Below are 115,343 nucleotides of genomic sequence, written 5' to 3'. Positions count from 1 at the left end.
AAATTTAACGCGTTTTGCAGGTAACAATGATAAAACAGCATTAATAATATTCAGTCTTGTTTATGTTAGATTAAGTAAATATAGGCAGATGGCACATTCGGCCAACTGGCCTCTCAGGCAGACTCTGGTAGAATTAGCACAATTTCGTTTATCGACAGCGCTACCAAAGCAACATAGCTGCACAACAAGGAATGCAAATGAAGAAACTGCTCCCCCTTCTTATCGGACTAAGCCTGGGCGGCTTTAGTGCAATGAGCCAGGCAGAGAACCTGCTGCAGGTTTATCAACAGGCCAGAGAAAGCAATCCTGACTTGCGTAAGTCTGCCGCAGATCGTGATGCTGCATTCGAAAAAATTAATGAAGCACGCAGTCCATTATTGCCCCAGTTAGGTTTAGGCGCTGACTATACATATACCAATACCTACAAGACCCCCGGCACCGATGGTGAATTGAACCAAAACACCACCGGCGCAGCACTTCAATTGACACAGACTATCTTTGATATGTCCAAATGGCGTGCATTGACGCTGCAAGAGAAACAAGCTGGTATTCAGGATGTTAGCTTCCAGGTTGATCAGCAGGCGTTGATTCTTAATACGGCGACGGCCTATTTCAATGTTTTGAGCGCCATTGATTCGCTCTCTTACACTGAAGCACAGAAACAGGCTATTTACCGTCAGTTGGATCAAACCACCCAGCGTTTCAACGTGGGGCTGGTTGCCATCACCGACGTACAGAACGCCCGCGCACAATATGACAGCGTGCTGGCTGATGAAGTGACCGCCCGTAATAATCTGGACAATGCAGTGGAATCTCTGCGCCAGGTGACCGGTCGTTATTATCCGCAGTTGGCTTCGCTGAACATTGATCGCTTCACCACCCAGCGTCCACAAGCCGTCAACAGCCTGCTGAAAGAAGCGGAAAGCCGCAACCTCAGTCTGCTTTCTGCCCGCTTGTCGCAGGATTTGGCGCGTGAGCAAATCCGTTACGCCGAAACCGGTCATATGCCGACAGTCGGTTTGACGGCTTCGACCAGTGTAGCAAACAGTCGTTACAGCGGTTCGCTGGCAGATTCCACCACCAGCCGTAACGGTGACAGTGGGCAGAACAGCGTTGGCCTGAGTTTCAATCTGCCGCTGTACAGCGGTGGCTCAGTGACGTCTCAGGTGAAACAGGCGCAATTCAACTTTGTCGGCGCCAGTGAGCAGTTGGAAAGCGCGCATCGCAGCGTCGTACAGACCGTGCGTTCCTCGTTTAACAATATTTCGGCGTCGATCAGCAGCGTCAGTGCCTACAAACAGGCCGTTGTGTCTGCGCAAAGTTCTCTGGATGCCATGGAGGCAGGCTATCAGGTCGGCACACGTACCATCGTTGACGTTCTGGATGCCACAACCACGCTGTTCAATGCCAAACAACAGTTGTCCAACGCTCGTTATAACTATCTGATTAATGAACTGAATATCAAATCTGCATTGGGAACGCTCAATGAAAACGACTTACTGTCGCTAAATAGCGCATTAGGTAAAGTCATCCCGACAACGGCTGAGGCGATTGCCCCGGAGAATAGCGCTCAGGATGCCAACGCAGAGGGTTACAATAATCAGCAGGCGGCGGTGCAAACCCCGGCTGCAACACCAACCCGTGTGAATACCACGCCTGCGGCGACTACGTCGACCTCAAGCGCGCGGAACCCATTCAATAACTGATTCATTGAATGAATGAAAACGGCGCGACTCTCAGGGGCGCGCCGTTTTTTTTGGTTTAAAACGTGACACGGTGCACAAGGAAAAGCCTTCCCCGGCCATCTCACCGTGCTGGAAACATTCATACTTTAAATATGAGCACCTTTCCCCTATTCTAAGGCCACTACTGGGAAAGGGCCTGAAAAACCCTGAGTAAGAGGATAAATTACGATGAAACGGACTAAAAACATCAACTTGAGCACATTTCGCAAAGCGTGCCGCACTTACCGTGTTGCACCTATCGCGTTCGCAATAAGCTCCGCGTTTATTTTGTCCGGTTGTGAAAAAGCAGACGAAACCGTCTCGCTGTATCAGAATGCCGATGATTGCTCCGCAGCCAATCCGTCGAATAGCGCACAATGTGTCACCGCGTATAACGAAGCGCAAAAAGAAGCCGCACGCACTGCCCCCAAATACGCCACCCGTGAAGACTGTGTCGCAGAATTCGGTGAGTCACAATGTACCGAAGCGCCTGCCCAGGCAGGTATGGCGGCACAATCCCAACAAAGTGGCAGTATGTGGATGCCGCTGATGGCAGGCTACATGATGGGTCGGATGATGGGCGGTGGCGCGGGTTTTTCGCAACAGCCATTATTCACTTCCAAGGCTGCAAACAGTCCAGCCAATGGGAAATTTGTTGATGCCAGCGGTAAAAACTACGGCGCTGCTACGCCGGGCCGGACAGTTACCGTACCTAAAACTGCCATGGCACCCAAACCTGCAACGACCAGCACCGTAACCCGCGGTGGTTTCGGTGACAGCGTCGCCAAACAGAACACCATGCAGCGCAGCAGTTCCACATCCGGCTCCCGTTCCATGGGCGGATGAGGAAAGAGAAATAAATGAAACGTGTCGCGATCACAGAACGCCCTGACTGGCGTGAAAAAGCCACCGAGTTCGGATTTCAATTTCACACAATGTATGGCGAGCCCTACTGGTGTGAAGATGCGTATTACCAGTTTACGCTGGCGCAGATTGAAGAACTGGAAGATGCCACTGCCGAACTGCACCAAATGTGCCTCAAGGTGGTGGAAAAGGTCGTGAACAGCGATCAGTTGATGACCAAATTCTGCATTCCAAAACATTGCTGGGAATTTGTCAGAAGCTCATGGCGTCTACAGAAACCGTCACTTTATTCGCGTCTGGATTTGGCTTACGACGGCGTGAATCCGCCCAAACTGCTCGAAAATAATGCCGATACGCCCACCTCGCTTTATGAAGCGGCATTCTTCCAATGGTTGTGGTTGGAAGACCAAATCAATGCGGGCAATCTGCCAGAAAATGCTGACCAATTTAACAGCATGCAGGAAAAACTGATCGAGCGTTTCGCTGAGCTCAAAGAGCGTCACGGTTTCGGCCTGCTGCACTTTGCCTGCTGTCAGGATACGCAAGAGGATCGCGGCACCGTACAATACCTTCAGGACTGTGCGCTGGAAGCGGGTTTACCGAGTGAATTCCTGTTTATGGAAGAGATTGGGCTGGGCGAACGAGGCCAATTTACCGATCTGCACGATCAGGTGATCAGCTATCTGTTTAAACTCTATCCTTGGGAATTTATGTTCCGCGAGATCTTTTCGACCAAGCTGGAAGATGCGGGCGTCAGTTGGTTAGAACCCGCCTGGAAAGCGATTCTGTCGAATAAGGCCTTGCTGCCACAGTTGTGGGAAATGTTCCCGGATCACCCGAATTTGTTGCCCGCCTACTTCGCGCAAGACGATCACCCGGAACTGGATCACTACGTCATCAAGCCGCTGTTTTCGCGGGAAGGTGCCAATATCCAGATTATCGAAAATGGTAAGGAAATCGCCCGCGTTGATGGCCCTTACGGTGAAGAAGGGATGATCATCCAGCAATTCCATCCATTGCCACGTTTTGATGACAGCTACACGCTGATTGGCAGTTGGCTGATAGACGATCAACCGTGCGGAATAGGTTTGCGCGAAGACCGTGCGCTGATCACGCAGGATCTGTCGCGGTTCTATCCGCATGTCATTATCGATTAGGGTTTGTTTATCCCGTCAATTTTGCAAAAGACAGGAAGGGTAATGTCTGCATTACCCTCCTTCTTTTTTTCGCAATAACCTTACCCAACCCGCACTGACAGCATACTCAGTGATGCCATCTCAATACCGTCTGTCGGCAGCGTTATCGGTTCTTCACCGTTCCAGCTTCCCAATACATACAATAACGGCAGATAGTGTTCTGGAGAGGGATTCGATAAAGCCGCCCCCTCATGTTCCATAAAATTAACCAGAGGATGATGGTCGCCTTTATAGTCCAGATTATCCCGCACATAATTATTGAACGACTCTGCCCAGGGATATGCCGCGGTATCGCCCTGCCATTTCACCATTCTCAGGTTATGCACAACATTGCCGCTGGCAACAATCAGGACGCCTTCATCACGCAACGCGGCCAGTTTCTGCCCTAACTGATAGTGATATTCGGCTGGCTGCGTTCCATCAATACTCAATTGGACAACCGGAATATCAGCTTCCGGGTACATTTTGATCAACACGCCCCAGGAACCATGGTCAAGGCCCCATTCCGTTTTATCCGCCGTTACTGGTATTGGTGACAACAATTGTTGAACCCTTGCGGCAAGCGCTGGAGATCCCGGAGCCGGGTATTGCGTATCGAATAACGCCTGAGGAAAACCGCCGAAATCATGGATGGTACGCGGTTTTTCCATCGCAGTGACTGCCGTACCCCTGGTGTACCAGTGCGCAGAAATAGCCAAAATAGCTTTAGGTCGCGGCAGGGATTGACCCAATGCACGCCATGCCTGGGTATAACTATTTTCTTCCAGCACATTCATCGGGCTACCGTGGCCGAGGAACAGGGCGGGCATACGTGAAGTGGTCATAGCTAATTCCTTGGACAAAGTGAAAGAGTTGCAGCAACGCCTTTGCAGGACCATCGCCTGATACAAATACGTTACTCTTTTTTAGCCAGGGTTACAGCCGGATAACCATGATGGAGATATTCAATAATTTTGAACAGAGAATCACCGCATCCGGTGGAAGTGGTTTAACGCTCGTCACAAAAAAGGCCGCAATCGCGGCCTTTAAAGGTTTACCAGTGCTGGTAATTATTAAAAATCAATAATTAAAAATCAGCTTGCCTTGCGGGACTCGGATTGGCGGTAAGCCACCAGATCTTCAATGGTAACGACATGCATCTCATGTTTTTTGGCAAACTCAATGACTTCTGGTGCGTGCGCCATGCTGCCATCATCATTCGTCAATTCACACAGGACACCGGCAGGTTTGAAACCAGCCATAGTCACGAGATCAATCGTCGCTTCAGTATGGCCACGGCGGGTCAAAACACCACCCGGTTGACCACGCAGAGGGAATACGTGCCCAGGACGATTGAGATCGGAAGGCTTGGCATCATCCGCGATTGCAGTACGGATAGTCGTCAGGCGATCGCTAGCAGAAACACCGGTAGTCACACCTTTTGCAGCCTCGATGGTCACGGTAAAGGCGGTCTGGAACTGACTGGAATTATGCTCAACCATCATCGGTAATTCGAGTTGCTTGCGGCGTTCATCGGTCAGGCACAGACACACAATTCCGCTGCCATGACGAATACTGAGAGCCATTTGCTCTACAGTCATGGTTTCAGCAGCGAAAATCATATCACCTTCATTTTCACGATTTTCATCATCCAGCACCATTACGCCGCGGCCATTGCGCAGCGCTTCAATCGCGCGTTCTACACGTTCAACTGGCGTACCGAAATCTGAAAGTAGCGTCTGATTCATGGTAAAAAAACCTCATTGTTTATATGGATTACCAGAACCAGGGCGAGCTTGAGGAGGGTAACCGTAACCACTACGGTCAAAAAAATAACGCACGCGGGCATATTAGCCCGACTAAAGCCGTTACTCTCTCCCATCCGGACTATAACCGTCGGCCCCGGAATTACACCGGATCTGCTGACCTCTATACCCGAAGGTATGAGCGCTCGCGGGCTTCCACTCTGATGACATGAGGCCATCAATAAACTTGTGGTTTACCGCCGGTGGGGACTTTCACCCCGCCCTGAGAATAAGCATGTTTACTATAACGCCAATAGAAATTAAGGGCAATTAGCCCGTTGCACAAAATGCACACCAATGCGAAGTCACACACCTGTTGTATAAATGTTTATAGATTGCTTATCTCGGATTACACTAAGCTAAAGCAACTTATCTGCAGAAAAGGTAACTACCATGTTTGACCCGAAAAAAATTGAACAAATCGCACGCCAGGTGCATGAGTCTATGCCGAAAGGTATTCGCGACTTCGGGGATGATGTAGAGAAGAAGATTCGTCAGATACTCCAAAGTCAGCTCACCAGGCTGGATCTGGTCAGTCGTGAAGAGTTTGATGTGCAGACCCAGGTCTTGCTGCGTACACGCGAGAAAGTGGCCATGCTGGAACATCGCCTGAATCAAATGGAAGCGAAGCAAAACCCCGTCGCCATTGTAGAAGATGAAATCAAAGTAGAAAACCAAACCCCTGAGGCGTAATCCTGGAATATGCAGGGCAGCTCAATTGCGCTACCCTGCAGCGACATCCCTGACCTGATTCTTTCTTTTTCCCTTGGCGTCGCGATAATACCGACAAATCACGGGTGCCGTGCTTTTGCCTTTTTCACGCGGGGCAAGAGTAACCACAGTGCGGCAAACATCCCCAGCGCGTACATCGACTTCCAACCAATCATCACCAACAGCAAACAGCACAAAACAGACCCTATCAGTGCCATGGTTTTTGAGCGCCCAGCCAAAATGCGACACCCAGCCAACATACACAGCAAATAGATCAGGACGAAAATCCCGTTGGCATAAACAATCAACGTATCCAGGGGAAGATGCAGCCAATAAATCAGCAAGGTAAATACCAAACAGCTGCCAACCACGACACTCAGCGCATTCACCGGAACTTGTCCGGCAGAAAGTGCTGCCAGCTTGCTGGTTGGACGCTCTTGCGCCTGGGACCATACCAGACGGGAAAAACTCTGCGTGTAAATATTCACGCTCGCAAAACAGGCCAGATAACCAATAATGCAGGCGATCCATAACGCATGCTGGCCAAAAAGTTGCACCACAATCCCTGGCAGGGATGCGGCAGCTTCCCGCCCCTCACCAAAGGCATTAAAGTTCAATACCGCCACGGTACAACCCCAATACACGGCACCGGCGACCAGCAGGCCGATCAGCAATGCGCGGGGAAAATCACGCTCTGGATGCCGGAATTCAGTGGCGAGATGGGCAAACGCTTCAAGGCCGACAAAACACCAGAACATCACAGCCAGCGCATTGGCCATATTAGGGGGAGAGATGTCAGCGACAGCGGGCCAGGGGATTTCTGCTGGCGTAATACCGCCACGCCACCAGATGGCGATTACCATCGCAATGATCAGTATGGCAATCAAGGTTTGAACATTGGCGCTGGATCCGGCACTCCTTGTACCAAGCAACCAAATAATCAGCAGCGTTGCAAGTTGCACCAACAGAAGCTGATCGCTGCTCCAACCAAATGCCGCCTGCCAAAATCCTGCCGCTATCTGCAGTGCAGCGGGTAAACCGAACGGGATAACCGACAGGAATAACCACCCTGTCACGCGCGCCATCCGTGGGCCAAACGCCATCCCCACAAAGTGAGCGGCTCCACCAGCACTGGGAAAATGACGCCCCAATGCGGCAAATGCGATGGCGATGGGAAAAACCAATGCCAACAGAATTGGCCACGCCCACAAGCTGTCCTCGTGGGCGAGTTGTGCTGCCAGTGCAGGTACGGCGAAAACACCCGTACCCAGTAACGACGTTGAGAGCAGTCCCACACCCTGTGCCAGCCCCAGCTCCTGCTTTAATCCACTCACAATACTGACACCTGTCAGATCCGGCGTTTAACCGCGACCCTCTTTAATCGCTTTAATGATATTGGTCGTTGAACATCCATCCTCGAAATTCAATACCTTGACATCCCCACCTGCCGCCCAGACTTCTTTGCTGCCTGCGATATCCTCAGGTTTGTAATCCCCACCTTTTACCAACAGATCAGGCAGAACATCAGCAATCAGGCGTTGCGGCGTATCTTCTTCAAACGGCACAACCCAATCAACCGCTTCGAGCGCGCCCAGAACGATCATGCGCTGTGCCAGAGGATTGACTGGCCGGCTTTCACCCTTGAGGCGCTTGGTAGAGGCATCGCTATTAACCGCCACAATCAGGCGATCGCCAAGTTTACGGGCATTGGCCAGATAAGAGACGTGACCTGCATGCAGAATATCGAAGCAGCCATTGGTCATCACAACGCTTTCACCACGCTGGCGGGCCAGTGCTACTGCCTGCTTCAACTGCTCTTCCGTCATCACACCGAAGCCAGTATCCGAACGACCACGAACCGCATTCTCCAGCTCAATGGGCGATACCGTTGATGTCCCGAGTTTACCGACCACCACGCCCGCCGCCGCATTCGCCAGGAAGCACGACTCTTCAAGCGTGTTGCCTGCAGCCAGCGCGGCAGCCAGTACGCCGATCACCGTGTCACCGGCACCGGTCACGTCATACACTTCCTGCGCCAACGTTGGCAGATGCAACGGGGCTTTGCCCGGCTGCAACAGCGTCATACCCTGTTCTGAACGGGTAATCAGCAACGCGGAAAGTTCGAAATCCGCGATCAGCTTCATGCCACGTTCAACAATCTGTGCGTCACCTTTACAGTGCCCGACCACGGCTTCAAATTCTGAGAGATTCGGGGTCAGCAGCGTGGCTCCACGATAGCGCTCGAAATCAGTCCCTTTGGGATCAATCAAAATCGGTACGCCAGCCGCTTTCGCCAGCGCGATCATTGGCTGTACCTTGCTCAGCGCACCTTTGGCGTAATCAGAAAGAACCAACGCACCGATTTTTGGCAGGCAAGACTGGATACGTTCCAGTATGGGCTGCACATCCACCCCCTCAAATCCCTCTTCGAAGTCCAGGCGAATCAGTTGCTGGTTCCGCGACAATACGCGCAACTTGGTAATCGTCGGGTGCGTGGGAATTGAGACAAAATCACAGTGAACATTCACTTCATTCAGTTTGGCACTCAACGCCCGTGCCGCATCATCGATTCCAGTCAGACCCACCAGACGCGAATTTGCACCCAAAGAAGCAATATTCATCGCGACGTTGGCCGCGCCACCAGGACGCTCTTCGATCGTCTCGACTTTAACCACAGGAACCGGTGCTTCAGGCGAAATACGGCTGGTCGGCCCATACCAATAGCGGTCCAACATCACATCACCAACCACCAGTACACCTGCACGGTGAAAATCAGGCAGATTCACTTTCATCCCATACTCCAGACAGATAAAAATAGTGCGCCGGATAATATCACAGACGCATTAAACGCGATGCAAAAGGCGCATGGCCGTATGCCAAGGTACGTTTCCATCGCATGATGTTGGCATGACAGGCTTACCCCGTCATGGGACTGACGTTATTTTTGCGCGCCGTCTCTCAACCTAACCATTTGCTCCAGCTCGCTGTCACTTGCTTGCGCTCCGTTTCATAACAGTCGTTTGCCATCTTGCCAGACAGCTCTTGCAACGCCAGATGATGAATTTCATCACGCATAGAAACATAGGCATGCGTTAGCGCCGCAGACTCTTCTTCCTCCATGATGCCGTACGTCGCCATCAGCTCAAAAATACGCACATTGTCTGACCAGCGCGTCAGGCGAGGCTCGTGTGCCGCATAACGCAGTACCAAATACTGGGCGATGAACTCAATATCCGTAATCCCGCCCGGATCCGATTTGAGATCAAAACGGTCGCGCTGTTTATTGCCGAGATGGGTGACCATTTTTTCCCGCATCTCGCGGACTTCCTGACGCAATTGCCGATCGTCCCGCGGACGGCAGAGAATGTCGTGACGAATTCGGTCAAACTGTTGATGCAAAAGAGGATCACCATACACAATTCGCGCCCTGACCAACGCCTGATGTTCCCAGGTCCAGGCTTCTTTCTGCTGGTACTCGACAAAAGCATCAACCGTGCTCACCAACATTCCCGCTGCGCCGGACGGACGAAGTCTTGCATCAACTTCGTAGAGGATCCCGGATGACGTGCGGGTGCTGAACAGATGCATAATCCGCTGGGCCAGACGCAAGTAGAACTGTTTACCATCAATGCTACGCTCGCCATCCGTCATCACCTCTGGCGGACAATCCAGCAGGAATACCAAATCCAGATCCGAACTGTAACCCAGTTCCCAACCGCCCAACTTCCCATAACCGATCACGGCAAACCCACGCCCCTCACGGTGTTGCAAATGCGTTGGCTGACCATAGCGTGAGACCATTTGCTTCCAGGCTTGTTGCACGACCGCATCAATAATAGCCTCAGCCAGATAAGTCAGATGGTCGCTGACTTTCATTACTGGCAACGCCTCGGAAATATCACCGGCGGCGATGCGCAATTGCTGTGCCTGTTTGAACTGTCGCAGTGCTTCAAGCTGTTGTTCTTCGTCATCCTCGGGAACGCGCAGCAGGTACTGACGCAATTCGTCACGGTAGGCGCCCGGCGCAAGTGGCTGATACAACGAGTGGGGATCGAGTAACTCATCCAGCAGCAAGGGATATCGCGCAAGCTGATTGGCTACCATCGGGGATGCCGCACAAAGCCGGATCAAGTGCTTTAAAGCGCCGGGGTATTCAACCAATAATTCGATATAGGTCGTGCGGGTAACAATACTCAGCAGAAACTTCGTTAAGCGAACCAGGGTAACATCAGCGTTTGGGCGGACGCAGACCTCAGCCAACAGGCGCGGCATCAGTTGATCAAGCATTTCCCGCCCGCGCGGCCCAATGGTCCGTTTATCGACGTCATGGCGAAATTCGGTAATGGTACGCAGAAGTTGCCGTTTGGAATCTGGATCAAGCTGAGGCGCGAGAGGCGACAGTTCACTCTCTTCCAAGGCATCATGCCAGAGGGTGTTGTAGCGCTCAAAGCCCGGATCTTCGCCAATATCCGGGGTATCGTCGCCGATCAATTCATTGAATACCGCGCGAACCGCCTGCATATGGTTTTCTAGCGCGAGCACAAGTTCATCCCAATTGGCAAACCCCATGCCCCATGCCAATCGCGCCTGATTGAGTCTATCTGCGGGCAATGTTTGTGTCTGCTCATCGGCAATCGCCTGCAAGAGGTTTTCGAGACGGCGCAAGAACAGGTAGCCGGAACTCAAATCCTCAATCTGGTTGTCTGGCAATAAACCCAGTTCACGTACCGCCTTTAGCGTAGGCAGCAAGGCTCGCTGTTGCAAAGAAGGTTCCCGCCCACCGCGTATTAACTGGAAAACCTGGGTAATAAATTCGATTTCGCGGATGCCGCCAGCACCCAGTTTGATGTTGTCCTTCAAGCCGCGTCGGCGAACTTCGCGGGCGATCATTCCCTTCATATTGCGCAATGACTGAATCACGCTGAAATCAATATAGCGGCGGAAAACAAAAGGCCTCAGGGTTCGACGCAATTCCTGACTGTAATGATCGTCAGCGCCACCCATCAGGCGTGCCTTGACCATGGCGTAGCGCTCCCAGTCCCGTCCTTGCTCCTGGTAATAATCCTCAAGCGCAGAGAAACTCATGACCAGCGGCCCGCTCTCGCCAAATGGCCGTAAACGCATGTCTACGCGATAGACAAATCCGTCAATGGTCGGTTGATCCAACGCTTTAATTAACCGCTGCCCCAGACGGGTGAAAAATTGCGCATTGTCCAGTTCTCGCCTTCCTCCCCGCGTTTGACCGTTTTCGGGATAGGCAAAAATCAGATCAATATCGGAAGAAAAATTAAGCTCTCCGCCCCCCAGTTTCCCCATTCCCAGGATCAGAAGAGGTTGAGCTTCTCCGTGTACGTTGGTTGGCGTCCCCCATTCGCGGCAACAGGCGTCGTAAAGCCACTGCCGGGCGCTGACGATCAGGGTTTCTGCCAATTCGCTGAGTTGCTTAAGTGTCTGTTCGGGAGTGCTGGTCTGTAAGGTTTGTGACCAGGAGATACGGGTCAGAATCTGACGACGGAAGAGCCTTAACGTGTGCATCAGGCTGGCTTCATCACTCACTTCGTGTAAAGCCTGCGCCAGCCACAGCGGATAATGCTCAAATTCCTGCGGTTCAGGGGGCTGTTGATGTAACGCCTGCCACCACTCGGGATGGGCAACCAGGCTATCGCTGACAAAATCACTTAACGCAAGGGCCGCTCTGTCATACCCGTCAGGGACTGAACTGCCTGAAAGTGATGGGGTTAAACGCTGTAAAACAGTTTCGGCCTGCGCATCAAGCTCAGGAGTCAGTGGCAGCATGTCAGATCCCTTTTAACGTTTTGGCCCGGTCTTCAGCCGGGCCCTTGTACAATTAACTCGCCGTACCATTTAACCAGAACGGAGCCTGCAGTAACGCGTGCTTGCGTGCAGCTTCGAGCCAGGCTTGTTGCTGCTGGACAATAGACTGTTGCAACGTCTGCCAGCTCTCGATATAGGGCTGCCAGGCACTGGCTGGATACGCGCCAGACAAGAGATGGAAGGCAATAATTTGGCGTGACAGACGAGGTAATTGATCAATATAGCCCTCGTCGGTCAATGGGGTAAAGAATGCGTCTTTCAACTCTGCCCGGCAACGCCCCAGCATGATGTCGGAAAAACGTTTGAATGAGCCAGCGAGCTTTTTCTGCGACTTGTCGTCAATGAAAGGCTTCCAGGCTTCAGTAATCAGCCACGATGTAAGTACCAACTTACATTTTAGGTAGTCGGTGCTGAAGCACAGTGCCTCGGCTTCGACATCAGCCTCTTCGATTTGCGGCTCAATGGACGTGAGCAAGGCGCGTAATTCGGTCGTCGCCTTCCGCGGAATCAAGCCGCCAAAGAGGGTCAGCGTCTGACGGATTGCTCCCAGCGCCTCAATCACTGAATGACGGGCACTGGCATCACCACGCAGCCAGAGCTCTTCATGATATTGCCAATGGCTGAGGGCCATTTCCAGCGCGCAAACCATGCCCTGTTCCACTGTGGCTTTCGGCGGCGCAATAAGAACCGGTAGGGCGCGTAATTTACGAGGCTCATTACCCTGCGCCAAATGATAACCGCGCGCGGCTTTGCTCAAACTGCTCTGGCGTAATCCCCCGTGACTGCCCAAGAGGGTCGCCAATGCCAGAAGATCGTCTACGCTACCCTGTTTGAGCTCAAGTTCGATTTCACAAAGCGGCTCACTCAACTCACCGGCACTGAATGTCCCCTGATCGAGAGCAAGTTCAATCTCGCTCTGCTGGTAAGTGATTACCCACTTCTCACGCACAAAATCTGTCCAGAACAGCGGCTGTAGCTCTGCTTGCAGTTTGGCTACATCACAACCTTCTGGCCAAATCTCTGCAGGAAACAGGGCAATATCCAACTGAGCTTCCGACAGTGGGATATTATATTCCGGACGCTGATATAACCCACCGGTCACTTTGCCGCCGATTTTGAGCGTCATTTCGTATTGATCATCATAACCACGGATACGCAAACCAAAATTATAGTTTCGTAGTGTATTATCTGGCGTTTCGTAATAGATATTCGTCAGCGTTTGAGGCGCGACGTGCTGAAACGTCAGACCGGACAGGGTTGCAGGCAGATCGGCGATGGCTGCCGGACTGGCGATGAACTTTAGTTCTATTTCTACGGTCATAATCTCATTCACACCAAGGTTTTCCAAAGCATGGAGATACTTTGGGATTAACTGAATATCGATAAATACTATCTCAGGTAGGGGGGATAAGTCTCTCGGGGCGGCGTGAAATATGCTGCCATGCCGCATCAAACCTGATTGTAGGATAGTTCTCATTCCGGTTTATGCGTTGCACCGTCAAACTGAACCCTCTACTATCGTTCCATAAATTCACTCAGAAACGATGAACTAATGCAGAAATTACGCCTGATTTGTCTCTCTTTGCTCTCATTTAGCTTTATTTGGGGCGCGCATGCTGAAGAAAAGCGCTACATATCCGATGAATTAACTACCCTGGTCCAAAGCGGGCCAGGTAAGCAATACCGGATTACTGGCGCCATGAAGGCAGGTGATGAAGTCACCGTGCTGAGCGTCAATGACGAAACAAATTATGCCCAGATTCGTGATGATAAAGGGCGCACCAACTGGATCCCATTGGATCAGCTCAGTGACACCCCGAGCATGCGTGCTCGCGTACCCGAACTGGAACAACAAGTCACCACGCTGACTGACAAGCTGACCAATATTGATAAAAGCTGGAACCAGCGTACTGCGGATATGCAGCAGAAAGTCGCCGCCAGCGATGGCATTATCAACAGTCTTAAAGATGAAAATCAGAAACTTAAAGACCAGTTGGTTGTTGCCCAGAAAAAAGTCAACGCCGTGAATGTGCAGTTGGATGATAAACAACGCACCATCATCCTCCAGTGGTTCATGTATGGTGGCGGTGTGGCTGGCGTAGGGTTAATTTTGGGCCTGCTGCTTCCCCATCTCATTCCGCGCAGAAGAAAAGATCGCTGGATGAGTTGAGGCAATCTTTGCCGCCATTGACCATTATTCTTAAAAGGGCACTGAGTGCCCTTTTGTCTTTCCCCCCTCTGCCACGCTACACTGAACAGAGCACTTTTTTTCCAGCCCCGCTTGTTGCACTAACCAGTTGCATCGCAGCCGCAGAAAATGAAACAAAATTGTCAGGAGTCATACAGTGAAGATCTATCTTGTCGGCGGTGCCGTCCGCGACAGTTTGTTAAATCTGCCAGTGACAGAGCATGACTGGGTCGTCGTCGGTGCCACGCCACAACAGTTGCTCGATCAGGGATATCAGCAGGTCGGCAAAGATTTTCCGGTATTCCTCCACCCCGTCAGCCACGATGAATATGCCCTCGCCCGTACTGAACGCAAGTCAGGTTCTGGCTACAACGGTTTTACCTGCTACGCCGCACCGGATGTGACGCTTGAGCAGGATTTGCTGCGTCGGGATCTGACAGTCAATGCAATCGCACGCAGTGCCGACGGGGAGCTTATCGATCCTTACCACGGTCAGCGAGACATTGATGAGCGCGTCCTGCGCCATGTTTCTGCCGCGTTTGGTGAAGATCCGCTGCGCGTCCTGCGCGTGGCGCGTTTTGCTGCCCGCTTCGCTCATCTGGGCTTCACCATTGCACCGGAAACCCTGTCGCTTATACAGCAAATGGCCGAAGACGGTGAACTGACCGAACTGACTGCCGAACGCGTCTGGCGGGAGACCGAAAAAGCGCTGCTGACCCGCGATCCTCAGGTCTATTTCCAGGTTTTACGCGACTGTGGCGCACTGAAAATCCTTTTCCCCGAGATTGATAATCTCTTTGGTGTTCCTGCACCAGAGAAGTGGCACCCGGAGATCGATACCGGTGTCCATACGCTCATGACGTTGAAAATGGCTGCTACATTGAGCCCAGATGTGGATGTGCGTTTTGCAGCGCTGTGCCACGATTTAGGGAAAGGACTCACTCCGCCAGAGTACTGGCCACATCATCACGGTCATGGACCAGCCGGAGTAAAGTTGGTTGATGCGTTATGCCTGCGTTTTCGGGTACCGAACCCTATTCGCGATCTGGCGAAACTGGTGGCTGAGTATCATGATCTTATCCATACAATCAATAAACTACGCCCCGAAACTCTGTTGAAACTATTAGATACCATAGATGTATGGCGTAAGCCTCAACGTTTGGAACAGATCATCATGACCAGCGAGGCCGATGCACGGGGCCGTACCGGTTTTGAACAGAACCCCTACCCCCAAGGCGATTATTTGCGTCAGGCTTATAGGGTGGCGAACGCGGTCTCGATAAAAGAGGTTATCGACAGTGGTTTCCAGGGGATGGCAATCCGGGATGAATTGAAGCGTCGGCGTCAGAAGGCGCTCGCTGAATGGAAACAGCAGCAGGAAGCAGAACAAACGTCCTGATCCCCCAGATAACAAAAAACCCCGTAAAGCTGCCTTTGCGGGGTTTTTTGTTTATCACCAGACTTTCAGGTTCTTAAAACCTCAGAAGAAACCGGCTCTTTAAAAGAAAACCGATCCTTTAAAAAAGCACAAAGTAAAGCACAGCCGCTACGATGAAACGGTAGATAGCGAAGGGAACAAACGAAATCTTTTTGATAATCGCCAGGAAGGTTTTAATCGCAATCAACGCGACAACAAACGCCGTGACAAAACCCACAGCAAACATCGGCAAATCAGCCAGCGTCAGGAAATGCCAACTTTTATAGAGATCAAGTGCACTGGCACCCAGCATCATGGGAACAGCGAGGATGAATGAAAATTCTGATGCGGCGAAACGACTCACGCCCATCAGCATACCACCGGAGATCGTAGCTCCTGAACGGGAAAAGCCGGGCCACAGCGCCAGACACTGGAAGCAGCCGATCATGAAAGCCTGGCGGTAAGTAATATCATCAAGACCTACAGCACGCGGATGCTTCGGTTTCAACCATTCCGCAGCCAGCAGCAGGAAACCCCCTACCACCAGCGCATACACGACGTTTTTAGGCTCAAACAGAGATTTGATAACATCGTGAAAGATCAATCCAATGACTACCGCAGGGATCATCCCCAGCAGAATGTGCCCGAGCTTTAATCGCCCCTTACCGGCACCGTCATGAGGAACCTGACCAAAATGAATGCCGATTAATCCAAACAACCGACGCCAGAACATCACCACAACAGCCAGAATAGATCCTAACTGAATGATAACTTCGAATGTTTTTGCTTTGTCATCAGTAAATCCGAGCCAACTCCCTACGATAATCATGTGACCTGTAGAAGAAACTGGTAAAAACTCCGTTAGTCCTTCAACCACCCCAAGAATGAATGCAATAACTAACGAATGAAGATCCGCCATGTAATATTCCTTACCCCTAAAAAATACGCATCAAAAAAGCGGCTTATGCTATCTATGCCGCTTAATATTCATTACGTTATCACTATGTTATGACCAAACTAGCGGGATTTGGTTTCATTTTTGTGACAAACCAAATCCAGCTATCAATCACGGTGACCACGTTCAATGATGACACCCACACTCACCGCGTCAGCCACGGCTCCGGGCTTACTGACCTTAATACGTACCCAGGGGGATTTGAAGCGTTCTAGTAATATTTCAGATACTTCCTCTGCCACGCGCTCCACCAATGCAAAGCGATTGGGCGCCACATGCTGGATGATGGCCTCAGAAATATCTGCATAACTCAGGCAATCATTGACATCATCACTGGCCGCCGCTTTGCGGTTGTCCCACGCCATTTCGATATCGAACACCAGCTTCTGCCGGATGGTTTGTTCCCAGTCATAAACACCGATAGTGGTGATTACGGTCAGTTGCTCTATAAATACGATGTCCATCACGTCATTCTCTGTTTTTGGGTCTGTCGGATACCACTTCCTGCCAATTATGCGTATTATCCACAGATGTTGCGATTAAAACGACCCCTATTAGACGGAAGCGAGTTATGAGTGCTATCGCGCTTGGTATGATTATCTTCGCGTATCTGTGTGGCTCAATATCCAGCGCGATCCTGGTCTGCCGGATCGCCAGGCTGCCGGATCCGCGAGAGAATGGCTCGGGAAATCCCGGTGCGACCAATGTTCTGCGCATTGGTGGGCGAGGTGCTGCCGCAACGGTACTGATTTTTGATGTACTGAAAGGTATGTTGCCCGTCTGGGTCGCGTACAAACTGGATGTGCCGCCAATGTACCTCGGCATCACGGCAATTGCGGCCTGTGTGGGTCATATCTATCCGGTTTTCTTCCATTTTCGAGGCGGAAAAGGCGTAGCGACTGCCTTTGGTGCCATCGCTCCGATTGGCTGGGATTTGACCGGCCTGATGACTGGTACGTGGTTGCTAACCGTGCTGCTAAGCGGCTATTCCTCTCTGGGCGCCATTGTCAGTGCGCTGATTGCCCCCTTCTACGTCTGGTGGTTCAAACCCCAGTTTACCTTCCCCGTAGCGATGCTCTCCTGCCTGATCCTGATGCGGCATCACGACAATATCCAACGCCTGTGGCGCGGTCAGGAAGGTAAGATTTGGGATAAACTGCTGAAAAAACGCCAAGCCAAAAAAGCCGCCGCCGCTGCCGAAGCAGCAGCCAGAAAGAAAGAGAGTTAGATCATTCTAAATGCGTTCAAATGACTGAGTGAAAGCGAGGCAAAACGCTAGCTCATGAAAAAGCGGAGCATACATCAGTATGTGAGCATTTTGAGCGGACGCAGCAACGCAGTCGCAGCCCCGATCAGACGTTCTGCAGCAGAATGACTGAGCGGGAGCGAGGCAAGGCGCTAGCTCATGAAAAAGCGGAGCATACACTAAGTATGTGAGCATTTTGAATGAGCGCAGCAACGCCGCCGCAGCCCCGCTCAGACATTCTGTAGGTCGGCCAGCGGCCAGCGGGGTCTGACACTCACACTCAACTCATCCCGATTCCCATTCGCCAACCTCACCATACCGGCATACGCGATCATGGCGCCGTTATCGGTACAAAACTCTGGACGGGCATAGAAAACTTCACCGCCACGCTTTTGCATCATCTCAGCCATTTTACTGCGCAATGTGCGGTTCGCACTGACGCCACCCGCCATGACCAGACGCTTGAATCCGGTCTGTTCCAATGCGCGTTTGCATTTTATGGCCAGCGTATCGACGACGGCATCTTCAAAAGCCCGGGCGATATCGGCGCGGGTTTGTTCGTCATCCTCGTTACCACGGATAGTATTTGCGGCAAACGTTTTCAAACCGGAAAAGCTGAAATCCAGCCCTGGCCGATCGGTCATGGGACGAGGGAAAGTAAAGCGGCCTGCGTGACCTTGCTGAGCCATTTTCGAGAGCATGGGGCCACCGGGGTAATCCAGCCCAAGCAATTTCGCTGTTTTATCAAAAGCTTCTCCGGCTGCGTCGTCGACTGACTCACCAAGCAGTTGATATTGACCAATACCGGTGACGCTGATTAGTTGCGTGTGCCCACCCGAGACCAGCAATGCCACAAAAGGAAACTCCGGCGGATTATCTTCCAGCATAGGTGCCAGCAAATGGCCTTCCATATGGTGGATGGCAATCGCGGGGACGTCCCAGGCAAATGCCAGCGCGCGCCCTACTGTTGCGCCTACCAACAAGGCACCGACCAGTCCTGGCCCGGCGGTATAGGCTACGGCATCGATATCGCCAGCGTTCAGGTTGGCTTCTTTCAGCGCAGCCTGAATCAAGGGGACCGTTTTGCGCACGTGATCGCGGGAAGCGAGTTCAGGTACAACGCCGCCGTAATCTGCATGTAATTTAACCTGACTGTACAACTGGTTGGCTATCAAACCAGCCCGATCGTCGTAGATTGCGATGCCAGTTTCATCGCAGGATGTTTCTATACCAAGTACTCGCATTACCTTTCCCACCTTTTTCTCGCGGCTGACAGTTTACCACAACCCGCATCGCCATCGCGCCACTTGTACGGTAGGATCTTTAGCGTATCTGGCTTGAAAGTGTACAACTGCGCCCCCCTATCTTCAGTAAATAGCCTCGAAGTGACTGATAACCTGTAGAGATGCGAACAATTAATGTCGAGCAATCTGAGCTGATTAGTATATAATCGCCGCCCTATGCAGTAACAAGCGCGCTCCGAACCTGGGTACGCCTGTTTCAATTTGCTGTGGTGCTTTACAAAGCAGCACTCATTGAAGTAAAATTCCGCACCATTTTGAAAATGGCTGGCGCTAGATGCCAGCGACAAACCGATTTCTATTGAGGTGAGAGGCACATGCCGGTAATTAAAGTACGTGAAAACGAGCCATTCGATGTAGCTCTTCGTCGTTTCAAACGCTCCTGCGAAAAAGCGGGTGTTTTAGCTGAAGTTCGTCGTCGTGAGTTCTATGAAAAACCGACTACCGAACGTAAACGCGCCAAAGCTTCCGCAGTGAAACGCCACGCGAAGAAACTGGCTCGCGAAAACGCACGCCGCACTCGTCTGTATTAATTCTTCGGGGGCAACCCCACCGCGTGAGCTTGTTGTTTCAAGCGCGCGCAGACTAGTCGTAGCATACGAAGGCCGTGCTTTCCGAAAGGAATGCGCGGCTTGTTCTCGTTTATAAGCTAGTGAGTAAGGGGCTTATGGCTGGGCGAATTCCGCGCGTATTTATCAATGACTTGCTGGCTCGTACCGACATCATCGATCTGATTGATGCCCGTGTGAAATTGAAAAAGCAGGGAAAGAATTATCACGCGTGTTGTCCATTCCACCATGAGAAAACACCCTCATTCACCGTTAATGGCGACAAGCAGTTTTATCACTGTTTTGGCTGCGGTGCGCATGGTAATGCCATCGACTTCCTGATGAATTACGACCGACTGGAGTTTGTCGAAAGCATTGAGGAGTTGGCGACCATGCACGGTCTGGAAGTGCCTTACGAGGCAGGAACCGGGCCGACGCAGATCGAACGCCATCAACGCCAGAGCCTTTACCAATTGATGGAACAGCTCAGTGCGTTCTATCAACAGTCACTCACTCAACCTGCCGGGGCGCAAGCTCGCAATTATCTTGAGCAGCGCGGGTTAAGTGCCGATATCACCAAACACTTTGCAATTGGCTTCGCTCCCGCAGGTTGGGATAACGCACTTAAACGATTTGGCAGAAACCCTGAAGATCGAAGTGCATTGAACGATGCCGGGATGCTGGTGACTAACGATCAAGGAAGGACATACGATCGTTTTCGTGAGCGGGTTATGTTCCCTATCCGCGATAAACGTGGTCGTGTTATCGCCTTTGGTGGGCGGGTATTGGGCGACGGTATGCCCAAATATCTCAACTCGCCGGAAACAGAGATTTTCCATAAAGGCCGCCAGCTGTATGGCCTCTATGAAGCCCAGGTCAGCCACCCGGAATTGACGCGTGTTCTGGTGGTGGAAGGCTATATGGACGTGGTAGCGCTTGCGCAATTTGGCATCGATTATGCCGTTGCTTCGCTGGGAACCTCAACTACGGCTGAACATATTCAGCTGTTGTTCCGCGCTACCGATAACGTTATTTGCTGTTATGACGGAGACAGGGCCGGTCGCGAAGCCGCATGGCGCGCACTGGAAACCGCCTTGCCGTACCTGAATGATGGGCGCCAGCTCAGGTTCATGTTCCTGCCTGATGGTGAGGATCCTGACACGCTGGTGCGCAAAGAGGGTAAAGACGCGTTCGAACAACGTATGGAGTACGCACAACCGCTCTCTACGTTCCTGTTTGAAACGCTGATGCCACAAGTGGATTTAAGCAGTCCTGACGGACGTGCAAAATTAAGCACACTGGCATTACCGCTGATTGGTCAGGTACCGGGAGAGACGCTGAGGCTCTATCTGCGTCAACAGCTTGGGAACAAATTAGGGATACTGGACGACAGTCAGCTCGAGAAGTTACTGCCGAAACACACTGAAAATGCGAATGGTTACCAGCCACCCCAGCTAAAACGCACAACCATGCGTATACTGATAGGGTTACTGGTACAAAATCCGCAACTGGCTACACTTATACCCTCACTACAAGGGTTGGAGCAAGCCAAACAGCCTGGGCTCGATTTGTTTATTGAGCTCGTGGAAACGTCTTTGGCGCAACCGGGACTGACTACCGGCCAGTTACTTGAGCAATATCGCGACAATAAATTTAGCCAGCAGCTTGAAATCCTGGCGACATGGAACCACATGATCGTTGAGGATATGGTTGAAGAGACATTTGTGGACACGCTGGCCAGCCTCTATGACTCAGTTTTAGAAAAACGTCTGGAGACGCTGATAGCCCAAGCCCGGACACATGGTTTAAGTCCGGAAGAACGTGAAGAAGTTCGTTCACTTAATCAAGTGCTGGCAAAGAAAAATTGAATTCCAAACGGCTTAAGTGCCGATAAAAGCAAGGGCGATGCCCTGCACAATGCCGCCATAGCGGGCCGCGGCAACAACTAAAACGCCCCAAATGTTATTGTTGGCGGTTTCGCCGACCGACACCAACCCAAATACTCTGAAGTGTGGATACCGTCTTATGGAGCAAAACCCGCAGTCACAGCTGAAGCTACTTGTCACCCGTGGTAAGGAGCAAGGCTATCTGACCTATGCTGAGGTCAATGACCATCTGCCGGAAGATATCGTCGAGTCCGAGCAGATCGAAGACATCATCCAGATGATTAACGACATGGGTATCCAGGTGCTGGAAGAAGCACCGGATGCCGATGATTTAATGCTGGCAGAAAATACGTCTGACACCGATGAGGATGCTGCGGAAGCGGCTGCTCAGGTGCTGTCTAGTGTCGAATCTGAAATTGGTCGTACAACCGACCCGGTGCGCATGTACATGCGTGAGATGGGTACCGTTGAATTGCTGACGCGTGAAGGTGAAATCGACATCGCCAAACGTATCGAAGACGGTATCAACCAGGTTCAGTGTTCGGTCGCCGAATATCCAGAAGCCATCACTTATCTTCTGGAGCAGTATGATCGTGTTGAAGCGGGCGAAGCGCGCCTGTCAGATCTGATCACCGGTTTTGTCGATCCGAACGCGGAAGAAGATATCGCACCTACCGCTACTCACGTCGGTTCTGAATTGTCCAACGAAGAGTTGAATGATGAAGATGAAGACGAGGAAGAAGACGACGATACTGAAGACGACAACAGTATCGACCCGGAACTAGCCCGTCAGAAGTTCACCGATTTGCGTGAACAACATGAAATGACGCGTCTGGTTATCAAGAAAAATGGTCGTAGTCACAACAGCGCTGCAGAAGAAATTCTGAAACTGTCTGAAGTGTTCAAACAGTTCCGCCTGGTACCAAAGCAATTTGATTTGCTGGTGAACAGCATGCGTTCCATGATGGATCGTGTGCGTACCCAGGAACGTATCATCATGAAGCTGTGCGTTGAGCAGTGCAAAATGCCGAAGAAAAACTTCGTCAATCTGTTCTCCGGTAACGAAACCAGTGAATCCTGGTTTGAAGCTGCCATTGCCATGGCCAAGCCTTGGTCTGAGAAGCTGAAAGAAGTTAGCGAAGATGTACAGCGCAGCTTGCAGAAACTGCGTCAGATTGAAGAAGAGACCGGTCTGACAATCGAGCAGGTTAAAGACATCAACCGTCGTATGTCGATTGGTGAAGCGAAAGCCCGCCGCGCCAAGAAAGAGATGGTGGAAGCAAACTTGCGTCTGGTTATTTCTATCGCGAAGAAATACACCAACCGTGGTCTGCAATTCCTCGATCTGATTCAGGAAGGCAACATCGGTCTGATGAAAGCGGTAGACAAGTTCGAATACCGTCGTGGTTATAAGTTCTCCACGTATGCCACATGGTGGATTCGTCAGGCCATTACCCGTTCGATCGCTGACCAGGCGCGTACCATCCGTATTCCGGTGCATATGATTGAGACTATCAACAAACTCAACCGTATTTCGCGCCAGATGCTACAGGAAATGGGCCGCGAACCAACGCCGGAAGAGCTGGCTGAACGTATGTTGATGCCAGAAGACAAGATTCGCAAGGTGCTGAAAATCGCCAAAGAGCCGATCTCCATGGAAACGCCGATCGGTGACGATGAAGATTCGCATCTTGGTGATTTCATCGAGGATACGACTCTCGAACTGCCTCTGGATTCAGCAACGTCGGAAAGCCTGCGTTCTGCAACGCATGACGTTCTGGCTGGCCTGACCGCCCGTGAAGCGAAAGTTCTGCGCATGCGTTTTGGTATTGATATGAATACCGATCATACGCTGGAAGAAGTCGGCAAACAGTTTGACGTTACCCGTGAGCGTATTCGTCAGATCGAAGCCAAGGCTTTACGCAAACTGCGCCACCCAAGCCGTTCAGAAGTCCTTCGCAGTTTCCTGGATGACTAACCCAGGTCATTGAGTCACAAAAAACCCCAGCTAGCTGGGGTTTTTCATTTCTATGAAACGCTACGTAATAGATTGGAACAATTCGCGATAAGATTCAACCAACTGTTCAAGCGTGGCGCGATTAAGACCGCTGGGGTTTGGTAATACCCAGACTTCAGTTTTCCCTATCTTTAGTTCCTGACGACCCCAAGTCACCTTGCGCACGCCAAAAGCACTGCTGAATGCCTGTTTACCCAACACTGCCAAAGCCCGTGGTTGATATCGCTCCACCTTGCTGATAATAAGCGCCCCACCTGCACGTAGTTCATCACGAGCCAACTCGGACGCCTCCACAGTTGGGCGTTCTACCAGCATGGTAATTCCACAGCCCGTATCAAGCAGGTGTATCTCTTCTTCAGGTGCGAGCAATCGTTCAGTGAATCCAGCCTGCCAGATCACTTTCCAGAAGCGGTTATTAGCATTGGCAAAATGATAACCATAGTGAGCGGAGGATAAACCAGGATTGATGCCACAAAAAACGACTGACAAATTATCCGCGATAATATCGGTGATCATTGTTCTCCCTGACTCACGTTATGGTAAAAAAGGCGCAGCAAATACAACGAGCTAAGATTGCACAGAAAACCAGCATACGAACATAACAACTGTAGACCGGTGCATGATAACTACCGTATAATCACGCCCGCTGGCCCCTTAGCTCAGTTGGTTAGAGCAGGCGACTCATAATCGCTTGGTCACTGGTTCAAGTCCAGTAGGGGCCACCATATAAAACAAGGAGTTAGATGAGAAATCGTCTGACTCCTTTTTCTTTATTTTGATTTCGGGTCAGGTAATGGGTCAGGTAAGGAATTGCTTCCCTACCCTCTTCATCATCTCGCTGCCAGCATCCCCGGATAGTGCTTCGCCACGATATCATTCATCTTTTCTGTCAGATCGCTCCGCTTGAAAGTGATATCTGCGGTTCCCTTCTGAAAGTAACGAATGCTGAAGAACTCATCGTGGTAAACATCCTTCGAAGGGTTGTCCCGAATATGCTCCATCAATCGGGTAGTAACATCGCCACGGTTGTCAGGGATCGGTTTACCATCCAGCAGGAACAGCATTCGCTCCAGGTCTGCCAGTTGGTCCCGCCGGTAACTGTGGTTCAGTGTAAATCCCCATTGGTTATAACTCACCAAACCATTGACGATCACTTTCTTGCCAAATTTACAGGGATGGTTCGATTTGTAGTCCCAGGAGAGCGACTTGAAGACGTTGATCACCCCCCGTTCAAACACCTCGCCCTTATCACGGTGCAACTGCTCGAACGTGCTGTAAATGCTTTCTTCGCTGATGGCTGGAATAGTATCCCCTTCCAGGTTTCTGTACCACTGGTCACGGGCCTGAGCATCCATGATCGCGAGCATGCCGGAGCGCTTCATCAGATCTCGCCATATATCGCGATCAAGATTGCGGGTAATCACTGGCATGGCTGTTTCTGCTTTCTCCATAAGCCAGCAGCCGCAGCGGAAGTCTTGTCTCATGGCCCAATCTCTTGCTATTCCTCCACCGATGCTGTTAGTGATGGCCGAGATATCTTTAAGCTGGTAAATAAGGGCTTCAATCTGCGTCAGTGCGGTGTTACGTCCGGTGACGATACGTTCAATACTGGTGGAGCAAATCACTTCGGTGTGCTCGGTCAGTACATCGGGTTCAATAACCGTATTCAATGCCGTTGACATAGCTGGGTTCCTTAAAAACAAAATGCCCGCGTCATCGCAGGCAGGTATAAAGGTGGGGTGTGGTATGTGTGTTCTACGGTTTTATGTCGGGTTGGACGGTGTCGTCTGATAGACCGCTATATAGACATGGCCAAAGCTACCTAACGTATCGGCATCGCAAGTAAAACTGGCGTGCTGCACGGTGACGCAATGCTGACGACGCTGGTCGAGTTCACCGGAGCGTTGGCAAGCTTCTAACTGTTTAATCAGCACAGGGAAAGCGGCATCCAGTGTTTTAAGAACATCAGGAGCAAATGCGCCGACAAAACCGGCACGGTCAGATAGAAAATGCAGGCGGTTGCCCTGTTGCACCAATCTGGCACCCAGGCGCGGTGTGATGTCTCGCTGCAAGCCCCAGATGGGAGCCGGTAGAGTAGTATCAGGTTCGAGGTTTTCCATCGTTAGTTTTCCTTAAAATGTACAATGCCAGTGGCAAAGCTGGCATGTTGGTGATTCAGCGAGAGGCGATGTCAGGCAAGGCGGCCAATGACGGGACTACGCAGGCCCAGCGCACTACGGGCGCGTAACATATCCCCGCAACTCAGCGTCGGGTCTTGTGCCAGCAGGCTGAAACCGGGGCGATTAATGCGTACCAGGTCAAATTTCTCCACCAGTTCATTGACGGTTTCACGTACCGTGACGCCATGCTCAATCTGTTGGGCAATAGCCTGATTGTCGTGATAGGGCGTATCGTTAAGTTCCAGGCCATAACAGTGAGCCAGCAGCCAAGCGAGCAATTGCTGGTATTCAGTTCGTGCCTGATTGGCGTTAGGGGAGCAGGATATTGTGTTGGTGAACTTCATGGTGAATTGACCTCAACAAAGTGGGGAAACCGGTAACTGGCAATGGTGGGTCAGCCAGTGAGCTACCTTGCGCCAGTGCTTTAGTGGTACGTCAGATTCGATCGTCCAGGTATTGGGGCTATAGGTATTCGCCAGCAACAGTGCAGCTATGACCAGCCACTGATAGGGATAGCCTCGTGTATCGCAGCGGATCAGGGCATGAGGTGTCTGACGCTGGTAGAGGATGAACGGATCACCCGCCAGATGACTAATCCGCTCACCGTTAAAACCGATCAGTCCCAATCCCATCAGGCTATCGTCGAACCGGTACAGGTGGTTACCGGTGTATTCACAGATAACCGGCACGGTGGCTAAACCCAAAGTGTCCGGGTGTTGACACAGTTGCTGGTAGGCGGTGGTGATGGCTTGGCATATCCTCAGCCAGTCGTGTGATGAGACCGTGTTGTGCTGGAGAAAATGGAATACACCAGGCACGGGCAATGTGCTCGTGTTCATGAGAAAGTGTCCTTTGAAAATAAATGAATAACGCGAGAGTGGAACGTTGGGTATGGAGGAGTATTACCAGTCGAACGTGGTAAAATCGGGCAACACATCACCCAGCGCATCAATATGCAGGTAAGTCAGTTGATGGCGTTTCATCAGCGTGGTGACCAGACGGCGGCAGGTTTTGGAGAGTCCCAGCCGTTTGAGTTGCAACACCGGGTGGGTCCACGCATCTAATCGCAGCAGATAGCCCGTGCCCGAAAACGAGATCCATTCGCCGTCGCTGAATTCATCCTGACAGTGGGAGATCCGGTACAGCACCGTATTGTCGTCCTCGCTGATATGGGCCGAACTGCATTGCAGACCAAAACGTAATAGAGGCATTATTGCTGTCACCGGTCCCCCTCCTTTATTAAACCGCGTTGCAGGTAGCGATGTTGATGATGCGCCAATACCTTTTCACGCCATTCCGAGCAGACCTCTGGGGCCATCGTCAAATAGCCTTTTGGGCAGGAATAATAGTAAGGGTGTACAGATTCATCCATAGCCTTATAACCCCAACTGCCACCTGAACCCTGCATCAAGGTGCAGTGAATGACCGTTCTGGCGACTTTTGCCGGATCCTTCGGTGTACTCTGGACTACCGACCACAGGACATTACCCCGCAGGGCATGTGCCAGCGTAACGTGTTGATAGTGTACAGTGTCGTCGGTTTGGATCAGTGCTGCGATCAGTTCACGGCGAGAGCGGTGTGAAAATAGCCAGCCCATAGAGAATGTTCCTTATAAAGAGGGAGACGCACGACATCAGCGCAAGGTTGATAAATAGAATGGAAGAAAGTGGCTATCAGCCAGGTAACCAGCCACGTTCGGCAAATGACACGATATCCAGCCCCCCTACAACCAGATGATCCAGTACTCTCACATCCACCAATTCCAGGGCCGCCTTTATCCTGTCGGTGATCTGCCGATCGGCTTGACTGGGTTCGGCCAACTGGGACGGATGATTGTGTGCCAGTACGACACTTGCTGCATTGTGCTTCATGGCAGACTTCACCAACTCACGAGGGTGAACGGTGGTACTGTTGATGGTGCCGGTAAACAACGTCTCCTGAGCCAGCAGACGGTTTTGATTGTCGAGCCACAGCACGACGAATATTTCACGTTCCAGCCCGGTCAGATGCAGGCGCAACCAGTCGCGGGTCACGCTGGTGGAGGTAAACGCCACTCCGGGCTCCCGCAACTGTTTTGCCAGCAGGTTCAGGGCGCGTCGGATGGTACGTTGTTCGCCGGGTGACATTTCAGCCACCGTGGGGGATAACGTGATTTTCATGGTGAGAGGTCCTTGTTGCTCAGTCAATCAGGGAGAAAATGGCACGGCTGTCGGGGTGATGCAGTGCGTATTCCCGCAGGCGGTAGAAATGGTCGGTCATCGCTTCGCTCTCAGTGCGGCAAGCGTGGTGGCTGAAGGCCATCAGGCAGGCGGTGATCCCTGCGGCCTCAGCACTCATCTCGGCACCGTTACCATTCATACCGTTAAACAGTGACCACCGCTCATCGCCTTCTGGAGCCATAAAGGCCCCGCCGTTACTGAGCGTGTAGAAGTCCCACAGCCCACCGTGGTAATCCGCACACAGGCGATCCAGCCAGCCAAAGACGTGAGGCTCCAGAATGAGCCATTGCGGTATGTTGCCGAAGTGCTGCGGCCAGAAGCGGGGGCGCTGGTGGTCTGGCACCACAGTGGCGGTCAGTGTGTTTGTCTGAGAGGCGGCAGTAGGTGGGGTAGAATGTGTATTCATGAAAAATATCCTTCTGAATGAAATAAATAACAAAACAGGCCCCACCGGAAAAACCGAGGGGCCTGTACGTTGGAGGGAGGTAATAAAAGTCAGTGAGCGCTTATGGTGACGGCTCACGCGAGGTCTGGCTGGCGTAACACTACAAAGTCCTTATTCGGAGATTAAAAACGAAAGGCCATGCTTCCCGAAGGAGGCATGGCCCGTAAGATGATCGATTGGCTGCTGATGAAGAAAGTTAACCAGCGGTATTCCTGCAATCGCTAAGGTCATCCAGCACTTTTTTCGTATTTTTAAGGCCGGGGCTGAAGCTTCCGACTTTTTTGTCATTAACATAAACATCGAACGTTGCGGCATGCTCCAGTGCGTCAATAAACTGGATCCAGGCATTATCCCCATTTCGCCAGCCCAGCGAGGAGGGTAAAGGGAACTGCTGATCATCGGTCACAACCGTTATTGCTGTTTTGTCATCGCGTGAATCTGCGCCAGTGCTGTCAGGCAGGTCAATGAGCACGCGGTGTTGCAAGATATTCTGCTCATCCGGGTTCATGGTGCAGTTAAGGTTAAAAACGACATTTTCCGGACTCGTAATCAGGTATTCTGTTACGCCCTGACCGAAGCCACTGGTCCACATATTCGGTATGGCCTGAGCGGTTGTTGCTGACACCAGAGTTGACACCATCAACACTGCGTGAGGTAGACGCATAATTCTGTCCTTAAATCAGTAAATTGAATTTTTTGCAATCTGCATTATTTGTAATAAATCCATGTATCCTCTGATATATTCTTTTCAGACGTTAATTAACATCAGGTCAGAATGATCAGTACCAACATCACCAACCAGACCCAGAAATACGTGGGTTTCTGCCCAAGCGTTTTAGCCCGCCGCCACAGATAAAATGGGACCAGCCAGGCCAGCTTGCCAAAAGCCGCAGTATCCACCCCGGCTTTGCGAAAACATGATTTTCCTTATCTGTGAAACCCCGGTGTCGCCCGGAGAAATTACTCAGTGGGATAGCTATCTGAAGCCCGGTCCGAAGACGTTACTGGTATATTTACTCTTCTTTCGGGTACTGTCTCAGCAGTTGCCCGTCCGACGACACAATTCAGCGAGGCTTTGCTGTGCCACCCACTCCTGGAGCTTTCGGTCCTTTTCTGAGCGTTTAGCGGCCAGGGAGGCCTGTTGCTGTTTATTCACACAGTTATCCGGCATGACCATGACGACTTTCGCGGCTATTTGCTGTCTGACGTTTGCAATTTTAGCCTTAAGAACATCATCAGTATCGTGAACTGCTGGCCATGTGGGGTAAATAAGGTCATCAATAGCCTTATCCCGTACAGAGGACTGGCTATCAATAATGGCAAAATAGCACCCTTCACCTTTATCTTCTCCCTGATAAACCGTTTCAATATCGTTGTAGGTTTCACCGACAGGATTCAGTTTTAGTTGGCGAATGGTGTGGGTTTTCTTGTCGGCCAGGAAAATGGCACCGCCGCCACGGACACGTAGCAGAAACTGTTTCGTCCACGGGTAGTTATCAATCACGCTGGCTTGATAGAGCATGTTATGCAGCTTATTGTCATCCATGCCATCGGCGGATTTCCAACCATCAGCCTGCATGTATTGCCAGGCTTTGACTGTGCCGACGGTGTTTCCAGCGTCAGCCGGAAAAACAGCACCAAGGCAAAAACTAGCGGCCAGCACTGTAGTGGTAAGCAATTTCATCGTGATTATTCCTTCTGAGGTATAAGCCCGTCGTCAGTTGCGACAAGCAATGAATGGAAAAAGCGAAAGTGGGGTAAAGCCTGAAGAAAATCCGGGTGAGAGAGGATGTCACGCATCGCTATATCTGGAGCGAAGCTGCCGTTGTGGAGCGTGACCGCCCGAATATCGGTCAGAGGAAAAACGGCAATCCGGGCCTGATGCTCACCCGTCAGATACCATTCTCCCTCACGCAGAACCAAGCGATAGGGAGCAAGGTCTGTGCAGCGACAACCGCTTCCCAGTAGCGTCACCTTCCGGTGTTCCGATACCGCGCTCACCAGTCGCGTGAACACGACCAAGTCTGGGGATGACACTTGGGCCACTCCCTGCCAGATAAGGCAGGGAGACTCACCAGGACCGCTCAACAGTGAAGCGACCAGATGGTTATCCATACTAGGAAACAGTGCTTCAACGCCCGACTGGCGGGCAAATGTCATCACAGCCAGCTCTCTCTGGCGGCCGCCGGACAGCAAGCGACACTGACCCTTGCGATACTCTAGATCCAGATATATCAGGCGTTCCCGAAAGTCCCGGCGCAAGGTGCGGACCGACACACCAAATTCGGTTGCCAACGTTCGCAAATCCAGCGTTTCGCCCGCCACCAGACGGCTGATAATTAACGACAGCCTGACGGCAAGCCGGTCATGACGGCGTTCAGCCTGAGTCATGAGACAGGTTCTCCAGTGAGATAATTAGCTGAAAATAAAACAGTTATTTTAACGAGGGGCAGGGACAGGGAATGGACACAAGAAGACGTATTTTTTACTGTTGCCGAAATCAACTGTGACGGGGCTTAGAGAGAAAACATACCAAATTCGATAGCTTATAAAACGTCATAACGGACAGGGTATGTCCCGAAGATAACGGCAGGTGCCCCAGCTCAGAAGAAAATCCAGTCCCAAACGGCACGGGCAACGGATACCACGGCCTCGCGGACGGTACGAATGACCGCTTTTAGTGGCGCGGGAATAAATGATGCCGCTTCAGCAGAATCAAACACCTCTCCCACCGCATCGCCAAAGCCCTCACGCGCCTGCTTTTTTACCGGTTCACTGCATAACCTCCCGTGCAATTGCGTCGCCAGAGGGCTGGTGGCACGGTCAGGCAGGCAACGCATCATGGTTTCGACCATTGACGGTAGATTCCATTCTGTCCTTGTTGAAACGGCGCACACCGGATGGTTCGGTGAAAACAGTTGGCGAATGGAGTCCAGCTTGGCCTCAATATTCACCAACTGGTGCTGTGATGGCGCATTGCCGGTGACATACCATTCATGGCTGGGTTCGATTTTGTCAGCCTGGTTAACGACAAACAGTACCCGCTGTTGGTAGTCAGTCATCACACGCCGGTAGAAACGTTCATCGATGGAGAAAGCACGATCATCGGCTTTGATAACCCACAGGATTAAATCCAGCTCAGGGAGAATACGGCGGTACAGAGATTCATATTCGCTGTCCCGTTGTTCACTTTCGCCAACCCCAGGCAAATCAACCAGCATGATGCTGTGATTGCTGCATTGCAGTCGGAAACGCAGCGCATCACGAGTGCAAGCCTCAACATCACTGACCGGCGTAACCTCCCCCTGGAAAAGGGCATTGCAGAGACTACTTTTACCAGCACCAGTTTTACCCATAATGCCGATTACCGGCTCGTATTGTGTAAGACTGCGAAGACGTTCAAGAATATGGTTGCGGATGGTGTGGGGCAGAGAGGCGAGTGGCTTCTCAATGGCCTTGAGGCCTTCAGTTTTTTGCATATGGAGATCTCAGTGTGAAAAACAAAAATCCCCGCTATCCTGTCAGGATGCGGGGGATTCACTGAGATAATATCTATCTGAAATTATTTTGATCAGCATGATTATTTCGTGTAGTACGGACTTCCGCTATGTGCCCAGGCTGTGTGAAAACGTTTTTGATCGCATAAGTTGCCAAAAAAAGAGCTGAAAACCGCGTCCCTACGTAAAATTTGACTCTACTAACCAGTCGTTCAACTTCAGATTTTGCGCAGCATTATGCACTTCAGTTTTTAGTCAGAGTTTTCACACAGCCTGTGCCAGGAGCGGACGTTAAGCCAAAAAATAATCTGTCCCCTTTTCCGCTTTGACGAAGATAACTACTTACTCACTAACCAATAGGCTCTTGTTGCACCACCTTGCATGGCGTAAGAGATTCCGAATGACATTAGATCTGCGAGATGAGCATCGATTTCAGCATTGCTTATCCCTGGCTGCACTCCCACTACAGTGAAACCAAGTTGAGTTGCACGAGTGGCGTCAAGTCTATCCTTGAGTGTCTGCAGATCACCCACGACAAACCTAGAGGGTGACTTAAAACGTTGACTCATTCGATCCGCCATATGCGCAAGGAGTACAGATACATCGCAATAGAAAACGGACTTCACTAGCTGGCCAGCGACTTCGTACACATCATCCACTCGCCCTCCGCTGGGAGCGCCACCAGCTCCTTTACAGTGGTATAACGCGATGTCCACGTCGCCATTGGCCTCCACGGTCACCGCAATGTAGTCGGCTGCCTCCCCAGAACGGTGGTCGTAAAACAATGCGACTACGTTAGGGAGGCCAAGCAGGTACTGTTCGAGGTGTTCCTGTACAGTCCTTTTACCCTGTAGCTTTGCGCGCTGTTCCCGTACTTTTGCAGTGTCGTTGTCGATGACAAACTCGACCCTGATTTCGCATTCGTCCCAACCAATGATCTGCGTATCGTCTTTTGTGAGCGAAACTGCCTGTAACTGCGGCGCAAGCATTAAATTCAGCCCTTCAAAGGTAGATTTATCGGAGGCATAGAACATCGGCGGGTGTTCACTCAACCAGTCAGCTAACGGCATCCATAGATCGCTAGCTGATTCGATCTCCAAAACCGCATTCTGATCGAGCAATGCCACCATTCGCCCCTGAGGCGAAAATCGCATATTGGCACTCGCTTCCTCTGAGTGAATGCTGAAGAGCAATTGGGCTTCTGAAGGTCTGCAGTCAAAGTCTGCCAGGTCCCATTCAGTGAGGCGGCTATAGAGCGGGCGTTGATCCTCAGGGCGACGAATCCTAATCCTCGGATTTGTCTTGAATCCTGCTCTGGGCCAGGTCCCTGCAATCACTAGGTCTGGTAGCCTCTGCAACGTCGTAGCCGATCGAATAACATCGAGGCGTGTTTCAGAGAAGGGAGCATTGCCAGCGAGTCGACCATCTAATCGAGCGACCCACTGGTAAAATTCTGCTATAGAGAGGCGCTGATTACTCCAAATACGCGAGCTACTGCTAGCTCCGATGGTCTCTTTTTCTCCGCCGCTCGATCCGCTTCCAAAGAAGTGCCCTTGAGCGTATGCCCGGCTATCACCAGCCGTTACCGCACGTTCCGCTGCCGGCCCTGTTAACGTTCGATATGTTTCGCTTTGTGAGTTGAATGTCGTATTTTTTAGTCCGACATTGAAGAATCTGACACTCTCCAAACCTGCTCTCGCGCGGCTGGTTTCCTCGTAGCTCAATGACCGATAACTCTGAGGGCAAACCATGTCCATCAGTCCCAAGTAGATCTTTTCTGTTCTTCGGGTAGAGCCGATATAGCAAAGTTGGGAGTCCGCAAAGTATAAGAGCAGAAAAGCATCATGCCGAATGTTCACAAGCACATCGGATGTGGCGAAATTTGGTGGATTTTCGTCGGAGGTCAGGATTAGCGTCAGGGCTCCATCATCTGACGCCCATTGCTTCACTACACGCAGGTCACGCCCCAGGGTTTCTTTTATCTGAGTGAAGATTGGAGGTGTGGAGCAACGGAACACGCAGACGTGCGCATAGAGCTCAATTGCTAAAGGGGACACTGCATCGTAGTTTGACTCAGCAACTCGCCGCAGTCTGAGCCGCTCAACCATTTCTAACTCAGCAGCATCGCCTGCCATCTCTGCTTGAGCTGCAGCATCTATCATACTCGCAAGATCTACCCCCTCCTTCAGAAGAGCGCTAGGCGCCTCCAGAACTCTTGGGAGCGGCGCAATCAATGTCGCCTGGCCGGTTGCCTTATCCACCCTTGCGAAACGCCCAATGAACTGAATTGTCGGTACCAATGAACGATGTGGAGTGTGTAATGCGGCCACCTTCAGTTTCGGAAAGTCGTACCCCTCCCCGAACATATCCACACACACGATCCCCTGCAGCTCCCCACTGACCAAACGCTGCTCGCAGCGATCCTGGGTACGCTTCGTGATCTTACTATCCACCGCTTCAACGTTGACCCCAAGCGCTTGATAGATTGGAACCAAAGCCCTGGCTGCATTGATCGTTGCTGCCCTCACAAAGAGGCGATGATCATGCCCTGCAGCTAAGTCCTGATGCAGTTGTTTTACAGCCGTCTCTGCAATAACCTGGTCAATGTGATGATCATCAACCGTGTTTTGAATAGGCGCAGCTCGGAAAGCGACGGGATGAAACGCCCCTTCATCTACGGCCTTCATTACCGGGTAGCGGTAGACCAACTTCCCTGGAATTACTTGGCCATCGCGGCGAAAGGGCGTTGCGGTCAGAAATACGAACCGAGCTTTCGTGTAGTGCTCTAAGTACGCAGCCCATGTATTCGCAGGAGCGTGATGGGCTTCATCAAATACGATCAAATCGAACAAGTCTGGCGAGGCGCCAAGTGCAACCGCTGGTGATGAACTACTTGGCGTCGAAACCACAACATCGTGGCTCTCTAAGAACTGCCAATCTTCCTCCGATTGAGGTCTCCCTTCATGTCGGAGCACCGATGGGTTAGCAAGATCCGCCGGAATAGCACCAATACGCTTTAGGGTAGAAAGCTCCGCAAAGTGCGATGATACCTGCTTGCGTAGCGCATTAGACGGCTCAACAACGAGCACTCGTTTTGACTGAACCAGAAACGGCAGTGCCATCATTACAGATGTCTTACCATACCCAGTAGGAAGGCAGATTATCGCCGGATCGGCATAGACCGAGTAATGCGCCATTGCAGCATGCAGGGCACCGAGTTGACCCGCACGAAAGCCTTGGTTGGGCACTAACTTTTGCGCGGCTAGATTCAGAGCACCATTCGAATCCCTGAAAAAATTAGGCATCTTCCCCTCGCTGACTGACTAATTTCTAACGTAAAAACTGCTTTTTACTAGAGGTTCGGAAGCGTTGCCGTATGCAGTTTCGCGACCTACTACACCTTACATTAACGCATAGCATGGCATTGTACCACTTCCTGGCATTCGACAGTTTTGTATACAAAGTTGTCTGCAGGGCTAGGTCTGAGTCAGAGAACCTAGAAAATCCGCTGAGCGTCTGCTCCTCGCTCAGGCTGTGTGAAAACTCTGACTAAAAACTGAAGTGCATAATGCTGCGCAAAATCTGAAGTTGAACGACTGGTTAGTAGAGTCAAATTTTACGTAGGGACGCGGTTTTCAGCTCTTTTTTTGGCAACTTATGCGATCAAAAACGTTTTCACACAGCCTGCGCTCATAGCTGCCCTATGACGGCTTCGAGCGGAGCGGCCTTACATTGTGGTATGTTAGGTAACACTGAGCAATTTGATTTGAAAAACAGGATGTCCTACCAGTAGAAACTAACAACTGCCTGACCTGCGGTCAGCCAATGAGCAAAATAGCAGAAACTCTCAATCTTGATTGTAGAGGCGATTGTTTAAATTGCATGGCCTGGCATGGTGACCCAGACGCAATTGAGGTTATTGAGAGACTTACTGGCGATGAAGTTGACTTTAAAGGAAACTCATATCGTTCACAGTTAGGTCGAAAGGCAGTCATGAGCGTTCAACTTAACTAAACCACCGTGTAACATTTAGCACTCAATGGCGAATATCTGGGTAGTGGAGAAAGGTGCCAAAAGTGAGGTTCTGTATGACCAGTCGTCCCTTGGATGCGATGTTCCTGTCACTCACGAGATGCTCCGTAATCATTAAGAATTTGCATCAGCAACACCCTTGGTATGTCGTTTGTCGAGATCCTAATGCTTATCCCCAAGCGTGAGACAATCAGCGCAGAAGTAAGTTTATTAGCGCCGTAGGAAATGGTCATCTGCTTTCCGATGTTCTGTCGGGTGATAGCCGATACTCTTTTCCCGCATTCACCAGTGAATCTCATGATTAAATTCTCCGTGTACACCTCATCCTTTTCGACATACTGAATGGACTCTATGCACGTGGAATCGAAGGAGTTACTTTTCCCTCCAATCGAAAAATCGAAATCCTCTTTTGCTGCAAACGATGTCAGTGGTATAAGCACTATGAGGAACAATAATCCATTTATGGTATACATCTTCACCTCCTATTTTTTGAGAGGATTATACATTATTTCCGCAGCAACACTGCTTTAGTGAGTAGGTTAAAGTGTCTGGTAATCTATGGGGATAGTTCAACGGGTCGATCGTAATTCTCTCACAGTAGAGTGAGGTAGACACCGACCATAAATGATTGAAGAATAGAAGCGGCCATTATCATCAATTATCTGACAAACGCATTTGAAAGGCTCACCTAATGCTGGGCAGCCAGGCAATTGGGCATCTTCAGCAATAGTGTCAAAGTCGATCGTAATACTCACTTCTCTAACCCAAGAGTCTGGAAGTTGCTGTTTCCTCAGAAGGTCTGCAAACATACACATGTAGCATCGTGCTATATAATTCATTAAGGCAAAGCTGGCGTTTGGCTTATGCATGGGAAATGAAAATCCCACTGAGGTTAGCCCTCTTTCTATAGCGAATAGCTTTAACAGTCCAATAGACCAGTATCCGCCGAAATCGTTATTTCGACTGACAAAGCTTCCATTAAGAGAGTTTGCTATTCCTTTAAGCTCAGTTCTTCGTGCCATTGCTCTTTCCTGACTGAGGGTCAATTGCCAAAGTTGGTAACTGTAAACTATATCGATATAACTGCGCCAATTTTTACTGTTCCTATTGTACTTAACCTGCTATCTGTGATTTAACATGTAGCAATATTTGTCATGTCCGCTCCTGGCACGAAGCGGACCAGGTAACTGAGCTACAGGTCTGCTCTGAGCGCAGGCTGTGTGAAAACTCATAGCTTCAAGTAACCAAACAATATTTCTCATCTGTGTTTTAATAAAGTCGTTTAAGTTGACGAAGTAATCTGTGTTTTTTTTCGGGTGACTCAGGAGTTTTTAAAGCGGGGAAGAACCTGATATTTGTTGTTACTGGAGGGTAAAACGGCTGGAACCGTTAGCCGTATTGTTCCTGCAGTTGAATTATCAATCCTTCAGTACCCCATATTGATAGCATCCTTTTCAGGTTATAAGCCAATATATGAAGGCTGATTTCTGTACTGACATTTTTAAATTTCCGCATCAGGAAGTGTGTTGCACCCATCCACATTTTAATTGTCCCAAACGGATGTTCTACCGTTTGCTTTCGCATGACTACCGCTTGAGGAAATGCCTCAAGCCGGGCATGCATTTCTTCCATTTCAGCTTCATGAACCCAGCGCCGTATACGCCTTGGATCGCGTTTTGATGTCGTGCACCTAGAACGCTGGCTGCAATCGCGACAGGCAATATTGTTAAAGTACAACTGTTGCTCCAGTCCGTCCTCTATTGAGGTAAATCGATTCTGAAGCTCATTGCCCATTGGGCATACATAAACATCTTTTTCCCTGTTATATCTGAACATTGAGCGGTTATAGAGCCCCTTACGTTCAGCACCAGAGGTATCTCCCTTTGGCACCAACGCCACGGCTCCGCTATCCAGAACTGTTTTAATATCGCTGCGACTGTAATACCCTTTGTCGGCAAGTACTGTTATGTCCTTCCGGCCAACAGCTTTCTGAGCCAGTGTTGCTACTGAACCAAGTTGCCCATTATCTGTTGTGTTGGTGACTTCATGCGCAACAATCAAATGGTTCTTCGTATCCACAGCTGTCTGAACGTTGTAGCAAACTTGCCGGTTCATATTATTTGTTTTCATCAACCGGGAGTCAGGGTCGGTTAAAGAAAGTTGTTTATCTGGCTGTTGTGCGATTGCTTGTTGGATCTCCTGAAGCTCACGTAAACGCTTTTTTAGCCAGGCCAGTTTAGTGGCTGTTAACTTTGTGTTTGCATCGGGCTCAGTATTCTTGTCGGCTTCATCCAGCTTGTTTAAATAAAAAGTAATACTTTGCTCAACGCGCTCAATATGGTCTTTGGCTTTCTGGGATGTGAAGTTGTTGGGTTTGCTGTTTACTGCTTTGAATTTGCTGCCGTCAATGGCAACAACGACATCAGTGAACATTTGCATTTGCCGGCACAGGCCAATAAAGGCCCGACAGGCATTCCTGATACCTTCACCGTTATCTTTTCTGAAATCTGCAATGGTTTTAAAGTCAGGCGTTAATCGTTCAAGTAACCACATCAGTTCAACGTTCCGATGGACCTCTTTTTCCAGTCTGCGGGAGGACTGAATTCGGTTGAGATATCCGTAAATGTACAGCTTCAGTAGGGTGGCAGGGTGATATCCGGGCCGTCCGGTTCGTTTTGCATCAACTCTTCTGAAACCAAGAGAATCAAGCTGTAACCCATCTACAAATATATCAACCACTCTGACGGGGTTATCTTCAGTGACAAAATCGTCCAGTGCATCAGGGAGCAATGTCACCTGATGCCTGCCATGTCCTTGAATGTGATTGGCCATGTCGGTACCCACAGTATTCACTTGTATGTTTATAATTTTAATAGAAAAGTAAGTATGTTGCATGGGTTTATAAAGAATGGTTGATCATATGCAACCATCGCTTAGACCAAAAAGTGATCAGGTGTTTTCACACAGCCTGAGCGAATAGCGGAAGTTCGCAGTTATTCTTCCAACTAATGAATACACCCCTAACATCGCACTGATCTGCTATTCGCAGAACAGTGCGATTTAAAAATTACTAGTCGGTTAACTTAGCTTAATTGAAACAAAACCCTATCTTTTTTAGGCATCTCATATTCCATATTTTTAGTGTGCAGGTCCTGCCAACACATCAAGTAAGGAGTGTGTGACAGGTCTTATGAGGTCAGAGAGAGCATCGTAACCATGGGCCGGAATTCCGGAAGCGACATATCTCTCATTGAGATAATGTCGGCATAATTTCTGAGTATCTTCGTCAAGTTTTCCTGCGGACGCTAGATAACGAGAAAAACTCGAAATTTCACTTTCAGTTGGGGTTGATGCCAGCCATTCCCCCATCAATGTGACAAAATGCGTGTCGTTTCCCATCCTGAGTTTAAGCGCTTGGTTAATTCTGTCCTGAAAATCCCACTGATCATGATAACGGCGGTTTATCATTTTTTTGACGATAACACCGAGTTGCTGACTGTCAGCTCTTGCTGAGCCAAGAATGATAGGCGTCACAAACTGTGATTGAGACTCTGCATCCTGAAAAATCTTTTCAACAAGATTATCAAGGCTGGAGTGATGAGGATCATAAATCGCCATAGCAGCAATACCATGACTAAAATCAGTATCCTGCAGTATTTTTAGTATTTGAACTGTCAGCTCAGGCATGTCCGGAAATTGGTCACGTAATATATAGGAAGCTTCGAAGTAGCTTTGGTATTGTGGCCATGTGCCATTGGCTTTTACTTTGCCTAACGATCTAATCGCTGATAAGCAGTGCCTCTGAAGCAAATCACTTTTTGGAAATTCTCTTGCGAGTGACTGTAAAGTCTGGGTATCCAGAACATGAGATGAATCGTCGCAGTAAGCGATGAACTCCTCTCGTAAAGACGCATTTCCACCTATATATGGGGATATGAGAGACCAGAAACGATCTCCTGAATTTATTTCTCTAATTCGAGACCTAAATGTTTTGTCGAAACATGCATCAATTTCATCCCAGCGCTCAGCAACTAATCTTAAAAGAACTTTGGATTCACTGCTGTATGACCCAAGTGAAACTTCTAATGGTTTATTATTCCATTCGAGGCGAGCAAACTCTTTTACAGCACCGTAAGTCACGAGCCCTGCAAAAGCTGCTGCATGACGCTGTTCAAAATCCGGTGCTGCGACCTGAGCATCTGATATCAAACGGTCAATAATCGTTTGACGCTCCACGTTAGCGGGTAATAATGCCTGATAGTATTTTATTGCACTTTCTATTTTTAACTGGCTATCAACCTCATCGTCATATCGGCTGAGTATTCTTTCTGCAGTCTGATTTCTATCAAATTCACTGGCTGCAGCGTCTATTACCTGATGGCGCATGGCAACGGAAAGAGACCATACGTGTTTTGCTATTTTTAAACGGACTTCAGGCAGTTTGTGATAAGTAGAGGCTATCATTGCAAGGGGCGGATTACGATCTTCAAGTTTTGCAAGCGCGTATTCTTTTAACCTTGGCTCATCCGGACAGATCAACAACAAATTGTTGAGGCCCGAGTACAAATCGTCTGGCTTAGTTAAAAAGTGGGTAACGAGGTAATCTGTGATGTCAGGATCTGAACCAACATCAAGTTGCGTAAAAGCAGACGTGAGCAGGTCTGTCCTGACACTATCCGTAGTCTTTGTTATCCCAATCAAAGCTTCAATGCATTCTTCCCTGTCCAGCATCTTGGGGAGTAAACTGACAATATGCCGCTTTCTTTCATCTGGCCATTGCAGGATTTCTTTAACAAGAGAATCAATTTCGCAGTTGCCAGCCTTGCGCTTGTGAAGTAAGGGGCTTAAAAACCAGTAAATGCTAAATCCTTCCGCAGTTTTTACCTTATTTATCAGGTGCTGTGTGATTTGTGGATCTTCAATTTCATTAAAGAGAGGATTCAACTCATATCCTTGGTACTCCATCCTCTCAGACAGCATGGTGGAAATGACTTTTTCACGGATCTCTGTATTTGCCTTAGTAAATCGTAACATCCATCCCCAGTTCTGCCCGAAATAGGCCAGGAAGGGGTGTTCTGATTCCAGTTCGCGTAAAATCCAGGCTATGATTTTGGTATTCTTCGCGTTGCAGTTTATCAAGTATAGCTGCGCTATGTTTTTTTCAATATTTTCGACTCTATCCAGCTTGTTATCTAACGAGTCAAGGCATTTATTAATGACTGACTCATTATCCTTCCAACCCAATACTAGACATTGTCCAGCCAAGTCTTTGTAGTAATAACTGATGCCGCTGTACCAGCCAAGTAAATCCAACAATGTATCCAGGTCTTGATTATCATGTATGGATAGTTTCACTTTGCAAAAAATCGCACTGAGCCGTAGGTGTGGGTCTTTTGAGGTTTCTGCAGAATAAATCAGCGCCGGTAATGCACTATTTTCTGGCCAGCCAAGCACTATAGCCTCTAACGCTATCCCCACTATCGTTAATTCTGAATCACCCCGAAAGAGTGATAGCAACCATTTCTCTACCCCGGTATCTCCGGCGTATTTTGAAGCAAGAACATGAGCAGCAGGTCGTGCATTGTAGACATTTTCGTCCTTCATTCCGTGCTGAAGGATATGCAGCGTTTCATCTGAGTGTGTCCATGCTGCTAAAGTGTGATAGAAATTATGCAGGTAATCGGCGCTTTTGGTGCCCCAACAACTGATAGCTGTAGAGGCTTTTTCTCTGAGAGTTGTGTTATAAACCCCCTCAAAGACGGCGGCAAGATGCGCACTCCTTTCCCCTATCCAGCCCGAACCAGTAATGATATTGAAACTTTGCTCAGCAAGCCTGATAGCGGTTGGCTTGTTGATCTCAGCACCGCCAAACACGACATTAGCAAGCAGTAAACGGCGCTGCAGTGCACCGACAGCATCATTTTCAGGCTCGTCAATAACCCTGACGATTTTCTCTGCCTCTGATCGCCGGTTATTTCTGGCAATCAAATCGCCAAAAACACTTCTCCAGCGAAAGTGGCTAGCATTGGCTTGGACAAACTCTAAAATCCGTTCAATGGGCCATCCGTGGATGTGAACCGATGCCAGATATTCTTCTAGGCTTGCGTGTACAAATCCGACTTCTGCGCGTCCTTTTTCGACCAGCAACCCCATGGTTTCTGAATTCACAGCCAAGATTTCATTGGCAACTTCAATTGCCTCTCGTTGCGTATAGCTGAACCCCTCAGGATCTGTTAGAAACGTTTGAATGCATTTTCGGGCCAGATGAATGGGATACCCGGCATCGCCACCCTCAGAGCGGATTTTAAAAGCGAGTGCAGCTAGTGCTTCCCGTCGCACATCATTTGAAGCCGCAGGTGAAAAACGCGGAACGACATCTCCCGCTGCGGTTGCGCGACTGTGAGGGTGGCGTTCTAATAAAAGTTCAGTGAGCTGACTCAGAGCTTGAACTTTGTTAATAGGCAGAACCAACTGACGGATAGCAAGAGCAATAAGCCCCAACAACAGTAGTGGTGTTTCCCCTAGGGTGGACAGCCCACGGCCCTTGTTTAACTCATCAAAAAAGCGGTTTGTCTGCCAGAGAACGGACTCTGCGCTTTGAACCGGATCGCGATGTTGATCTACGTTTCTTGAGAACCAGATGGTGGCAATTTGTGTTTGCTGCCTTTTCGATAAAGGCGCAAGTACTCCCACGGCCCAATTATCCGGAATGCCCCCAATGGTTGTCAGCCCCCCAGGGCGGGCACTGACCAGAACGGGAATGCTGTGTGCAGAGACCACTGTCAGCATTGCCTGCAGCGTGGTACGAGCAGCTTGCTCATTAGCCCACTCGTCAAGGCCATCCACAAAAAGTACCACACGGTTTTCATCAATCGCCTTATCGATCAAAGCGACCAGATTTGCCGTCAACTGCTGCTGCCATGTTTCCCGGATTAACGCTTTAATGCTCACGACACCGCCATTCGCTTCCGTCAGACGTACCCATTTTGCGAATGAGATGAATAGGGGAAGATGCCGTCCCCATTTTTTTGCCACGTGCGTGAAATGATTCTGCTCCCCGAGCAGATCAAGCGCTAGACAGCGCAGCACAGTGCTCTTTCCTGTGCCGGCATGACCAATAACAGCAATCTGATCAGATTGCGCTAACCAGTTCAGAATGGGGGTTCGTCGGTATTGTTCAGCCTGGCGGCTTTCTTCACCCCGGGATTGTGGATGCGTTTCAATCGGCTGTTGATCATGCGCAAGAACCTTCTTTTCGGTAGTTTTTTTTTCGGGCGCATGATTCTTGATGTTTTCTCTAAGTAAAACATCAGGAGCAGAGAAACGTTCGAGTAGAGAAATGGGTTCAATCGGCTGATCGGAAAAAGGCGTTGGGGCATTGACCGGGATTTTATCAAGTAGCTCAAATCCAGCCTGGTAAACCCTCAACAGTTGCGATCTGACTTTCTGGATTTCCCCACCATCAAGCTTGTTAAGAAGATCCTGACTGACAGTATCGCCAAAAAAATGTTTTGCGCATTCTCGTCCAAAAAATTCCAGAACAATATCCGGATGGTCGCGTAGATCGGTGCATAAGTCATGTCCGCCCAAGACTTTTAACACAATATTCTGTGCACGAAAGTTCTCAGCCTGTTTTTCAATGGCGTCTTGAAGGCTTACATCATCAACAGAACATTGTACGGCAATATAAAAGATGTCCGTTTTACCCGCCCAACCGCCTGACAGAAATGTCGAACAGGCGCTATTAAGATCGTTATGTGTATATTTTTTATAGCGTTTTGCCTGCCAAGTGTTGTATCGCCCATTGCGCTTCCTCGCAAAGATATCGATTCCCTGCTGAGCCTGGCCTGCTCTACCATACAAACTATGTGACTCTACATCCGCATGCTTCCCCGCTAACCGATAGCAGAGTTTTTCGAAGTTTTCCCAAGTCAGCTCAGCAAAGGGCAACGTCATTGTAACGGAATGTACGGCCACAAAATCTGGTACGTGATTCGCAGGTGAAGTCACTGCTGTGTTTGTTATTTCATCCAATTCCATGTTCACCAGTTCTTCCTGTTAAACGGTTTGGGGATTTTTAGCATCCGGCAGACAATGCTGTTGGATTTATATAATAACGAATTGGTTAACTGCCGTCGAAGGCCATGACGGGATTCCGCCTAATAAATGCAGCGTCTTTTAATCAAACTTGTATTTACTAATACCTGGTGGACATCTATGCAGAATGTTCAACGCAGTTGGATTCCTATAAATTTTTATCTTGTGCCTTTGTATAGCAATAAGCAGTTAGCATTTTTCCTTAGACTTGATCAACAAGGAGCAATATTGCAGGATGTACGCAACGTCTGCTCTTGGCTGTGAGTTCAACCGATGGATGCAGGGGCCAAAGGAACGCAATGAGCGAGAAGCGTATGTAGAAGGTTTATCTGGTAGGGAAGAAAGTAGGCATGGATGATGTACATGCCTGCGATGTCTGATACTTAACACAGAGAGTTGTTATTCACCTTTCTTGTGGTCATGTTCTTTCAGATCGGGGTGTTTGGGCTTGTTTTCCGGAGTGACACGTTGCCGTTTATCTTCTTTTCCCGTTTTTTTAGCAATCGGTTTCGGGCCTGGTTTAATACTCATGAAAATCTCCTTGAAGCTTCAGATAGATTTGAACTTACATACTGTAGTGGTACCAAATATGTAATGGGGGCATTGGGTATAAACTCAAATGCTTTATGTTCAGAAACTAGCTACTCGTCACATTGTCAGCTATTAAACTTTTCTGTATATGTTCAGAGGGGGCTGCTCGCGATCTGTTAATGCCTCCTGCGACTAGTCACGTCCGCTGCTGGCACACAACTGACACGTGACACGATCATCATGTCAGTTTTGAGCGCAGGCTGCTGAACAGGGCGCATCCTATAAAATCACCAGTGCGCAGTTCGACAAACACGTCCACATGACAGCAGAGTTAACTAAGTAACGAATGGTCGCAGATGGAGCTGCCGGACAGGTCGCCGTAAGGCGGCCGGTTTCGACCCTCAGGCGCAAACCCATTCAGCCCCTCCGGGGGCTTTTTTGTGTCTGTCGCCCGGCGACATATTCCGCAGCGGATTTCCCCTGTAAAAGGTAACGCCCTGTCGGGGTAAATCTACAGAATGGGGAACCCTTCATTAAACCGGGTAGCGGAACAATGAATGGCAATGGTTACTTTTTCCCTATTTCCTTCTTTGTTCAACCTCTGAGCCTCAACAATCTCCTCTTGCAAGAAGCATGACCCCGCATGTCTATTATCCTTAAGTATTACTTGTAATGATTGAAGTGGTGTTACTATACTGTTTTCAATATGTTACGACGATATTGTCCATGCAAAATACCTGCCTTTTGTTTTTGGCATTACTTCGACGACTGCTCTTTTAAACCAGGGTGACAGAGGGAATTATGGAACACATCGTTTATGTTGTTGATGATGACCATTCAGTACGGCGATCGATTGTTCGACTACTCAACTCTGCCGGTTACAGCGCTATCGAGTTCGATTCTGCTGACTCTTTTCTGGCCTATCCCTTTCCTGACTTACCGGGTTGCGTCATTCTGGATATGAAAATGCCAGACAAAGACGGTTTAGAAGTTACCGACGCGCTGAAAACACGCGGCACGGAAATGCCCATCATTTTCCTCACAGGCTACGGCACCATTCCCATGTCGGTACAGGCCATGAAAGCCGGTGCATATGAGTTCTTAACCAAACCGGTTAAAGCCGAGGAGCTGCTCAGGGCCGTTGAAAACGCACTGACACTGGCCTCAGAAAACGCTGACGAACTTCGTGAATATCACAACCTTAAGCAGCGTCATAAGACACTCACGCCGCGTGAACAGGAAGTGTTGGCATTGACGATTAAAGGCCTGCTCAATAAGCAAATTGCTGCGGAACTGGGAGTCAGTGAAATCACCGTGAAGGTTCATCGACGCAGAGTCATGGATAAAATGCAGGTACGCTCACTCGCCGATTTGGTTCGCCATGCCGAGCGCCTGAATTTGAATAAAGTCAAAACATCCTGATAAATCATCATTCTTGTTGATATGCAGAGACCCATGGGTCCCTGCACCAGGGATTAACTTAGCGCGCTTGCAAAAACGCTAATAAATCGTCGTTCAATTGGCTCTGATGGGTAACGGCAAAACCGTGCGGCGCATCGTCATAGACTTTGAGTACCGCACCGCGGATCAATTCAGCCGCCGCTTTGCCCGTGGTATCAAGCGGTACTATCTGGTCGTTGCTACCATGAATAACCAGTGTCGGGACGTCAATTTTTGCCAGATCTTCACGGAAGTCGGTTTCAGAGAACGCCGTGACGCAATCAATTGTTCCTTTCAGTGAAGCCAGTAGCGCAATGTTTAGAGTCTGAGTGAATACGCCCTCTGATACCGTCTGCCCTGCATTAGTGCCATAGAATGCTGGTGCAAAATCGCTGATAAACTGAGCGCGATCCTGACGTAATCCCTCGCGGATCCCCTCAAATACAGAGAGATCAACACCGTCTGGGTTAGTCGCACTTTTACCAAAGACAGGTGTGACAGCGCCCAACAGTACCAGGGCTGCAACACGCTCGCTGCCGTAGCGCCCGATATAACGTGCCACATCACCGCCACCCATCGAGAAGCCCACTAACGTGACTTCTTGCAAGTCGAGTTGGGTGATCAGGTCGTTAATGTCTGAGGCGAAAGTGTCGTAGTCATAGCCTGTCCAGGGTTGGTCTGAGCGGCCAAATCCGCGACGGTCAAAAGCAATGGCACGATATCCTCGCTCAGCCAGGAAATTCAACTGGCTGTCCCACATATCCGCATCCAGTGGCCAGCCGTGGCTGAACAACACGGGCTTTCCTTTACCCCAGTCTTTGTAATAAATCTGCGTGCCATCTTTTGTGCTGATTGTACTCATCTTAGACCTCTGCATTGTGTGTTGGGAAAGATATTGAGGCAGACACGGTTAAACCGGAGCCACCAGATAACGGACCTCGGGGCGGGATTCCCCCTGATGATATTGCTGAACACGGTGTTCTATTTTTCGGTCATTCATGGTGTAACGTTCTTCCTGTCGCAGATGTTCAACCCAGGAACCGAGCAAAAATGTTTCGACAAAAATTCCGGGTTTAAGAATGTCTTCATAAACCGACCAGCTCAGTGCGCCACCGCGTCGCCTGACGCGCCGCATATCCTGCATACAGACGGTAAATGCGTGTGCATCCTCAGCCTTAATCAGATATTCGTAGCTCACCATCACCGGACCACGGCTGTGATGCACGTCAATCTCAGGGGCAATGTGATTCTCTACGCTGGCATCCAGGTTCAGATCAGGGTCTTTATCCAGCCGCCAGCGGAACACAGCCGTACAACCCAACAGCATGCCAAGGGTCGCCACACTCAGCGAAACGGCGATGCCATAATGCGATGCCAGTTGCCCCCACAGCGCGCTGCCTGCGGTCATCGAACCGAAGAAAACAGTCAGGTAAATCGCGAGTGCCCGCGCTTTCACCCATTTCGCCGCACTGCGCTGGGCGCCGAGATTGAGCGTCGTCAGCACTGCTATCCAGGAAAAACCCGTCATAAATTCGAAGACGCTCAACAGCCAGAAGTGCCGCACAAACGCGAGAGCCAGCATCGCTACAGCAAACATCAGGCTCGCCAGCACCATTAAACGGTCGGGATTGAGATGTTTACGCAAGCGCGGCAGCGTCACCGCGCCAAAAATGGCCCCCACGCCAATACAGGCCAGCATAATTCCGTAACCACCGGGCCCTAAACCGAGCTCACGCCGGGCCACTAACGGCAGTAAAGACCAGGCCGCGCTGGCAAACAGGAAAAAAGCGACCGTACGGGCCAGCACGTTGCGTAGAACAGGGGCGGCATGGACATAACGCCCCCCGGCACGCACGGCAGAGAAAAAATGCTCCGGTGGCAGGCGCTGCACGGAAGGCTCTGTTTTCCATCGGTATAACACCCAGGCAACCCCCAGCACGGAAACCGCATTGAGCGCAAACACCACCCACGCCCCGGCAAAAGAGAGGATCAGCCCGCCCAATGCCGGCCCAATGGCGCGACTGATATTAATCCCCAGTGAATTAAGGGCTATTGCCGCCCCTAAATCCTGTTTGCGAACCAGGTCCGGTACGATGGCCTGGAACGGCGGGGAACTCATTGCCGCACCGGTGCTCATCAGAAAAGCGACGACCAGCAGCACGCCAGGCGTCACATGCCCGGTCAGCGAAAGCACGGTCAACCCGCACGCCGCCAGTAACGTCCACACCTGCGAAAAAAGCAGATATTTGCGGCAGTCGACAATATCCGCCATCACGCCTGACGGTAGGGCAAACAAAAACATCGGCAGGCTGCTGGCGGCCTGGATCATGGCGACTGACAATGGGTCAGCACTGAGCGTCAGCATGGTCCAGTTCATGGCAACATCGTTCATCCATGAACCGATGTTCGAGACGACGGTCGCAATCCATAACATGCGGAACACACGCTGACTCAGGGGCTGCCAGGGTGACCCGCTGGTCGTGGTCGCCTCTTTTAACGCTTCGGCGGTAACGTGGTGAACTTCATTGACCGATGCCATGGCGCCATTCCCGCTGTTTGCCTGCCCCGATGCACCATTTACCCGGCCCGGTTATCGCAAGCGTGGTGAAGATAATCAGGAGTAACCAGCCAAACTGCCCCTCGGCGATGGACCAGCCAGGGTGCACGAACAACATCGCCACCAGCAGCACACCGATGATGGGTAAGCAGGCGATACGCGTCCCGAATCCCAAAATAATGAACAGCGGGCAGATAACCTCAGCGAATATTGCCGGTATCAAACTGAAGTAAGGCCCCATGCCAAAAGGGTCTTCAATGCGCGTCAGTTCTTCGCTGAAGTGAAACACCTTCGGCAGCCCGTGAACGTAGAGCAGAAGCAGGCTGCCAGCCACGCGCAGTAAGAACAGCCCGAGGTTTATCTGCGGTGGAATGAAGTATGTCGATGAAGTATTCATGGCATTAAAACGCGAAGCAGCTGCAACCGAGCGCACCCCAGAATGCAGTGTCATCTGCAACGGGTACGCTTGAGCCGCGAGCGAAATCATGATTATGGGTGTGAACGCCGCAGGGTCCACTGCAATGGTGCATCTGTGCCGTCATCCCCACGCGTGTCTGGGCAACAGGTGGTGCAGAGCGGTAGTGACCGGGGACATTCACCACGGGTGACCACTCCGGCAGTACCGGAATGGATGGCGGCGACAAGGGGCCAAACGTACCGGCGGCGTAGACAATGTTGCCATCTACCACGGTTAACACGGATTCAATCCCTTTGATTTCCTCTTCCGGGACGCGAAAATAATCTTTGCTCAGTACCGCCAGATCCGCCAGCTGGCCCGCCCTGATTTGCCCTTTTTTGCCCTGCTCACTGGAGAACCATGCACTTCCCTGCGTCCATAGCATCAACGCCGTGTCACGATCCAGGCGCGCATTGACGTCATACATCTGCATTCCCCCCACCGTACGGCCGGAAACCAGCCAGTAAAGTGCCGTCCACGGGTTGTAACTGGCTACGCGGGTTGCGTCGGTTCCTAATCCCACCGGAACACCTGTTTCCAGCATGCGTGCGACCGGCGGCGTATGACGAGTGGCTTCTATGCCATAGCGCTCTGCAAAATATTCGCCCTGGAAAGCCATACGGTGTTGAACCGCAATGCCCCCACCCAACGCCTTAATTCTGTCGATATTTTTCTGGGTGATGGTTTCGGCATGGTCAAAGAACCAATGCAGGCCGTCGAATGGGATTTCGCGGTTCACTTTTTCAAACACGTCTAACATGCGGCTGATGGATTCGTCGTAGGTGGCATGCAAGCGAAAAGGCCAGCGATGTTCAACCAGATGGCTCACCACTCGCTCCAGCTCGTCCTCCATTCCTGGTGCTAAATCCGGACGTGGTTCGAGGAAATCTTCAAAATCAGCGGCGGAGAACACCAGCATTTCACCCGCGCCATTATGGCGGAAGTAATCGCTGCCCTGGCCGGGGGTCAACATATCCGTCCATTTCTCGAAATCTTCCAGTTCGTGGCCCGGACGTTGGGTAAACAGGTTGTAGGCAATGCGCAGCGTCATCTGTTTTTTCTGATGCAACTCGGCAATCACTTCGTAGTCTTCCGGGTAATTCTGGAAGCCACCACCCGCATCGATGGCGCTGGTCAATCCCAGACGATTCAGTTCACGCATAAACTGGCGCGTTGAGTTGACCTGATGTTCAAGGGGTAATTTCGGGCCTTTAGCCAGCGTGGAATAAAGGATCATCGCATTCGGTCGCGCAATCAGCATGCCGGTTGGGTTGCCGTTGCTGTCGCGCTGAATTTCCCCACCCGGAGGATTTGGCGTGTCTTTGGTGTAACCCACCACGTGAAGTGCTGCGCGGTTAAGCAAAGCACGACCATAAAGATGAAGAATGAAGACAGGCGTTTCCGGCGCAGCTTCGTTTATCTCATCGAGCGTCGGCATACGGCGTTCGGCAAACTGGAATTCGCTCCAGCCGCCCACCACACGCACCCACTGTGGTGACGGGGTACGCAGCGCCTGTTCTCTTAACATCCGTAGCGCGTCAGCCAGCGAAGGCACCCCTTCCCAGCGCAGTTCAAGGTTGTAGTTCAGGCCACCACGGATCAGGTGCAGGTGGGAATCATTCAGTCCAGGGATGGCCGTGTGCCCTTTCAGGTCCACCACTTTTGTCCCTTCAGCGTGGTGCTGCATGACCTGCGCCACCGTGCCGACTTCAAGGAATTTCCCCTCACGAATTGCGACTGCTTCTGCGAGCGGGTTTTCGCGATCGACGGTATGAAACTGTCCGTTAACCAGGATTAAATCTGCTTTGCCCAGTGAAACCATACATCCTCCCGTTAGAGATGCCCGGCTCAGACCGGACAAACAGCACGCCCCCTCAGTGGGTGGCATGAACAGGAAAGAGTATGTAAATGGTGGGGGGAAATGACCAGTTATACATAGGGATAGCTATACCAAAGTATAGTTATACCAAGGGTTAGTTATACCATCAGATAATAGTTTTGCCGCGCTCACCCATCTAATATTCAGCTCGTTGATGACATTCATCACAAGGTTGCTGTCCCGACTGTCGCTGCGTCTCAAGCGTGGCGGTTCTGATACTTTTAACCACATTCTGAATGGGTATTGTTATGACAACCTCTAAGCTTGAAGTCCTGACGCCTGATAACTGTCAAATTATCTTTATCGACCAACAACCACAGATGGCTTTCGGCGTGCAGTCGATTGACCGCCAGGTGCTAAAAAATAACACCGTCGGCCTGGCAAAAGCCGCCAAAGTGTTCAACATTCCCACCATCATCACCACCGTGGAAACCGAAAGTTTCTCAGGCCATACCTATCCGGAGCTGCTGGATGTGTTCCCTGGTAAAGAGATCCTCGAACGCAGCTCGATGAACTCCTGGGACGACCAGAAAGTGCGTGACGCGCTGGCCGCCAACGGCCAGAAAAAAGTGGTGGTATCGGGTTTGTGGACCGAAGTGTGCAACAACAGTTTTGCACTTTGCGCCATGCTCGAAGGTGGCTATGAAATCTATATGGTGGCGGATGCCTCCGGTGGCACTTCAAAAGAAGCCCATGATTACGCCATGCAGCGCATGATTCAGGCGGGTGTTATCCCGGTCACCTGGCAGCAGGTGTTGCTGGAATGGCAGCGTGACTGGGCACGCAAAGAGACTTACAACGACGTGATGGATATCGTGCGTGAGCACTCTGGTGCTTACGGTATGGGTGTGGATTACGCCTACACCATGGTGCATAAAGCCCCTTCCCGCGAGAAGAGCCAGCACGAAACCCTGCCACCGGTCGCGGCACGTTAATTAGCGGGAGCTGGCCGGTAAAAGACTGGCCAGCTTGATTCGGGAGATAAACATGAGTGCAGAATTACTGTCACTGTTTGCCGGCATTTTGATTGGCCTGATATATGCCCTGCTTAAAGCTCGCTCCCCGGCACCACCCGCCATCGCACTGGTGGGATTGTTAGGCATGCTTATTGGCGAGCAGGTCACGGTGCAAATGCTGAAACCGGTGCACACCACCGCGCTTCACACCTGCCAGGCACAACCCACCGCGACGGCATCTTTAAATACCGCCTGCTCGCGAGGAGGTAAATCATGAAGATCTGGATTATTTCTCTGGCAATCGGCCTGCTGGCAGGGGTTATTTATGCCGCACTGGATGTTCACTCTCCGGCACCTCCTGTTATTGCGCTGCTGGGCCTGTTCGGCATGCTGGTTGGCGAACAAATTATCCCTATTACCCGGCGTCTGGTAAGCCGCCAACCCTTTACGCTTGCATGGTTTCGCCATGAATGCGTTCCACAAATAAGCGGAACTCCACCGCCCACACAGGCTCCGTTACCCCCTGAGGCGCCCCCACGGTAGAGATGAAGGCCAGAGGAATGACTGCATGAAGCTGTCGCAGCGTATTGCCATTGTCGATGATGAGCGCGCCGTTCGCAGTGGGTTGAGCAACCTGCTGCAATCAGACGGCTATTTGACCTGTACCTTCGAGTCTGCTGAGGCATTTTTAAACGATAAGAATGCGCTTTTCGACGTTTCGCTTATGATTATTGATATTAAGCTCAAAGGAATGAGTGGATTGGATTTTTATGAAGAAATAAAGACTTACGCGACACCGCCCCCGGTTATTTTTATATCCGGACACGGGGATGAAAACATGCAACGGTTTGCCATCAGTCTTGGCGCCGTTGCTTTTTTGCGTAAGCCCATCGACATTGAAGTCCTACTTAATCATTTACAGAAAGCAATCAGACCCGAAGAAAACACCTGACACCCTGATAAGGCCGCTCACTGCGAGAGATCTCAATGATTCATAAGCTGTTACCGCCTGAATACTCCCTTCTTCCTGAAATCCAGGATGGGCAGATCTTTGCCTTTAAAGATGATGTGATTTTTACTCCGCTGACCACAGAAGGCAGTATTGTCTGGATGAAAGGGCGGCACTCTTTATCAAATGGGGTTTTTATTCTCGCCACGGCGGTGAGTGATGAGGCGGAATCGGACGCCACCCAACTGCTCAAAAATGAGTTTTCACTGTGCGCGTATTTATCCGATAGTTGGGCCGTTAAACCCGCAGCCAGTACCCAATATCGTGGCCGTTACGCGCTGATTTATCCGACGCTGGACTTTGAATCCCTGGCTCGCATCATGAAGCAGCCCAGAGCATGCATTGCCAGTTTTATGGAGCTGGCGATACGGATATGCCTTCCGCTACGTCAAATGCACATGCTGAATCTGATTCACGGCGACATCAAACCCGGGAACATTTTCCTTCACGGTGATTCATCCTGCCGCCTTGCGCGGTTTGGCCTGACGACAGGCACCTCGGAAGAGTTGAAAAAGGCCCGACTTTCGTTTTTTGGTGGTACGCTTGCGTATATGTCGCCTGAGCACACCACTCGTACCCAACGCTCGATAGACAGTCGCAGTGATCTTTACAGCCTCGGCATTGTATTTTATGAACTGCTAACCGGCGTACTGCCTTTTGATCTCAGCGAGGATGACCCTGCACAATGGGCGCATCACCACATTGCCTCGGAACCTAAACCGCCGCATTTTGTGCGCGAAACGGTGCCTGCGATGCTTTCAACCGTTATCCTCCGTTTACTGGCGAAGTCGCCAGATAACCGCTACCAGACCATTGATGGCCTGATCGCCGATTTGCGCCGCTGCCAGGCGACCCTGACCGAAGATAATAAAATCATCCCTTTCACACCGGGCTTACAAGACCGGTCACCCGAAGTCCATCTGACGGATACGCTATATACTGCCCATCCCCAGATGCGTGAGTTGGTTGCCGCGTTTGATGAGGTTAAGCACAGCGGCACACATGCGCTGGCGATCATCCGCGGCCCATCGGGTATCGGTAAATCCTCGCTGATTGCTTCAGCCCTGAAAGAGTTGCAGAACAGACACACGCTACTGGCGGTGGGGAAAGTTGACCAGTTCTCATCCTCGCTACCTTATGGGGCTTTAACCACGGCTTTCCGGGCGCTGACCCTCACGTTGCTGGGATCGCCTGGCGAAGAAGTGTCCATCTGGAAAGCTCGTCTGTCACGCGCTCTGGAAGGTTACGAACGCCTGGCTGTGAGTTTTGTACCTGAATTAGGGCTGTTACTGGAGCATAGTTCCCGCCACATACCCAATTCGATTTCAACCGATGCCAGAGCGCGCTTTAATCACATGATATCCGCCCTGGTCACTACCTTTGCCATGCCGGGTTGTCCACTGGTCTTGCTGATTGATGATATTCAATGGATCGATGCTGCCAGTCTCCAGGTGCTGGAGTCGCTACTGAAAAACAGCCGTACACAGCCACTGCTGATGGTGGTGGCCCAGCGTGAACCCGAGGCGACAGACAACACCTCCCTGATACAGACCCTCGCCCTCCTGCATAACGCCGCACAAAGGAATATCGAAATTATCCCGACACCGCTTTCCGTTAAAGACGTCACCCGGTGGCTGGCAGAGGTATTTCAACAACGCACCACAGACATTACCGATCTGGCCAAACTAATACATGGCAAAACCGGCGGAAATCCACTGTTTTTAAATGAGTTTTTTAAACGTATTGTTGAAGATGGCTTGGTAACACATAACAAATACCAGGGTAAGTGGCACTATGATTTATCCGCTATTCAGGAACGCCATTACACTGAAAACGTGGTGAGTCTGGTCCTCCAACAACTCGGAAAAATGCCGGAAATGACTCGCACCTTACTCGGTAGCCTCGCCTGCCTGGGTAGCCGGGGCGAACTGGCCACAATCAGCCAGGTGCTGTGCATTTCCGATGCCGATATCCGCTATCAGTTGCATCCCGCGGTTACCGCACAACTGGTAACCCTTTCCAGGGACAGCTGGGCGTTTACCCACGATCGCGTACAAGAAGCCGCTTTCGCCTTGCTGGATGTCGCCCAAAAAGATTATGTGCATATCACCACAGCAAACCTTCTGGCTGAAGCGTCACGGCAGATGGCAGGCAATGAAGTGTTATTCCGCGCCATTCACCACGTCTCGGCCGCCATTGAGTGCGTCCAGCCGGCAGAACAACGCAATATGTTCAGGGAACTGAGTATGCTGGCGGCCCAGCGAGCAAAACGTAGTGGTGATTACCTCTCGGCACTGAGATATTTACAGACCGCACGGGCACTCTCAGGACACGGTAATATGCCCGAAAACACCCCCGACCTTCGATTAAATCTCGAAGAAGCCGAGTGCGAGTTTTTACTTGGAAATCTGGTCAACTCAAAGCGTTTATGCGACCGGTTGCTGGGTTCCCACGGTGGGCTTACCGAAAAAATCACCGCGGCAAACCTGCTGGCGGAGATTCATATGCGTCAGTCTGATCTCCGCTTGGCGCTGGAAACCACCTTATGCTGGCTAAGCGTTTCCGGTATTGCGCTGACTCCAAATCCCGATTTGGCAGAATGTGATGTGGTCTGGCAAGCACTTAAAGACCGTATGGGTGAAAATCCTGCCGTGCTGTTTCATCAGTTGCCAGAAATGACGGACGGCCAAACCGAAGCCATAATGAATCTGCTTGCCAGCGCCAGCGTGTTCGCCAGCTTCAACAGTCCGAATCTGCACTTCATGCTACTTTGCCAGATGCTGCATTTGACACTGGAGCGGGGTATTACCGGCGCCTCAACGTTGGCCATGGGTTGGTTTGGCGTACTGATTAGCGAACGTTATGCGGAGTATCAGCCTGGTTTCAACTATGCTGTGCTGGCGCGTGATTTGGTTGAACACCACGGCTATAGCACTTATGAAGCAAAAACGTTGCTGCCCCTTGATCAAGTCAGCGTCTGGACCCAACCCCTTTCTTACACCACCGAATGCGCTAAAGCTTGCTTTACGTCCGCCGTCACGCACGGTGATTTGACGGTCGCCTCCTTTGCTATCTGCCATCAGGTGATTAACTTTTTAAGCCAGGGCGAGCATCTCGATAACGTGCTGACCAGCATCGAACGTGGGCTGGCCTTCGTGAGAAAAACCGACTTCCAGGATGTGGAGCGCATTTTGTTGGTTCAGCGGCATTACGTTGAGCACTTACGCAAATTACCCTCCACAACCTGGGATAGCGCCAACGCACTGCCTGACTCACTGTTGCCGGGTTTTCCAGAGCAAGCACCGCTGCACATGTCCACCCTGATTTTTTGGTTCTGGCTCTACCGGGGCATGACGTATTTTACAGCGGGCGAATATTCGCAGGCGCAGGACGCGCTGGAACACGCTCAATCTTTTGCGTGGTCAGCACCGGGGCACATCCATTTGCTGGATTTACATCTCTACAGCGCGTTAACGTTAACCGTTCAACTGACACCTGAAACATTTAGCGCGCAGGACCGGCGTAAGCTGGAAATCCATTACCACAAAATTGCCCTCTGGGCGCGCATCAACCCGGGAACGTTCGCCGATAAAGAAGCGCTGGTGTATGCAGAAATTGTCCGTCTTGAAGGCATGAACACCATTGCGCTGGAGCAGTACGAAAAAGCGGTGCGACTCTCCCGGGAAGCCGGGTTTCATCCCTGTAATGCGCTGGCCCATGAACTTGCCGGGCGCTTCGCACTCAGTTGCGGTTACAACACAGCAGCAGATGCACATTTGCGGGGGGCGATAGCGGCCTGGGGGCGCATTGGCGCACAAGCCAAAGTGAATCAGCTTAAGCAGACCTGGCCTCATTTAGTTTCACCTGCTCAAGCAACGCCTTATAACACCATCGCATTTGCCCAAAACGAAGAAATTCGCGATTTACAAAGTGTCATTAAAGCCTCACGAGCACTGTCAGAAGAGATCAATCTTGAACGGCTTATTGAAATACTTTTGACCATGTTACTGGAGCGTGCGGGTGCGCAGCGCGGCTTGTTGATTCGCGTTCTGGATAATAATATTCCTGAAATTGAAGCCAGCGCGCAGACCAGTAGTGACGGGATACAAGTACGAATCATGAAAGATATGCCGATGGCGGCCGACATGCCACTGTCGGTGCTGGCGGCCGTTATCCGCACAGGTCAGGAAATACGTACCGGGAAACCCGAAGAGTTCAGCCCTTTTTCACACGACCCTTACCTTGTGACTTCCGGCGCTGCCGTACTGTGCGTACCGATGTTTAAGCAGGCACGACTGGTCGGCGTGTTGTACCTCGAAAACCGCTTAATGCCTGAAGTCTTTACTGCGGATCATTCAAAAGTCGTCAATCTGCTCGGTGCCCATGCGGCCGTTGCGCTCGAAACGGCGCGGCTTTATGCCGAATTGCTTGAGGAAAATATTCAGCGCAGGCGGGTTGAGAAAGAGCTCAGGGCAAGCCAGACATCGCTCATGCTGGGGGAACAGATAAGCCACACCGGAAGCTGGCGCTGGGAACTGGAACAAGATTTGATGTTTATGTCCGAAGAGTACGCCCGCATTCTCGGTCTGCCGGAGACACTTAAAATGATCTCCATGGCGGAGTTTTTTACTTTTATTCATCCGGATGATTATGACCGCATCAGCGATGTAGTGATTGACGGTGTGCGCGACGGGTTAACCCTGAAAGCAGAATTTCGCATTATCAATGCCGAGGGCAATGTGCGCTACATTTTAGGCATCGGTAGCCCAGCCGGTGTGGGCACTGAAATTTATGAATATTACGGCACCATCACCGACATCACGACTCAGAGGCAAGCAGAAGACGCCGTCAGGGTTGCGCAGGCAGAGCTGGCGCGAGTCTCCCGAGCCACCACGGTTGGCCAGTTAACCTCTTCTATTGCTCACGAAATTAATCAACCGCTGATGTCGATAGTTTCCAATGCCGGAGCCAGTCTGCGATGGTTAAATCATGACCCGATACGGTATGACAATATTCGCGTCGGGTTAGAAGAGATTGTTGCCGAAGGGCAGCGTGCAGGGGAAATTATTCGTAGTCTCCAGACCCTGACACGCAAACAAGAACCTGTCTTCTGCCGTATCGATTTGCATTTTCTGGTGCGCCATATCATGACGCTTTCGCGTAGCGAAATTGAACAAAGACAGGTGGCCGTTGATTACGATTTGAAGGCTGCCCACAGCTTTATCTTTGGTGACAGTGTTCAAATCCAACAGGTGTTGATTAATCTTGTTATTAACGCAATTGAAGCCATGGCTGAAGTGACCGATCGCACACGTACACTGAAAATTTCAACCCTTAATCCTGATGAGAGTTCCGTGGAATTACGCATTACGGATAATGGAACCGGGTTGGCGCCTGACATAGGTCAGCGCGTTTTTGACTCGTTTTACACCACAAAAGTACAGGGAATGGGAATGGGTCTGACCATCAGCCATTCCATCATAGAGCGGCATCGGGGGACGCTTAAAGCGCAAAACAACACACCGTACGGCAGTTGTTTCAGTTTTGTCGTCCCCGCCTGTTTGGCGAGTCAGGATGGTGAGTCTTAATGACGCGCCAGAGGTGCGGCCATTAAATAAGCTAACAACGAAGTTTTAATAAGTGATTTACTGGCTAAAAATATCCCATTCAGTGGAGCTGAGTCGATTCTGCCGCATTAAGGCGTTGGTAGGTAACATACTTTTTTTGTGATGTTTGTAACGGTCAACTAAAACCGGACACATATTTAGGCACATTGCTGTAGTCGGCGTTCATATTCGTCGGGCGATATATTTCCCAGCCGATAATGCCGCCTTTTCAGATTATAAAAACTGTCGATATAATCGATAACATCAGCGATACCCTGACTTCGGGTTTCATAACGACGATAGTTAACCCTCTCTGCATTCAGGCTACGGAAAAACCTTTCCGTAACGGCATTATCCAGGCAGTTACCTTTTCGGCTCATGCTACCTGTAACATCCAGTTCTTGCTGGCAGGACTGGAACTGAGCACTGGTATATTGCGCCTCTTGATCGCTATGGAAAACCACAGACCCTGTTGGTCGTCGTTTATTGACTGCCAGCCTTAAGGCCCGGACGGTCAAGTCGCTGTCCGGTTTGTCTGAGAAGGCCCAACTCACTATTTTTCTTGAACATAAGTCCATCACGATAGCCAGGTATAACCAACCCTGAGCCGTACGTAGATAGGTAATGTCACCTGACCACCAGGTATTTAATGTCTCTGGATTAAACTGCCGATTCAACAGATTAGCGGCCACGACAGCGGGTTTTCCGCCGCGTGGATAACGGTTTTGTCCAGCTAAAGATAATCCACGTTGCTGACTGAATCTGCGTACCCCAAAATTCTATAACTGGTTGAAGTCTCCATTCGAGGGAGATGAATAGCCCGAAGAATAGTACCAACCGTGGCATGCTGCTCAACTGAATTAGTCAAAAAATCAAGATACTGGATTTCCAAATAGCCGCCCTCTCTAAAATGGTAAAACCACTCGCCATCAACTACGGATTCATAGCCATTGAGAGACGTGATTTTCCATAAAGGAGGAGATTCCATGCCAACCATTGCTAGGCGGATTTCATTCCATTTTGTATTATTCATGCAGCTATAAAGCATTCGAACATCCCAGCGTCTGCTACCGGAAGATTAACACATTGTGATGTCAGCAATGTCCGCTCCTGGCACATAGCAGCCTCAGATCGTTGTTGTAGGCAGATTGAACTGCCGGGAGTTTTTTAATCCTGACTTCATGTTAGAAATGTATCCGTAAAAGGATCCAAAAGACGCCGAGTTAGCCGAAGTTATCAAGTGTCTCAGGGCGTGAAGAGGACAGTATCTGTAATCGCTGATGTTAACTGTTGCAAAGCCCTTGAATAGTTGAATACCAAAGGCTACTTTCAAGTTCATTACTACATTTTAAAATTAAGATATTGATTTATAAATATATTATCCGTATCGTTAAAGCACTTTAATCTGAGTGTGAGGGATCTTACTTATGAGTGGGCCGACAAAATGAAAATTGATGTATTTGCTTTTGGCACGACCAACTGGAGTGAAGTCGAAAGGATAGAGCACCCAGGAGAAACTGGTAGAGCTTACTGGCGCACCCAACTCTTTGGTGAGAAGCCGAATCAAATCCGTGTGCGAATGGTTGAATATACCCCTGGCTACCTTGCAGATCATTGGTGCCAAAAAGGACATATCCTTTTCTGCGTGGAGGGTGAACTAGAAACAATGCTCGAAGATGGGCGTAAATTCATTTTAACTGCGGGGATGAGTTATCAGGTTGGCGATAACGCGGAGCCACATCAGTCCAGAACTACCACAGGCGCAAAACTCTTTATTGTGGACTAATTCGCGATTGCTTCTGCCCGTTTCTGACACAGAGCTGCATTAGATAGTCGTTGTGGGCAGATTGAACTGCCGGGAATTTTTTAATCCTGACTTTATGTTAGAAATGTGTCCGTAAGAGGATGGTTCATCGGTATGGTTCATAGGACCAAGTACTATTTCTTTGAGTGTAGTCTACCCGTAATTTCTGGAATGTCCGCTTCACGCCCTGAGACATTCGACAAGCTTTTTTATGGCTTCAGTAAGGGCGAGTGTCGAGCTTCGAGAGCCAGCAAATATTTTGCTTCGTCGTACTGAGTTCTGGTCTTCCAGCAGCGGTAAATGATCCTTATCCATTTGAATGCCAGAGCCCGGATTGCAGATTGGTGAGATTTTCCTTTTTCTCGCATTCCCTGATAATAAAGTCTGGCCCAGTATGATGAGTTAACCGTCTTGGCAGCCCATTCAACAAAGGTCTGCCTGACGAACTTGGCACACTGCCATCTCCAGTGAACCCAGGATTTCTGGCCACTTCTTTCCGTCACCGGTGCAATACCTGCATAGTTTTGAATTTCTTCAGCGCTGTTAAATCGGTCACGGTTATCACCAAGTGCAGCAAGCATCCATGGGCCCATACACGGCCCCATGCCCGGAAGTGATTTCAACAGCCCCGCATCTGGCAGTGTGTCAAACAGCGTTTCGATTCGTTCGTCATAGGTTTTGATGATTTCACTCACGACTTTGATTTGTGTCGCCAATGCTGCTGCCATCAAAGCATTAGCCTCTATAACACTCGGGTCTGTAGTCAATGGGATCGCGTTATCAATACTCACCACACGTTGCTCTGTAAGGGCCATCGCGCGGCCACCTTTGGCATTCAGAAAGTTGCGGACCGTCTCGCGCCTGGCACGTTTCAGTTGTTGCAGACTGGGCCACCTTATAATCAGTTCACACAAAAGTAAGCTACCCCGATGTGAGAACCACTCCAGTGGCTGAGGGTAATATTGTTTAAGCGTGTTGATTATCCGGTTCACAAAGCGTCGTTTATCTTCAACCAACTGACGACGTTGCTCAACCAGTTGCTGAAGTAAGCGAATATCCGCATTGTCGGGTTCAATAGCTTTTATCTTCTGGGGGTAACGCAGCATTAACTCCAATGCCAGCTCGGCATCCTGCGGATCATCTTTAGCGCCGCTGGGCGAGAAGGCTTGCCGATAACGAGCCAGGGACAAAGCGTGGACGGGGAAAACGGTGATAAAGGGATATTTTTGAAGAGCATATACCACGGGGCCCTTCTTCAGTTCGAGAGCAATGGCGATTCTGCCTTTTACCTTCTGGTGTAACTCAGTAAGCCAGACATCAAGCGCTTCTGCTGTATGTTCAATCACATGGAATACGCGTTCACCGTTATTAAACTGAACACAGACATCGTGTTTTTTATCTGCCCAGTCCAGACCAACGTGCGCAGCAAATTGATTAGTCACAGTCATCACCAACTCCTTTTTATCGGGGATTGGTATGCGTTCCACGTTCTTCGAAAGAAATATAGCCAGCAGTTTATCTGCATGCCCTGAGTATTCGTTAGCGAACGTGGAGCACCTACTGGCTCGAAAGAAAAGCGGCGATCATCACATGATTCTCGCTCAATATTCGTAACCAGTAAGCGCATACCCTGAATCACTTTAAAGTGTAATTCTCAGGGTGCGAATGACTATACCTCGCTCGTAGCAGACCTCACGGCTCTTCAGACGGTCCGCTTCCTGCCAGGAGCTGAAGTTAACGACCAAACATCGACGGCAATTGCGCGCAGCGGAATTGCCGTCCGAGTGCAGCGCCTTTTTATGTGGTTACTGCATTGATTCGTTTATATCTTTGGGTAAAGGCCTCTCTACCACCCTCCATCACTCGGCATATCTCATCGCGTATGGAGGGCTCTTGAAGACCCCCTTGCGTCACAATTCTGGTTTGGCCAGACCTAATATCAAGGGCAATGACGTTTTCCGCGTCACCATTCACGACGATGTTGGCGTTGTGCGTGACCTCTAAAACCTGCCGTTTCTGTTTGATCTCCCGCAATTGCGTCACGATCAGGTCATAGATCAAGTGGTTGTCAAGATCGTCCTCAGGCTGATCAAGTACGAGAGGCTCATTGCCATATGAAAGGATAAATGCAAGGAGAGCAGCCGTTTTTTGCCCCGGAGATCCTTGCTCTACGGGTTTGAAGCTCTCGCCGTTCTTAAGGCTATATTTGATATCCAGAGAATCACCTGGAAACCAGCATTGAATTCGATCTATCTGTTCCGGAGTTAGCCCCTGAATGTGGGATACAAAGCGTCGATCTTTGGAGGAAGCCACCGCGGTAGTATCGTTTGCATGGATTGCAAGTAGCGATGATTTCAATGTCTCAATTTTATCATCCATAGTTCTGGATTGGTCTTGCGTTAAATTAGCCAGCAAGCCCTCATCCCCGTCAACTACCCCAATGTCGCGGTCAAAGCCGCCACTGCTGCGGCCGATCAGGTTACGGAATTCTTCCTCAACCGTGAGCTTGTTTCCAAACGGAATGACATTGATCTTTACATATGAATTGCCGACGAGGGTCTCCTTGAGAAAGTCCTCGCGAAGCTTAGTTATCATGGCCCGATGCTCATGGAGCTTGACCAAGTACTCTTCCGCGCTCTTCTGATGCTGCGCAAGAGTTTCTCTCTTTTTGTTGAATTCCTTGAGCTTATCTTCGAAATCTTGCCGCTGCTTAACCAGAACACCATATGCAGATGGATCGCCCGCATCTGCTGCGCTGAGTTGACCGAGGAGGTCGGTGTATTCCTGGTTCGCCGTTGTGATTTTTTTCGATATTCCCAGGTCTGGCCGCGCTTGATTCCATGCGCTCTTCGCATCATCAATCCGCTGCGCGATTGAATTCATCTCTATCTGGAGCTTCTCAAACGTCGCACGGATGCCCTCGGCGGTATCGATGAGTTCTTTGTCATCCGCATTCCCAACGTCGAAATGTTGTAAATCCAATTCTGGTGGCAACAGGCTTCCTGAAATATCCCGGACCTGTTCGGCGGAACCTTCCCAGGTCTTTCCCCAGGAGTCCATAGCCTTACTCTGATTCTGTCTGAGCTGGTAAGCCTTAAGGACATCCGCGTGGCCCGCCTTTTCAAAAACATCGAGCTTGCGTTTGACGTCCTCAAGCTGACCTTTGGTTACCGATTCCTCCTGAAGTCCGGCCTGAACTTCACGCTTCTGGGCGCGAATCGAGAGATATTTGGAAACCAATTCCTCCCACTTAAGCTGCCAATCACGATGATTGACCGCCGGGGCATCATCGACAACCTGCAAGAGCGCCTGGGGATGCTTCGCCAGTTCGAATATCTGTTTCTGGCTGTAAATCCTGACAGGAAATCGTTGTGCTATGTCTCCCTCGGAAGCGCTCCAGATTCCGGGAGCGGTCTCTTCCTCTATGCCGTATATGTTGTCGGTGTTAGACCAGGTGATTCGAAAACGGCCACCGTCTTTTCGAAAACCGACGGTAATTTTCGTGGCATCTTTTAACAGCCCTTCATCCTGGCGGTCTTTCGACGTTTGACTGTATTTGGTAAATTCCTTTTCAAGGCTCTTAGGGATTTCTCCCTTCCGTTTGAGAGCAATCCGCAGGAACTCCAACGAAGTCGATTTCCCAGTGCCTCGTCCACCAATGATGGTGTTGAGCCAGGGGTTAAATTGACAGGATAAGGATTGCCCTCGACCCAGGTACTTCGCATCGTCAACCACGATACTTTCGATGGCGAGTTGTCCATGGGTATTGGGGTCACCAGTGAAGTTGTCCGACCGCTTCAGTGAAAGAGCCCCATCAATGAGCGCCAGCCGTAATCCGTCATAGGATGGCTCCGACATTTTTACCCAGGTGAAATGGCTACCAGGGTAGCGTTGATCTCCGGTACCGGACGGATGATGGGAATCGGTTCCAAGAACCTCAGCCCAATTCAAATTCTTGCCGATGTAGAGCTGCGGTTTTGCCTGAGCAAGGTCCGTTACCTCCATGGCAAATACACATTTGTTGTCAAGCACCTGCTCCAGTGTATTGCCGGTACAGACCGTAAAAAGTTCGCTTGCCTGATCGACATGAGCAGGTATTGCAAGCCCACCAGACCTGGCAATTTCGTCAATCACCTCAACTGCAGAGCATTCAGAACAGCCGTCGCTCTTTCCTTTGGTGGCGCGATACCTGACCGCACCGAGCAGTGAGTCGATATCAGAGGTAGTCTTGTCTTGGCCGAAAATGGCCAGAATATGGATATTCCCCTGAACGGTAAGCTCAACGCCTGGGAATAGGTAGAGCGGTCGATAATCCGCATGACCTTCAGATGCCAGCTCCTGGAGTGCCTGCTTGAGTGGATCAATCCAGGCGCCTGAATTATGATCCGTTACAGCGACGCAATCGATGCCTTGTCGCATGTAGTTGAGCAGCCAATCCTTATGAGTGATCTGCTTATACTGGGCCTGGTTAGTGCCTTTCCCATAATCGTCCGATGTCGGAGTGTGATTGTGGAAGTCGAATTTCCACCACCGAGAACCAATCCAGTTCATTTGTACTGTTCCTGTTCTTTTTATTAGTGCGACTGTGCAAGGTCGCTAACCTTGCAAACTAGATTACCTTGTAAGGTTGGAAAGTCCAATGTCCGCAATTCGCTGTGAGTTCAACGGGTCGAAACAACGCTATCCTTAAACGAGGGGGACGTTGCCATGAAACGAATAATGCACTGTGGACAATATCGGTACACTTAACGAGCAAAAGACTGACAGCAGTGGTGCTTCCCGCATATGTCACCGGTTTGCGGTGTAGATCAGGAAACGCGCAGATAAAACAGTATGGTAGGTGATCCTTGCTAATTGAAGGGGTAATATATTTCGGTACGTTATATCCCTTTTGTGGCTGTCTTTTGCGATCATGCCGCAAGTGAGGAAAATAATAATTAAGGAGCAGGTCCGTGGTCAGAATTTGCAAAGTTGAGATTCAGAACTTCCGAACAATACGCTTACTTAACTGACTACCCTCACCTGGTCTCAACTGCCTGATTGGCCCAGGAGACAGCGGCAAGACCACGATTCTCGATGCGATTGACCTTTGCCTTGGCGCCCGCCGCAATATCAGTTTCGCCGATACCGATTTTTATGGGCTGGATGTCACCCAGCCCATCAGCATCACGCTGACGCTTGGCTCATTGCCCGATGCCCTGATGCGCTTGGATTCGTACGGAAATTATTTACAGGCCTTCAACCGCGCAAACGGGTTGGTCACCGAAGAACCTGAACAGGGTCCGGAAACGGTTCTTTGCTTACGTTTGATGGTGGATAGCGAGCTGGAGCCTGTCTGGTCGCTGGTATCACAGCGCGCTCAGGCACAAGGGCTGGAGCGCAACATTGCCTGGAAGGATCGGTTGCTGTTAGCCCCTGCCCGGCTCGGGGCTTATGCTAGTTCCAACCTGTCATGGACACGCGGTTCGGTACTCAATCGGCTGACTGAGGAGCGTCCGGATCTGGGCGCCGAACTGGCCAATGCGGCACGCCAGGCCCGAAACGGTTTCGGAGGTCAAGCTGGTGTTCAGCTGGCTGCAACACTGCAAATCGTGACCCAGAAAGCCAATGAACTTGGCGTGCCAGTGGGTGGCGGCACCCAGGTATTGCTGGACGCGCACGCAGTATCCATCGGAGACGGTGCCATCGCGCTACACGATGCTACAGGGGTGCCCTTACGCTCACTGGGAACAGGCTCATCCCGTCTACTGGTCGCAGGTATGCAACGTGCAGCAGCGCAGCATGCGTCTGTCGCTCTGGTCGACGAAGTGGAGTATGGCCTGGAGCGGCATCGCCTAACCCGACTGCTGAATTCTCTTGGTGCGAAGGAAAATCCCTCACCCCTTCAGGTTTTTCTGACCACCCATTCCCCGGTCGCTGTCCGCGAGCTCAACGGCAATCAGCTCTTCGTGGTACGCAAGACTCCGGGGGCTCCGCATCTGGTTCTTCAGGTAGGTGTCGCTGATGATATTCAAAGCACCGTCAGGGCTGATCCGGAAGCGTTTCTCGCCCGTAGCGTCATTGTCTGCGAAGGCGCCAGTGAAGTCGGCCTGATCCGTGGCTTGGACCATTTCTGGACGAACATAAACGGACAGTCAATGCTGGCCGCAGGGACTGCGTTTGTGAATGTCGGCGGCGGAGAGCCGGACCGGTGTTTTGTTCGCGGGCTCGCATTGCGCCGGCTTGGCTACCGGGTGCTGGTCATGGTTGATGCGGATAAGCCGCCCACCGCGGCGACCGTACAGGCATACGTGGATGCAGGTGGAGAGTATATCACCTGGCGAAACGGACGTGCTCTGGAGGACGAGCTGTTTCTGAGCCTGCCGGATGCCGGCGTTGATGCCTTACTTCAGCGGGCCATCGACCTTATGGACGAAGAGCTAGTGGCTGCGCATATTCAGGCACAGTCAAACGGTCAACTGACACTCGCCCACATCCGGCAACAGCGAGAATTGATCGGCATGCCGTATCCTATCGAAACGCGGCAGTTGCTGGGGATGGCCGCGCGTAATCGCCGAAACGGCTGGTTTAAATCAGTCACCAAATATGAGGATGTGGCCCGCGATATTCTGGGTCCGCACATGCCAGCCACAGATGCTGTGTTTCACGCACTTATTGATCGGCTTTACGGATGGGCCCATGCCGCCTGAGTACAATTTATTTGCTTTTCGCCGCGGCGCGATCACGGCCCCAGCGGGGTGTGGCAAGACGCAACTTATCGCCGATACGCTGACCCAGCATACCGGAACAACGCCGGTACTCATCCTCACTCATACCAACGCTGGTGTCACAACACTGCGTCTGCGCATGCAAAAAGCCGGAGTGCCCGCTTCGGCTTACCACATTGCCACAATTGATGGTTTTTCCATGCGGCTGGTGGCGATGTTTCCGCAGCGAAGTACTGTTGCCGCTGCGGTCCTCCTACTCCGGAATCCCGGAGCCGACTACCCGGCAATACGCCTGGCTGCCAGGCATTTACTCCAAAGCGGACACCTCAATGAGGTCCTCGCAGCAAGTTATGCCCATCTGATTGTCGATGAGTATCAGGACTGCAATCTAGTGCAGCACGATCTGGTGACAGCACTTTCCGTGGTACTTCCCACCTGCGTTCTTGGCGACCCGATGCAGGCTATCTTCGGCTTTCGCGGTAATCAACTGGTGGGCTGGAATACCCACGTGCTTCCGCATTTTCCTGCTATCGGCGAGCTGAATCAGCCCTGGCGCTGGACGAACGCAGGCAAGCCCGAATTTGGTCAGTGGCTTCTGGAGTGTCGGCGAATACTCCTGGCAGGAGGTGGCATTGATTTGCGCCAGGCGCCGGCCGAAGTCGTCTGGGTCGAGTTGCAGCCGGCTACTGCCATTAAGCAACGGCTCATCGCTGCGTTAACACAGGCTGTTACGCGGGAGGGAGACGTGCTGGTGATTGGCGACAGTCGCAATCCTCGTGGCCGCCGGCAAATGGCCAGTCAGACACCGGGAGCGACTGCGGTAGAGCCCGTCGACCTTGCCGACCTAACGCTGTTTGGAACGACATTTAACCTGCAGGCTGCCGACGCACTGACTCGTCTGATGGAGTTTGCCGCGGAGGTGATGACGCAGGTCGGTGTAGCTGCATTGCAACACCGATTGGGGAGCTTAAGCCGGGGGACTGCACACAATCCTGCTACTGAGGCAGAAGCCGCACTACTCGCTTTCACGAATGCCCCAAGCTTCCCCTTGGCCGCCGAGGCTCTACGCGCGTTGACCAGGCAAAACAATGCCCGGGTCTATCGTCCGGATGTTTTGTATTGCTGTCTGCGCGCGATGCAAATGGCTGGAGGAGGCAACTGCAGTTTTGCCGATGCCACGGTGCGGGAGCGCGAACGAAACCGCCACGAAAGCCGGCCCCTTGCGCGCCGTGCGATTGGCAGCACCCTGTTGCTGAAGGGACTGGAAGCGGAGGTGGCCGTCATAACCGCCCCTGAAGAGATGGATGCCCGGCATCTCTACGTAGCTTTCACGCGTGGCTCGAAGAAGCTGGTTGTCTGCTCGTTGACTCCCATATTGATGGCTCGCTAACCGAATCCAATCCCTGTGCCTGTCCAGAGGAGGCTAGTATGGGCTACTTGGTCCAAAGAGGATTAAAAGTTCTGGAGTTAAAACCAGTGTGGTTTATTATTGAGCAATGTGTTGCAGCCAACTGCAGCAGGTATGATATATAGCCCGGAGAACTTGCTTTGGTTAATAACACGGAGTTCGCATCACCTTATTCGCTATCCGCTCTGCTTTTCGAAGGCATTCAATCGGAACCTGACGCAGCCCCAGAATGCAGTGCCGATTTCCATCTAAGTCAGCGTCACTATGTTGAAGCTCTTCAGGGCTATCAACAACTTGATTCAGTAGCCCCGAGGATCGCGGCCAAAATAGCCTACTGCGAATGGATGACTAATCGCTTAGATGAAGCTAAAAAGCGGCTCATGGCGTTAGGTAAAGCTCTCGATGCTGATGGGATCGGCTTATTAAGCAAGCTAATCAGCGTAGATCGCGATTGTGAGCATCAGAAAGATAATCTCGTTGAGATTTGGCCTAGGTTGCAGGCTGTGGTTGCAGGAAGTCAGGTACCTTTAATTGCTGTCTTTGCCCGGTTTCAATTTATGTGGCCTGATGATCTTTGCAACCCAAATCAACGTCTTCAGGAGCTGGAACATTTACTTACTCTTCATCCTAATTGCCAACAACTTCGGTTGGCTGTGCTTAAAAGTATGCAACGTACGCATGCACCAATAGATAACCAATACATATTGTTACATGCCAAAGAACATACGGCACCACTCCCCCAGTATATTTGGTTATTGGCAGGCGTTGCTACTAAAATAGGACAGTTTGATGAAGCACTAAACTGCCTTGAGCAGCTTGAAACACGGGAGCGGCGATGTAATTCGCCTTCTGAAGAGATGCTTTGGGAAATCGAACTTGCTCGCTGTGATATAGATATTAGAGCCGGAAATACGGATCCCATATCAGCTTTAGAACGCTTAGAAAGAAGTACATTAATCTCAACGGGTAACCGCATAACTGCAAGTCGCTTGGCTCTGGCACTAGCTTGCACAACATCGGTAGATCAAGTTGCTGAAATAGCAGATAAATTTCTGAGTGCACTAGGATCACAAAAGAGTGGGGTCTCAATCAGTGTGTCGGAACTTGATAATGATCTTTATCCTGTAAAAGGGGATGACTGGGGCACCTACGAAAGTTGTTGGTCACATGACAGCCTGGCACATTTTAAAGATATTCTTATCTACACCACACAGCATCAAACGCAGCGCTATTTTCGCGCAGTGTTTGTGACCGCTCTTCTTGACGAAGAATACGAGGAAACTGAATCCCCTGAATTTAACGAAGACTTTTGGCTATATCTTGCTGAACTCTTAGGCGATGTTACCGATTGCCCTGAGGAGTTTGGAGGACAGCTCCTCGCGCTGCATGTGGTTATCCAGTCACATCTTGCTCGCCCTAATTGGGCCAAAGTTGGAAAGTTCTGGTTCATGTCCGAATGGTTTGCTCACCAAAATAAGAAGGACCTACCTTATCGCTGGCTAAGCCTTGAAGCTGTTGGAAACGATGCTGAGTACGCCCGTAAATTCGCAAGTGGTGTTATAAAACAATTGAAACAACACGCATTAGCTCCCCCTACGGCTTACGATCTTGTTGAAGAATTAGCGGAAGTACTCACTAAATTTCGGATTAGCAATGAGCTCTATCAGTTGATGGCAGGGATTTCAGATGGAGATGAACGTTCTAATGTTCAGTTTTATCTCGGGCTAGCATCACAATGGACAAAACGTAAAGCCGAAGCAATCTCCGCATATAAAAAGGTTATTGCGCTCAATCCAACTCATTACTCAGCAATTTTCAACACACTTTTGCTATGCACAAGTCATTCTGATTCCCCTTTGCTTAAGCAACTAGAACAACATATTTCTAGTTTCGATGGTATTGATGTTGATAAGAAGCAACGTCTGATGGATGAACTGAGTCTTGCCCAGCAAAGATGCGAGAACAAAGAAGCCATTAAAAGGCGGATAATTCTTCAAGAGTTGCAAGATTATCCAACACTTGTGAACAAAATTATTGAGCCTGCGGATGTATCACTTCGTGCTGCTGTAGCCCTATTAGCTCTTTTCCGATGTGCGAATGCAGAGCCTGGAGCAGTTGAATTGCCACCGATAGATGAATACAGTACGCCGTTTGCTCCTGCTGTTAGTAACAGACGAGTTTTATTCGATTTATTAAAAACAGGCCTTGTGGCTGTGCATCCAGAGACAAATCTTGATGCATTTGTCATCAATGATGGAAGATTGGAGTCTTGGCGATTTGGTCGCGTCAGATGGCTCTTGTCTCAAGCGTGCGCCTCTTTTGTTGAACATCTTCGCTCTCTTAACGGAAATATCCCTGCTTCTTGGCGCAATGACATTCAGCCGTTAGCTTTTGAAATTGCGCGTGGTGAAGTTGCAGAATATCTCAACCATCTTGCACAAGAGCGTGGGTGGCCTGAACCAGGAAATACAGAGGATGTTGCTGACTTGACTCGTGAGTTAGTGAATGAACTTCCCGTAGCTCAAACATTCCATCTGGCCTATCTTGGCGCAATGTCAGCAAGCGATTATAAGCAAAAGTATCCAGTATCAGCACAGCAGGCAGCCGTAGCGTTAATCAAACGTACCGGTGATCGGCTGACTTCAGTGCGTAGCGGAAAATTTCCTGCGAAAGCTTATGACCGTCCCTGGAACCTCCCTCGATCAGCAGTTAGCTTTGCATTGTGGGGGACGATAATGAACAGAGGAGATGATGGATTTACTCAAAAGATTTCTGAGTTGACTTCTGTATTTCAAAGTCAAAGCTAAATAGCTGCGCCTAATTGTGCTACACCTTGCATCAGGCCTTGCTACGCTTGGGTTTTCTCTTTGTTGGTAAAGGGAGTCAGTCACCATACAGCTTCACCAGCTACTGCTGTTCACTGGACAAGCATCCCCAGAAATCGACAACTGGAGTGGTATTAGGCGCAGTTATTTAGCTTCAAGTAACTTATGACCATGTAAGAAGATATGGAACACAAAGGACTAAAGTAGGCTCAGATGTTCTTTATCAGTGAGCAAAGCGTAGTTAATCCGGAGATCTTCTATGCCACTAACGACCGAGTAATCTATGCGATTGTAGGGCATATCAATCACTTTTTACGTAAAAAAACGTTCTCTGCGTGAGAAGCTAGCAACAAGGAACACTTATTGCCTCACTCAAGATTTTGGATCTTTTTATATTAAAAACAATAAAGTATACTGAGTCTGCATACGTCCATAATTTGCGGTGTGAGGAATGATGAATAGTAATCTGACCAAAATTTGTTATCGAGGTGAAACTGGGGAAAGCGATTTAAGAACGTTGATGCTTGGTGAGATCTTATATATCTCGCTGCGGGACGTTTTAGTCACTCTGAATAAAGAAAATAGAGAGATAAACGCTGATTACACAGTAAAATCGATGCCAGGTATAATCAGAGCTCAACTACAGGCACTTGACTCTGATGAATATATTACAACTGATGCAGAGAATGGTGTGTTTGAAGGGCAAAAAGAAATTTTTGTTACCCAGCCAGGATTATATCGTGTTATGTCAAGTGACCGAAGCGCTGCTGGTAAACGCTTTCAAAAATGGTTATTTCACGAGGTCATACCATCGTTGACTAAACACGGAGTCTACCCACCTCCGCCAGAAGCAAAAGGGTCTACTTTCGCTCAAATGGCAGAGATGCTTGCTCAGAACTCACGAGCACTTGCTGATGCTATCCACAAACATGAGAAATTAGTAGAAGATGTATCGCAAGTAAAAGGCAAAGTTGCTGATGTTGAAAACCGCCTAAACCTGTTAGAATCCGGGACATCCGTTGTAGCAGAAGATATGCAATCTCTTGATAGTCGGCTTACTTTTTTAGATATGTTCATGGATGAAAAACATGTAACCGAGACATTGGCTTGGTGCGAAAATATTTCTATTAGAAATAATAGAAAGGTTATCCGTAGAGATAGCAGAGAGAATACACTCTTTACTACACAGACTATTGACGAAGCGATATCTATAATGAATGAAAGTGGAAAAATAACGCTAAATTAGAGCCTGCCCATAATTCTGTGTAACTGCCAGCCTATTAAAGGTGATCGTTTAGACGGTCACCGAACTCGATAATAAAGCGACTCATTGCCAACCGCCAGTTCTGGATCGGCATATTCCATTTTTTCGACGCCGCCTGGATCGCCAGATAAATCACCTTTCTCACCGAGTCGTCTGTCGGGAACACTTTACGCTTCTTAATCGCCTGCCGGATAACGCTGTTCAGCGATTCAATAGCGTTAGTTGTGTAAATGGCCTTGCGGATATCCGCAGGATAACCGAAGAACGTGTTGAGATTCTCCCAGTAAGCACGCCAGCTTTTACTGATTTGCGGGTATTTCTCATCCCAGAAGCTCGCGAACTTATCTAACGCCATTAGAGCTGCTTCCTCTGTCGGGGCCTGGTACACCGTTTTCAACCCGCTGGTGACCGCTTTGTAGTCTTTCCACGACACGTACTTCAGGCTGTTACGCACCATGTGGATAATGCACAGCTGGATGTGGGTTTGCGGATAGACGCTGTTTATCGCGTCCGGGAAGCCCTTCAGGCCGTCTACGCAAGCAATCAGGATGTCCTGAAGCCCCCGATTTTTCAGCTCAGTCAATACGTTGAGCCAGAACTTCGCTCCCTCATTCTCGGCCAGCCACATGCCTAACAGTTCTTTTTTCCCCTCGGTGTTAATCCCCAGGGTCAGGAATACGGCCTTGTTGATTACGCTGCCATTTTGACGCACTTTCACCACGATACAGTCAAGGTAAACAATGGGATACAGTGAGTCTAGGGGGCGATTCTGCCACTCGGTGACCTGCTCTTTAACGGCATCGGTGACTTTGGATATTAGCGTGGGTGACACATCGGCATCGTACATCTCCTTGAATGTGGCGACGATTTCCCTTGTGGTCATCCCTTTGGCATATAAGGATAAAATCTGGCTGTCCATCTGCGTGATACGCGTCTGATTTTTCTTTATCAACGGGGGTTCAAAGGAGCCTTCACGGTCACGTGGTGTGTTCAGCTCGATCTCGCCATCATCAGTGAACAGCGTTTTAGACGAGTAACCGTTACGGGTATTCGAGCCTGTTTTAGGGGCATTTTTTTCATGGCCGAGGTGGTCAGTAAGTTCGGCATTCAAGGCGGTTTCGACGGTGAGCTTGGTCAGCATACGAGAAAACGCATTGAGATCGGCTTCGGTTTTAAGGCCTTTGGCCAGTTCGGCAGCAAGTGCCTTAAGTTTCTTTTCGTCCATAAATTGCCTGTCTCCATTGTCAGGAGGAACATATCAAAAACAGGCAATTACACAATTTAAATTACAGTCTCCTAAATTAAGTTCTGTCTTTGAAATTCTCAGAGGGGGGGAGTGCGGACGTTTTCCTGGACCTTCAGGAGATAATTCATGCATTCATATGAGGACCGGATTAGGGCTGTTGAACTCTATTATCGGTATGGTAAAAAAGCCTCTGTGGTTGTTAGAGAATTGGGGTATCCGTCCATTAAACAGCTCGGTCGCTGGGTGCGAATTTATGAAAAAACTGGCAACTTACCGAGAGAATTAAAATCGAGACAACGATATTCGCATGCACAAAAAATTGCTGCTGTTGAGCATTACCTGACGCATGGTGGTCGTCTGGCGTTCACCCGGCGAGCCAAAGGCTATCCCAGCAATGAGTTGCTTAAACGCTGGATTGAAGAGCTTTATCCAAACCGGAGTCCTCTGGTCGTTCGCTCAAATACGAACAAATGCTTCACTCCGGATGAAAGATCTCAGGCTGTCCGTGAGCTCTGCAACCGGCGTGGAACCGCCCTTAAAGTTGCACAAAGCATAGGCGTCAGCGTTCCGGTCCTGTACAAATGGAAGAAAGACCTGCTCGACGATGAGGCTTATAAATCCATGCGTAGACGTAAAGCAGCCCCTCAGGATAAAAACCAGGATCCATTGATTGATGAAATTACCCGGCTTAAACAGCAACTTCATCAGTTGCATCTTGAACGTGACATCCTGACAAAAGCGAATGAACTAATAAAAAAAGACATGGGCATCAGCGTCCTGACCCTGAAGAACAGGGAGAAAACCCAGATCGTTGATGCCCTTAAGAATATCTATCCCATCGCTGAATTGCTTTGTGTTCTGCAACTCGCCCGGAGTTGCTATTTTTATCACAAAGCGAGCCAACGTCTGCATGATAAGTATGCGGAAATACGCGTTGCCATGGGAAAGATCTTTGAAGGAAATTACCGCTGCTATGGCTACCGGCGTCTCCACGCAATGCTCAGGGAGAACAACTCCCACATCTCTGAAAAGGTCGTTCGCAGGCTGATGGCTGAGGAGCAACTCATCGTTAAGCGAGCCGGGCGGCGGCGATACAGCTCTTACTGCGGAGAAATAGGGCCGGCACCTGAAAATATCCTTGCCAGAAATTTTCGCGCCTGCCGGCCAAATGAGAAGTGGCTGACTGATATTACCGAGTTCCAGCTTCCGGCAGGCAAGGTCTATCTGTCGCCAGTAATCGACTGTTTTGATGGCAAAGTAGTGAGCTGGTCGATAGGCACACGTCTGGATGCAAAACTGGTGAATGGTATGCTCGATGATGCGATCGATACGCTCAGAGAAAATGAAAGACCGGTAATACACAGCGACAGAGGCGGCCATTATCGATGGCCGGGCTGGCTGGATCGTATCAGTGCATCAGGTCTTATAAGGTCTATGTCACGCAAAGGTTGCTCGTCGGATAACGCGGCGTGTGAAGGCTTCTTCGGGCGGGTCAAAAATGAAATGTACTATGGCAGAAACTGGGCCACCACAACGCTGGAAGATTTTATCTGCTTCCTGGACAGGTACATACGCTGGTATAACGAGAAGCGAATCAAGATCTCATTAGGTGCGATGAGTCCGGTGAAGTACCGCCAGCATCTGGGGATCACAACATAACCAGTCCAACAAAACATCCGCATCTCCGGGAGGACAGAGTTGCGCTATCGTTTACAGCACATACTTCTGACATAAATGAGCCTTCCCACACGGAGAAGGCCACACACAAATCACAGATCGATTCGACTACACCCGAAGTTACGATCCCCTTCCCCAAAAACTTTGGTTTCGACTTTGCTCAGGTAATCCAGACGCTCAAGCAGGTCCTGGTAATGTTCGTCGAAGTCAGGACTGTTAGTGTCCAGCACGTAGCGGCAATCATCTGGAAAATGCACCAAGCCTTGGTGATCTTCGAGTTCCAGCCCTAGAGCGCTGTACCATGCGCCAGTAATCATCCCTCTCAGGTTGTCTTCATGATTGTAATCACCGAGATGGTAGTAAGCGTCTTTGTTGAATAACAGGCAAATGTGGTAATGGCATTTACCTGATTCTGAAAACTCTCTTGCCCACATAATAAACATAGGGCAGCGATAGATACGTTTACCCTCTCGTTGCTTACGAGTTTTGTCAGCTTCCAGTTTAGCCTTTAGGGCGCCGCGCATCCGCGACATTACTCCCGGTTCCAGATTAGGGAAACAGCAAATGTTATCACCATCATCGACGATACCTGGATAATGGATATCTACCCTTACCGCCGTAACTCGTGGATATTTATTCGTCAGAGCATTCAATAATGCATTAATCTTCATCCGATAAAGCTGTACATAATTCATATCAATATACCTATGTGTTTGGTCCTACAATCTGTCAGAGACCATATTAGTTATTGCCACACAGGCAGGGCTGTACCTTATCGATAATTAAGGTATATACTGGCATCAGATCTTAGTATCCCCATACCGTTGTGATCTGATCATTACTTTATTAGTAATACTATCCTTAGATGGTTATTAGGCAATATTAAGGATAGATAGCCATTATAATACCTATCCAACATCTAAATTTAAGATAAAGTCGCCCCCAGCCTGTGATGACTGTTTAAAAGTTACTCTGCAATTAGCTTGCTGAATTAACCGATAATTCCTTTATTCCAATTACGTTTTACTGTCGATATGCTTATCTCCAATTCTTTTGCTGTTTGCGATTGAGTCAGCCCTCTGCACTTAGCTAGCTCGATGCCTTCACGATATTCGCTTCCTTCCCTTCTACCTAATGGCTTAGTGATATTTCTTTTCTTCAACGCAGCTAAGTCCACCTTCCTGCATTCATTCTGTATCTTTGGAAGTAATAAAGTAAAAATATATCCGTCAGCAGTCGAGGTTAGCTTCTTTTGAGGGAAGTAACAATGAATGCGTATAGCCTTTTTAGCGCATCGTATTATGTTTTCCTGGATCTCCTCTGCGTTGCTCCCCAAACTATTTAGGTCTAATACAACCAGATCGTCGCCTCTACCCATCCCTCGGTTGATAAGGATTTTCAAAGAATTCGATTTGTTGGGTGACGGTTGACTGTCAATCAGTGTCCGTTCCGAACTTATCGATAAAGCTGTGCGTACGTCTTTAATCTCCGACTTAAGATTCTGATCCTCAACTTCAGCCACATTCCGGTATAGATGGTAAAAAAATCCAGACATTCTGCTTAACTCCGGTATCAATTATTAATTATAGCTACCTTTAGGTGTCTAAAGGAGCAATTCAGTGTAATACTCTAATACATCAATTTTTTTCACCATTAATCATATCGGCAAAAGGATTAATAATGATAATGTTCCCCGTTGGTTTTGAGGAAGATGCAACGTCACCTTCTCGAATCACTGGAATCATCACCGCCTTATCGTTTATGTAAAATATCGGAATCCAACAAATATGCGGAAACGAGGTGTTTACAGAGTGCTTTTTGAGAACTCTATATATTCCGTATTCAATTAACTCAATAGCAGGAAGTAATACAACTCTGCTAAGATCAAAAAAATTGCATTCATACATGGTATCTTTGATCAACTGGATAGTAGCAAGCCCAGTTGCCAATCGTTTTGCATAATTCACCTTTCGATCCGTGTAAATATAAATAGCATTTTTCACCTCAGTATCTTTAATGCAGTTTCTTAACGTCTTTTTAATTTCCTCTATTTCAAGATTACTCATTCTCTGATCTGGAAGACTGTTTTTTATATCTGTCACATCTAGAATATCTCCAGACATTAAAATATGAGACTTCCAAACATCCAGAAAAAACTCTGCATCTGTTTTTTTCGATTCTCCCTCAATCAATGGAATCAATGGAATTTGTTTTTTCAAAAACGATGGTGCAGCAGTATGCAACACTTGAGAAATAGTCGCGGAGAGTGAACACCCTGCATTTTTACTGTACTCCTTATAAGCTTCAATGGTTGATTCGTAATTAGTGGAGAAAGTGATTTTTTGTGACATAAGAGCCTCGTTGTAATATTAAAAAATGTTTCAACTTTAGTTATCCAGCCACCTTCATATTGGTCTCCATGAGTATTTGCGAAATAGCCAATAACTTGCTAAGGTTTCAGATAACATCATCGGATGCTAATCCAAAAAAGTAAGTCGCTCAGCAGCCAACCGCAGGACTTTGCCCCGAGAGCTTTACGCAAAGGAAATTTTCCAGCTTGCTCAAGCTTCCACGCAGTGGAACGAGCAATCGATGTAATGCGCTGACGCTCTTGTTCACGCACCAAGCGATCTGACGGCTCACCATAGTTCTGCAGAGCCTGTAGGCGCTGTTCAGCGGTAGGTTGAGTAAAAGGTTTGTTCATGATTGCCTCCTGTTGTTTCGGTGTAGACAATCATGTTTCAGAGCGGAGGAATTGTGAAGTGATAAACTTTTGGATAAGCGCTTAGTAAGACATTAGCTAAGGGGGTTTCTCAGCCAAGGTTCAACATCATTTGCAGTGAACTCCACATCGAAACAGAAAGACTCTAATGCAGCCAGTTTGTTGAGTTCGGCAGCGATAACAGCTGCTTTTCTTTTGGTATTTTTAATTTTATTTTTTTTGCAAAAAAGTAAAAGAAATAAATACATGCCTTTCTTCTTCTCTAAAGTAAATCTTTGCCTTTTATCTGTATATGGCCCTGGTTTTACAAACCATTCACAAAGGGTGCTTTCTGAAACTTTCACATTCCACATATCGTCGTATTCAGGTTTAAGCTTACTGATAATAGGAACACCATCACTTTCTACAACAACCTCTCTCATGACCAAACAGAGTGCAAAGTTGTATTTTTCTGTCGCAAATTTCATTTTTACTGACTCTTCACCGTCAGAAAATATATCTATATTTTTAGCACTTACAGAAGGGAAAAGGAATTCAAGCACACTTATCTCGATATATAAATCATTATTACCAACTAACACATCTTCATTAAAAATCAAATAATCCTCATCGTACAAACTATATACATACACCCCTCCAGAAGTATCACACTGAATATTGAATGACACTTTATCTTTAAGAGTGTATTTGCCATTATTAAATCTGGATACCTGAGTAGGAATAACTTTCCAATACCCTAATGCTCTCCCAGAGTACTCATAATTGAAATACTTCCCCTGGATAGACCTTGAGATCTTAAAATCCTCTTTAACAGTTAAGTGAGGACTTAATGGCAAGTCGGGAATGAATTTTAAAATTGAATTAGCTGGACTGTCTGCTGACACATAGAACTCGTCTCCATCACTAATAATCTTCTCGCCTCCTATGTGCAACGATGGTGAAATACACCGTGATAATCGACAGTTTTTACCATTACCGCCAAAATACAAAAACAAATCTATTTTCTTAGCGAACCACTCATCAAGAATTTTCTCGACAACCGTCTCATCTGAAACTTTTGATAAAGAAACAAAATTAGAGTTCATCAAATCCACCATTAAGAATGCATTAACTTATTGAATAATATATCAAATCCTCTTTGACATCACTTATGATAATGAAAAGTATGTGATCCTAGTCAAGAATTAGTGCAGCTCCGAATTTGCCTCCCCGACCGTCCCAGATCACCAATGGCTGAATTATGCATTTGACGAGCAGATATCAGCCTTGCTAGCCCCCCCTATCCGAACTAGAATCAGAACTGAAACAATGAGGCTTTCCACATGACAAAAAAAACAGTACACGCCCAGATCACTAAAACTCAAATCTACCGCGCCGTTGCCAGCTCCACCGCGATAGAAACCGGTGTTTCTGTACAAAAGATTGAGCAGCAACTCAAACAAAATCAGGCACAGGCGAAAGCCGTGGGCCTCGCCCGTTAATCTGGCAAAATATCACTCACCAATTGCATCATGGGGCTGTAGTTCCCTGATACGCCTGCCTGTATTGCCTTGAAGTAAAATACCTTGTGCTCATCCCATAGGCTGTAATCCAGCAAGCCTTTCCCCGCCATAACCGACAGCGCATCGCAAAGTAACCTCGACAGACGACCGTTACCTTCTCTGAATGGGTGGATCAAAATAAACTCCACGTGGCATTCAGCCAGATAACTAACCAGCTTCGGGCGAGCCAAGGATTTCAGTTCACCAGACCGAGCGAGAAACTGCTTCTCGAAACCATCAAGAAGAAGAGGAATCCTGTCTGCGGCAGCAAACTGGAAGCCATCTTTGGTCAGGTTGGCATTACGCAGCCTCCCCGCCCAGTCGTACACATTCCCCAGCCATTGGCGATGCCACCTGCTGATGTGCTCAAAAGCCAGCGCCTCAGGCGGCTGGCCTTCGATAAATAGCTGTTCATAAAGCATCAGCAACAGACCAGATTCCAGAGCCTCCATTTCCTCTTCATCAGTGATCCCTAACTTATTAGCCAGCACCAGGTCTCCAGAGCCCGGTTGATACCGCTCTTCTGCTGAATTAAGCTCATATCTTGACAAGCACTTACCTCCGTCCAAACAAGTTCACAACGTTGTTTTCCTGCTGCTGCTGATAGCTGTTGACCCGATCCTCCCAGATCTCAAGTGCCCTGCGCTTTTCTGTCAGGTAATCATAACGGTCGTAGTGTTTCGAGCTGACGTCATTCAAAGCATGGTTCTGAATACGGTCCCGGATCTCTTTGCTGATCCCCGCCTCCCCCATCAGCGTTTTACAGGTGCGCCGTAAATCTCGCGCCGTGAAAACTTTAAACTCAGGATTAAAGGCTCGGAAATACATGATAGAACGCGCCAAGCTATCAGTGCGTACCGGTCGCTCACCGTTTGTCGATAGCGGGAAAATATAGGCACTGTTACTTTCCTTAGTCAGCTCTTTCACTGAGGCTAATTCCTGCAGCGCCGATTCAGTCAGCGGGATCAGATGCTCACGCTTGTTTTTCGATACATCGGCAATGACCAGAAGCGTCTTTTGCTGCCAGTCAATTGCCCCCCACTGACTGGCAATCATTTCAAACGGGCGCTGTCCGCCGACGTAAGTACAGAAACGGATTAAGTGTTGCATCAAGGGACCCACTCCAGTTGCCTCGGAGAAATGTTCCATGACAAAACGAAGCTCTTCCAGCGTTAACCATGTATCACCCACTTTTTCCGCCGAAGACTGCTTCGGTATGGCCGATACTGGGTTAACCTCAAGACCGAACGTAATGCCCACGCTGGTATTCATCGGATCGTTATCAGCTTTCAGACCGTAGTTAAATGCCGCCATCAGATAGGAACGAATTCGATTCGCATGGACCACCGCATCACGCTGGATAATGCCCGAGAGGATGGTTTTGATCTGCAGAGGTGTCACGTCCTTCGCTTTGGTATCACGAGGAATAACGGTGTAGCACTCTCTCTCCATGCGCTTCAATACATCAGCCCAGGTTCGCTTGTTGTCGAGCTTCATCTTGTTCACGTAGCCATGCACCAGTTCTTCAAACGATCCCTGAGAACGATGGAGCTGCATGATGTGCTGTTCAGCCAGGCGTTGTTGCTCAAGCTCTTGCTGGGGTTCTTTTCCTTCAATAAGCCAGGCTCCGTACTTTTTCGCCAGCTCATTAGCCGTCACCAGTTTCATCTCGGGCCAGATGCCCAACTGGATGAATTTCTCTTTCTTCCCTTTCTCAATGTAGTAACGGAAATAAAAAACCTTACTGCCTGAAGGCTGGACCTTAACACCAAGCCTGCCTGTGCCACGTTGAGCGCTGTTGCTCCACACGTAGTACGCCGTGCTTTTTGTCTTCAATCCACGTATAGCAGTCTCGGTAAGATTAGCGGCCATAAATCTACCTTTATAAGGATGAGCGTTACCTAACCCGATGCCTATTTCGGGTCAGGTAACGGGTCAGGTAAGGATGATACAATGAGGATATCAGGCAACCAAACAGAAACAACATTAACATCATAACTGATTGATTATAGACAATTAAAAATACAAATAGAGTCAACACCGAACAATTCAAAACATGCCAATTTTATGACTCATAATCGCTTGGTCACTGGTTCAAGTCCAGTAGGGGCCACCAAATTTTAGCTGTTAAATCAGCGTATTAAGCCACCTCTCACAGGGTGGCTTTTTCATTTCAATATAGCATTGCCTCAAAATTGCCTCACTAGAAAAATTCTGCCTCATGGCAATCACTCTAAATCGAAGGGTTCATCCGATGGATGGTCATGGGTAATTAGATTACCGACAGATAGCAGCCTTGCCAGCCGTCCCTATCCGAACTAAAATCAGGACTGAAACAACGAGGCTTTCCACATGACAAAAAAAACAGCACATAGTCAGATCACTAAAACTCAAATCTACCGTGCCGTCGCCAGCTCAACCGCCATCGAGACAGGCGTTTCTGTGCAAAAAATTGAGCAGCAACTCAAACAAAACCAGGCACAGGCGAAAGCCGTTGGCCTCGCCCGTTAATCTGGCAAAATGTCACTCACCAGTTGCATCATGGGGCTGTAGTTCCCTGACACACCCGCCTGAATTGCCTTAAAGTAAAACGCCTTATGCTCGTCCCATAAGCTGTAATCGAGTAAGCCCTTTCCCGCCTGAACCGACAGTACATCGCAAAGTAGCCGCGACAGACGCCCGTTACCTTCTCTGAATGGGTGGATCAAAATAAATTCCACATGGCATTCGGCCAGATAACTAACCAGTTCAGACCGGGCCAGGGATTTCAGCTCACCAGACCGGGAGAGAAACAGTTTCTCAAAATCATCGATCAGTAGCGGGATCCTGTCGGCAGCGGCAAACTGGAAGCCGTCCTTCGCCAGGTTAGCGTTACGCAGCCTCCCCGCCCAGTCGTATACATTCCCCAGCCATTGGCGATGCCACCCACTAATGTGCTCAAAAGCCAGCGCCGCAGGCGGCTGGCCTTCGATAAATAGCTGTTCATACAGCATCAACAGTAAGCCAGACTCAAGTGCATCCATTTCATCTACATCGGTAATCCCTAGCTTATTCGCCAATACCAAATCATCAGAGCCAGGCTGATACCGCTCTTCTGCTGAATTAAGCTCATATTTTGACAAGCGATTACCTCCGCCCAAACAAGTTCACAACGTTGTTTTCTTGCTCTCGTTGATAGCTATTAACCCGATTTTCCCAGATTTCAAGCGCCCTGCGCTTTTCTGTCAGGTAATCATAACGATCATAATGTTTTGAGCTAATGTCGTTCAAAGCGTGATTCTGAGTACGGTCGCGGATCTCTTTACTGATCCCCGCCGCCCCCATCAGCGTTTTACAAGTGCGACGTAAATCTCGTGCCGTGAAAACTTTAACTCAGGATTAAAGGCACGGAAATACATGATGGAACGCGCCAGGCTATCGGTGCATACCGGTCGCTCGCCGTTGGTCGAGAGTGGGAAGATATAGGAACTACCACTTTCCTCGGTCAGCTCTTTCACTGAAGCTAATTCCCGTAATGCCGATTTTATGACTCATAATTGCTTGATCACTGGTTAAAATCCAGTAGGGGCCACCAAATTTATCAAGGAGTTACGTTCAAAGCGTAGCTCCTTCTCCTTAGTTAGCAGCACAAAAACTCCCATGCTTTCAGCCTAACCCCGACCCGAATAACTGAATTTTTTTACCAACGTCAGTTCACCAGGATTACGCATCGGAACAATCACGGTTTCCTGTTTCTCATTGCCAGTACCTTCTTCAGTCACAATGGTGATCTGCGCCGTCGTTAAGATCTCTTCCCCTCTACCGCCATAATAGTTAACAAATAACAGATACTGGCCACTTTCAGGCACCGGTGAAGAGAAGATCTCAGGACCGAAACCGGTGGTCACATCAACATCCAGCGCCCCGCCACTGGCTAACTGCCGTCCACCATACCAGGCATGTCCACCTTCCGGGGTCACCACATGCAGATCGAGATCGGTATTATCCGTATCCCAGGAGAGTACGACCCGTAAACGAGCCGGAATCGCTCCGTTACCTCTTTGTGCATAAAACTGTGTACGGTGTGTGGCTTTCCGATCGGGGCTGCGCACTTCAACACTATTGCTGCCCTGCGGAAAGATATACGGACGGCTAAAACTGCCATTCTCTTGAATTTTCAGCGGCATGCTGACGCCATTAACAATCAGGCGACCTGGCTCTTGTTTGGCTTTGCCATCCTGCTTGGGAAAACCTTTAATCTGACCCTTAATCAGCGCCTGCGCCGCCTGAGTGACGGGTGAGTTTATCGACGATGCCGGATAGTTCACCTGCTGGGAGAAATCTGCTCCCTCACCAGAAGTGTCATGCCATCCGGCCAGCGGTGTATCAATATCAACACGCTGTTCTGCCAACACCGACGTGGTAGCTACCATTAACAATAACGAGCATATGTCGCACAACCTACGAATAATCATAGCGTCATCCTGAAACACAGAGAGTCCTTTAGTGAGGCCTTGGTAGCCATCACCCTATTCCAGCAAAAGATAGCGGGCAAGCCGCTCAACAAACTCTTCATCCTGACCATTAGGGTGGGCCGCAAAGGCCAAGTGTAAATATTCATGAGCCAAATCCAACCGGTCTTGCAGCGAGTAGAAATCACGAACATAGATACGGCTGTACATGCGATCGACATGAGGCTTGCCCGAGAGTAAACGGCATACGGTGAACTGGCGCAAAGCCTCATATCCGGGCTGAACATCAAGGGTTTCACGCCAGCGTTTCTGTCGGCTCGCCAACCAGGCTTCTGCCTCCGGTATTGGCTGACATAAGATCTCCGGCCTATCCCAGCGCCCCAGGTTGGCGCGTGGATAAGCCTGCGCCAGAATCGCATCATAGCGCATCCCCTGCCCGGCCTGAGACACCGCCTGTTGCCAGGAAAGACGGTTCGTTCCAGCACGATCGAGGTGGTAGTTTACCGTGGCCCCGGCCAGCACCAAATCGGCACTCCAGGCCGCAATTTCCCGCGTCGCCGCGGTGGCTGGGCTGGGGGCAACACGCTGGCTGGCACTGCTATCGCTTATCATCAGGCACTCCCCCTCACGCGTCGCGTTTTGCAGCAGATAAGTACGGATAGCCACTGCCAGGGCTTTGGCAGCTTCGACCGGTTGGGCTGCCGCTTCACGCTGAAGTACCCGGGCCACATACTCCTCCCGCTCAAGACGGGCTGTCAGGGTCAGTTGACCGGCGTTTTCCCGCAGAAAAAGTTCGCCCTGACTCTCGATAACCTGATGGTTACCATTGCTAAACTCAACCTGATACTTACCCTGCAATACTCCCGGTTTGATCAACGTTTTCTCACCGCTACGGCGTACAGCGACTATCGGATAACGATCAAACATTTTCACGACCACACACCCCAGAGGATCCACGGGTTGTGCCTGCGGCAAGACGCTGTTCAGCACATTGGCATAATTATGCAGAACCGTTTTGCTGGTTCCCGCGGCTTGCCCCCACAACGGTGTGCCATCCATCAGCCAACCAGCAAATCCGCCAAGACGCCGTTCAGGATCTTGTTCATCCCGCCAGCTCCAGGTTTTTATCCGCAGCCGGCTTCCAAGCGCACCAATCAGCTTGCCGTCGGCTGGCAGTAACACATCCAGCAAAACATTCCGCGCCTGTTGCTGAGCAGGTAGCGCAGCTAAAACCCCCAGCAGTTGGGCTACCGGTACCTGCGTTCCCGGTTGTAACTGCGTCAAATCCTGCAACCAGCCGGGAGTTTGTTGCCTTTGCCAATAGCGGGCCCACTGCTGCGGATCCAGTTGCAGACGCTGGGGACTGAAATAGAGGCTGCACGACTGTACCAAAGCCCGATCACGCGCAATCTTCTTGCCCACTTCGCAACAGTAAACCTCTTCCTGTGGCTGACTACCATCACAGGAGTAATCCGGCTCATTCTGTTGCGTATCCACCAGATAGGCATACACCAAGAGTTTCCAGACACTTCCCAGCGGAGTGGTCAGCGTAGCTGGCAGCGATTGCTGGTCAAACTGCTGACTCTGGCTCAAGATGAGCAGTTGGTTTTCCTGGCCGTTCTGTAGCGCCAGTTGCAATCGCGGTTCTGCACCAAATGCAACCGCAGGCAGCAGGAGCCACCACCAGCGCCACATCTATTTCACCGTCATGGTCTTCAGGCCACGCTGGTTTTCCATTGCGGCCTCCTGCGGCGCATACATCCGCGAATAACGTATCGGCGGCAGCAGAAACTCCCCTTTCTGTGAGAAGCGAACCAGATGCCGGTAGACCTTGCTCTCCACCAGTTCATCAACCGGTACAATATAGGAGAGTTGACCCATCTCATTGCGTGCTTTTTCCAGCGGTACGCCATTCTTGTCACTCAACCCAGACACCGTGATGCCCCAGGTGGTACGTTCAACGTCGGCACCCGGCGGCAGTGGTACTTCAAGCAGCATGTAACGCTGCGGCGCATCGCTCTTGTTGGTCAGCGTCACCTCATCCAGATAGAGGACGTCGCTGGCAAGCTCTTCACCGGGTGCTACCGGTTTGACTGTAAACTCAAAGGCTTTATCACCGGGCACCAGTTGCAGTAAACGGTGGCTGATGTCCACTTGCAGCGGTTGTTTTGCCGTATCTACGCCAGGGGCGGTCAGTGGCAGATTGAAGTTAATAGATATATCAATGGGCTGCGTCATGCTAATCGGGAGTTCAAGGGGCGGCACTTGCCCCTGGCCTGACCAATGCCAGTAACGCTCACCAAGGGTCCCCTGCAACGATAACCAATCCGGTCCCGGATTGAACTCAACGGGTTGCACGACTTTGCCGAGTGAACCATACAACCACGTCAAGGCCAACGCTCGCTCAGGGCCAGGCTGTGATGGCATCAGTTGCGCCAGAAGCCAGGCGACTTGAGCGCTATCTGCACCACCGGTTCGCCAGATCGCTGCATAGGCGAAGGGATGCTGGCTATAGGCAATGAACTGCTGACTTTGCTTCAATGCCTGTAACTCCTGTTCCTTCAACTGATAGCCTGGGGTCTGCTCTAACAGCGAGTAGATCAGCACCCGTGCCACTGCCAGCCCCAGTTTAGAATTGGGGGCCGCCATTACCAGGCTGTCAGTTTCTGCCAGTGCCATGCCCTCAGTTGTATTGGCCGTAGTCAATGACTCCGCCACCCCTTGTAACAGGCTGGTGACCGGCAAATGCATTTCCTGCGCAAATGACAGCAGCAGAGCGCGATGCAGCATAGGCATCTCGTCCGCCTGTTGAGCATAAACATCCAGCAACCGCTGCCAGTGCTCCACAGGTAGGGTCACGCCCAGCGCCTGACTTGCGTACCAATCAGCATAATAGGCATAAGCGGTCAGGAAGGCATCGGGCTCCCCTTCCTCTCCCCACCAGGTGAACTTGGCTCCTGGCCCTGCCATTTGCATCAGGCGCTGGCGATTATTCTGCATGATCTGCCGCAAGATATTCCCTCGCTGCGCATCCTCTTTGGCCAGCATGTTGTAGGCCAGGCTCAACGGCAACAACCGGCTGGCAGTATTGATAACGCCACCAAAAGGTTCATTGAGCAAATCGTCCAGATTACTGCGGAATACCGATTGTGCATCCCCATTGATACGCAGCCGGATATCCTGAGCCCCGACTGGCAGATTCAGATTATTGCTGCCAGCGTGCAGTCGGATATCCTGCTGCTGTGGCGACAACCATCCGTCCTCTACTACTTTCAGATCGACACTCACGGTATCCAGTACCTGACCGTCTCTTACCACTTCAGAGATCCAGCGCCCAGACTGCATGGCCTCCACTGGCTGGCTGACGTAGTTCACCCCTTCATGTAACTTGACCGATTGGGTCAATGTTTGATCGCCATAACGCGTGCGCAGCTCCACGGGAGCCGATTGCTTATCCTGACTAAAGATAAACAGCCCTGGCTGCGGGCGATCGCCTTGACGGAACTGCGTCGCACCGCTCCATTTAAGGTAAAGCGGTTTTTCCGAGCGGGTAAAGCCCTGTTTCTGACCGACCAGACCCTGCGGATTCTGCGCACGTGCGGTAATCCGCCAGCGAGTCAAAGAGTCCGGCATACGAAAGCTGAAAGTGGCCTTGCCATTGGCATCGGTGACAATATCCGGCTGCCAGGCAGCGGTATCCACATCTTCACGGCGAGGACGTTCCAGCACTTTGACGCTGCGATCGCTACGATTTGCCCGCCCCGGAGCGGTAGGGGAACCGGGTAGCGCCAGATCGTAGGCGATAAACGAAAGACTGGCACTGGTACGCACATTATTACGCCGTGGGTGATAGAAAAACTGGTCGATAGTGGGGGCGACTTCTGGCTGCAAAGCGTAGATCATCTCATCGACCACGCTTACGGTGAGGTGAGCAGCAACCGGTTTACCGGCAAACCGGGTATCGAGCGCCACATTCACTGTCTCCCCCGGCAGGTAGACGGCTTTATCCGTCTTGATGTCGATATCAATGCCCGGCATTTCAACCTTAATGCCAGCATTCTGGAAACTGTACTGTCCACCTTTGCTGTACAGCACAGAGAAGGTGAGATTAGGGGCAAAATTTTTCTGTACGGCAATACGGGCAAGATACTGGGTATCGTTCAAACGCTGTACGTTGATCCAGTCGGCCCCGTCGGTGAGCAGCGCAATCTTCTCCACTTCATCGCGCTCAAGCGACAGCAACGCGTGGTTGACCGGTTCCGGGAAAGTGATCAGCGCCTGTGCAATCTCACCCGTTTGGTATTGATCTTTATCCAACACGATCTCGACGCTGCCCGGAACGGCTTTCTCCCCTGGACCACTGACCGTATGGTTGGTGGCTCCCAGGATCATGCCCTGTTCACTTCTCAAGGTAACCCTGTAGCTACCGGGCTTTTGGAAAGTAATGGCGAAAGATTGATCCGCCACCTGCAACGGAGCCGTGGTTAGCTGGCGATCTTCCAGCCGCATCCATTCATACGTCGCCGGAGCACCCCCGTTGCCTTGCACATTACGGTAGCTGAACGCCACTTCCTCACCGACCGTGCTAAACCGCTTCGGTGCGCTGAGTTCATAGCGGGAAGCCCCACGCTCGATCAGGATCTCGCGAGTGGTTTTAACCCTATATGCCGCACCATCACTGGCAAAAATGCTCAATAGATAGCGGCTCGGTTTATCCACTGCGGGAAGCTCCAGTCTAGCGTGACCTTTGTCATCCGTTGTCAATTGTGCCGTTTTCAGCTCAACAGGGAATTTGCCCTGATATTGCAGGTCATTGCTCACCATGGAAAGTTGCTGGCTATACAGGCTAAGATCCAGACGTGCGTTGGCGACTGGCTTACCGTCGGGATAGAGAAGCACGATGTCACCCGTCACTGGCTCATTGGTACGAAAATCGTTTTTCTCCATAGCCATTGAGATTTCAAAATGCGGTTTGAGGTAACTGGCTACGCGGAATGAACTGCTGTAAACCTGATTATTATAGGTGGAACGGAGTTCATACCCACCAGCAACCGCATTCTCTGGCAACTGGAAACGCGCCTGAGCGCCAGACTTGCCATCGATCGACAGGTTTAAGGTCTGTAATACCGAACCGTTAGCATCCAGCACGGTTAAGGTTAGGGGAGCAGGCTTGATCGCCACGGAATCCAGTGCGTTTTTGAATTCACGCCCCAGCAGCTTGACCTCTACCCAATCACCAGGACGGTAGAGTGGGCGATCGGTAAAGGCGTACAGCTTGGTGTCGTAGATTTCGCTGTCGTAATAAAAATTTTCCGAAACAAAGACCCCACCTTCGTGGTCCTCGCCCAGCAAATAAGAGCGCTCGGGTGCAATATGGCGCAGGCGCAACAGGCCATTCTTATCCGTCTTACCGCTGTTCATGATGCCCAGCCCATCGCTCCACAGGATCTGGCTACCACCGACAGCCTGACCATCCTGACGGTTGGCCGTCCAAACCAGCAGTTCGTTAGCCGAAATCTTGCCCAGTGCCACGGTATTGGCAACGAAGACCACCGTGGTTGCACGATAGCTGCCAATCAAGGCTTCCACCAGATACAAACCTGGCTTCAGCTTACCCAATGGGATGTAGACATTACCCGGCAACGGTTCAACAAAACCGCTGGATGACCCCTCCATTTTTACCTGCTCCGGTGGCTGAATCGGCTGTGCGTCCCACAGCGGGTAACGAAACTGGCTAATCAGCGACAGGTTTTTCAACGGTGCAAACTGCGGCTGCACAACAAATCTGCTCGGCGCGGTCAGGGCCTCACCGATTTTCAGCTCCGGCAACACGCTTGTCACTTCCTGGCGGGTATCGTAGGAGAAGGTGCGTTGCATCACACGGCGCGACTTACCGTACCAGTTGTCCCAAAGATACGACAGGGTATTGGACAGTCCTTCACCTTGGTACTGCCCTTCCAGCATGATGCGATGCAAGTTTTTCTGTCTCTTCAGGAACTCCATAGGTTGATCAATACGATACAACCGGATATCCGCGCCGCCGTACTGTTCCGCCTCAAAGCGACGGTAGTCACGCCCTGGCGCTTCGAGACGCACTTTGGCGACTTCATCACTCGCAAAGCTGCTATCGGAAAGCAGGAAAAAAGATTGTTTGGGTATCGAGTAATCACTCGCAGGCAGACTGCCCTCGGCCTGCGCACTGGCCAAGGGCAGTAACAGGGCCATGCCCAGCAGTTGCTTTCGACACAAGCGCAGAAACATATTCATCGTGACAGGAAACCCAAGCGATAAATGCCAATGAAGTTGGGGTTCGATTCGTCGGGTATCCATCGGGTATCCTTCCATTTCATCAATTGTTGCATGCTCACTGCACGCATTCCGTTATCCGTTGGGGTGGTCGTTCCGGTGTGATAGGCGATATAACGCCCCATCCATATCATCAGATGCTGCTCATCACCCTGATCAAAAAACAATAAATCCCCTGGCTGCGCCTGATTCAGGTTGCGGCCAAGCAGTTGGCTATTGAATTGAATCAGCTTGATAGCATCCACATAGGGGCCCTGTTTGCCGCCACCTTGCTGCCAGCGCTGGGCAAATTGACGCTGCTGCGGGCTGATGGCCAGCTCAGGGGGAAGGTAACGATTGGATAAACCCGTCGCACGCAACCATTTACTGTTATGGACCTTCAGCGATTCGTTGGCGGCAAAACGCACCAGCCCCGCACAATCCTGTTGATACCAGTGCGCACTGGGTCCCTGATTCAACTGCTCTTCTGCAATGCGAACAAACCAGGCACGAAACACGCTGGATTGTTCAGGATCCAACGGTGGAACCGTGACTTCAGCCCGCACTTGCCAATTAAAAAGCAGCATCACGCCAAGCAGGAATAATGCGTGCAGTCTTACCGCGGTTGACGTCATAACCCCTGCCATTTCAGTGGTAACCACTGCCAGGATTCTTTCACCTCTGTATTGGCGGGAAGAACCAAGGCATACCGCTGTTGCCCGGCCAAGGCCGTCAGTTTGGGTAACAGGAGGGTCTGAGCCGCATTGTAAAATATGGGTTCCAGGTTCTTGGGCAGGCTGGTGAATACTTCCTGTTTAAATAATCCAGACAACGCTTCCGGGGCCATATAAACAGGCACTACCGCCAGTTGCGGCAACACATCAGCGATCGGCGGAAAGTTTTTATCCAACGTCTGTAAGGCTTTATTCACCAACTTATCATCAAGAGAAAACAGCAGTGTCTGATCGCGGCGTGCCAGGCTGACACGGAAGAACAGGTTACCCGCCAGACTTTGCTGCGACGTGGACTCACTGAGAGGATACTGGCCGTAGCGGGAACTGACGTCGCGTTGCCACAAAAGAGCCTGATTCCTCGTACTTGTCACTACAGGAATAGGCTGTTTTTCCCTGGCACCGATCACCGTGTCAAACAGTGCCGCGAGCTTTTTATCGGTTTGCGCATCAGCCGTGTTTTCCAATCGGCTGACAAATAGCGGCGTAGAGAGATGCGAGTCAGGGTACCAACACAAACCACTGATGCCACTCATTGCCAATGGCGAGGTGTTATCGTGCTCAACAGAATGTGCACTCTCGCTGATGGCATCAACGCGTTGCAACAGATACTCCGGCACACTTTGCGAGATGGGCAACGCCAGACAGAAACTGGCACCCATCGGCATGGTTTTCCATATTGGGCTGAAATCAAAAGTGGCGTTTCCCGCGGTAGACGGATCATTCAGCGCCAGATAGCTCGCCCATCCCTGCGGCTGCATTTCAAAACGGACACCGGCAAATGCCGGGACAAAGCGCTGATAACCGAACCCGAGATAGTTGGCACTGACTGAAATGCGGTGCGCAGCCGGGCGAGCAGCGTTATCAGCCGCCGAGGCGTTATCACTTGCAACAGCACGCGCTTTAAGGCCAAAACTCTCTGGCCAAGGCGTGGTTCCACTCAGTAATGCGCTGGTTACCTGCGAAGAGTCCTGAGAAGGCGTATCCTGGTCGTACAGCATGGCGATATCGGAAAACAGCAACAGATTGTCGCCGTGGCTGGCAAATAACAGGTGTTTCTTACCGCCGTAACGCAGTTGATAAACCGCAACCGTCTCATTCTCTATCTTGAATGGTGCAAAATCCACGAGCTGGAGTTGGGTATCATCCGCCGCCACCTTGGCCAGGGGTTCCAACAGACGCGCCAACCCGCCAAGCTTAATCACCGCCATGAAATGATGCAGTTTGCCGCGTTCATCATGCCAAAGCGCAATATCAGCCGGTTGGTCGAGGAGTGTTTCCAGCAGGTTATCACGCAGAGTTAGCTCATGTTCGAAGACAATGCGCCGCAGGCTACCGGCAATCCCCAGACGATCGGCATTATTTTGGTAATAGAAAACCAAATCCTCAGTCAGCGTATCGCGCAGAAACGGGATAGCCAGCAGATCCTTGGGCAACCGACTCAGGGATTCGCTTTCGATCAACACATCGGGGTGATGGAGATCGATCTTCAGATTATTGTGCCAGACCAACTCCTTAGGTGGCGAGATCTGATGAGGTGACGTCAAAAAGCGCTGAATACCCCATGCAGTGACTGAAATCACCAGAATGATACCCATCACCCAAAATCCATATTTGCAGCGGCTCGGTCTTGCTGCAGGTGTAACATTCTTGTTATCAACAGTCATTATGGCCGTTCCACACCAGGCATTAGATATAACGCGACGCGTGAGTCATGATGCGTCAAGAGATTAAGGCAACAAAAATCAAGAAATCACTGAGTTTAATAATACATTTCACGCCAAATTATTATGATTATGGATATGAAATCCCCTTAAATTTGCTAATTTCCGATCATTCCCGGCATGAAGTACATGACACCGCGTCTGGTCTATTTACCTGATGGCTTCGGTGAATGTTTCACTCATCAGCGATACATTTGCAGGTTTCAAACTTGAGGTTCCCCGATGACCATGCATAGTGCCCCCCTTATCCCCCACTTATCCTTAAGTAGGGAGTAATTTTGCGAGACATTGCGCACACCGCGCAGTATCACGTTGTAGAACCAATATATTGATTGCTAATCCTCCGGTAGACATATTAGATTCATGGCTCTTCCTGTTACCTCAAAACTGGCCACATTATTTGTATGTTGTTCATCAGCGAGTCTGACGCTGACTGGCGAACGGCAATAAGGCCAAAGGATTGTTAATGATTAAGCGTTACTTTCTCGGCGTCATGATCTGCCTGGCTGTAAGCCCTGCGATAGCCGAACAACAATATGTAGCTCCACAGTATCAGTTGAAAGAAAAACAGATTTTCATCGAAAAGCTGATGCAGCAGATGACAATGGAAGAAAAAATTGGGCAGCTCAATCTGGTGAGCATTGGGTCGGATTATCCCAAACCCGCCATTATGGCGGCTATCCGTGACGGTAAAGTCGGTGCGATGTTCAATACCGTCACCAAAGTGGATATCCGCCGCATGCAGGATCAGGTGCAATACAGTCGCCTGAAGATCCCACTGTTTTACGCCTATGACGTTGTTCACGGTCAGCGTACCGTTTTTCCTATCAGTCTCGGTTTGGCTGCGTCGTGGGATATGGATGCCGTGGCACTCAGCGCACGCATCTCAGCGAAAGAAACGGCCGCCGATGGCCTGAACATGACATTTTCCCCGATGGTCGATATCACCCGCGATCCACGCTGGGGACGCGTGTCTGAAGGTTTTGGTGAGGATACGTATCTGACCTCCCGTCTGGCAAAAGTCATGGTCGAATCTTATCAGGGCGATGACCCCTCCGCGCCGGATCGGGTCATGGCTAACGTCAAGCACTATGCTTTATACGGTGCAGGTGAAGGTGGCCGTGACTACAACTCGGTAGACATGAGCCTGCCCAAGATGTTTCAAGACTATATGCCACCTTACCAGGCGGCGATTGACGCTGGTGCGGGCGGTGTGATGGTCGCATTGAATGCCGTTAATGGCATTCCTGCCACGTCGAATACCTGGCTGCTGACCGATGTTCTGCGCCAGCAATGGAAATTCAACGGGGTAACGGTCAGCGATCACGGTGCCATCGGTGGGCTGGTTAAACATGGTGTTGCCGAAAACGATCGTCAGGCGGCCATGATGGCTTTGAAAGCCGGTGTAAATATGGACATGTATGACAACATGTACGGTAAGTATCTACCGGGATTATTGAAAGACGGGCTGATCAAACAACAGGATATCGATACGGCAGTACGCAACGTACTCGGTGTGAAATGGGATATGGGTTTGTTTGCCGATCCTTATCGGCATTTGGGTCCGGCATCGACAGACCCCGTTGACACCAATGCCGAAAGCCGTCTGCACCGGGCTGAAGCACGGGAAGTCGCACGCACCAGTCTGGTTCTGCTCAAAAATGATCACAACACCTTACCTTTGGCCAAGTCTGGCACTATTGCGCTGATAGGTCCTTTGGCAGACAGCCAAAGGGATGTGATGGGCAGTTGGTCAGCGGCGGGCGCTGCCAAACAATCGGTGACTGTTTATCAGGGCATCAAAAATGCGCTTGGCACCCAGGCCACCGTACTTTATTCCGTCGGGGCAAATATTACTGACGATGCCGCTATCGTTAAGTATCTCAACTCTTACGATAAATCTGTGGAAGTCGACCCCCGCTCACCGCAAGCCATGATTGATGAAGCCGTAAACACTGCCAAGAAAGCGGATGTGGTGGTTGCCGTTGTCGGGGAATCGCAAGGCATGGCGCACGAGGCGTCCAGCCGCAGTGACATCTCCATTCCACAAAGCCAACGCGATTTACTCAAAGCCCTGAAAGCAACCGGCAAACCGTTGGTTCTGGTACTGATGAATGGCAGACCGCTCACCCTGAGCTGGGAGAATGACATTTCCGATGCCATGCTGGAAACCTGGTTCAGTGGTACGGAAGGGGGAAATGCCATTGCTGACGTTCTATTTGGCGACTATAACCCGTCAGGAAAACTGCCGATGACCTTTCCACGCAGTGTGGGTCAAATCCCGATCTACAACAGCGTGCTGAATACGGGCCGTCCTTTTAATCCGCAAAAACCGGATAAATACACGTCACGCTATTTTGATATCACCAACGGCCCGTTGTTCCCATTTGGTTACGGACTCAGCTATACGGACTTCAGTGTTTCAGACATTACGCTTTCATCTACTACACTTGATAGTAAAGGCACGCTAACAGCCAGCGTAACCGTGACGAATACCGGCAAACGCAGTGGCGCAACCGTTGTGCAGCTTTATGTGCAAGATGTTGTCGCTTCAATCAGTCGTCCGGTCAAAGAGCTGAAAAACTTCAGTAAAGTCATGTTGCAACCCGGCGAACAGCGGGTAATCAGCTTCCCCATTACTGAACAGGATTTGCGTTTTTATAACGAGAATTTGAAGTGGGTTTCTGAGGCAGGCAAGTTCAATGTGTTTATTGGACTGGATTCACAAAACGTCAAACGGCAGAGCTTCCTTTTACTCTGATTTTAACGGGGTAAAAGCAGTATTCTGCTTTTACCCCCCGCCTTTCGATTTATGTCATCACTGGCGGATTTTCAAAGGATTGCTAACATTAGAATCATTGTTTTCTGCGCACTTTTTTCAGATTAACCTTCGCTTCCAATGTATATCAGGCCAGTCTTTGCAACGCTGCCGGATATTGTGCGCAGTGCCAAGGTGTAATTGAACGACAATCGTTAACCGGGCGGCGGAATCTCTTTTGCGGAGAAAATTTCATGATCGAAGATCAATTCGGCTCGATCCTGCACCAACATTTTGGTACTCCTCGCCCCTATTGGCGTTTGGCTGCGGACAGCAATGCCCTCGAACTGTCCGCTGAAAGGGGAACGGCAAATGTTGCCGTGATACTCAATGTCTTTGAGGCCAATAGGGTTCGTCACCTCACTGGCATTACCTCCAGCTTTACCCTGAATATTAGCCTGTTTGGTACCCCCCTGCGCCTGCACCTGGTCGGGCGGCGCGTCAGTTGCAGCGAATGGGCAGGCACAGCATCGGACTATACCGATACTTCTTCGGTGGCCTATGACCTCGAACAGGGTTTGTCATTTGCAGAACAGGTGGTCTCAGAAGCCAATTCGGTCATTGTGATTATTGATCAGGAAGGCAAAATTCAGCGTTTCAACCGCTTGAGCGAAGAGTACACCGGCAAGAAAGAACAGGATGTTGTAGGTAAAAGTGCCTATGAGCTGTTTATGTCATTGGAAGAAGGCATCGCATCCCGCCAGAACATCACCGGTTTCTTTCGTAATGAGCAGTCCTACGAAGTTGAGCGCTGGATAAACACCGTCAAAGGACAGCGATTGTTCTTGTTCCGCAACAAATTTGTTCATAGTGGTAGCGGAAAACAAGAGAAGTATTTGATCTGTTCGGGAACAGACATTACCGAAGAACGCATGGCACAGGAGCGCCTGCGCGTGCTGGCAAATACCGACGTCATCACCGGTTTGGCAAATCGGCATGCCATCCAGGAAAAACTGGCGCAGACTATCACGGAACGCGGGGAAAACCAGGTTGGGCTGATCTATCTGGATCTGGATAACTTCAAAAAAGTTAATGATGCCTATGGGCATATGTTTGGCGATCGCCTGCTGAAAGAGGTGTCGCTGATGATACAGCGCTCCCTGGGCAGTCAGGATACGCTGGCGCGCCTTGGTGGGGATGAATTCATTATTTTGTGTGAGAACACTTCCGTTGAAGCACTTGAGGCCATTTCCCAGCGAATTATTGCTCACCTGAAAACACCTTTCCGCATTGGGTTGATCGAAGTTTATACGGGTTGCTCAAGTGGCATTGCACTCTGTCCGCAACATGGTACTGATGGCGAGAGTTTGATCCGTAATGCCGATACCGCCATGTACGTTGCCAAAGAACAAGGGAAAGGTACGCACCAAATTTTCTCTGCAGAGATGAATAAAAAAGTCGCGGAATATATGTGGCTCGACACCAATCTGCGCAAGGCGCTGGATGATCACCAATTATTCCTCCACTACCAACCGAAAATATCCAGCCTCACGGGCCACGTTCACAGTGTAGAAGCGCTGCTTCGCTGGCGTTCGCCGGAGCGAGGGGTTATACAACCCTACGGTTTCATCCCGTATGCCGAAGAGTCCGGTTTGATTACTCCCTTAGGGAAGTGGGTGATGGAAACCGCTGTGCTGCAGGCCAAAGAATGGCAGAACAAAGGTTTGAACCTGCGTATTGCCGTAAATTTATCAGCCCGACAACTTACTAATGGCTCTATTATCAGTACGTTAAATGATGCGATGGCCGCCTCCGGTACGGAGAAGTGCATGCTCGATTTCGAACTGACTGAAAGCTGTCTGGTGGAGGATGAAACGGCGGCAGTGGCGATCCTTGAGCAGTTGCGTGAACGAGGGGCCGATGTGTATTTGGATGATTTTGGAACGGGCTACTCCTCACTGTCGCAATTGGCAAGAATACCCATCGATTACATCAAACTTGATCAAAGCTTTGTCCGCGGCATCAATAACAATGAAGTTGCGCAGGCGTTGGTCCGCACTATCCTCGCCGTCGCAAAAACCTTGCAGTTGAAAGTTGTGGCTGAAGGGGTTGAAACCGCAGAAGAAGAACAATTCATTCAGCAGGTCGGTGCCGATGAGATGCAGGGGTATCTGTTTGCGAAGCCAATGCCCGCAGATGAACTGGAACATTGGCTTCAGCAAAGAAAAGTCACTTCACCCGTTAAGTTAACGCAAATTCATGGCTGAATCATTCAACCGCTTTTACGTAAACTGGCAGTGTGGCGATTTTGCAGCATCACCAATCTTTCCATGTAACTGAGATCCTTCTCCTCCAGGGTGAACGCCGCTTCCACCCAATCCTCGGTAATCTCCATCAGTTCCGATTTCGATAGCTGCAACACCCGCTGCCGGGCTCGCAGCATCGCCCGCATCCCATTGAGCCGTGGACGCAAAGAGTCAATAAAGGTGCGAGTCGCAACATATCCCTCACCTGGCTGAAAAAGGGTATCAACCAGTCCCCGTGCCTGATACCACTCAGCGGTGTGGGATTCCCCCGTTGAAATGAGCTCTTCCGCCAAACGCATACCTGCTTTACGGCTAACCAGGGAATAGGCTCCCATTCCTGGAAAAAGATTGAAGACTATTTCAGGAAACCCCATCCTGGCCGTATCCTGAGCCAGGACATAATGGTGGGCCAGCGCGGCTTCAAAACCTCCCCCAAGTGCGCTTCCCTCAATCATGGCCAATGTTATGGCACCGATATCAAACCCACGTGACGCAGCATGGATGCAATCAATACAAGCCCGGGCATAAGCTCGCAGACTCTCCTTCTTACGGTTCTTAATCATATCGACAAAGAAATCAAGGTCGCCCCCTACATTATAAATATTCGGGACCAATGAGCCGGTAACCCAAAAATCTATCGGTAATTTTGACATTTTAGCCGAATCGGCCAGCATCATAATGTCTTCAATTAATGCCTGATTAAAACAAGGACGTGGATAGGAACGTAACATCATCCACATCACATTGCGGCCTTCTTCATAAAATGCTGATATTTGAGATAAATGTCCCGCCTCACTGAAGGGCCGACAAGCTGGATGATCAATAAGATTCATAATGGGGTCCAAATAAAAGTTAAACGTGGGTGAAGCAAGATCAGCCTAGTCCAGCTCAACTCTTAACTGAATTTGTTCAATGAGATACGGGCGATTTAAATTCCTCATACCTTGGCAATTCCGCAACACTTGCGCAGTAATGGCACCTCGAACATGATTTTCTTTTGACGTACTGGTATCTGTACAATCCATTTGAAGTAACTTTTTCATGCTGTTAAGCATAATTAGAAGAAAAAATTCCTAGTAGACAAGAGGGAATATTAATCAGTGGTTAATTTATTCTTCAATACAAATTAATTGAAAGCCTTATGAGCATCGATAATGATCTAGCCGTCATTATTTTAGTTACCCTCGTAGTTGTAAAAAATCGTAACTGTCACTTCTTCTTCACCAGCAGGTTTCAGGAGTCATAATGCAATATAAAATAATCATAGCTGGGGAAAATGCCCTACTGATGCATGGACTCTCCCAACTATTGAACAATGAGCGCAGCAAGCAGTTTGTCATTTCCCAACAGGTTGGAATTGAAGATATTTATTCTTTATCACTTGATTTCGACATGCTGATTATTGTCATTAATGCTCGCGATGATATGTTTAATATTCATCTTCCTTTCATCAGTAATTTTTATGAGAACAGCCCTGATAAGAAATTAGTTCTTATATCAGGAATAAATGATTCTTGTCTTTTCTTCAGATCAAGAAAGTATGTTAATGGCATGCTATCAGAAAGAGACAGTTTGCAGGAAATAGAAACCGGGATCCGCACCATACTGAGTGGCAAAGATTATATTTCACCCGCAGTCACCCATTATCAATCGCCTGAAAGGCACATTAAAAAACCCTCGGTATTACGCAAGCAGTTAAGCGAACGGGAAGACAAGGTGCTTAAATACCTTTTCTCAGGCTATAACGTGACAGAAACTGCGCGCATGCTTAATCGCAGTATCAAAACCATCAGTGCGCAGAAGCGCCACGCCATGAAAAAACTTGGGGTGGAGAGCGATGCCGAGTTGTTGTCTATCGGTTCAGTATTACGCCGCGAAGAAGCTTTCGTATAAAACGTTCCTCGCGGCTTTTTCAGCCGCGAATTTTTCCGCGATAACGTCTTTTGGCAGCAATTTATGACTGCTATCACATTAAGTGAAGAGTAATTTCACATCCTGTTAATCAACGGCTAAATTTGTCACAACAATCTCATCCGACCACTTGCCTTTCAGCGGCTGATGAGTACAACAGTGACACACTTCTTTGCGGAGCACGTTTACCGCATAACCCGTTGGAGAGCGCCATGAACACTTACCCCCATCTGCTTGCGCCGTTGGATCTCGGCTTCACTACGCTGAAAAACAGAGTGCTGATGGGATCGATGCATACCGGCCTTGAGGAGCTTGACGACGGCCCCTACCGCCTCGCTGCCTTTTATTCAGAGCGCGCCCGGGCCGGGGTTGCGCTGATTGTTACTGGCGGTATAGCGCCCAATCAACAAGGTGTGGTGTATCACGGTGGTTCTACGCTGAACGACAATGCCCAGATACCCGGTCACCGTCAGGTCACGGATGCCGTTCACCAGGCTGGCGGCAAAATCGCGTTGCAAATCCTGCATGCGGGTCGCTATAGCTACCAGCCGCACCCTGTCGCCCCTTCCGCATTGCAGGCTCCCATCAATCGCTTTGCACCGCAGGCATTGAGTGAAGAACAAATTCTGCAAACCATCGCTGATTTCGCCCACTGCGCCACGCTGGCAAAAACCGCGGGTTATGACGGTGTAGAGATCATGGGTTCTGAAGGGTATTTGATTAACCAGTTCCTGGCTGCCCGAACCAACCAACGGCAGGATCAATGGGGAGGAAATGCTGAAAACAGAATGCGTTTTGCATTGGCCATCGTACAAGCGGTGCGCCAGACCTGCGGCACGGATTTTATTATTATCTATCGTTTGTCGATGCTTGACCTGGTTGAGGAAGGGTCCGATTGGGAGGAAATTGTCACGTTGGCGCAAGGGATTGAACGCGCTGGCGCTACGCTGATTAATACCGGTATCGGTTGGCATGAAGCCCGCATCCCGACGATTGCTACCATGGTTCCCCGTGCTGCTTTCAGTTGGGTAACGCGTAAATTGGTGGGGAAAGTCAACATTCCGCTTATCACGACCAATCGCATCAACGATCCGGCGGTTGCCGAGCAAATCCTTCGCGACGGTTGTGCCGATATGGTTTCGATGGCGCGTCCATTTCTGGCGGATGCTGAATTTGTTGAGAAGGCAACCCAAGGACGGGCTGATGAGATCAATACCTGTATTGGCTGCAATCAGGCCTGTCTGGACCAGATTTTCGAAGGGAAACTGACGTCTTGTCTGGTGAATCCCCGCGCATGCCGTGAAACTGAAATGCCGCTGATCCCGGCAAAAATAAAGAAAAATCTGGCGGTGGTCGGTGCAGGTCCGGCGGGTCTGTCTTTTGCCACCACGGCTGCCAGACTCGGCCATCGCGTCACGCTTTTTGATGCCCATAGCGAGGTGGGCGGGCAATTCAATATTGCCCGCCAGATCCCCGGCAAAGAAGAGTTCACGGAAACGTTGCGCTATTTTCGTCGTCAACTCAGTTTACTGGGAGTGTCCTTGCAACTCGGCCAGACCGTAAATGCCAGTGATCTTATTGATTTCGATGAAATCATACTGGCAAGCGGTATCGTTCCGCGCTTACCCGAGATCGCCGGAATCACGCACCCAAAAGTACTGAGTTATCTGGACGTACTGCGCGATAAAAAACCGGTCGGGCAGCGCATTGCCATTATCGGTGCTGGGGGTATTGGTTTTGATACCGCTGAATACCTCAGTCAATCCGGCCCCTCCACCAGCCTCAGTAGTGAGCGGTTCTGTCTCGAATGGGGAATCGACCAAAGCCTGTCGCAACGGGGCGGATTGAAAACTGATGGCGGGCATCCGCAACGTTCGCCGCGCGACATTACTTTATTACAACGTAAAAGCAGTAAAGTGGGTGCGGGTCTGGCAAAAACGACGGGCTGGATCCACCGTACCAGCCTGTTGCATCGCGGTGTGAAAATGGTCAGCGGCGTGAGTTATGAAAAGATAGATGACGCAGGATTGCATATCCAGGTTGATGGTCAGCCGCACTGTCTGGCCGTCGATACCATCGTGATTTGCGCGGGACAGGAACCGCAACGGGCGCTATACGATCCGCTGATTGCGGCAGGAAAAACGGTTCATTTGATTGGTGGTGCCGACGTCGCGCTAGAGCTGGACGCCCGTCGCGCAATCGATCAAGGTACACGACTGGCGATGGCGCTTTAACCTACAGTTGCGCCACTCGCCAGCGGTAATGTGCCTACACGATCATGTTCTTACGCGATGATATACGTAATATCATGTTTAGCGCTGGGAACCGTTTTTAATCGACTGCAACACCACAAACTTCTGGTTCGAGTCGATGGTTGTACAGTTGCCAAACAAGCGCTTGAGCTTATGGAAATAATCGAGGTGGCGATTCCCTACGATCAGTAATTCGCCGCCCGATTGCAGACAGCGCTTGGCATCGCAAAACATCTGCCAGGCAACGTGGTCGGTGACCGCGTGCAACTGATGGAAAGGTGGGTTGCACAGCACAGCCTGTAGGCTTTCACGCTCCACGCCAGCCAGGGAGTTGTTGACCTCAAATTCGCAGCGCGACAAATCCTGCGGAAGGTTACGCTCCACGTTGGCCCGGCTGGATTCGACCGCCATATAAGACTCATCGACAAACAGCATTTCGGCCTGCGGATTTTGCTCAAGCGCAATCAGGCCAATGATGCCATTGCCACAGCCCAGATCGGCGATGCGCCCGGTCAGATCGTGTGGCAAATACTGCATGAAGAAACGCGCGCCGATGTCCAGCCCGGTGCGGGAAAACACATTCGCCTGATTCACGATCTGATACTGGGTGCCAACCAACGGCCATTCGCTGACAATGGGTGTATCCGCCTGCGGTAAATCAGCCACCGTGCAGTGAATCAATCGCGCTTTTTTCCACGCCAGACTGGTCTTGGTGGGTCCAATGATGCGTTCAAAAAGTTGCATCGTCGAGTTGTGAACGTCACGGGCCTTCGCACCAGCAATGATCACCGTGTCGGGTTTCACCACATTACGCAGCGCCTGCAACTGATGCTCGAGCAACGCCAGCGTCTTGGGTATCCTGAAAATCACCAGTGCGGGTGCATCGGGCAAGTCGTCGAGGCTGCCAAGCAGGGTCACTTGCCCAGGATCAATCCCGTTCAATTCAAGATTATGCCGCGTCGCCAATTGACTCATGTAAGAGTCGCTGCTGCTGAACGGGGCAAACTCTTGCAATGCACAAGCCAGCGCACCAAAAGTGTCGTTGAAAATCAGCACTGGTCGCCCTGAAAGATTCTGCGTATCAATGGATTGCAGCAGATATTCATCGGCCGCTTCCCAGGCTTGCAGTTGGGTGGAATTTTCCTGTTGCGGGTAACGCTCCAGTTCAAGGCGCAGTGTTCCCAGTTCGAATTGGCTCATCGCCCCTCCTGAATAATAAATTTGGGCTGTTTATCCCTTAAATTTGCCTGTCAGTAAAATGTTTTTTCGGTTAAAACTGACTTAATGTGGCTTCATCATGGTTTGCACAACAAAACGCCTTACAATGAACGCCAACTTTTTTTCGTTTTCATCTAAGAGTACGCAGAATAGAGATGCAGGAACTGACTTATTTACAAGGCTACCCTGACCCGCTTCAAACCCAGGTTCGCCAGTTAATCAGCCAGCAGCGATTAGGCACTGTTCTGCTGCAGCGTTATCCCGAACCGCATGATTTCACGACCGACAAGTCGCTCTATCAATATACAATAGATATCAAGAATCAATTCTTGCGCAATGCCGCGCCATTGAGCAAGGTCGCCTATGACAACAAAATACAGGTGATGAAGCATGCCCTGGGTCTGCATACGGCGATTTCCCGCGTTCAGGGTAACAAGCTGAAGGCAAAAGCGGAGATTCGTGTTGCCACGGTGTTTAAGTGTGCTCCCGAAGCCCTTTTACGCATGATCGTGGTACATGAATTGGCGCACCTGAAAGAAAAAGAACACAACAAATCGTTCTATAGTCTGTGTTGTCATATGGATCCCGATTATCATCAGTTAGAGTTTGATACCCGGTTATACCTGACGCACCTTTCGCTTTTCGGCAAGCTATACGGCTGATACCTTTGTGCAGAAAATGGAGTTACATATGATTCGCTTTGCGGTTGTCGGTACCAATTGGATCACTCAGCGTTTTATTGATGCTGCCCATGAAAGCGGCAAAATGAAGCTGGCCGCGATTTATTCACGGGATCTGGAAAAGGCGCGGGCGTTTGGTGCAGATTATCCCGTTAAGCACTATTTCGATTCGTTGGAGGAAATGGCGTCATCAGATGTCATTGATGCGGTCTATATCGCCAGCCCCAACTCGCTGCACTGTCAACAGTCCCTACTCTTCCTGAGCCACAAGAAACATGTCATTTGCGAAAAGCCGCTGGCCTCAACCCTGGCCGAGGCGGAAAGCATGATTGCCTGTGCCAAAGAAAATGATGTGGTACTGTTTGAAGCCTTTAAGACGGCCTGGCTGCCAAATTTCCTGCATATTAAAAATGCACTGTCCCGAGTGGGTACGCTGCGCAAAGCCTACCTCAGTTATTGCCAATACTCATCACGCTACCCACGCTATCTGGCAGGGGAGAATCCAAATACGTTTAATCCTGCATTTTCCAATGGTTCGATTATGGACATTGGTTACTACTGTCTGGCGAGCGCCGTCGCCTTGTGGGGCGAGCCAAAGTCAGTGACGGCCAGCGCAACCCTGCTTGAGAGCGGTGTAGACGGACACGGCACGGTTTTCCTGAATTATGGTGATTTTGATGCGCTGATTTCTCACTCCAAAGTCAGTGATTCTGCTTTGCCGAGCGAAATTCAGGGTGAAGAGGGGACGTTGGAGATCGAAAAAATATCTGAGTGCCAGTCCATTGCCTTTACGCCACGGGGCGGCCAGCGCCTGGATCTCACCCAACCCCAGCATATCAATACCATGCTGTATGAGGCCGAGACCTTTGCCAATCTGATTGAAAATCATCAGGTAGAGCACGCCGGGCTTGAAGTATCACGCATTACGGCCAAGCTTCTGACTGAAATCCGCCGCCAGACCGGCGTTATTTTCCCGGCTGATGCACCAGCCTCCCACTAATCTGAGGAAAACAATGGCATTCTCGCCCTTGGTTGATAAGGGGTGCGTAGAGCGTCGGCAGACAGTAAACTGAATTATCTACCCGATTCGCCATTGCCCGCTGGTTTGGGCAATGCCAGGAGTTTACGCCCTACAACCTCAATAGTAAGTAAACCATGCAAAATCGTCTGACAATTAAAGATATCGCCCGCTTGAGCGGCGTGGGTAAATCCACTGTCTCGCGCGTGATCAATAACGAAGGCAGCGTCAGTCCGCAGACCCGCGAACGCATCGAAGAGGTGATTCGCCAACAAGGTTTCACGCCGTCGAAATCAGCACGGGCCATGCGCGGACAGAGCGATAAAGTTGTCGGGATTATTGTGTCGCGCCTTGATTCACCGTCTGAAAACCAGGCCGTGCGAGCCATGCTGCCGCTGTTTTATCAGCACGGCTACGATCCTATCGTGATGGAGAGCCAGTTCAGGCCAGATCTGGTCGATGAGCATCTGCACATTTTGCACCAGCGTAACGTCGATGGTGTGATCCTGTTCGGTTTTACCGGTCTGGATGAAAGCAAATTCGGTGACTGGCGAGATAAAATGGTGGTGCTGGCACGTGAATATTCCAGCCTCTCTTCGGTCTGTTATGACGATGCTGGAGCCGTGCATCTGCTGATGGAAATCTTGCGCGAAAAGGGTCACAGGCACATCAGCTATATTGGTGTGAATCAGGCCGATGCCACAACAGGGATGCGGCGCTATCAGGCATATCAGAGCTACTGCGAAACCCATGGGCTTGATGCCACCGTTGCCCTGGGTGAACTCAGCTACCAAAGCGGTTTCCAGCATACGCCCGATGTCCTGCAACCACAGACCAGCGCGATAATTTGCGCCTCAGATACCATCGCGTTGGGTGTTGTAAAATATTTGCAGCAGCATGATCGCAACACGATCCAGGTCTGTGGTATTGGCAATAACCCGCTGTTGGGTTTTCTGTTTCCGACAACGTTCACCGTCGAGTTGGGCTATGGTTATGCCGGGATCCAGGCGGCGCAACAACTGCTCGCACAGTTGGTTCACCATGCCGAGCAACAACATATTATTGTTCCCTGTAAATTAGTCTGATCCTCGCCCCTTCTGTGTAAAGGGGCCGATCGCCCTTCGTGTGGATGACTCCGTTTTCTCTATCTGAAAAAGCAAAGATTGTGATCCTCTCTACAAAATGGGAACGTTCCCAGTTCAAAATACCAGATCACGCGCTATGCTTATTCCATCTTATCCCTGCCTCTATCCCCAAATAATAAGGGGTCTACCCAAAGTAATTGGAGATGCAGGTAGGAAGCAAGCGTGCGAATCCCGATGAGCTGACACAGGTCAGTGATTCGGGTTTGTGACCGTGCTAACACCCCTGCAACTTCAAGTATGAAGGGTCTAAAATGAGCAAAGTAAACCAAGAAGATGTCACCAAACTTATTGAACTGGTGGGAGGCAGTGGCAATATTGCTACCGTGACCCATTGCATTACCCGTCTGCGTTTTGTGCTCAACGACCCGGCAAAAGCCGACCCCAAAGCTATTGAAGAACTGCGGATGGTAAAGGGGTGTTTCACCAATGCTGGGCAATTTCAGGTCGTTATTGGCCCGGAAGTCGGTGAATACTATCAGGCGCTGATTGCCAAAACCGGTCAGAATGAAGCCAATAAAGAGCAGGCCAAAGTGGCTGCCCGGCAAAATATGACCTGGTTCGAACGCGGTATCTCGCACTTCGCCGAAATTTTCTTCCCACTGTTACCTGCGCTGATCAGTGGGGGTTTGATCCTCGGTTTCCGTAACGTCATTGGTGATATCCCGATGAGCGGCGGATTGACGCTGGCGCAGATGCATCCTTTGTGGAAAACCATTTACGACTTCCTGTGGCTGCTGGGTGAAGCGATCTTCTTCTATCTGCCAGTGGGAATCTGTTGGTCGACCGTGAGGAAAATGGGCGGCACGCCCATTCTCGGTATCGTGCTGGGGATCACCCTGGTTTCACCGCAATTAATGAATTCCTACCTGCTCGGCCAGCAAATCCCGGATGTGTGGAACTTCGGTTGGTTTACCATTGAAAAAGTGGGTTATCAGGCGCAGGTTATCCCCTCCATGCTGGCAGGTGTCGCACTCGGTTATATCGAAACCCGTTTGAAACGCATCGTGCCGGATTATCTCTATCTGGTCATCGTCCCGGTTGTTTCACTGATTCTGGCGGTGTTCCTGGCGCATACATTGATCGGGCCATTTGGTCGCATGATCGGTGACGGCGTTGCCTGGGCAGTGAAAGCCGTCATGACCGGCAGCTTTGCACCGATTGGCGCAGCCCTGTTTGGTTTCCTGTATGCCCCGCTGGTCATAACCGGTGTACACCAAACCACGCTGGCAATCGATATGCAGATGATTCAGAGCATGGGTGGTACGCCAGTTTGGCCACTGATTGCCATTTCCAACATCGCTCAGGCATCAGCCGTTGTCGGTATCATTATCGTCAGCAGAAAAGAGAATGAGCGCGAAGTGTCTGTTCCCGCTGCGATTTCAGCATTCCTTGGCGTCACCGAACCGGCCATGTACGGGATAAACCTGAAATATCGCTTCCCGATGTTATGCGCCATGATCGGTTCCGCCGTTGCTTCTCTGATGTGCGGTCTCGCGGGCGTCACGGCCAACGGTATTGGTGTTGGCGGTCTGCCAGGCATCCTGTCCATCAAACCGCAATTCTGGGGAATTTTCTCCCTCGCCATGCTGGTTGCCATTGTGATCCCATTGCTGCTGACCATGTTGGTCTACAAGCGCAAGCTGCGCACCGGTAAATTGTTAATCGTGTAATCCGCTATACCCTGTAACTGCGCGGTGTTAAGGCCGCGCAGTTTTTACCTACTTTGATGAAAGAGAGTCGTTCCGATGAAAACATCCCTCCCCTGGTGGCAAAATGGTGTTATCTACCAAATCTATCCGAAGAGTTTCCAGGACAGTACCGGCAACGGCTTTGGCGATATCGCCGGGGTAACACGTCGTCTCGACTATCTGCAACAACTTGGTGTTGATGCTATCTGGTTAACGCCGGTCTATCTCTCACCGCAAGTGGATAATGGCTATGACGTGGCGGATTACTGCGCCATCGATCCGGCCTATGGCACCATGGATGATATGGATACCCTGATCGCCGCAGCACATCAGCGTGGCATTCGCCTCGTGATGGATATGGTGTTTAACCACACGTCGACGCAACATGAATGGTTCCAGCAGTCGCAGGACATCCACAGTCCTTATCGTCAGTTTTATATTTGGCGCGATGGCGAAGGCGATGGGCTGCCCAACAACTGGCGCTCAAAATTTGGCGGCAATGCCTGGCAATGGCACGCAGCCAGCGGCCAGTATTATTTGCACCTGTTCGCCACCGAGCAGGCCGATCTCAATTGGGAACATCCGCCCGTCCGCGATGAGTTGAAGAAGGTCTGCGAGTTCTGGGCTGATAAAGGTATTGATGGCCTGCGTTTGGACGTGATTAACCTGGTGTCCAAACAGCAGGATTTCCCAAATGACGATCGTGGTGATGGCCGCCGTTTCTATACCGATGGCCCACGTATCCATGAGTTTTTGCAGGAGTTCAGCCGCGAAGTCTTTCAGCCCAGAGGGTTGATGACCGTAGGCGAGATGTCCTCCACCAGTCTGGAAAGCTGCCGCCGCTATGGCGCACTCGATGGCAGCGAATTGTCGATGACCTTCAACTTTCATCACCTGAAAGTGGATTATCCGAATGGCGATAAATGGACGCTGGCCAAACCGGACTTTGTGCAGCTTAAACAGCTTTTCAACCAGTGGCAGCAAGGGATGCATGGCTATGCCTGGAATGCGCTGTTCTGGTGTAACCACGATCAGCCGCGCATCGTTTCACGCTTTGGCGATGAAGGGGAATTGCGGGTACCGGCCGCCAAAATGCTGGCAATGGTGCTGCACGGTATGCAAGGTACACCTTACATCTATCAGGGCGAAGAGATCGGTATGACCAATCCGGGTTATACACATCTCAATCACTACCGCGATGTCGAAAGCCTGAATATGTTCGCGGAACTCAAGGCCGCAGGCCAGAGTGAAGAACAATTGCTGGCAATTTTGCGCACTAAATCCCGAGACAATGGCCGCACACCGATGCAGTGGGACGACAGTAAAAATGCAGGATTCAGCGCAGGCACGCCGTGGATTGAACCTTGCGCCAACTACCCGCAGATCAATACGGTGCAGGCATTGACGGATACCGACTCCGTGTTTTACACCTATCAGCAATTGATTGTCCTGCGTAAGCAGATTCCACTGCTCACCTTCGGCGATTATCACGACTTGTTGCCGGAGCATCCGTCGGTGTGGTGTTATCAACGCAATGGGGATGGCCAGAAATTGCTGGTGCTGGCTAATCTCAGTGCCGAACCCCAGCATTGGGATGCGCAAACTTTACCCGCAGGCGGAACGTGGCGAGTGCTGATGAGCAACTATGCGGATGCAATCTCTGCACCGGCAACGCTGACATTGCGTCCGTTTGAAGCCATTTACTGGATACAAGATTAAGCAGGATTGACCTCCCCACGCGTGGTATTTGTATATTGCCACGCGTGTCATCAGTCAATTTTGTCCTCAAAAACCCCTCCCATGTGCTGTAAAAAAATTATTCCTTTGTTAATCAGCAGACTGCATCTCGGCACAGCATTGTTCAAATATTGAACGGCTCGCTTACATTTGGTCAGTGAATCTACTGATGCAAAAATTCTTTGTTCCAGGTCAAGAAAATGAGTATTAACTCTAGCGTTAATACTACATATGGTGTGTATAGTATGTCGCTGCACCTACATATAGTAGTTACCCATAAAGTCATCCACAACACCCTGCAGCCCATATCGGGCGCGGCTTTGCCCTGTGGATAACACAAAAAGGAGTGTCATTGTGAAACCAGTCGTGATTAAACGGGACGGTTGCCAGGTACCATTCGATGAAGTTCGCATCAAGGAGGCTGTGCAACGTGCTGCAGTCGCTGCAGGGGTGGACGACGCAGATTATTGTGCCACTGTCGCCCGCGTAGTCGCTTCTCACATGGAACACCAACAACGCGTAGATATTCATGAAATCCAGAACGCGGTTGAAAACCAGTTGATGTCTGGTCCTTACAAACAACTGGCCCGCACCTATATTGAATACCGCCACGATCGTGATGTTTCACGCGAACTGCGTGGACGCTTGAACCAGGAGATCCGTGGCCTGGTCGAGCAGAGCAACATGGCGTTGCTCAATGAAAACGCCAACAAAGACAGCAAAGTGATCCCAACGCAACGCGATCTGCTGGCAGGCATTGTCGCGAAGCACTATGCCAAACAGCATATCCTGCCGCGTGACGTCGTTCTGGCCCATGAACGCGGCGAGATTCATTATCACGATCTCGATTACTCCCCTTTCTTCCCGATGTTCAACTGCATGTTGATCGATCTGAAAGGGATGCTGACCCAAGGGTTCAAGATGGGGAATGCCGAGATTGAGCCGCCAAAATCAATCTCTACAGCCACTGCCGTCACCGCCCAGATCATTGCACAAGTTGCCAGCCATATTTATGGCGGTACAACCATTAACCGCATTGATGAAGTGCTCGCGCCTTTCGTCACTGAAAGTTTTAATAAACATAAAAAAGTGGCTGAGCAGTGGCAGATCCCGGATGTGGAAGGCTATGCCCATTCCCGTACCGAGAAAGAGTGTTACGACGCATTCCAATCGCTGGAATATGAAGTCAACACGCTGCACACCGCCAATGGTCAGACACCATTTGTCACCTTCGGCTTCGGTCTGGGAACCCAGTGGCAATCGCGCATGATTCAGCAGTCTATCCTGCGCAACCGCATTGCCGGGCTGGGTAAAAACCGCAAGACCGCCGTCTTCCCGAAACTGGTTTTTGCCATTCGTGACGGGCTGAACCATAAAGTGGGTGACGATAATTACGACATCAAACAACTGGCTTTGGAGTGCGCCAGCAAGCGCATGTACCCCGATATTCTTAACTACGATCAAGTGGTGAAAGTTACCGGTTCATTCAAGACTCCAATGGGCTGCCGCAGTTTTCTGGGCGTCTATGAAGAAAACGGCGAGATGATTCACGACGGCCGCAATAACCTCGGCGTCATTAGTCTCAACCTGCCGCGTATCGCGTTGGAAGCCGAAGGGGATGAATCCCGTTTCTGGACCCTGCTCGACGAACGTCTGATACTGGCGAAGAAAGCGCTGATGACGCGCATCGCCCGTCTGGAAAACGTTAAGGCACGGGTTGCGCCAATCCTGTATATGGAAGGTGCCTGCGGTGTTCGCCTGAAAGCTGATGACAGTATCGCTGGCATTTTCAAGAATGGCCGTGCATCAATTTCGCTGGGTTACATTGGTCTTCACGAAACCATTAATGCCCTGTTCAAGGGTGAGATGCATGTATTTGACAGTGAAAGACTGCGTGAGAAAGCGGTGGCAATCGTGGCCCGTCTGAAAACCGCCACGGATAGCTGGAAAGCAGAAACCGGTTATGGTTTCAGTCTGTACAGTACGCCAAGTGAAAATCTCTGCGACCGTTTCTGCCGGTTGGATACGGCCGAGTTTGGCGTCGTTCCAGGCGTTACCGACAAAGGCTACTACACCAACAGCTTCCATCTGGACGTCGAGAAAAAGGTCAATCCTTACGACAAGCTGGACTTCGAAGCCCCCTATCCGCCATTGGCGACCGGTGGATTCATCTGTTATGGCGAATACCCGAACCTGCAACACAATCTGAAAGCGCTGGAAGATGTGTGGGATTATAGCTACACCTGCGTGCCTTATTACGGCACCAATACCCCCATTGATGAGTGTTATGAGTGTGGTTTTACAGGCGAATTTGAGTGTACCAGTAAAGGGTTCACCTGCCCGAAATGCGGTAATCATGACTCCACCAAAGTCTCGGTAACCCGCCGCGTCTGCGGTTATCTGGGCAGCCCTGATGCGCGGCCTTTCAATGCCGGGAAGCAGGAAGAAGTGAAGCGTCGCGTGAAACACCTGAAAAACGGCCTGTTGGGCTGATAAACCGGCGTTGCCCCCTCCCCGGTTTATGGGGAGGGCTCTTTCAGTTGTAGAATCCGCATGTCGCAAGGTGAGAACAGAGTATGAATTACCACCAGTATTATCCCATCGACGTGGTTAACGGACCTGGCACCCGATGCTCATTGTTCGTTTCAGGTTGCGTCCATGAATGTCGTGGCTGCTATAACAAAAGCACCTGGAAACTCGACTCTGGCATCCCTTTTACCCGTGAAATGGAAGATCGGATCATCGACGATCTGAACGATACCCGCGTTAAACGTCAGGGATTGTCGCTTTCTGGTGGCGATCCACTGCATCCGCAAAATGTGCCAGCGATTTTGCAATTGGTGCAACGGGTGCGGACGGAATGTGTTGATAAGGATATCTGGGTATGGACGGGTTATCAGTTATCTGAACTGACGCCACTGCAAAATCAGGTCGTGGCTCTGATCAATGTGCTGGTGGATGGGAAGTTCGTGCAGGATCTGAAAGATCCCTCACTGATCTGGCGCGGAAGCAGTAATCAGGTGATCCATAAACTGCGGTGATTCTTTAAATTCCATTCAGTAAAAAATCAAATGCGTCCTTGATCTCATAAATTTCCGCATCCAATTGTCGCACGCATTGCCCCACTTCACGCGCAGAAACTCCGCCCATCATATGCGTCATAACCACATACTGCCGTGTTTCTATCGTAATGATTGGGCATAAATTTGCAGGCGGAAGACTCTGTAAACGATCCAGCGGAATTAAAGGAATCATCAACGTATGACTAAATTTATCTGCAAAGGGATGATGGATATTGAGAAGGTAAGGGTAGGCTTTTTTACCCGCACCTTCATTTTCATAAACAGCATATTGCTCCATCAAAACGCTCGCTGATATTCAGAGAAATGCCCATTTTCTTCGGTATACTTATTGATGGCATCAATACCTTTCTGATTTTCTATCAGCCATTTTTCACGCGCTTCTGCCCTCAACTTCCCGGCAACCGCTTCCGCCAGAATCGCTGAAAGGTTGTAACCATGCTCACGCGCTTGCGCATGTAATTCCCGATCCAAAGTTACATTCAATGATCTTTTTGAAGACATGTGCTCTTTAGCAGGCATAACTCACCCCCATATATAATGCGCATTGACAATGTACAGTATAAAATTCATCCACCAGGTAGTCAAAGCTTAAACAAGAAGATGTCATTAACCGGCTTAACCCAATTACAGGCGAGCGTTGATTGCTACTGGCCAAGGCGACAGGGAGCATCGCTTTCATGCGGAGGAATTCAGCGTTTTTTGCTAACACATTACCACAGGGATCATACCCCGTCCCAACCCCACCATGACATAACGTCGGCCTTAGCCATTGTTGAGCCACTGCGCTCGCAAAGAATGTTACTGACCCGCCTAGTCATAAAATTGATGAATGGCTTCTGAATAATTCACTCAATAAAGAGATCTCAGCAGCTTCTGACGGCATGGTAATCACGCCTTAATATGGTGCATAAAAACAAGAAAAATCCCATTTCGCACTATTTTGGGGAAACCGGCGGCGTTGAGATGACATTAAATGTGATTTAAATCACAATTTCACCACAATTTTGCCAAATCCAGATAACTGCATAACTATGCACTTATGCGGTTTTTTATTTCCCAAAAACGTTTCCAAATTTAACAAGCCATTAGCGGATAACGCTGGTTGAGTCTGTTCAATTAATAGTCATTAATTGGCCGGAATCCGCAGGGCTGTGGCTTAATTCTGTTTACACGTTGTAATATTTTTACGCTCGTAAATAGTCTGTTAAATATTGCTGCCGTTTATTTCTGCCTAAACGTTCAAAAAAAATGATTCCTTATCTGCCCTTAAGTCAAATAATTAAACTGGCAAAAATTTAACGCTATTTAAAAGTGATCCCGCTCATAGTCCAAAATTTTTTTAAGCTTAAACTTGCGTCGTCATTAACTGCTCAAGATAAATTTGAGGCTCAGAAAATGGAAAACAACAATAAAAAAATGTCGCATATTAGGCGAACAACTCACATTATGAAGATGGCTCACCGTAGCTGCTTTAATTTCGCTTTTTATAACTCCAAGTAAACCACGTCAATATGACTCCGTTTTATAACGGTTAGTCATCCTCCTCTATTGGAAAACACAACGCGTTCCGCTTATTGCGGCAGAACCCTTATTGTATTTTTCCTGGAAGCCGGAACTTAGCCGTTAAAAAAAATTATGATTTCCGCTATGGAAGTCTGTTAACGCATATCAGCATGCGAAGAGTACATTAATTCTTTTGACAGAATTGATGCGGACTGTTTCGCCCTGAATTTTGCGAACTTTTTTTTCAGCCATTTAATTCGGTTGAAGGGAATCGTTCGCCTTAAATAAAATAGAGATTAGCATGAAAAAATTAAATATTGCGGCCAGCCACACTGTCGTGAACTGTTTTGATACGCAAAGAGAGGTGGTGGATATTCATCACACTGATTTTAACGATATTGCCGCAGCCGTTCTTTCCGTAGAAGATGTCCGCAACGGATTTATTCAGCACATTGAAACCACTGGATTCTCCATTCCCGTTTTTGTTGCGGTCTGTTACGAAGAGGAATTGGACAGCAGCGTATTGGCATCTCTGAAGGGTGTTTTCGAACTTTGCACCACACACGGTGAATTCTACGGAAAACAACTCGAAGCCGCAGCGCTAAAATATGAAAATGAACTGCTGCCACCGTTCTTTAACACGTTGCAGCAGTACGTGGCGATGGGGAACTCAACCTTCGCCTGCCCAGGGCATCAGGGGGGTGAATTCTTCCGTAAACACCCGGCAGGACGCCAGTTCTTTGAATTCTTCGGCGAGACACTTTTCCGCTCGGACATGTGCAATGCCGACGTCAAACTCGGCGATCTCCTTATTCATGAGGGCGCACCTTGCGATGCACAAATGCACGCAGCAAAAGTCTTCAATGCAGATAAAACCTATTTCGTGCTGAATGGCACCTCAGCCTCCAATAAAGTGGTTTGCAACGCATTATTGAGCCGTGGCGATCTGGTGCTGTTTGACCGTAATAATCACAAGTCCAATCATCACGGTGCACTGATTCAGGCCGGTGCCACACCGGTATATCTGGAGACCGCCCGTAACCCATTCGGGTTTATCGGCGGTATTGATGCGCACTGTTTCG

General features: G+C 50.0%; 91 protein-coding genes, 2 tRNA genes, 8 pseudogenes and 1 riboswitch (1 of these 102 running past the window's edge). Of the genes and pseudogenes, 44 read left to right on the top strand and 57 right to left on the bottom strand.

Annotated elements, in window-relative coordinates:
* The first annotated feature begins 197 nt into the window (after positions 1-197).
* The 3 genes from tolC to DRI82_RS04485 all read left to right on the top strand — a co-directional run bounded on the left by tolC (position 198) and on the right by DRI82_RS04485 (position 3,745).
* Positions 198-1,706 (top strand): outer membrane channel protein TolC, encoded by a 1,509-nt coding sequence (gene tolC, locus DRI82_RS04495; RefSeq protein ID WP_114192288.1) that lies wholly within the window; start codon positions 198-200, stop codon positions 1,704-1,706.
* 207 nt (positions 1,707-1,913) lie between these two features.
* Positions 1,914-2,570, top strand: a complete 657-nt coding sequence (locus DRI82_RS04490) for a DUF1190 family protein (RefSeq protein ID WP_114192287.1) — start codon at positions 1,914-1,916, stop codon at positions 2,568-2,570.
* Positions 2,571-2,584: 14 nt separating this feature from the next.
* Positions 2,585-3,745: a glutathionylspermidine synthase family protein gene (locus DRI82_RS04485; protein ID WP_114192286.1), complete on the top strand. Its 1,161-nt coding sequence runs from the start codon at positions 2,585-2,587 to the stop codon at positions 3,743-3,745.
* An 80-nt stretch (positions 3,746-3,825) separates the two neighbouring features.
* On the opposite strand, the gene ygiD is transcribed toward DRI82_RS04485, so the two are convergent.
* Both ygiD and ribB read right to left on the bottom strand, forming a co-directional pair.
* Positions 3,826-4,608 carry a 4,5-DOPA-extradiol-dioxygenase gene (gene ygiD, locus DRI82_RS04480; protein ID WP_114192285.1) on the bottom strand — a complete coding sequence of 261 codons (783 nt, stop codon included), beginning with the start codon at positions 4,606-4,608 and terminating at the stop codon, positions 3,826-3,828.
* Between the two features lie 249 nt (positions 4,609-4,857).
* The gene (ribB, locus tag DRI82_RS04475) at positions 4,858-5,511 is read right to left on the bottom strand and encodes a 3,4-dihydroxy-2-butanone-4-phosphate synthase (RefSeq protein WP_114192284.1); all 654 of its coding nucleotides are present in this window, start codon (positions 5,509-5,511) and stop codon (positions 4,858-4,860) included.
* Between the two features lie 118 nt (positions 5,512-5,629).
* A riboswitch (FMN riboswitch) is annotated at positions 5,630-5,803 on the bottom strand.
* 158 nt (positions 5,804-5,961) lie between these two features.
* On the opposite strand from ribB, the gene ubiK reads away from it, so the two are divergent.
* Complete coding sequence (gene ubiK / locus DRI82_RS04470; RefSeq protein ID WP_114192283.1) at positions 5,962-6,261, top strand: ubiquinone biosynthesis accessory factor UbiK; 300 nt, start codon at positions 5,962-5,964, stop codon at positions 6,259-6,261.
* Between the two features lie 98 nt (positions 6,262-6,359).
* Here the strand turns inward: ubiK and yjeH are convergent, their stop codons facing one another.
* From yjeH to DRI82_RS04450, 4 genes are all read right to left on the bottom strand, one after another.
* Complete coding sequence (gene yjeH / locus DRI82_RS04465) at positions 6,360-7,613, bottom strand: L-methionine/branched-chain amino acid transporter (protein WP_114192282.1); 1,254 nt, start codon at positions 7,611-7,613, stop codon at positions 6,360-6,362.
* 27 nt (positions 7,614-7,640) lie between these two features.
* Positions 7,641-9,071 (bottom strand): bifunctional D-glycero-beta-D-manno-heptose-7-phosphate kinase/D-glycero-beta-D-manno-heptose 1-phosphate adenylyltransferase HldE, encoded by a 1,431-nt coding sequence (gene hldE, locus DRI82_RS04460; RefSeq protein WP_114192281.1) that lies wholly within the window; start codon positions 9,069-9,071, stop codon positions 7,641-7,643.
* 166 nt (positions 9,072-9,237) lie between these two features.
* The gene (glnE, locus tag DRI82_RS04455; RefSeq protein ID WP_114192280.1) at positions 9,238-12,075 is read right to left on the bottom strand and encodes a bifunctional [glutamate--ammonia ligase]-adenylyl-L-tyrosine phosphorylase/[glutamate--ammonia-ligase] adenylyltransferase; all 2,838 of its coding nucleotides are present in this window, start codon (positions 12,073-12,075) and stop codon (positions 9,238-9,240) included.
* A gap of 52 nt (positions 12,076-12,127) precedes the next feature.
* The gene (locus DRI82_RS04450) at positions 12,128-13,435 is read right to left on the bottom strand and encodes a CYTH domain-containing protein (RefSeq protein WP_114192279.1); all 1,308 of its coding nucleotides are present in this window, start codon (positions 13,433-13,435) and stop codon (positions 12,128-12,130) included.
* Positions 13,436-13,666: 231 nt separating this feature from the next.
* On the opposite strand from DRI82_RS04450, the gene DRI82_RS04445 reads away from it, so the two are divergent.
* Positions 13,667-14,284 (top strand): TIGR04211 family SH3 domain-containing protein, encoded by a 618-nt coding sequence (locus DRI82_RS04445; protein WP_114192278.1) that lies wholly within the window; start codon positions 13,667-13,669, stop codon positions 14,282-14,284.
* A gap of 175 nt (positions 14,285-14,459) precedes the next feature.
* Positions 14,460-15,701: a multifunctional CCA addition/repair protein gene (locus tag DRI82_RS04440; protein WP_114192277.1), complete on the top strand. Its 1,242-nt coding sequence runs from the start codon at positions 14,460-14,462 to the stop codon at positions 15,699-15,701.
* Positions 15,702-15,819: 118 nt separating this feature from the next.
* Here the strand turns inward: DRI82_RS04440 and bacA are convergent, their stop codons facing one another.
* Positions 15,820-16,638, bottom strand: a complete 819-nt coding sequence (bacA, locus tag DRI82_RS04435; RefSeq protein WP_114192276.1) for an undecaprenyl-diphosphate phosphatase — start codon at positions 16,636-16,638, stop codon at positions 15,820-15,822.
* A gap of 143 nt (positions 16,639-16,781) precedes the next feature.
* On the bottom strand, positions 16,782-17,138 hold the full coding sequence (gene folB, locus DRI82_RS04430; protein ID WP_114192275.1) for a bifunctional dihydroneopterin aldolase/7,8-dihydroneopterin epimerase: 357 nt from the start codon (positions 17,136-17,138) through the stop codon (positions 16,782-16,784).
* Between the two features lie 107 nt (positions 17,139-17,245).
* Here folB and plsY point away from each other — a divergent pair, with 107 nt between their 5' ends.
* Positions 17,246-17,902, top strand: coding sequence for a glycerol-3-phosphate 1-O-acyltransferase PlsY (gene plsY / locus DRI82_RS04425; RefSeq protein WP_114192274.1), 657 nt, complete (start codon positions 17,246-17,248; stop codon positions 17,900-17,902).
* Between the two features lie 248 nt (positions 17,903-18,150).
* Here plsY and tsaD read toward each other — a convergent pair whose 3' ends face one another.
* The gene (gene tsaD, locus DRI82_RS04420; RefSeq protein WP_114192273.1) at positions 18,151-19,164 is read right to left on the bottom strand and encodes a tRNA (adenosine(37)-N6)-threonylcarbamoyltransferase complex transferase subunit TsaD; all 1,014 of its coding nucleotides are present in this window, start codon (positions 19,162-19,164) and stop codon (positions 18,151-18,153) included.
* A gap of 374 nt (positions 19,165-19,538) precedes the next feature.
* On the opposite strand from tsaD, the gene rpsU reads away from it, so the two are divergent.
* The 3 genes from rpsU (at position 19,539) to rpoD (ending at position 23,633) form a co-directional block, all read left to right on the top strand.
* Positions 19,539-19,754, top strand: a complete 216-nt coding sequence (rpsU, locus tag DRI82_RS04415; RefSeq protein WP_001144069.1) for a 30S ribosomal protein S21 — start codon at positions 19,539-19,541, stop codon at positions 19,752-19,754.
* A 134-nt stretch (positions 19,755-19,888) separates the two neighbouring features.
* Entirely contained in the window at positions 19,889-21,637 is a 1,749-nt protein-coding gene (dnaG, locus tag DRI82_RS04410) for a DNA primase (RefSeq protein ID WP_114192272.1), read from the top strand.
* A gap of 157 nt (positions 21,638-21,794) precedes the next feature.
* On the top strand, positions 21,795-23,633 hold the full coding sequence (rpoD, locus tag DRI82_RS04405) for an RNA polymerase sigma factor RpoD (protein WP_114192271.1): 1,839 nt from the start codon (positions 21,795-21,797) through the stop codon (positions 23,631-23,633).
* Between the two features lie 60 nt (positions 23,634-23,693).
* Here rpoD and mug read toward each other — a convergent pair whose 3' ends face one another.
* Complete coding sequence (gene mug / locus DRI82_RS04400) at positions 23,694-24,188, bottom strand: G/U mismatch-specific DNA glycosylase (RefSeq protein ID WP_114192270.1); 495 nt, start codon at positions 24,186-24,188, stop codon at positions 23,694-23,696.
* A 132-nt stretch (positions 24,189-24,320) separates the two neighbouring features.
* On the opposite strand from mug, the gene DRI82_RS04395 reads away from it, so the two are divergent.
* Positions 24,321-24,397: transfer RNA gene (locus DRI82_RS04395), tRNA-Ile, on the top strand.
* 105 nt (positions 24,398-24,502) lie between these two features.
* Here DRI82_RS04395 and DRI82_RS04390 read toward each other — a convergent pair.
* From DRI82_RS04390 to DRI82_RS24495, 17 genes and pseudogenes are all read right to left on the bottom strand, one after another.
* A complete protein-coding gene (locus tag DRI82_RS04390; protein ID WP_114192269.1) occupies positions 24,503-25,354 on the bottom strand; it encodes a DUF4942 domain-containing protein in 852 nt (283 codons plus the stop codon).
* 81 nt (positions 25,355-25,435) lie between these two features.
* Positions 25,436-25,792: a type IV toxin-antitoxin system YeeU family antitoxin gene (locus DRI82_RS04385; RefSeq protein ID WP_114192268.1), complete on the bottom strand. Its 357-nt coding sequence runs from the start codon at positions 25,790-25,792 to the stop codon at positions 25,436-25,438.
* Positions 25,793-25,863: 71 nt separating this feature from the next.
* On the bottom strand, positions 25,864-26,196 hold the full coding sequence (locus tag DRI82_RS04380) for a TA system toxin CbtA family protein (protein ID WP_114192267.1): 333 nt from the start codon (positions 26,194-26,196) through the stop codon (positions 25,864-25,866).
* Positions 26,197-26,208: 12 nt separating this feature from the next.
* Positions 26,209-26,691, bottom strand: coding sequence for a hypothetical protein (locus DRI82_RS04375; protein WP_114192266.1), 483 nt, complete (start codon positions 26,689-26,691; stop codon positions 26,209-26,211).
* 63 nt (positions 26,692-26,754) lie between these two features.
* The gene (locus DRI82_RS04370; protein ID WP_245956773.1) at positions 26,755-27,075 is read right to left on the bottom strand and encodes a DUF5983 family protein; all 321 of its coding nucleotides are present in this window, start codon (positions 27,073-27,075) and stop codon (positions 26,755-26,757) included.
* Positions 27,072-27,449: a hypothetical protein gene (locus tag DRI82_RS04365; RefSeq protein WP_114192264.1), complete on the bottom strand. Its 378-nt coding sequence runs from the start codon at positions 27,447-27,449 to the stop codon at positions 27,072-27,074. The genes DRI82_RS04370 and DRI82_RS04365 overlap by 4 nt, the downstream gene beginning before the upstream one ends.
* Positions 27,450-27,525: 76 nt before the next feature.
* A complete protein-coding gene (gene radC / locus DRI82_RS04360; protein ID WP_114192263.1) occupies positions 27,526-28,011 on the bottom strand; it encodes a RadC family protein in 486 nt (161 codons plus the stop codon).
* Between the two features lie 19 nt (positions 28,012-28,030).
* Positions 28,031-28,477, bottom strand: a complete 447-nt coding sequence (locus tag DRI82_RS04355) for an antirestriction protein (protein ID WP_114192262.1) — start codon at positions 28,475-28,477, stop codon at positions 28,031-28,033.
* Between the two features lie 235 nt (positions 28,478-28,712).
* The gene (locus tag DRI82_RS04350) at positions 28,713-29,180 is read right to left on the bottom strand and encodes a hypothetical protein (RefSeq protein WP_211317629.1); all 468 of its coding nucleotides are present in this window, start codon (positions 29,178-29,180) and stop codon (positions 28,713-28,715) included.
* Between the two features lie 101 nt (positions 29,181-29,281).
* Positions 29,282-29,428 (bottom strand): annotated as a pseudogene (locus tag DRI82_RS04345) (DUF4339 domain-containing protein); the annotation flags it as partial.
* A gap of 124 nt (positions 29,429-29,552) precedes the next feature.
* Positions 29,553-30,200, bottom strand: a complete 648-nt coding sequence (locus DRI82_RS04340; RefSeq protein WP_114192261.1) for a hypothetical protein — start codon at positions 30,198-30,200, stop codon at positions 29,553-29,555.
* A 5-nt stretch (positions 30,201-30,205) separates the two neighbouring features.
* Positions 30,206-30,907: a WYL domain-containing protein gene (locus tag DRI82_RS04335; protein WP_114192260.1), complete on the bottom strand. Its 702-nt coding sequence runs from the start codon at positions 30,905-30,907 to the stop codon at positions 30,206-30,208.
* Positions 30,908-31,119: 212 nt separating this feature from the next.
* On the bottom strand, positions 31,120-31,995 hold the full coding sequence (locus DRI82_RS04330; protein ID WP_114192259.1) for a GTPase family protein: 876 nt from the start codon (positions 31,993-31,995) through the stop codon (positions 31,120-31,122).
* A 356-nt stretch (positions 31,996-32,351) separates the two neighbouring features.
* A complete protein-coding gene (locus DRI82_RS04325; RefSeq protein ID WP_114192258.1) occupies positions 32,352-35,318 on the bottom strand; it encodes a DEAD/DEAH box helicase in 2,967 nt (988 codons plus the stop codon).
* Positions 35,319-37,434: 2,116 nt separating this feature from the next.
* The gene (locus DRI82_RS04310) at positions 37,435-38,877 is read right to left on the bottom strand and encodes an IS1182 family transposase (RefSeq protein ID WP_114192255.1); all 1,443 of its coding nucleotides are present in this window, start codon (positions 38,875-38,877) and stop codon (positions 37,435-37,437) included.
* Positions 38,878-39,183: 306 nt separating this feature from the next.
* The gene (locus tag DRI82_RS04300) at positions 39,184-44,085 is read right to left on the bottom strand and encodes an NACHT domain-containing protein (protein WP_114192254.1); all 4,902 of its coding nucleotides are present in this window, start codon (positions 44,083-44,085) and stop codon (positions 39,184-39,186) included.
* 456 nt (positions 44,086-44,541) lie between these two features.
* Complete coding sequence (locus DRI82_RS24495; protein ID WP_281269753.1) at positions 44,542-44,673, bottom strand: hypothetical protein; 132 nt, start codon at positions 44,671-44,673, stop codon at positions 44,542-44,544.
* Positions 44,674-44,926: 253 nt separating this feature from the next.
* Here DRI82_RS24495 and DRI82_RS04295 point away from each other — a divergent pair.
* Both DRI82_RS04295 and DRI82_RS04290 read left to right on the top strand, forming a co-directional pair.
* Positions 44,927-45,016, top strand: a pseudogene (locus DRI82_RS04295) (DUF1471 domain-containing protein); the annotation flags it as partial.
* 458 nt (positions 45,017-45,474) lie between these two features.
* Positions 45,475-46,095, top strand: a complete 621-nt coding sequence (locus DRI82_RS04290) for a response regulator transcription factor (protein WP_114192253.1) — start codon at positions 45,475-45,477, stop codon at positions 46,093-46,095.
* A gap of 58 nt (positions 46,096-46,153) precedes the next feature.
* On the opposite strand, the gene DRI82_RS04285 is transcribed toward DRI82_RS04290, so the two are convergent.
* The 4 genes from DRI82_RS04285 to DRI82_RS04270 are packed head-to-tail and all read right to left on the bottom strand — an operon-like array spanning position 46,154 to position 50,949.
* Positions 46,154-46,975, bottom strand: coding sequence for an alpha/beta fold hydrolase (locus DRI82_RS04285; protein ID WP_114192252.1), 822 nt, complete (start codon positions 46,973-46,975; stop codon positions 46,154-46,156).
* Between the two features lie 48 nt (positions 46,976-47,023).
* Entirely contained in the window at positions 47,024-48,652 is a 1,629-nt protein-coding gene (locus DRI82_RS04280; protein ID WP_114192251.1) for an MFS transporter, read from the bottom strand.
* Entirely contained in the window at positions 48,636-49,067 is a 432-nt protein-coding gene (locus DRI82_RS04275; protein WP_114192419.1) for a DoxX family protein, read from the bottom strand. The genes DRI82_RS04280 and DRI82_RS04275 overlap by 17 nt, the downstream gene beginning before the upstream one ends.
* Positions 49,068-49,071: 4 nt before the next feature.
* Positions 49,072-50,949, bottom strand: a complete 1,878-nt coding sequence (locus DRI82_RS04270) for an amidohydrolase (protein WP_114192250.1) — start codon at positions 50,947-50,949, stop codon at positions 49,072-49,074.
* A gap of 305 nt (positions 50,950-51,254) precedes the next feature.
* Here DRI82_RS04270 and DRI82_RS04265 point away from each other — a divergent pair, with 305 nt between their 5' ends.
* From DRI82_RS04265 to DRI82_RS24690, 5 genes and pseudogenes are all read left to right on the top strand, one after another.
* Entirely contained in the window at positions 51,255-51,941 is a 687-nt protein-coding gene (locus DRI82_RS04265; RefSeq protein ID WP_114192249.1) for a hydrolase, read from the top strand.
* Positions 51,942-51,993: 52 nt separating this feature from the next.
* Positions 51,994-52,239, top strand: coding sequence for a DUF1427 family protein (locus DRI82_RS04260; protein WP_114192248.1), 246 nt, complete (start codon positions 51,994-51,996; stop codon positions 52,237-52,239).
* Entirely contained in the window at positions 52,236-52,505 is a 270-nt protein-coding gene (locus tag DRI82_RS04255) for a XapX domain-containing protein (RefSeq protein WP_114192247.1), read from the top strand. The genes DRI82_RS04260 and DRI82_RS04255 overlap by 4 nt, the downstream gene beginning before the upstream one ends.
* A gap of 25 nt (positions 52,506-52,530) precedes the next feature.
* Positions 52,531-52,914, top strand: coding sequence for a response regulator transcription factor (locus DRI82_RS04250; protein ID WP_034495690.1), 384 nt, complete (start codon positions 52,531-52,533; stop codon positions 52,912-52,914).
* Between the two features lie 35 nt (positions 52,915-52,949).
* A pseudogene (locus DRI82_RS24690) lies at positions 52,950-54,461 on the top strand (serine/threonine protein kinase); the annotation flags it as partial.
* A gap of 399 nt (positions 54,462-54,860) precedes the next feature.
* On the opposite strand, the gene DRI82_RS23775 reads toward DRI82_RS24690, so the two are convergent.
* Positions 54,861-55,076, bottom strand: a complete 216-nt coding sequence (locus DRI82_RS23775; RefSeq protein WP_157968011.1) for a hypothetical protein — start codon at positions 55,074-55,076, stop codon at positions 54,861-54,863.
* Positions 55,077-56,447: 1,371 nt separating this feature from the next.
* On the bottom strand, positions 56,448-56,690 hold the full coding sequence (locus DRI82_RS24000) for a hypothetical protein (RefSeq protein WP_170138668.1): 243 nt from the start codon (positions 56,688-56,690) through the stop codon (positions 56,448-56,450).
* Here DRI82_RS24000 and DRI82_RS24685 point away from each other — a divergent pair.
* Positions 56,604-57,314, top strand: a pseudogene (locus DRI82_RS24685) (GAF domain-containing protein); the annotation flags it as partial. The gene DRI82_RS24000 and the pseudogene DRI82_RS24685 overlap by 87 nt on opposite strands.
* Before the next feature lie 12 nt (positions 57,315-57,326).
* Here DRI82_RS24685 and DRI82_RS24245 read toward each other — a convergent pair.
* Positions 57,327-57,611, bottom strand: a complete 285-nt coding sequence (locus DRI82_RS24245; RefSeq protein ID WP_245956772.1) for a hypothetical protein — start codon at positions 57,609-57,611, stop codon at positions 57,327-57,329.
* Here DRI82_RS24245 and DRI82_RS24680 point away from each other — a divergent pair.
* From DRI82_RS24680 to DRI82_RS23755, 3 genes and pseudogenes are all read left to right on the top strand, one after another.
* Positions 57,522-57,716: pseudogene (locus tag DRI82_RS24680) on the top strand (PAS domain-containing protein); the annotation flags it as partial. The gene DRI82_RS24245 and the pseudogene DRI82_RS24680 sit on opposite strands and share 90 nt — an antisense overlap.
* A gap of 9 nt (positions 57,717-57,725) precedes the next feature.
* Positions 57,726-57,864 (top strand) — tRNA-OTHER (locus tag DRI82_RS23760).
* Positions 57,840-58,559 carry a sensor histidine kinase gene (locus DRI82_RS23755; RefSeq protein WP_281269757.1) on the top strand — a complete coding sequence of 240 codons (720 nt, stop codon included), beginning with the start codon at positions 57,840-57,842 and terminating at the stop codon, positions 58,557-58,559. The genes DRI82_RS23760 and DRI82_RS23755 overlap by 25 nt, the downstream gene beginning before the upstream one ends.
* Positions 58,560-58,735: 176 nt before the next feature.
* Here the strand turns inward: DRI82_RS23755 and DRI82_RS04240 are convergent.
* Both DRI82_RS04240 and DRI82_RS04235 read right to left on the bottom strand, forming a co-directional pair.
* Positions 58,736-59,287: pseudogene (locus DRI82_RS04240) on the bottom strand (IS3 family transposase); the annotation flags it as partial.
* A gap of 23 nt (positions 59,288-59,310) precedes the next feature.
* Entirely contained in the window at positions 59,311-59,625 is a 315-nt protein-coding gene (locus DRI82_RS04235; protein WP_114192244.1) for a DUF6678 family protein, read from the bottom strand.
* Positions 59,626-60,021: 396 nt separating this feature from the next.
* Here DRI82_RS04235 and DRI82_RS04230 point away from each other — a divergent pair, with 396 nt between their 5' ends.
* Entirely contained in the window at positions 60,022-60,363 is a 342-nt protein-coding gene (locus DRI82_RS04230; protein WP_114192243.1) for a DHCW motif cupin fold protein, read from the top strand.
* A gap of 227 nt (positions 60,364-60,590) precedes the next feature.
* On the opposite strand, the gene DRI82_RS04225 is transcribed toward DRI82_RS04230, so the two are convergent.
* Together DRI82_RS04225 and DRI82_RS04220 are read right to left on the bottom strand one after the other, a co-directional pair.
* Positions 60,591-61,829, bottom strand: coding sequence for an IS110 family RNA-guided transposase (locus DRI82_RS04225; RefSeq protein ID WP_114192242.1), 1,239 nt, complete (start codon positions 61,827-61,829; stop codon positions 60,591-60,593).
* A 349-nt stretch (positions 61,830-62,178) separates the two neighbouring features.
* Entirely contained in the window at positions 62,179-64,932 is a 2,754-nt protein-coding gene (locus DRI82_RS04220) for a TrlF family AAA-like ATPase (protein ID WP_114192241.1), read from the bottom strand.
* Between the two features lie 479 nt (positions 64,933-65,411).
* On the opposite strand from DRI82_RS04220, the pseudogene DRI82_RS24675 reads away from it, so the two are divergent.
* The 5 genes and pseudogenes from DRI82_RS24675 to DRI82_RS04200 all read left to right on the top strand — a co-directional run.
* Positions 65,412-66,290 (top strand): annotated as a pseudogene (locus tag DRI82_RS24675) (ATP-dependent nuclease); the annotation flags it as partial.
* A gap of 39 nt (positions 66,291-66,329) precedes the next feature.
* Entirely contained in the window at positions 66,330-67,070 is a 741-nt protein-coding gene (locus DRI82_RS24670) for a TOPRIM nucleotidyl transferase/hydrolase domain-containing protein (RefSeq protein WP_425452621.1), read from the top strand.
* Positions 67,060-68,478: a UvrD-helicase domain-containing protein gene (locus DRI82_RS04210; RefSeq protein WP_114192240.1), complete on the top strand. Its 1,419-nt coding sequence runs from the start codon at positions 67,060-67,062 to the stop codon at positions 68,476-68,478. The genes DRI82_RS24670 and DRI82_RS04210 overlap by 11 nt, the downstream gene beginning before the upstream one ends.
* Positions 68,479-68,840: 362 nt before the next feature.
* The gene (locus tag DRI82_RS04205) at positions 68,841-71,303 is read left to right on the top strand and encodes a hypothetical protein (RefSeq protein WP_157968008.1); all 2,463 of its coding nucleotides are present in this window, start codon (positions 68,841-68,843) and stop codon (positions 71,301-71,303) included.
* Positions 71,304-71,772: 469 nt separating this feature from the next.
* Positions 71,773-72,567 (top strand): BRO-N domain-containing protein, encoded by a 795-nt coding sequence (locus DRI82_RS04200; RefSeq protein WP_245956770.1) that lies wholly within the window; start codon positions 71,773-71,775, stop codon positions 72,565-72,567.
* Positions 72,568-72,601: 34 nt separating this feature from the next.
* On the opposite strand, the gene DRI82_RS04195 is transcribed toward DRI82_RS04200, so the two are convergent.
* Positions 72,602-73,810, bottom strand: a complete 1,209-nt coding sequence (locus DRI82_RS04195) for an IS256 family transposase (protein ID WP_114192237.1) — start codon at positions 73,808-73,810, stop codon at positions 72,602-72,604.
* Between the two features lie 147 nt (positions 73,811-73,957).
* Between DRI82_RS04195 and DRI82_RS04190 the strand changes: the two genes are divergently transcribed.
* Positions 73,958-75,490: an IS3 family transposase gene (locus DRI82_RS04190; RefSeq protein WP_114192236.1), complete on the top strand. Its 1,533-nt coding sequence runs from the start codon at positions 73,958-73,960 to the stop codon at positions 75,488-75,490.
* A 110-nt stretch (positions 75,491-75,600) separates the two neighbouring features.
* Here the strand turns inward: DRI82_RS04190 and DRI82_RS04185 are convergent, their stop codons facing one another.
* From DRI82_RS04185 to DRI82_RS04165, 5 genes are all read right to left on the bottom strand, one after another.
* Positions 75,601-76,203, bottom strand: a complete 603-nt coding sequence (locus tag DRI82_RS04185) for an inovirus Gp2 family protein (RefSeq protein WP_114192235.1) — start codon at positions 76,201-76,203, stop codon at positions 75,601-75,603.
* Between the two features lie 296 nt (positions 76,204-76,499).
* The gene (locus DRI82_RS04180) at positions 76,500-77,063 is read right to left on the bottom strand and encodes an ECF-type sigma factor (RefSeq protein ID WP_114192234.1); all 564 of its coding nucleotides are present in this window, start codon (positions 77,061-77,063) and stop codon (positions 76,500-76,502) included.
* 82 nt (positions 77,064-77,145) lie between these two features.
* Positions 77,146-77,859, bottom strand: a complete 714-nt coding sequence (locus DRI82_RS04175) for a hypothetical protein (RefSeq protein WP_114192233.1) — start codon at positions 77,857-77,859, stop codon at positions 77,146-77,148.
* A gap of 116 nt (positions 77,860-77,975) precedes the next feature.
* Positions 77,976-78,212 (bottom strand): helix-turn-helix transcriptional regulator, encoded by a 237-nt coding sequence (locus DRI82_RS04170; protein WP_114192232.1) that lies wholly within the window; start codon positions 78,210-78,212, stop codon positions 77,976-77,978.
* 92 nt (positions 78,213-78,304) lie between these two features.
* On the bottom strand, positions 78,305-79,315 hold the full coding sequence (locus DRI82_RS04165; protein WP_157968007.1) for a hypothetical protein: 1,011 nt from the start codon (positions 79,313-79,315) through the stop codon (positions 78,305-78,307).
* Positions 79,316-79,552: 237 nt separating this feature from the next.
* Between DRI82_RS04165 and DRI82_RS04160 the strand changes: the two genes are divergently transcribed.
* Positions 79,553-79,711 carry a hypothetical protein gene (locus DRI82_RS04160; protein ID WP_033848754.1) on the top strand — a complete coding sequence of 53 codons (159 nt, stop codon included), beginning with the start codon at positions 79,553-79,555 and terminating at the stop codon, positions 79,709-79,711.
* Here the strand turns inward: DRI82_RS04160 and DRI82_RS04155 are convergent.
* Both DRI82_RS04155 and DRI82_RS04150 read right to left on the bottom strand, forming a co-directional pair.
* The gene (locus DRI82_RS04155) at positions 79,708-80,322 is read right to left on the bottom strand and encodes a Fic/DOC family protein (protein WP_245956769.1); all 615 of its coding nucleotides are present in this window, start codon (positions 80,320-80,322) and stop codon (positions 79,708-79,710) included. The two genes, DRI82_RS04160 and DRI82_RS04155, sit on opposite strands and share 4 nt — an antisense overlap.
* A gap of 4 nt (positions 80,323-80,326) precedes the next feature.
* The gene (locus DRI82_RS04150; protein ID WP_114192229.1) at positions 80,327-81,643 is read right to left on the bottom strand and encodes a tyrosine-type recombinase/integrase; all 1,317 of its coding nucleotides are present in this window, start codon (positions 81,641-81,643) and stop codon (positions 80,327-80,329) included.
* A 480-nt stretch (positions 81,644-82,123) separates the two neighbouring features.
* On the opposite strand from DRI82_RS04150, the gene DRI82_RS04145 reads away from it, so the two are divergent.
* Positions 82,124-82,282, top strand: a complete 159-nt coding sequence (locus DRI82_RS04145; protein WP_087768552.1) for a hypothetical protein — start codon at positions 82,124-82,126, stop codon at positions 82,280-82,282.
* Here the strand turns inward: DRI82_RS04145 and DRI82_RS04140 are convergent.
* The 7 genes and pseudogenes from DRI82_RS04140 to DRI82_RS04110 form a co-directional block, all read right to left on the bottom strand.
* Positions 82,279-82,893 carry a Fic/DOC family protein gene (locus tag DRI82_RS04140; RefSeq protein ID WP_114192228.1) on the bottom strand — a complete coding sequence of 205 codons (615 nt, stop codon included), beginning with the start codon at positions 82,891-82,893 and terminating at the stop codon, positions 82,279-82,281. The two genes, DRI82_RS04145 and DRI82_RS04140, sit on opposite strands and share 4 nt — an antisense overlap.
* A gap of 4 nt (positions 82,894-82,897) precedes the next feature.
* A pseudogene (locus tag DRI82_RS04135) lies at positions 82,898-83,295 on the bottom strand (site-specific integrase); the annotation flags it as partial.
* 126 nt (positions 83,296-83,421) lie between these two features.
* A complete protein-coding gene (locus DRI82_RS04130; protein ID WP_114192227.1) occupies positions 83,422-84,225 on the bottom strand; it encodes a YfaP family protein in 804 nt (267 codons plus the stop codon).
* Positions 84,226-84,279: 54 nt separating this feature from the next.
* Positions 84,280-85,917, bottom strand: coding sequence for a DUF2300 domain-containing protein (locus tag DRI82_RS04125; protein ID WP_114192226.1), 1,638 nt, complete (start codon positions 85,915-85,917; stop codon positions 84,280-84,282).
* A complete protein-coding gene (locus DRI82_RS04120; protein WP_170138667.1) occupies positions 85,918-90,552 on the bottom strand; it encodes an alpha-2-macroglobulin family protein in 4,635 nt (1,544 codons plus the stop codon).
* A complete protein-coding gene (locus DRI82_RS04115; protein WP_245956778.1) occupies positions 90,486-91,094 on the bottom strand; it encodes a DUF1175 domain-containing protein in 609 nt (202 codons plus the stop codon). Before DRI82_RS04115 ends, DRI82_RS04120 begins: the two co-directional genes overlap by 67 nt.
* A 44-nt stretch (positions 91,095-91,138) precedes the next feature.
* Positions 91,139-92,905 carry a DUF2138 domain-containing protein gene (locus DRI82_RS04110; RefSeq protein WP_114192223.1) on the bottom strand — a complete coding sequence of 589 codons (1,767 nt, stop codon included), beginning with the start codon at positions 92,903-92,905 and terminating at the stop codon, positions 91,139-91,141.
* Positions 92,906-93,428: 523 nt separating this feature from the next.
* On the opposite strand from DRI82_RS04110, the gene bglX reads away from it, so the two are divergent.
* The gene (gene bglX, locus DRI82_RS04105; RefSeq protein ID WP_114192222.1) at positions 93,429-95,723 is read left to right on the top strand and encodes a beta-glucosidase BglX; all 2,295 of its coding nucleotides are present in this window, start codon (positions 93,429-93,431) and stop codon (positions 95,721-95,723) included.
* A 251-nt stretch (positions 95,724-95,974) separates the two neighbouring features.
* Positions 95,975-97,987, top strand: coding sequence for a cyclic di-GMP phosphodiesterase (gene pdeR, locus DRI82_RS04100; RefSeq protein WP_114192221.1), 2,013 nt, complete (start codon positions 95,975-95,977; stop codon positions 97,985-97,987).
* A 5-nt stretch (positions 97,988-97,992) separates the two neighbouring features.
* Here pdeR and DRI82_RS04095 read toward each other — a convergent pair whose 3' ends face one another.
* Positions 97,993-98,859 carry a crotonase/enoyl-CoA hydratase family protein gene (locus DRI82_RS04095; protein WP_114192220.1) on the bottom strand — a complete coding sequence of 289 codons (867 nt, stop codon included), beginning with the start codon at positions 98,857-98,859 and terminating at the stop codon, positions 97,993-97,995.
* A 412-nt stretch (positions 98,860-99,271) separates the two neighbouring features.
* Here DRI82_RS04095 and DRI82_RS04090 point away from each other — a divergent pair, with 412 nt between their 5' ends.
* Together DRI82_RS04090 and DRI82_RS04085 are read left to right on the top strand one after the other, a co-directional pair.
* Positions 99,272-99,919, top strand: a complete 648-nt coding sequence (locus DRI82_RS04090; protein WP_114192219.1) for a LuxR C-terminal-related transcriptional regulator — start codon at positions 99,272-99,274, stop codon at positions 99,917-99,919.
* A 230-nt stretch (positions 99,920-100,149) separates the two neighbouring features.
* The gene (locus DRI82_RS04085) at positions 100,150-102,171 is read left to right on the top strand and encodes an NADPH-dependent 2,4-dienoyl-CoA reductase (RefSeq protein WP_114192218.1); all 2,022 of its coding nucleotides are present in this window, start codon (positions 100,150-100,152) and stop codon (positions 102,169-102,171) included.
* 78 nt (positions 102,172-102,249) lie between these two features.
* On the opposite strand, the gene rlmG is transcribed toward DRI82_RS04085, so the two are convergent.
* Positions 102,250-103,389, bottom strand: a complete 1,140-nt coding sequence (gene rlmG, locus DRI82_RS04080; RefSeq protein WP_114192217.1) for a 23S rRNA (guanine(1835)-N(2))-methyltransferase RlmG — start codon at positions 103,387-103,389, stop codon at positions 102,250-102,252.
* A 173-nt stretch (positions 103,390-103,562) separates the two neighbouring features.
* Here rlmG and DRI82_RS04075 point away from each other — a divergent pair, with 173 nt between their 5' ends.
* The 7 genes from DRI82_RS04075 to nrdG all read left to right on the top strand — a co-directional run bounded on the left by DRI82_RS04075 (position 103,563) and on the right by nrdG (position 112,716).
* A complete protein-coding gene (locus DRI82_RS04075) occupies positions 103,563-104,069 on the top strand; it encodes a M48 metallopeptidase family protein (RefSeq protein ID WP_114192216.1) in 507 nt (168 codons plus the stop codon).
* Positions 104,070-104,097: 28 nt separating this feature from the next.
* Complete coding sequence (locus tag DRI82_RS04070) at positions 104,098-105,087, top strand: Gfo/Idh/MocA family protein (RefSeq protein WP_114192215.1); 990 nt, start codon at positions 104,098-104,100, stop codon at positions 105,085-105,087.
* A gap of 155 nt (positions 105,088-105,242) precedes the next feature.
* Complete coding sequence (treR, locus tag DRI82_RS04065) at positions 105,243-106,190, top strand: trehalose operon repressor TreR (RefSeq protein WP_114192214.1); 948 nt, start codon at positions 105,243-105,245, stop codon at positions 106,188-106,190.
* A gap of 311 nt (positions 106,191-106,501) precedes the next feature.
* Positions 106,502-107,920 carry a PTS trehalose transporter subunit IIBC gene (gene treB, locus DRI82_RS04060; protein WP_114192213.1) on the top strand — a complete coding sequence of 473 codons (1,419 nt, stop codon included), beginning with the start codon at positions 106,502-106,504 and terminating at the stop codon, positions 107,918-107,920.
* Between the two features lie 75 nt (positions 107,921-107,995).
* Positions 107,996-109,657 (top strand): alpha,alpha-phosphotrehalase, encoded by a 1,662-nt coding sequence (gene treC / locus DRI82_RS04055; protein WP_114192212.1) that lies wholly within the window; start codon positions 107,996-107,998, stop codon positions 109,655-109,657.
* A gap of 372 nt (positions 109,658-110,029) precedes the next feature.
* Positions 110,030-112,168 (top strand): anaerobic ribonucleoside-triphosphate reductase, encoded by a 2,139-nt coding sequence (gene nrdD / locus DRI82_RS04050; protein WP_114192211.1) that lies wholly within the window; start codon positions 110,030-110,032, stop codon positions 112,166-112,168.
* An 83-nt stretch (positions 112,169-112,251) separates the two neighbouring features.
* A complete protein-coding gene (gene nrdG / locus DRI82_RS04045; RefSeq protein ID WP_114192210.1) occupies positions 112,252-112,716 on the top strand; it encodes an anaerobic ribonucleoside-triphosphate reductase-activating protein in 465 nt (154 codons plus the stop codon).
* Positions 112,717-112,720: 4 nt separating this feature from the next.
* Here the strand turns inward: nrdG and DRI82_RS04040 are convergent, their stop codons facing one another.
* Positions 112,721-113,035, bottom strand: coding sequence for a CcdB family protein (locus DRI82_RS04040; protein ID WP_114192209.1), 315 nt, complete (start codon positions 113,033-113,035; stop codon positions 112,721-112,723).
* A complete protein-coding gene (locus tag DRI82_RS04035) occupies positions 113,035-113,277 on the bottom strand; it encodes a type II toxin-antitoxin system CcdA family antitoxin (protein WP_114192208.1) in 243 nt (80 codons plus the stop codon). Before DRI82_RS04035 ends, DRI82_RS04040 begins: the two co-directional genes overlap by 1 nt.
* Before the next feature lie 876 nt (positions 113,278-114,153).
* Here DRI82_RS04035 and speFL point away from each other — a divergent pair.
* Both speFL and speF read left to right on the top strand, forming a co-directional pair.
* Positions 114,154-114,258, top strand: coding sequence for a leader peptide SpeFL (gene speFL, locus DRI82_RS04030; protein ID WP_114192418.1), 105 nt, complete (start codon positions 114,154-114,156; stop codon positions 114,256-114,258).
* 304 nt (positions 114,259-114,562) lie between these two features.
* On the top strand, positions 114,563-115,343 hold the beginning of the coding sequence (gene speF / locus DRI82_RS04025) for an ornithine decarboxylase SpeF (protein ID WP_114192207.1). It continues 1,382 nt past the right edge of the window; the window shows 781 of its 2,163 coding nt (coding positions 1-781); the start codon lies at positions 114,563-114,565; its stop codon lies off the right edge, out of view.

The sequence above is a fragment of the Edaphovirga cremea genome (assembly GCF_003332275.1).
In the GTDB taxonomy this organism is placed as follows: domain Bacteria; phylum Pseudomonadota; class Gammaproteobacteria; order Enterobacterales; family Enterobacteriaceae; genus Edaphovirga; species Edaphovirga cremea.
Note: the sequence above shows the minus strand (reverse complement) of the source record. Positions and strands in the feature narration are given on the sequence as shown.

What these genes read in the sequence shown, in the direction of transcription:
- nrdG (WP_114192210.1), top strand. Translation starts at nt 112,252, where the DNA reads ATGAATTACCACCAGTATTATCCCATCGACGTGGTTAACGGACCTGGC.
- radC (WP_114192263.1), bottom strand. Translation starts at nt 28,011, where the DNA reads ATGAAAATCACGTTATCCCCCACGGTGGCTGAAATGTCACCCGGCGAA.
- tsaD (WP_114192273.1), bottom strand. Translation starts at nt 19,164, where the DNA reads ATGCGAGTACTTGGTATAGAAACATCCTGCGATGAAACTGGCATCGCA.
- DRI82_RS24495 (WP_281269753.1), bottom strand. Translation starts at nt 44,673, where the DNA reads ATGAGTATTAAACCAGGCCCGAAACCGATTGCTAAAAAAACGGGAAAA.
- DRI82_RS04485 (WP_114192286.1), top strand. Translation starts at nt 2,585, where the DNA reads ATGAAACGTGTCGCGATCACAGAACGCCCTGACTGGCGTGAAAAAGCC.
- DRI82_RS04220 (WP_114192241.1), bottom strand. Translation starts at nt 64,932, where the DNA reads ATGAACTGGATTGGTTCTCGGTGGTGGAAATTCGACTTCCACAATCAC.
- DRI82_RS04265 (WP_114192249.1), top strand. Translation starts at nt 51,255, where the DNA reads ATGACAACCTCTAAGCTTGAAGTCCTGACGCCTGATAACTGTCAAATT.
- DRI82_RS24000 (WP_170138668.1), bottom strand. Translation starts at nt 56,690, where the DNA reads ATGGGCCAGCGCATTACAGGGATGAAACCCGGCTTCCCGGGAGAGTCG.
- treR (WP_114192214.1), top strand. Translation starts at nt 105,243, where the DNA reads ATGCAAAATCGTCTGACAATTAAAGATATCGCCCGCTTGAGCGGCGTG.
- DRI82_RS04260 (WP_114192248.1), top strand. Translation starts at nt 51,994, where the DNA reads ATGAGTGCAGAATTACTGTCACTGTTTGCCGGCATTTTGATTGGCCTG.
- DRI82_RS04490 (WP_114192287.1), top strand. Translation starts at nt 1,914, where the DNA reads ATGAAACGGACTAAAAACATCAACTTGAGCACATTTCGCAAAGCGTGC.
- DRI82_RS04235 (WP_114192244.1), bottom strand. Translation starts at nt 59,625, where the DNA reads ATGCTTTATAGCTGCATGAATAATACAAAATGGAATGAAATCCGCCTA.
- rpsU (WP_001144069.1), top strand. Translation starts at nt 19,539, where the DNA reads ATGCCGGTAATTAAAGTACGTGAAAACGAGCCATTCGATGTAGCTCTT.
- DRI82_RS04390 (WP_114192269.1), bottom strand. Translation starts at nt 25,354, where the DNA reads ATGTCAACGGCATTGAATACGGTTATTGAACCCGATGTACTGACCGAG.
- DRI82_RS04195 (WP_114192237.1), bottom strand. Translation starts at nt 73,810, where the DNA reads ATGGACGAAAAGAAACTTAAGGCACTTGCTGCCGAACTGGCCAAAGGC.
- DRI82_RS04270 (WP_114192250.1), bottom strand. Translation starts at nt 50,949, where the DNA reads ATGGTTTCACTGGGCAAAGCAGATTTAATCCTGGTTAACGGACAGTTT.
- glnE (WP_114192280.1), bottom strand. Translation starts at nt 12,075, where the DNA reads ATGCTGCCACTGACTCCTGAGCTTGATGCGCAGGCCGAAACTGTTTTA.
- pdeR (WP_114192221.1), top strand. Translation starts at nt 95,975, where the DNA reads ATGATCGAAGATCAATTCGGCTCGATCCTGCACCAACATTTTGGTACT.
- DRI82_RS04150 (WP_114192229.1), bottom strand. Translation starts at nt 81,643, where the DNA reads ATGGCCGCTAATCTTACCGAGACTGCTATACGTGGATTGAAGACAAAA.
- DRI82_RS04110 (WP_114192223.1), bottom strand. Translation starts at nt 92,905, where the DNA reads ATGACTGTTGATAACAAGAATGTTACACCTGCAGCAAGACCGAGCCGC.
- DRI82_RS04285 (WP_114192252.1), bottom strand. Translation starts at nt 46,975, where the DNA reads ATGAGTACAATCAGCACAAAAGATGGCACGCAGATTTATTACAAAGAC.
- DRI82_RS04180 (WP_114192234.1), bottom strand. Translation starts at nt 77,063, where the DNA reads ATGTCTGGATTTTTTTACCATCTATACCGGAATGTGGCTGAAGTTGAG.
- DRI82_RS04330 (WP_114192259.1), bottom strand. Translation starts at nt 31,995, where the DNA reads ATGCAAAAAACTGAAGGCCTCAAGGCCATTGAGAAGCCACTCGCCTCT.
- DRI82_RS04365 (WP_114192264.1), bottom strand. Translation starts at nt 27,449, where the DNA reads ATGGGCTGGCTATTTTCACACCGCTCTCGCCGTGAACTGATCGCAGCA.
- DRI82_RS04090 (WP_114192219.1), top strand. Translation starts at nt 99,272, where the DNA reads ATGCAATATAAAATAATCATAGCTGGGGAAAATGCCCTACTGATGCAT.
- DRI82_RS04200 (WP_245956770.1), top strand. Translation starts at nt 71,773, where the DNA reads ATGATGAATAGTAATCTGACCAAAATTTGTTATCGAGGTGAAACTGGG.
- DRI82_RS24245 (WP_245956772.1), bottom strand. Translation starts at nt 57,611, where the DNA reads ATGAATAAAAGTAAAAAACTCCGCCATGGAGATCATTTTAAGTGTCTC.
- DRI82_RS04290 (WP_114192253.1), top strand. Translation starts at nt 45,475, where the DNA reads ATGGAACACATCGTTTATGTTGTTGATGATGACCATTCAGTACGGCGA.
- ribB (WP_114192284.1), bottom strand. Translation starts at nt 5,511, where the DNA reads ATGAATCAGACGCTACTTTCAGATTTCGGTACGCCAGTTGAACGTGTA.
- speFL (WP_114192418.1), top strand. Translation starts at nt 114,154, where the DNA reads ATGGAAAACAACAATAAAAAAATGTCGCATATTAGGCGAACAACTCAC.
- DRI82_RS04255 (WP_114192247.1), top strand. Translation starts at nt 52,236, where the DNA reads ATGAAGATCTGGATTATTTCTCTGGCAATCGGCCTGCTGGCAGGGGTT.
- DRI82_RS04325 (WP_114192258.1), bottom strand. Translation starts at nt 35,318, where the DNA reads ATGCCTAATTTTTTCAGGGATTCGAATGGTGCTCTGAATCTAGCCGCG.
- DRI82_RS04170 (WP_114192232.1), bottom strand. Translation starts at nt 78,212, where the DNA reads ATGAACAAACCTTTTACTCAACCTACCGCTGAACAGCGCCTACAGGCT.
- DRI82_RS04175 (WP_114192233.1), bottom strand. Translation starts at nt 77,859, where the DNA reads ATGTCACAAAAAATCACTTTCTCCACTAATTACGAATCAACCATTGAA.
- treC (WP_114192212.1), top strand. Translation starts at nt 107,996, where the DNA reads ATGAAAACATCCCTCCCCTGGTGGCAAAATGGTGTTATCTACCAAATC.
- ubiK (WP_114192283.1), top strand. Translation starts at nt 5,962, where the DNA reads ATGTTTGACCCGAAAAAAATTGAACAAATCGCACGCCAGGTGCATGAG.
- DRI82_RS04280 (WP_114192251.1), bottom strand. Translation starts at nt 48,652, where the DNA reads ATGGCATCGGTCAATGAAGTTCACCACGTTACCGCCGAAGCGTTAAAA.
- treB (WP_114192213.1), top strand. Translation starts at nt 106,502, where the DNA reads ATGAGCAAAGTAAACCAAGAAGATGTCACCAAACTTATTGAACTGGTG.
- DRI82_RS04095 (WP_114192220.1), bottom strand. Translation starts at nt 98,859, where the DNA reads ATGAATCTTATTGATCATCCAGCTTGTCGGCCCTTCAGTGAGGCGGGA.
- dnaG (WP_114192272.1), top strand. Translation starts at nt 19,889, where the DNA reads ATGGCTGGGCGAATTCCGCGCGTATTTATCAATGACTTGCTGGCTCGT.
- DRI82_RS23775 (WP_157968011.1), bottom strand. Translation starts at nt 55,076, where the DNA reads ATGCACATAATCTTTTTGGGCGACATCCAGCAAGGCGAAAGCGGCTTC.
- plsY (WP_114192274.1), top strand. Translation starts at nt 17,246, where the DNA reads ATGAGTGCTATCGCGCTTGGTATGATTATCTTCGCGTATCTGTGTGGC.
- DRI82_RS04225 (WP_114192242.1), bottom strand. Translation starts at nt 61,829, where the DNA reads ATGACTGTGACTAATCAATTTGCTGCGCACGTTGGTCTGGACTGGGCA.
- DRI82_RS04160 (WP_033848754.1), top strand. Translation starts at nt 79,553, where the DNA reads ATGACAAAAAAAACAGTACACGCCCAGATCACTAAAACTCAAATCTAC.
- DRI82_RS04340 (WP_114192261.1), bottom strand. Translation starts at nt 30,200, where the DNA reads ATGAAATTGCTTACCACTACAGTGCTGGCCGCTAGTTTTTGCCTTGGT.
- DRI82_RS04035 (WP_114192208.1), bottom strand. Translation starts at nt 113,277, where the DNA reads ATGCCTGCTAAAGAGCACATGTCTTCAAAAAGATCATTGAATGTAACT.
- DRI82_RS04165 (WP_157968007.1), bottom strand. Translation starts at nt 79,315, where the DNA reads ATGAACTCTAATTTTGTTTCTTTATCAAAAGTTTCAGATGAGACGGTT.
- DRI82_RS04040 (WP_114192209.1), bottom strand. Translation starts at nt 113,035, where the DNA reads ATGGAGCAATATGCTGTTTATGAAAATGAAGGTGCGGGTAAAAAAGCC.
- DRI82_RS04335 (WP_114192260.1), bottom strand. Translation starts at nt 30,907, where the DNA reads ATGACTCAGGCTGAACGCCGTCATGACCGGCTTGCCGTCAGGCTGTCG.
- DRI82_RS04075 (WP_114192216.1), top strand. Translation starts at nt 103,563, where the DNA reads ATGCAGGAACTGACTTATTTACAAGGCTACCCTGACCCGCTTCAAACC.
- DRI82_RS04380 (WP_114192267.1), bottom strand. Translation starts at nt 26,196, where the DNA reads ATGAAGTTCACCAACACAATATCCTGCTCCCCTAACGCCAATCAGGCA.
- DRI82_RS04130 (WP_114192227.1), bottom strand. Translation starts at nt 84,225, where the DNA reads ATGATTATTCGTAGGTTGTGCGACATATGCTCGTTATTGTTAATGGTA.
- DRI82_RS04120 (WP_170138667.1), bottom strand. Translation starts at nt 90,552, where the DNA reads ATGGATACCCGACGAATCGAACCCCAACTTCATTGGCATTTATCGCTT.
- tolC (WP_114192288.1), top strand. Translation starts at nt 198, where the DNA reads ATGAAGAAACTGCTCCCCCTTCTTATCGGACTAAGCCTGGGCGGCTTT.
- bglX (WP_114192222.1), top strand. Translation starts at nt 93,429, where the DNA reads ATGATTAAGCGTTACTTTCTCGGCGTCATGATCTGCCTGGCTGTAAGC.
- DRI82_RS04250 (WP_034495690.1), top strand. Translation starts at nt 52,531, where the DNA reads ATGAAGCTGTCGCAGCGTATTGCCATTGTCGATGATGAGCGCGCCGTT.
- bacA (WP_114192276.1), bottom strand. Translation starts at nt 16,638, where the DNA reads ATGGCGGATCTTCATTCGTTAGTTATTGCATTCATTCTTGGGGTGGTT.
- rpoD (WP_114192271.1), top strand. Translation starts at nt 21,795, where the DNA reads ATGGAGCAAAACCCGCAGTCACAGCTGAAGCTACTTGTCACCCGTGGT.
- DRI82_RS04210 (WP_114192240.1), top strand. Translation starts at nt 67,060, where the DNA reads ATGCCGCCTGAGTACAATTTATTTGCTTTTCGCCGCGGCGCGATCACG.
- DRI82_RS04445 (WP_114192278.1), top strand. Translation starts at nt 13,667, where the DNA reads ATGCAGAAATTACGCCTGATTTGTCTCTCTTTGCTCTCATTTAGCTTT.
- DRI82_RS04375 (WP_114192266.1), bottom strand. Translation starts at nt 26,691, where the DNA reads ATGAACACGAGCACATTGCCCGTGCCTGGTGTATTCCATTTTCTCCAG.
- folB (WP_114192275.1), bottom strand. Translation starts at nt 17,138, where the DNA reads ATGGACATCGTATTTATAGAGCAACTGACCGTAATCACCACTATCGGT.
- DRI82_RS04275 (WP_114192419.1), bottom strand. Translation starts at nt 49,067, where the DNA reads ATGAATACTTCATCGACATACTTCATTCCACCGCAGATAAACCTCGGG.
- DRI82_RS04115 (WP_245956778.1), bottom strand. Translation starts at nt 91,094, where the DNA reads ATGCTGCTTTTTAATTGGCAAGTGCGGGCTGAAGTCACGGTTCCACCG.
- DRI82_RS04125 (WP_114192226.1), bottom strand. Translation starts at nt 85,917, where the DNA reads ATGTGGCGCTGGTGGTGGCTCCTGCTGCCTGCGGTTGCATTTGGTGCA.
- DRI82_RS04205 (WP_157968008.1), top strand. Translation starts at nt 68,841, where the DNA reads ATGACTAATCGCTTAGATGAAGCTAAAAAGCGGCTCATGGCGTTAGGT.
- rlmG (WP_114192217.1), bottom strand. Translation starts at nt 103,389, where the DNA reads ATGAGCCAATTCGAACTGGGAACACTGCGCCTTGAACTGGAGCGTTAC.
- DRI82_RS04085 (WP_114192218.1), top strand. Translation starts at nt 100,150, where the DNA reads ATGAACACTTACCCCCATCTGCTTGCGCCGTTGGATCTCGGCTTCACT.
- DRI82_RS04300 (WP_114192254.1), bottom strand. Translation starts at nt 44,085, where the DNA reads ATGGAATTGGATGAAATAACAAACACAGCAGTGACTTCACCTGCGAAT.
- DRI82_RS04450 (WP_114192279.1), bottom strand. Translation starts at nt 13,435, where the DNA reads ATGACCGTAGAAATAGAACTAAAGTTCATCGCCAGTCCGGCAGCCATC.
- DRI82_RS04385 (WP_114192268.1), bottom strand. Translation starts at nt 25,792, where the DNA reads ATGGAAAACCTCGAACCTGATACTACTCTACCGGCTCCCATCTGGGGC.
- DRI82_RS04145 (WP_087768552.1), top strand. Translation starts at nt 82,124, where the DNA reads ATGACAAAAAAAACAGCACATAGTCAGATCACTAAAACTCAAATCTAC.
- ygiD (WP_114192285.1), bottom strand. Translation starts at nt 4,608, where the DNA reads ATGACCACTTCACGTATGCCCGCCCTGTTCCTCGGCCACGGTAGCCCG.
- DRI82_RS04230 (WP_114192243.1), top strand. Translation starts at nt 60,022, where the DNA reads ATGAAAATTGATGTATTTGCTTTTGGCACGACCAACTGGAGTGAAGTC.
- DRI82_RS04350 (WP_211317629.1), bottom strand. Translation starts at nt 29,180, where the DNA reads ATGCGTCTACCTCACGCAGTGTTGATGGTGTCAACTCTGGTGTCAGCA.
- DRI82_RS04185 (WP_114192235.1), bottom strand. Translation starts at nt 76,203, where the DNA reads ATGAATTATGTACAGCTTTATCGGATGAAGATTAATGCATTATTGAAT.
- mug (WP_114192270.1), bottom strand. Translation starts at nt 24,188, where the DNA reads ATGATCACCGATATTATCGCGGATAATTTGTCAGTCGTTTTTTGTGGC.
- DRI82_RS04355 (WP_114192262.1), bottom strand. Translation starts at nt 28,477, where the DNA reads ATGAATACACATTCTACCCCACCTACTGCCGCCTCTCAGACAAACACA.
- DRI82_RS04070 (WP_114192215.1), top strand. Translation starts at nt 104,098, where the DNA reads ATGATTCGCTTTGCGGTTGTCGGTACCAATTGGATCACTCAGCGTTTT.
- DRI82_RS04310 (WP_114192255.1), bottom strand. Translation starts at nt 38,877, where the DNA reads ATGGCCAATCACATTCAAGGACATGGCAGGCATCAGGTGACATTGCTC.
- hldE (WP_114192281.1), bottom strand. Translation starts at nt 9,071, where the DNA reads ATGAAAGTGAATCTGCCTGATTTTCACCGTGCAGGTGTACTGGTGGTT.
- DRI82_RS04190 (WP_114192236.1), top strand. Translation starts at nt 73,958, where the DNA reads ATGCATTCATATGAGGACCGGATTAGGGCTGTTGAACTCTATTATCGG.